Here is a 115,343-nt window from a genome sequence, read left to right as displayed (position 1 = left end):
AAAGCCTTGTCCATTTGTAAAAACAATAATCATATGAAAAAATTGCTATTTTTTATTTTGTGTTTTAGTCTTAAAACAAGTTTATTTTCGCAAACAACCCAAATTTTAACGGGTGCAACAACCATAACGTGCCCACAAGACAATACACTTACCTTACAGAACTCTGAAATGGATTATAATTATTTCTTAAGAAATGATGATACAAAAGCTGTTATAGGAAACCCACAAACAGGAACAGGAAGTGCGCTTAATTTTCAAACAGGAAATATTATTGAGACTGCAAGCTATCATACGTTTGCAGCAAATCCCAGTTATGCCTTAGAGTTTGATGGAGTTGATGATTATGTAGAAATTCCACACGACGCATCCTTAACTTTTTCTTCTGGAGTTACTATAGAGGCTTGGGTGTACCCAACAGATATTACAACCAATACTCATTATGTTATTTATAGGAAAGAAAATAATGCGGATGCAACTGGTGCTGAAGGACGAATGTTATTAAGCTTTCAAGACAATGGAACACACCTTACTTTAGGAGTTGAAACAGCAGTGAGTGGTTATATTGAGTTAGATGTAGATATCACTCCAGTAGATTATATCAACAAGTGGTCACACATTTTAGCCTTTTATGATGATGCGACTGGTATGATGCGAATGTATGTAGATGGTGTAGAGATTGATAGTTTAGAAGCTAACGGTACACTTATAAACCCATCAGCAAGCAAAGCAACTAATGCTATTGTTGGAGCTTTTAAACAACCGCCTTTAGGAATAATTGAGCCTTTTGAAGGTAAAATAGCATCACTACGTATTTGGGACAAAGCTTTGACCACACAAGAAGAAATATACCAAGCAAAAAACAATTTATTTGTAGGTGATGAAACCAACTTAGTTGCCTATTATCCGTTTTTTGAAAACACAGGTATACTACTAACAGACAACTCAACAAATACAAATGACGGAACAATCAATGGTGCAGTTTGGACAGCGGGAACCACAGGTGGTATAGGCATAATTGCAAGTAATACACAAACCATAACTTATGATCCTCCTGCAGTATTATATGTAGACAAAAATACAACAGGAAATAATACCGGTTGCGATTGGGCAAATGCCTATACCTCTATACAAGATGCGGTGAATGCGGTGGCTGAAAATGGCCAAATATTAATTGCACAAGGAATCTATCAAGAAGGGGCAGAAATTCTCATTAATAAGCCTATAAATATAAGAGGTGGATATCCAACTGGTGGCGGTGCTCAAGATATAGAAAATAATACAACTATTATTGACGGAAACCAAGCTCATAGAGTGATAAAAGCCGCTCACAGCACAGGTATCTTATTTTTAGAAGGTTTAACCATACAAAATGGCAAAATAAGTGCACTTTTCAGTGAAAATTTTTCACCTCCTATTGAGGGAGCGGGCATTAACACCACAGGGAATATTACTCTAAATTTTGTTAAGGTGCAGAACAATACAATTACATCTACTTTTTCTTCTTTAACCATATCTTCTTTTGGAGGAGGCATTTATACTAATAGTGGAAATATCATACTAACCAATTGTCAGGTGGCTCATAATTCTTCTTCTTCTTCTTCTTTCTCTTCTTATGGAGGGGGCATTTATACCGATAGTGGAAATATTACACTAACTAATAGCCAGGTGACTGATAATTTTAACTCTTCTAGATTACCTTCCTACGGAGGAGGCATTTGTACTAATAGTGGAAGTATCACACTTATCAATAGCCAAGTGGTTAATAATTCTAATTCTAACAATTCTTCTTTATCTTCTTCTTTCGGAGGAGGCATTTATACTAGTAATGGAATTGTTACGCTAACCAATAGCCTAGTGGCTTATAACTCTACTACTACTATTTCATCGTCGTCTGGTTCTTATGGAGGAGGAATTTATAGAGATGAAAATTCTGCAGGAATTACCTTAACAAATAGTATAGTGGCTAGAAATATTGTTTCTAACACAGGTTTTAATGCTTTGGGAGGAGGGGTTTCAGGCACCACTATTTTGCAAAACAGTATTTTGTGGAACAATTTTAAAAGTACAGATTATGGTTTTATTGTGACCGCTAGTGAGCATGAAACGGGTTCTTTAACCGCTAATTATAGTTTAATAAAAGGGCATTTTTTAAATGATATTACAAATACCAATAATATAGACGCTACAATTGGAGGTTTTAATCCGTTATTTGTAAATGAAGCTAGTGGTGATTTTCGTTTGCAAATGGGTAGCCCACTTATTGATGCTGGTAATGATAGTTTTAATACAACACTATTAGATTTAGACGGCAATACACGTTTTGTAAGGACGATAGATATTGGAGCGTATGAAAATTTATCTAGTCTATCAACTCATGATTATAATTTAGATGGTGTATATGTATTCCCAAACCCAACTAAAGATTTTATAACTATAACCAACACAACAATAGATAGAGTGTTAGTTTATGACATAAATGGACGCAAAGTTTTAGAAACCACAAAAACCTATTTTTCAATTGAAAGTCTAGAAAACGGGGTTTATTTTGTTAGAGCTGAAAATAGCAATAAGGTAGCTATAAGGAAAATAATCAAACACTAATTAAGACTTTTTGGTTAGACAAATTATCTAATCATATTTGGTGGATAAGACTCGGTTGTTAACAACCGAGCTTTTTTGTAATTTTCTATGATGAAAAATTGCTCAAACATAAATTTCAAAAGTTTTATTATAGTAATTTCTCTTTTCATTCATTTTCTTGCATTTGCACAAAACCTTGAAAATACATATTTTTTTAAATCTATTACCACAGCAGAAGGGCTCTCTAACAATGTGGTTTTCGACACCCATCAGGATAAGGATGGTTATATTTGGTTTGCTACAAACAATGGTCTAAATCGTTACGATGGTTATTCCATCACAACTTTTTTTCACTCAGAAAAAGATAGTACCTCCATTGCTTCTAATGTCGTAAGATGTCTAACAGAAGATTTTCAAGGACAGCTTTGGGTCGGAACAAAAAATGGCTTAAATCGATTCAACAAAGACACACAAAGTTTTGAAAAGCCAATAATTCTTAAAGATTTTGGATTGCAAAATAATCAAGTGATGTCAATGCAACTTGATAAATCAAAAAAAATATGGATAACAATGGGCGATTTTATCGGTCAGTTTGACCCTGAATCCCTAACTGTAGGAAGCGTCAAGACCTTTAATAGCTTTATGGTTGATATTGCTCTGGCTAATGAAAACATATGGATTAGTAATGCGGATGGAGACATTTACAAATATAACATTGATTCCAAAATTTTAACTAAAAAAGCTTCAGCCATCCCAATCAATACAGTACACTATGGAGCGCATTCAAAATCTTTGTGGGCGCCAGCCGATTTTCAAATTAAAACCCAGTCTTTACCTATTAGATATTTGCCTACATTACCTGACAATGCCAACCCAAAACACTTCGTTGAATTAAATGCTCAAGTTTCTTGGATAGGTACAAATAATGGGCTATTTGAATATAATTATACTACCAAAAAACTGTCAAAGATATCATTAGGAAAATCTGCTTTAAGTAGCCAGGTAAGAAGTATATACAAAGACCCTAATGAAGGTGTTTGGGTCGGAACGCTTGGAGGAGTTTATCACTATGACCCCTACAGAAAAGTCTTTAATCATAATGATTTAGTTGAGGAGTCGGATGATATTATTATGGCGTTACACAAAGATGAGAATGGAGTTTATGCCAATACATTAGCTAACGGACTCTACTTTAAATCTCACAAGGCAATACAATACAAAGAGTTAGCTTTGCCTAAAACATTTCCTAAGGAGGGCTTATTTATTTGGGATTTAGAAACGGTTCCTGAAAACAATTATCCCCTTTGGATGTCAACCAATGACGGTATAATATGTCTTGACCCTAAAACTTTAGATTTTCAAAAATTAGAAATTCCACTAACTGAGAAAGACGAAAACATTTCTTTTTCCATGCTTAATAGTAAGCAAGATTTTCTTTGGGCAACAACGCACAGAGCTATTCATAAATTTAGGAAAAGAAATGGAGAATTGTTAGATTCTTTTGCATTAGATGACCGAATCGAATATCCAGGCATTCAAAAAATAATTGCATTAGATGACTACATTTTTATAGCAACAGAACATCAAGGGCTTTTTAAATTTCATTTACAATCAAGTGAAATTTCTGAAGTTTACTTAAAAGACAACAAGCAAGTTTTCGGTTCATCAATTTGGGATTTATACGTTGCTAAAAACAAACTATGGATAGGAACTAATGACGGACTTTATAGACTAAGTTCAGAAGATTTATTAATTGAACCCGTTTTAGAAGATACTCACGTAGTTTTTAGCATTGCTGAAGATGACTCTGGCATGCTTTGGTTGGGTTTGGACAATGGCATAAAAAGTTACAACCCTAATAATCAAAAAACAAAATACTATACTACAGTCGATGGGCTAAAGAATATAGAATTTAACAGAAAATCAGTAGTCAAAGATTCTATAGGGAACTTGTGGTTTGGAGGTGTTAATGGTATTACGTCATTTAATCCAGAACTAGTAAAAAAAGACAATCCAAATATTCCAGAGGTTCACATTAAAGACTTAAGAGTAGCCACTTCGGACTCTACATTTTCTATTTCTAAGTTTCAAGGCAATATTACCTTACCATGGAGACACAATACCATTGAACTAGACTTTGTTGGCCTCAGTTATACAAACCCACTTCAGAACAATTATAAATATATTATGGAAGGGCACGATCCTAATTGGGTTACCACCGATAAGCCTAATACGGCTAGGTATGTTAAGCTTCCCGTTGGCACTTATAATTTCAAGGTAAATGCAGCCAATAACGATAGAATTTGGAATACCGAAGGGGATAGCCTTAAAATAACCATTATTCCGCCTTTTTGGCGAACCAAAATAGCTTATTTATTATATGTCCTATCATTTTTAGGTCTTATTTGGCTATTTAGAAGACTAAAAACTTATCGCAAACGAATTTCTCAAGTGGAGCAAGAAAAAGACGTCATTGCCAAAAAAGTCGAAGAAAAATTTATCGTATTAAACAGCAAAACCAAAGTATATTTAAAAGATTTAAAATACATAAAAGCAGCAGGTAACTATTTGGAGTTTTATACCTTGGATAAAACTTTAATTGACCGCAACAAACTGAAACTTTTAGAAGAGCAATTACCACCAAATTTTATAAGGACACATCGCTCCTATATTGTCAACAAAAACTACATTATTTCTGCCAATAGTGCTTCAGTTTTTATAAAACCAGATGTTGAAACCCCTTTATCTAGACGTTTTAAAGGCAGCCTTAAATAACAAGGTCTACCATCCACTTTATTTTTTTTACCATTCATCACATTTTAAGATTAGCTATTGGATTCTGCAATAATTTTATTCCAAGTCAAAATCCGCATATTATGAAATCAAGAACTCTTTTTTATCCTTTTGTAAGGCAAATCTATTAGACATTTGTGAGCATTAATTTATGGTTAGCTACTCTTAGCCATAATATGTGGATAGTCCTTGCTTGGAAAACTGAGCAAGGGCTTATCAAAAGGTTATTCAACTTCAATTCTATAGTTATGAAAACAAAATTACCCTTTCTCATCTTTTTATTTTTCTCCCTAATCTGCTCTTCTCAAATAATCTGGACAGGAGGTGGAAGCGACATAAACTGGAATACTCCTGAAAATTGGAGTTCTAATATTATTCCAACTTCGATGGATAATGTTGAAATTCCTGCCGGCTTTACAGTGACAATAATGGGAGTTGCATCATGTCAGTCTCTAGAACTTAAGGGTTCTGCCATTCTTAATATAGATGGTGGCAGCTTTTTTAGTGCACAACCTTCTTTTTTTGAGACAGGAACAACAACTAATTGGGCAAGCGGTTCAATATCGTGTTCACTTTTAGTCAATCAAGGCACAATGAACCTAACGTCAAGCGGAGATAAATCCTTTATAAGTTCATCTATTGTAAATAACAATGGAACAATTAATTTTTTAGGTTCTGGAGATTTGTTCCTTCAAGACATCACTGTCCTAAATAATGAGTTTGATGGAACGATTGATATGGCTGCAGACGATGGAAATATTGATAATCTTGCTGGTCTTTCCATTCTAAATAACGAGGGCATAATTCGTAGAAGTACAACTTCGGGGGAAGCCCAAATACAGACCGTAGAATTCAACAATAATGGCGGTATTATACAAGTGGATAGTGGCACATTAGGAATTACAGGTTTTGGTGATAAAACCTTCACGGGCGGTTCGTACATTGTTTCTTCAGGTACCGTTTTAGATTGGGATAGCACAATAATTGTCTCGGGTTTTTTAATGGGAACCATTGAGGGCGATTTAAATTGGAACAGTACAATCGATGTTCCTGTATCGGCCACTTTTAATTTTACTGGAGGAGGAAGTTTCAATTGGACTGGCGGTAATTTAAATGGCGGCGGAATTTTAACCAATGAAAGCACTATCAATTTAATCGGAACTCCTAGTAAGGCTATACAAGATAATACAACCTTAAATAATTTAGGAATCCTAAATATTGCAGATACGGGAGATTTATTTATTCAGAGCGATAGTGTTTTAAATAACGAAGCTTCTGGTGTTATCGATATGCAAACTGATGGCGGAAATATCATCCAATCGGCTGGTGTGGGTATATTAAACAACTCAGGTTTAATACAACGTTCAACGTCTTCCGGAGAAGCTCAAATCACTTGTCCATTAAACAATAACGATGGCACAATCCAAGTTGAAAACGGTACGCTAACGTTCATCACGAGTGATAAAAGTTTAATAAATGGTATGTATAATGTATCCTCGGGAGCTGTTTTAAATTGGAATAGTTCTATGTCGCTATCTGGTGTATTATCTGGAGCTATTGATGGTACTTTAAATTGGGGCAATACCTCTGGAACTGTTAGTGTTCCTGTTTCAACTACTCTTAATTTTTCGGGGACAGGTGTTTTTAATTGGACAGGAGGACGTTTAGACGGAGGTGGTGTATTGACAAATCAAAGCACAATTAATTTTACCACTATTGGAACAAAAGTTATTCAAGGTGATACTACGTTTAACAATGCGGGAACTATTAATATTGCTGGTGGCGGTGATTTGTTTATCAATCAAGGTATTGTAAATAATCAGGCTTCTGGATTAATCGATATGCAATTTAATGAAGGAAATATCACCCGCTCTACTGGTACCTCGAATATTTTAAATAACTCAGGAGTAATAAGCCGCACAACCTCAACCGGAGTTGCTCGCATATTAATACAATTAAACAATTCTGGAACTATAGATGTACAATCAGGAATATTGGATATTGGAAACAATACCTTTCCATTTTTTAATCTTATAAATGGCGAAATAAAAGGGGTGGGTAGAGTGGAACTCCCGCTTATCGCCAACTACACAAATGATGGAGCTTTTTCGCCCGGAGCATCACCTGGCACATTAACTGTTGTTGGCGATTTTGAATCTACGGCAAATTCTGTATTGGACATTGAGCTCGATGGATTAGCCCAAGGAACACAATATGATCTCTTGGCAATAACGGGCAATGCAGATTTTAACGGTAACCTTCAGGTTGCATTAAATTTTGATGCTGATGTTAATGACGAATTTATCATCGCAACAACCACAGGAACTATTAATAGTTGTAATTTTCCTGCTATGATTTCTGCTTCTTTCGGTGGATTTGATTATGAATTCAGTGTTGTATGTAGAAATAACAATGAGCTTGTTCTGACAGTGACTAACGAAACGCTTTCCAGTGATGAATTTGAACTAAATACGATTTCTGTCTATCCGAATCCAACCCGTGGATCTGTCTTTATTCAAGGTGATGCGCTTTCAAAAATCACGCTTTTTGATTTAAATGGCAGAAAAATACTTGAAACAAATAACAAAGAATTGACTATTCAGCATCTAAATAACGGTATTTACCTACTGGAAATTACAGACACAGAAGGGAAACAAGCCATTAAAAAAATCGTTAAATACTAATTGAATATCGACTAGGACCTATTGACTAAATATTTAAACAGATAAAGCTCAGTGGTCTTCGGACTATTGGGCTTTTATATTGTAAGTTGTTTTCCGAGATATACCAATTTACTCTTAGCATCAATCTCTTTTTCTACATCGTCATCAAGCGAAGGAATAATATGTATCACATCCCTGCTTGTTTTAAGAAACAAGGGGATTCGATCTTTGTCGGATTTTATGTTTTCTAAAATAGTGTTGTAGGATTCCAGATCCTTTACTGGAATTTCTCTAATTTCAGGATAGTTTTCAGAAACCTGTATGAGGTTATTAAAATCATCAGATAGGGTAAAAACACCATCTTCTGGAGAAATAGAGCCATTCTCCAATTCAGCTTTAGACGCTAATCTAAACGAGCCATTCTCGCCAAACTGTGCACCAAATTTTTCAACGGCATAGCGGTTAATGTCCGCATTACCCGTTAATGCCAATAAATAACCAATATCACTAAACTCTACATTATCCTTTAAGGTGTCTGAATATATATTTTCTGTATGCGCCTCAATACCCATTTGCTCAGCTTCACTTACATTATTCTGGTTGCTATCTACCAAAACGACGTGTCTTCCGTTATCGATTAAATATTGAGCAACAAGACGAGACACCTTTGAAGCTCCAATAATTAATATACCCTCAGACTTTATTAGGAATACTCCCGAGACCCTTGCAAATAAACGTGCCGTAGTAGCGTTTAAAAGTACTGTGCCTAAAACAATCATAAATACCAATGGCGTAATATATTCAGCACCCACAACATCCTCTGCTCTAAGTTTACTTCCAAAAAGTGAAGCTATACCTGCTGCCACGATACCTCGAGGACCGACCCAACTGATAAACATTTTTTCGTTCATTTTGAGTTTTGATCCCTGTGCGCTAACAAATACCGCTAAAGGTCTTATAATAAGAACTACTACTAAAAATAAGGCTAATGTCTCCCATCGGTATAGAAGCATAAGGTCATCATAATTAATATTAGCGGATAGTAATATGAAAAGTATAGATATTAGTAGTACGCTTAGTGATTCTTTAAAATAGAGCAATTCTTTAATGCTATCAAGCTTGCTATTGCCTATTACCATTCCCATAACTACTACAGCAAGCAGACCAGACTCATGGGCAAAAATTTCGGACTCGATAAATACCAATAATACCACAGATAGTGAAACTACGTTGAGCAAATAGTGTGGAATAAACTTTTTGTTAATCGCAAAAACTAAAGCGTGTGCAAAGGTGAAACCAAAAGTGGTTCCAAAAAGAACAATCTTCCCAAATTCTATTAAAGCAGTCTTGGTAAACCCCACTTCACCACCAACAAAAATAAATTCAAAGACTAATACCGCTACCAAAGCTCCTATTGGATCTATGAGAATGCCTTCCCACTTTAATACTGTTGAAACATCGCGCTTCAATGGTATATTTCTTAATATCGGAGTAATAACGGTTGGCCCAGTGACAATAATTAATCCAGAAAACAAAAAACACAAGTCCCAGCTTAAACCAAATAAATAATGTGCCAAGACGGCTGCGCCAAAAAAAGTAACCGCCGCGCCAACCGTTATTAATTTAGTAATCACTGGTCCAACGTTTCTTATTTCACTACGCTTAAGTGTAAGCCCTCCTTCAAAAAGTATAATACTAATAGCTAGAGACACAAAATAAAATAACCCTTCTCCCGGAAAGAGACCTCTTTTATGCTCGTCATTCCAGATAGGTTCAATCCATTTGGTGCCATCTTCGTTAATAAACTCTGCAGCTATAGGGCCGACTAACAAACCTATAAGGATTAATGGTAAAATTGCGGGGATTTTAAATTTCCAAGCAACCCATTGCGCTAAGATTCCAAGAATTATAATACCAGCTAATTCTACCATACTTAAGTTTTTTAATCCCTTCGAAAATAGCTTTTTTTTTACAACCCAAAAAATCCTAATAAAATCAAAAGAGCTTTAAGTATTACACGCTAATTTGGTAAATTGCGCAACTATGCAATTATATCCTATTAATGCCGGCAATTTTAAACTCGATGGAGGTGCTATGTTTGGTGTTGTGCCTAAATCTCTTTGGACAAGAACCAATCCGGCAGACAGCAATAATATGATTGATATTGCGGCACGCTGTTTGTTAATTGAAGATGGTAATCGTTTGGTTTTAATTGATACTGGGATGGGAAATAAACAGAGTGAGAAGTTTTATGGGTATTACTTCCTTTGGGGTGATGACACTATAGATAAGTCACTGGCTAAATATGGTTTTCATAGAGATGATATTACAGACGTTTTTATGACCCACCTACATTTTGACCATTGTGGTGGCAGCATTCAGTGGAACAAAGAAAAAACAGGTTATGAACCTGCTTTTAAAAACGCATATTTTTGGAGCAATGCAGACCATTGGCAATGGGCAACACAACCTAACAGGCGTGAAAAAGCATCTTTTCTCAAAGAGAACATTTTACCTATGGAAGCGAGTGGACAATTAAAGTTTACTGTACTTCCAGATGATAAGATTCTTAAAGATTCTAAATTGGGGTTCGACATTTTCTTTGCAAACGGCCATACGGATAAGCAAATGATTCCTATAATTAACTATAAAGGAAAAACCCTTTGCTTTATGGCAGATTTATTGCCAACTGCTGGTCATTTGCCATTGCCGTTTGTTATGGGTTACGACACAAGGCCCTTGTTAACCTTAGATGAAAAAGAATTATTTCTTAATAAGGCGGCAGACCACAATTTTTATCTATTTTTAGAGCACGATGCACATAACGAAATCATCACCGTTAAACGTACAGAAAAAGGAGTGAGGCTTAATAAAGTTTTTACTTGTAACGACATATTTAATTAATAACTAATAACACTAACTATGACAATGAATTACAAACTATTGGGTTATATAGGTTTTTTTGCAACATTACTACTAGGTTGCGGTTCTGCGGCTGATATTCTATCCACTCCTATAGAAAATATCGATACATCTCCCTTAAAGGTTGCTGAACTAACAGAGGCCGAAAAGAAAAATTGGGGGCACTTAGATTTAGAAAAGGATACCATTCCTGGTATGGCTGTAGATAGAGCTTATGATGAGCTTATAAAAAAGAAAAAAGGCGTAAAAGTTATCGTTGCAGTTATTGATTCTGGTATTGATATAGATCACGAAGATTTAGATGATGTGATCTGGACGAATAAAAAAGAGACTCCTAATAATGGAAAAGATGACGATAATAATGGCTATGTTGATGATGTCCATGGTTGGAACTTTTTGGGAGATGCATATGATGAACAGCTGGAATACGTTAGAATATTAGCCAGCGGGGACAAATCTAATCCAGATTATACTGCTGCTGAAACTAAATACGAAGAGGACTATCAAACATGGACAAGTCGCAAAACACAGTACGATCAAATTGCACAAGCAGTAAAGAATGCTGACGACACCTTAAAAAAACATTTTGGAAAAGATGATTATACAATTGAAGAGGTTAACGCTATTAAAACAGAAGATCAAACGCTGTCACAAGCTAAACAAATTGCGCAAAATATAAATGCTAACGGTTTAACAATGGCCAAAGCCAACGAGGAGATTAAAGATGCTCAAGAGTCAATCAATGAGCGCTTAAATTATAATTTAAACAAAAGCTTTTCGGGGCGTAAAACTGGAGATGACGTTAACGACCTTTCTGATACCGGTTATGGTAATGGCAATGTAAAGCCTGTAAAAAAATCTGAAGCACATGGCACTCATGTCGCTGGTATTATTGCTGCAGAACGCAACAACGGAAAAGGTGCTAATGGAGTAGCAAATAATGTAGAAATTATGTCTTTAAGAACTGTTCCCAACGGAGATGAGTACGATAAAGATGTTGCTTTAGCTATACGTTATGCCGTAGATAATGGTGCAAAAGTTATAAATGGAAGCTTTGGAAAGTCTTTCTCACCTCATTCAGAATGGGTAAGAGATGCAATTAAGTATGCTTCAGACAACGATGTGGTTTTTGTTCATGCGGCTGGCAACGATAGTAAAAATGTTGATAAAGTGCCTAACTTCCCAGACGATAATGTTGATTTTGTTGAGGTTTCAAACACTTATATAAGAGTTGGTTCTTTAACTCAAAAGTACGGCTCTAAAATGGTCTCAGGCTTCTCAAATTATGGTAAAAAGAATGTAGATATATTTGCCCCAGGTTCTGCTATTTATTCAACAATGCCAGAAAATGAATACGATTTTAATGGTGGTACCTCTATGGCCGCTCCTGGTGTAGCTGGTATTGCTGCTTTAATTCGTTCTCAGTATCCTAATTTAAACGCTGCTCAAGTAAAACAAGTGATTTTAGATTCCGGATTGCCTCTAACAACTAAGGTTGTTGTGGGCGGAGATGCTTCAAACGTAAAACCGTTTATTGAGCTATCCTCTTCTGGGAAAATAGCAAATGCATACAATGCATTAATTTTAGCTTCAAAAATTAAATAAGCTAACAACAGTCATATAACAAGCTGTGACTATATATATAATCAACCTTTAAGCTTGTTAATAAATTACAGATTATTAAAAATATTATATATGAAGACATTCTTTTTAGGCCTTTCTTGTTATGTTATGTTATGTTCTTTTGGATCTACAAAAGCTTTTGCTCAAAGCCCTTCAATACAAACAATAGGTTGCAATTGGCAACAACATGTAGATTACGACATGGAAATTGATATGGACGTTAACACATTTCAATATAAGGGAAAGCAAAAATTAGTTTATACCAACAATTCCCCAGATGTATTGAATCGTGTCTATTACCATTTATATTTTAATGCTTTTCAACCTGGCAGTGAAATGGATGTGCGCTCGCGTACCATAGCAGACCCTAGTCCTAAGATTGGTGAGCGCATTAGTAAACTTAAGCCTAACGAAATAGGTTATATAAAGGTAAATTCTTTAATGCAAAACGGAAAAGCTATTTCGCATGAAACTGTAGGTACTGTATTGGAGGTAAAGTTAGATAAGCCTATACAACCTGGTGAAAAAGTAACTTTTAACATGGATTTTGACGCACAAGTGCCTTTGCAAATCCGTCGTTCTGGTAGAAATAATAAAGAAGGGGTGGCTTTGTCTATGACGCAGTGGTACCCAAAATTAGCGGAATATGATGATGAAGGCTGGCATGCTGACCCATATATAGGGCGCGAATTTCATGGTGTTTGGGGAGACTTTAATGTAAAGCTAACTATTGATAAAGATTATGTTGTTGGTGGGACAGGGTATTTAAAAGAAGAGTCTAAAGCTGGCGGAAGAAAAAAAACACTGCATTTTGAAGCACCAAAAGTCCATGACTTTACTTGGGTTGCAGATCCTGATTTTATTCATGATACTTTAGAAATGTCCAATGGACCTACCTTGCATTTTTATTACAAAAAAGACCTGGAGCCTAAATATCTTGAAAATTGGAAAAAACTACAGCCAGATACCGCTAAGTTAATGGAGTATTTTAGTAAAAATATTGGGCAATATCCTTATAAGCAATATTCTGTAATTCAAGGTGGTGATGGCGGTATGGAATATGCTATGTGCACTTTGATTACAGGTCAGCGTAGTTATGGTAGCTTATTGGGTGTTACTGCCCACGAGATGGCCCACACCTGGTTTCAGTTTTTATTGGCCACTAACGAAGCTAAACACGAATGGATGGATGAAGGGTTTACAAGTTATATTTCAACACTTGCCGAAAATGAACTCAGGGACGCCAAAAGCGATAACCCTTTGGTTGGTTCTTACAGAGGATATATTGCCTTGGCAAACTCAGGTTATGAGCAACCTTTAACAACACATGCAGATCGTTATAAGTACAATCAAGTGTATGGAGTTGCAGCATATAGTAAAGGTGCTGTTTTCTTAGCGCAATTGGGTTATGTTATAGGAGAGGATAACCTAAAGAAAACCATTAAAAAGTACTTTGAAGACTTTGCGTTTAAACACCCTAAACCTATGGATATCGTGAGAACAGCTGAGCGAGTTACTGACCTTGAACTAGACTGGTATTTAATAGATTTCGGGCAAACCACAAACACAATCGATTATGGGGTAAAATCTATTGAAGACAAATCAATTACTTTAGAACGTATTGGTTTAATGCCAATGCCTATTGATGTATCTGTTACCTATACCGATGGTTCAAAAGAAGCGTTTTATATTCCATTACAAATGATGCGTGGTGAAAAACCAACCTCAGCAACCATAGTTAATGATTGGGCTTGGGCTATGCCAACATATGTCTTTGAGGCTAATAAAACTGTAAAATCTGTTGAGATTGACCCTTCGCAAATGATGGCTGATGTTAAACGTAAAAATAATACACTAACTGTAGAGTAAATCTATGCTTATATTTTTTGGACTACGGTCTGCACGTATAGAATCCCGAAAGATTAATGCAAGTACGTCTTGCCAACATTGTCAAAGCGAAAATTCTTTTGTAGCTAGTATATACGGTAACTATTTTCATATATTTTGGATTCCTGTATTTTCTACTGGTAAAGCTATTGTTGTTGAATGCTCACACTGCAAAAAGACGTATCACTTACAAGATTTGTCTTCAGAAAACCAGTTAGTGATTCAAAACTCATTTGCCGAAAATCCTCCTAAAAAAGCGCAATGGCTTAATCTTGGGTGTTTTGTTATACTCGCTTTTATCCTATTTATCGTATGTGCTGTGATTTATGCTAAAATTGTTTCTGGCTTTGATGATGATTACGATGAGGGCTTTGATGATGATTACCCATATGAAGAAGTTAATAGTGATTACAAGAGCAATGACGATATTGAAGATTACGTCATAGAAGCCCCAAAACCCGCGTGGTTTAGGGTTCTAAAAAAGGACATTCTTAAATCAGAACTTTATCCAACTGAAGAGTTTGAACCCATTAGTTACGCTTTATTTAAATGTCTAGATCCAGACACTATTAAACTCGGCAAGGAAGACGTGGGCTATTTTTACAGAATCGAAGACGATAAGATCTTAATACTATTGGAGGTGTGGAATTATAAAGAACTAAACGATACAGAAAAAGCCATTGTATATTCGAAAATTGATCGCTGTTTAGATGATATTTTAAAAGAAGAAAATTATGAGCGTTACGTTGGTATTTATTATGAGGGAGAGTTAAAAATGCAAAAATCACCAAATGGCATGGTAAAAGATAGTACGGCAAAAGATGCGGAATTATTGAAAGAGTTTTATGATGAGTTAATAATTTATTAAAGCTGTTTGTAAATAATCTTAAATCACAAATCTTATAAATTGCTTTTCTTGGTCTTCAGTAAATGTTACGTCTCCTGTTAAACTCTCCGAAAATTTATTAGCTACTAATAGTTGTATTAAAGCCTCTCTCACAAACACAGAACTTCTTGCAATTGTTTGGTAGATTAAGTTGTCCCAAACAACAAGTTCGTCTTGCGAAGTCAGTTCTTTAGCGTCATTAATGTTTTCTGAGATTGCAACATGTGATAGTGCGTTTTTATTTCGCATTAACCACGATGAGAAGTTGTAAAGATCTTCGTTAACTTTTTTACATATGTTTTGTTTTTGAAAGGAGAGTGTGAATTGGCAAAATCGTCCCCTGCACCTAACAATGCCTGCTTTTTTTTCTATTAATTGTAGACTTCGCAATGTCACAAACCTAAATAGGTTGTTTTTAATGTTTTGACTCATTTTAATTGTTCTAAAGTTTATACTAATTATTGAGCTCCTGTTTTGGAATATGTTATTGTTAAATTATCTTTTTACAAAAAATGATTTTAAATTCTAGGGATTTTGCTTTTAAAACATCACAAATGTTTAATTTTAAAGTGTTTTTTGTAAAAAGTTTAATTTTAAAAACTATTAGTCATGGAGGGTGTCGACGAAAAAATATCAGCAATTATTAATCATTTTCACCTTAATAATTTTTCGTTTTCTAAACGCATTGGTGTTACCGGAACCACCATAGACAGTATTGTTAATGGGCGTCCGCAACCAGACGGCACCAGAAAGAAGACCAAACCTGGTTATGACGTTCTTACCGCTATTATAGATACGTTTAGTATAAATCCCGATTTTTTGTTTGGCAAGAGTAAGGAGATGCTAAAATCTAATGTTAGTAATACTCAAACATATTCAGGAATACCGCAGGTAATTGCTGTTAATCAAACTGGCGATGAAAATGTAATTTATGTACCAATAAAAGCCCGAGCAGGTTATTTAGATGGTTATGGTGATCCTGAATATATAGAAACTTTACCGTCATTTAATATGCCTCACCTTACAAATGGTACATATCGTTGTTTTGAGGTAAAAGGCAACTCTATGGTAAGGACATTTTTTGATAGTGATTTGGTCTTTGGTAAATATGTTGAAGACCTAAGGGATATTAAAGATGGTAGAATTTATATCGTAGTGAGTAAAAATGATGGCATTGTTCTAAAGCGTGTTATTAATAGAATTGCCGAGCATAATAAGCTAATTTTAAAAAGCGATAATAAAGATGGTAATTATCCTACTTATACAATTAATGCGGAGGAAGTAGTTGAGGTATGGCATGTTACTATGTATGCCTCCGAGCAAATGCCCGAGCCTGTAGATATATACGATCGTTTACATGAATTAGAAAGTAAAATTGTGGATTTAGAAGGTGCATTACAACGAAAGCTTTTAAATTAGTCCTTAAGCCAAGACTCATTTTTATACATTTCCTTTTTAGAAACACGCTCCCTATTGTATAGAAGCACATGTGTTTTATCTAGTTGTTTATTTCTATAGCCAAATAAGTGAAATATAGATTTAGCCATAAATCGTGTTACAGATAAATTCGCTTTTAAAATACCTTTTTGTTTATTGCGCCAAGTGATTCCGGGAAGAACGGTTAATAGGCTATCGGCTTTTATTTGTCTTAAAATTTCTGAAAGCTTTAGGAAAAATTCAGGTATTCGTCTAATAATAAAAAACCCATCATTGCCTGATTTCTGATAGAGTGGCATAAAAAGTTTGGCATTGAATTTTGAATAAATTTCAATATCATTAGATATGGCCAACAACGTTCCTTTCTTAATATCTTGAAAACTCTCAAAACCTTTTAACATTTCAAAATTCTCTTTAGGTTTAATGTGATGTTTGTATATAACTTCAAAAATTGAGGTGATATCGTCACATGATCTTTTTAGTACATTTTCGGCCCTATCTGCATTAATATGCTTTGCGTTTCCTGCTTGTTTTAATGCTAAAAGAATAAAAGCTTCACAATTAGAAATTGCAACAGGGTCTGTATGTTGCCCAGCCTCAAAACCAAGAGACACATAACCTAAAGTGTTGAGATAACTTAAAAGTGGCCCATCTAAATACTCTTCTATACCTAAGACAATTGGAACGGGAAAACAGCCTGAAAACTTTCTGTTAATTAAAGCGTCGTTAATAGTAATAAACGGAAGTGTTTTACTAGAGGTGGTGTGTAGGTCTATAAAGTATACAGGATTCTTAATTATGGCTAAAAGCTTTTTTAAAAAACTAAATAACTCTTGTTGTTCCTGTTCTTCTTCGTTTAAAAAAGTATTAATCTTTAAATTATTTAATTGTTTGGACGTCCACATTCTGTTGAGGTCGGACTTTAAAAAACGTTTGTTTTTTTCTAAAGCTTTAATGTTTCCATAAACCCCATATATTTCGCCACAAATATCTTTTGGTGTAATGGTTTTTAATACATTGTCTAAAGCCCTAACACCCGCATACTCATTACCATGTACGCCAGCAAAAAAGACTATTGTAGCTCCAGGGTTTTTACCAATAATATGATGAAAAACTCGATTTGATGCTTCTGTGTGTGTTTTATTTACCTTAAGGTCAGTATACGTCATTTTATAAATCATTAGAGGTTATAATACCTAATAATTCTTTATTTCTAACTACGGGCAGACAATTGATATTGTGTTTTTTCATTAACCTTTTAGCCTTATCTAAAGGTGATTCTTGCGAAATTGTAATTAAGTTTCTTGTCATTACATCTTTAACACGTAGGTGTAGGTCTTTATTTCCAAGCTTTATCAAATCTGTCCAGGTTAATAACCCTGTTAATTGCTTTTTCTTATTTATTACTGGTAAGTGGTGAATTTTTTTCCATTTCATAATATTACTTACCAGCTCTAAACTATCATTTTGATCTACAAGAAGCATTTTAGTATTCATATTGTGCTTTACAATACGACTGATGTCTATTTTTAGGTTTTCATCGGGGTTGAAAATTCCCCATTGATCCACCGTTTTTTCTTCAAGTTGATGTTTATACATAAAAGCTGTAATATTCTGAAGCGCTTCAAAATTGGTTTTGGTTTTCTGAAGGTTTCTAAAGTTTTCTACCATCCATTGCGCCCCATTGTGAGATATAGTGCGGTGTTTAATGATTGTAAGGTATCTGTTAATATCATCTTCTGCTATTTGAACACTCCTTAGACCGTCATAAGCCATAGGTAAAAATTCATCCATTATTAAATCCTTTGCAGAGATTAACTTACCATTCCATTTAAACTGAGTTTCCATACCATTTCTTGCTGCTTTAAAGAAATTACTTTTAATGTCTTTAAAATCCATTTTTTTATGGATGTCCTTGTACTTCTCTGATTGTCCCAGCATTAAACCTACCCAAAACACCATATTTGCTATTTCATCTAAAAGAGTTGGGCCAGAAGGTATGTATCGACATTCTATTCTTAAATGAGGCTTTCCACCTCCAACACCATAGCATACACGGTTCCATTTATAAACCGTACCATTATGTAGTTGTAATGCTCTTAATTTGGGAATTTCACCTCGTTCTAACTGCTCTAAACTATCATCATGTTCATCTGAAGTAAGCAAGCTTCTAAATATTGATATATGATCCCTAAAAATATCACTCACTGACCCACTCTCCCAATCGGTTCCAAAGCTTACTCTCGATTGTTTTTCGTTATAAATAAAAGAGTTTGCTCTAGTATCTATACTTTGTGTAAATAAAGCAATTCGGGTTTCTGCCCAAAGCTCTCTACCAAACAAAATTGGAGAATTGGCACAACTGCTTAATACGGGTCCGGAAATGGCTTGAGCCCAATTATATTTTTCTACAAATTCATCTGGGTGAATCTGCAGATGTGTTTGAAAACTCGTATTACAAGCTTCTAGCATCACACTATCATGAATTAGATTTAACTCATTAACTCCTTTTATGTTGATATTAAAACATTCTCTTCTGGAATTTTTTAAAGCATTATTTAATACATGATATCTAGACACATCTGTCATATAGTTTTCTGAAATATGCTTGAGTCTTAAGGTGGGTAAAATCCCTGTTAGCAAAATTTTTGAGTCTTTTGTATTAGCAATTTCCTTGGCTTTTTTAAGTAATGTGCTAAGTTGATTTTGTAATGAAGAAAAGCAATTTCCACTTAGAATTATGGGATCTGAGTTAATTTCAAGATTGTATTTTCCAATCTCTGTGGTGAAATGTTCATCATTAATAGCCTCTAAAATATCGAGATTATTATTATTAGGAAAAAATTGATTCGTAGTAATGCAGAACTCTTGCTCTGCTCCAATTCTAATAGGTTCTTTTTCAATTAAATCATTTTTAAGCATTATATCCAAAGCTTCTAAGTCTCTAACAAGATGGTGAATATATAATGCCTTATCTTTGGGGTTTTTAAGTTGTTTTACATCTAAATGTCCCATAATTAAAGCTGTAAAATTGATTAGTTCTTGTAAGTTACTCTAAATAAAAGGCTTAAAACATGATTTTTATCATGGGTAATTTTTGAGTTGCTTTGGTAATGTAAAATACTATTCTAAATTTATGTCAGTTACACACCTATATATGTCGTTTAAATACAATAAAAAAGATAAACTCAAGAGTAAGAAACGCATTGATATGTTATTTAATGAAGGTAAGTCTATAACGGTCTATCCGTTACGCTTAATTTATCTAAAAACTGATTTTAACGATGGTAGTGTTCTAAAAACTGGTGTTTCGGTCAGTAAAAAACTCCATAAAACAGCAGTAGCTAGAAATAGAATTAAACGTCTCTTAAGAGAAGTATATAGGCTTAATAAACCTCTATATTTTAACAATAGTTCAACATCTTATGCGTTTATGATTTTATACCTTAGCAAGGATGGAACAACTTTTGAGAAATTAAACGATAGTATAAAAGCGTTGTTTGAGAAATTTGTCGATAAAACTTCTGGCTCATGAAAAAAATATTACATAAAAAAATTATCATTCCAACAATAGCTATTGTTGTATTTTTTAGCGCAACAGCATTTAAGAATGATTTTTTTGAAATCGCTAAACAAATAGAAATCTTTACTACATTGTTTAAAGAACTCAACATGAACTATGTTGATGATACTAATCCTGGCGATTTAATGGACACTGCTATAAAAAGCATGTTGGATGATTTAGATCCCTACACGCAATTTTATAACGAACAAGATGTTGAATCTGCAAGAATTAACAATGCTGGTGATTATACGGGTATTGGTGCTAAAGTCTTAACTTTAAAAGATAAATTAGTCATTATAGAACCTTATAAAAACTATGCTGCTGACAAGGCTGGTCTTAAAGCTGGTGACGAAATTATAAAGGTAGATAATGTCACTGTTTCAGACTTTAAGGAGGATGCTGCTAATCTCCTTCAGGGCGCAGCTGGCACTGAGGTTAATGTCACTTATAAACGTCAGGGAAAAACTAATACTGTGAAAATCATTAGAGAATCGCTTGAAATTAAAGCGGTTCCTCATTATTCAATGATTGATGAAAAAACAGGTTATATTGTTTTAAGAAAATTTAATGAAAAAGCTGCTGCTGAAACTCTAGGTGCACTACGCGCTTTAAAAAATCAGGGGGCCAAACAACTTGTTTTAGATTTAAGAGGTAACCCTGGAGGTTTATTAAACGAAGCGGTAAATGTGACTAATATTTTTGTGCCTAAAAACCAGTTAGTAGTAACCACAAAATCTAAAGTTAAAAAATACAATAAAACCTATTATACCAAACGTGATGCTATAGATACTGAAATTCCTTTAGTGGTATTAATTGATGGTAGTAGTGCTTCTGCCAGTGAAATTGTTTCTGGTGCTTTACAAGATATGGATAGAGCTGTTGTAATTGGTGCACGTAGTTTTGGTAAAGGTTTGGTTCAGAGACCAAAATCGTTAACCTATGGAACACAAATGAAGATAACTATTTCGAGATATTACACGCCATCTGGGCGTTGTATACAAGCGTTAGATTATTGGAACAGGGATAAAAATGGTAAAGCAACACGTGTTAAAAAAGAAAATTATAATGCATTTAAAACCCGTAATGGTCGTTATGTTTTTGATGGTGGTGGTGTACAACCAGATGTAGAAATAGAATTATCTAAACAAACACCTATAACCAAAGCTATATTGAATGAAAATTTAATTTTCAACTTTACAACTCAGTATTATTATAATAATAAAGTTGAAGACCTAAATAGTTTTAAATTATCAGATTCTGATCTTAATGAGTTTAGATCTTATTTAAAAACTACAGGTTTTAATTTTGAAACTAAGACTGAAAAAGCCTTAGATAATGCAATTGCAATTGCAAAAGAAGAGGAACTTAATGATGTAATTAAATCAGAAATAAATGACTTAACTAATGCTTTACAAACCTACAAGTCTAATGCTATTAATGCAAATAAGGCACAGTTAAAGTCATTGTTAACCGACGAAATTATAAAACGCTATTTTTATAGTGAGGGTTTATATGATTATTATACAGCTAATAATACAGAGATTAAAAAGGCTTTAGAAATCCTTAATAATCCTAAACAATATGCTAGTATTTTGAGATAGAGCATAAAATTATCTATATTTATAATTATAGAATTTTTATAATTATAAAAAATTCAACATAAATGAAGGCCCTACTTCTTTTTATAACCCTTAGTTTTCAACTTGCTTTTGCTCAAAAGGAGATAAAGCATCAAGTGTACTTTCTTACAGATCAATATGAGATTCCGGAGACTGAAGAAAGCCGTCTTTTACTATTCTTATCTGAAATAGAAAACATGGATATTAGAAAAATTTCTATTTATGGTTTTTGTGACGATAGAGGTAGTGATTCGTATAATATGGTTTTATCACAACAACGTGCAGATGCTATAAAAGAAGTCTTTTCTAATAATGAGTTTGACGAATCTGTTATTACTAATGTAGATGGAAAAGGTGAGATTTTACTTAATGTTGTAAATGATATCGACCTTTATAAAATTCGTGGATTAAATCGTAAAGTAGAAATTATTGTACAGCCTTACGATCCTCCGCGAGTAAAAGTAGAACAACCTAAAAAAGAAACTACCGAAGAACTTTTAAGTGGAGATCTTAAAGAAGGTGATAAAATAAAATTAGAAAATATTTTATTTAGAACTGGTTACAGTTACCTCACTAAACAATCTAAAGCTGTTTTAGATAATATCGCTGATATTCTTGTAGAGCGGACTGATATTTATTTTACTATTGAGGGACATGTTTGTTGTACTCATGGTACACGAGATGCTATAGATCGTAAAACTAAAAAACGAAATCTATCATTAGCGAGAGCTAAAACCGTGTATGATTATCTTGTAGATAAAGGAGTAAAACGATACAGAATGAGGTTTGTGGGACAGAAGAGAAAATTTCCTCTTGGTGGCGAACCAGAACTCGATAGACGTGTAGAGATTTTAGTAACCAGAATTGTTAAACCAAAATCTTCTAACTAAGATTTAAGCATATTTATATGAGGTATACCATCTTCAAGGTACTCCTCTCCTACTTCGAAAAACTCTAAATTATTATAAAAGCGTTTTAAATAGGTTTGAGCAGAGATTCTAATTCTAGATGCGTTATAAAAATCTTTTAGTACTTCAACTGAAGCTTTCATAATGTCATAACCATATTTATGTTCTCGTTCAGATTGCTTTACTACTACTCTACCAATACTAGCTTCTTCAAAATAGTAGCCTGGTTTAAAAACACGTGTATAAGCTACTAATTTTCCATTTTTATATCCTAAAACATGTAAGGCCTTTTGATCTTTACCATCTATATCTTGATACACACAATCTTGTTCTACGACAAAAACTTCTGCTCTTAATTGTAATAGATCATAAAGTTCTTTAGTAGTTATCTCTTGAAATGTTTTCGTTTTAATTTCTAACATAATAATTTAATTGCAATGGGTTGTTGGAATTATCAATCCTGTACAATGACATCCTTTGCATCACATTTACCAAATTCTGGTTGAATGTTAATATGATTAATTTCATATTTATGATACACTAATTCTTCTATCTTATTAAGAATCTTATCAAATTCAGATAATGTAATATCTTCATTGAAATCTATATGTGCTTCAAGATGAATTTCATCTTCATTTAACTGCCAAATATGAACATGATGCACATTTTTAATAACATCTATAGTTTGAATATCTTCAACAATAGCATTTACTGAAGTAGATTTTGGTGTGAATAACATTAATACTTTAAAGGAATCTTTTAATAAATTCCAGCCCATTATAATTAAATAAACAGCTATAGCAAATGTTAATACACTATCAATCCACCAGACTTGATAGAATTTCATTAATAAGCCACCTATCAAAACAGCAATGCTTGCCATCATATCTGTTAATAGATGCAGATAAGCACTTTTCATATTCATATTATCATCTGCATTCTTTTTAAGTAACAATACGCTAAAGCCATTGCCTAATATCGCAATAACAGACAACCATATAACTAAATTAGATTTTATTTCCTCTGGATTTTGAAAACGTTCTACAGCTTCAAAAATGAGTAGAATGGCTACAACAATTAATGTAGCAGCATTAATAAACGCTGCTAAAATTTCAGCACGCTTATAACCAAAAGTGCGTTTTAATGACGCTTTTTTCTTTACGAGCTTATTAGCAATTAAACTAATAACAAGAGATACAACATCGCTAAAATTATGAAGCGCATCACTTAATAATGCTAAGCTACCAGATATTAAACCACCTACAATTTGCGCAACCGTAATAGCAATATTTAATAGTATTGAAATAAAAAGATTACGACCATTAAGATCGTGAGCATGTGAGTGGTTATGTGAGTGCGAATGACGCATTATATATCAATTAAAATTGATATCTTATATGTTATAGTACTTAGCACGACAATGGAATTTTATCCACGCGGTTTTGATGACGACCGCCTTCAAACTCAGTATTTAAAAATACGTCTACCATTTTAATAGCTTGAGGAATAGATGTAAAACGAGCAGGAATACAAATAATATTTGCATTATTATGAAGGCGAGTTAATTCAGTGATTTCACTCGTCCAACACACTCCTGCCCTAACTTTTTGATATTTATTAGCAGTCATCGCTACACCATTTGCGCTACCACAAATTAAGATGCCACAACCTACTTTACCATCATTAACATCTTTAGCGACAGGATGTACAAAATCTGGGTAATCTACACTATCTAAAGTATCTGTTCCATAATTAGTGAGCGTATATCCTTTAGCTTCTAAATGTTTAACGATAGCTTGTTTATAATCTGGACCTGCGTGATCGTTACCTATTGAAATTGTCATCAATTTATAGTTTTAAATTATTTCCGCCACAACGGAAATTTCAATAATTTACCTTTTTACAAAATTACAAATAATAAAATCTAGTTAATAGCTGTATGTATTACTTGTTAATAACTGTTGACAAGTCTTAAAAAGAAAAATTAGGTTTATCTAAATAATTTTTCAAACCAAAATAAGATTTTAAAAACCTAATTAGTTAGCTATTTTTTTCGAGGAAGTTATTAATAACAGCTGTGAAGGAAATCAACAGAATTTTATAAAAAACATATGAGTATTTTCTATTAACAAGGGTTATTAACAACTGTGAATAGAAATTTAAATACCCTTTAAAATGAGTCAATTAAAATTTATAAAGGTGTTAATTACTTATGAAGTAAATCTGATAAGTCACTTCTCAAAATAAAATACTAAAAAGTTATACTAACTATTAACATACTATAATAAGCATCATTTTATTTTTTAAATTTTAAAAGAAAAATTATAATATAAATATATATGTTGATAAGTGATTTTTAAAACTTTGGTGACATTTTAAAATTTTATCGATTAGATGATAAACTCTAATTCTAAATAATTTTTAAAATGAAACGAATTTTTATCTTTTTAGTCATCATTTCTTCTTTATATAATTTAAATAGTCAAACATTAATAGGTCAGGAATTATTTGGTAATGTAGCACAAGAGCGTTTCGGTTCAAGAGTAGATATCAGCGCAGATGGTCAGACCTTAGCTATAAAGACAGGTAAAGGAAAAGGTTCTAAAAAGTTGATTATAAAATAAAGTTTTAAGGAAGATTTTTTAATTAAGGCACTGTATTAAATAGTGCTTTTTTATTTATTTAACACTAAGTAAACACTATTAAATTTTATTAGTGTAGTTTTGCACTAAACTTAATATCTTCACTTCCACCTGTATTAAGTTTAAAATGAAGAATTCCTAACACTTTTAGGAAATGAATATGATTACAAAATTAAATGACAAGAAAGAAAAAAAGGAAATCGAGAAAGAACAAGATTTCTAACCTTACAAATACAATCTTAAGTATACTAAAAAAAGAACGCAATAAATCCTTTAACTATAAACAAATAGCAGCTAAGTTAGGTGTTAACGATGCGAGTAGTCGTAACCAGATTATTAAAAAACTACAACAACTTAAAGCAAAACAAGAAATTGAAGAAGTAGATCGTGGGAAGTTTAAAGCCATTGTAAATACAGAATATCATACTGGTATTTTAGATATGTCTTCTAAAGGAAATGGATATGTGATATGTGATGATTTTGAAGAAGATATTTTCATAGCATCAAACAACATTAATAAAGCTTTAGATGGTGATGAAGTAGAATTTTATGCCTACAGAAGAAAACATCGTGGTAAGCAAGAAGGTGAAATAACTAGCATTATTAAACGCGTAAAAAGCGAGTATGTTGGTACCATTCAAATTCATGATAAAAAGAACTATGCTTTTGTTATAGCAGATAGTGTAAAAATGTATAAAGACATTTTTGTACCGATTAATAAAACAAAAAAAGCAGAAGATGGTGATAAGGTTTTAGTTACCCTTACAGACTGGCCAGAAAAAGCGGATTCTCCTTATGGAAAAGTTTTAGAAGTATTAGGAAAACCAGGAGAACATAGTACAGAAATACATTCCATTTTAGCAGAATATGGTTTACCAAGCGAATTTCCTCATGAGGTAGAAGCATATGCAAACCAACTAAATACGTCTATTACAGAAGAAGAAATCGCTAAACGACGTGATATGCGTAAAGATTTAACCTTTACCATAGATCCTAAGGACGCTAAAGATTTTGATGATGCTCTATCTTTTAAAGTTTTAGAGAATGGCTTATACGAAGTCGGAATCCATATTGCAGATGTTTCACACTATCTACAACCAGATACTGTTTTAGATGATGAAGCCTATGAGCGTGCCACATCGATTTATTTAGTAGATCGCGTTGTACCAATGCTACCAGAAATACTATCTAATGGCGCCTGTTCTTTACGACCACTCGAAGAGAAATACACCTTCTCAGCAGTGTTTCAAATGAACGATAAATGTGAGATTAAAAAACAATGGTTTGGTAGAACAGTAACCTATTCTGATGCACGTTTTGCTTACGAAGAAGCGCAGACTATCATTGAGAATAATCCAAATGTTACACTGAGCGCAATCGAAGTATCTCAATTAAACACAACTATCCCTCAAGAAATTTCTCTAACAGGGAAAGCATACCAAACCCAACCAGAAATAGCAGAAGCAGTTTTAGTGTTAGATAGATTGGCTAAAAAAATGCGCTCACAACGTATGAGAACAGGAGCAATTTCTTTTGATAAGGTTGAGGTTAAATTCAATTTAGACGAAGAGGCAAATCCTGTTGGTGTATTCTTTAAAACCAGTAAGGATGCTAATAAACTGATTGAAGAATTTATGTTATTAGCTAACCGTAAAGTCTCTGAATTTATAGGAAAACAAAATCCTAAAAAGACATTTATTTATCGTGTACATGACGAACCAGATGAAGCAAAACTTGCACAACTACAAACTGTTGTTGGTCGTTTTGGACATAAGTTAAATTTTAAAGATAGAAATAGTGTAGCCTCGTCTCTTAATAAACTATTAACAGATGTAGTAGGAAAGAAAGAGCAAAACCTAGTCGATACTTTAGCAATTCGTACCATGTCTAAGGCGGAATATACAACGCAAAATATTGGACATTATGGCTTAGCTTTTGACTATTACAGTCATTTTACATCGCCAATTCGTCGTTATCCAGATGTAATGGCACATCGCTTATTACAACATTATTTAGAAGGAGGTAAATCTGCTAACGAAGAGGTTTATGAAGAAAAATGTAAGCATAGCAGCAATATGGAATATCTAGCTACTAAAGCAGAACGCGATTCTATAAAATATATGCAAATACGATTTATGCAAGATCATCAAGATGAAGAATTTTTAGGAGTCATTTCTGGTGTAACGGATTGGGGAATTTATGTTGAAATAATTTCTAACAAATGTGAAGGTATGGTGAGTGTTAGAGATATGAAAGACGATACTTATGATTTTGATCAAACGCATTATGCTATGGTTGGTCGAAACACACATAATATGTATCAATTAGGTGATGAGGTTATTGTAAAAGTTAAAAACACAGATCTGGTTAAGAAGCATTTAGATTTCTATATGGTTGGTAAGCCAGAAGAATAAAACATATGTAACAAAAGAGCAATAACTATGACTCACATATAAAGTCTATAAATTATGAAAACAGATGTATGTAACGCATGCGGCTCTTCAAAAATAATGCACGATATGCGAATTGTTGATTTTGGTCATGGAAATGCAAAAAACGATTTATCTATAGAAATAAAAACCACAGATAGAGTTCTTTTTAATAAATTTGAAAAAGGTGCTTTAAAAGCACAAATTTGTGGGTCTTGTGGTAAGGTAGACTTATCAATCAATAACCCTAATGATTTATGGCAAGCGTATTTAAAAACAAAGACTCTATGATATTAACCACAACAAACTCAATCGAAGGCTTTAAAATAGTAGATTATTTAGGTATTGTTACAGGAGTTGCTATGAATGAAGATACATTAACGATGGGTTTTAGCTTATCTAAGTATATTAAGAAAATTCAAGAAGGCGTTGACAATGTCAAAGAAATTGCATTTCAAAGACTTCAGGAAAATGCAGTAAAACTTAATGCAAATGCAATTGTTGGAATAAAAGTTGAAATTGAATTAACCACAAGTAATTATGCTATGGTTTCAGTAACTGGTACAGCAGTAAAAGTGGCCGTGTAATCATGAGAACAAGCACAAAAGCAAACGTATACGTTTTCCTTATTTTTCTCGTTACCTATTTTGTAGTATGGTTTTTTCTTCAATTATTTTTTAGTGATATAAACACCTATTTACTTTCAGCTATATCTGCAGCAATAACAGTGGTTTTATCACCTCAAAAACAAGTTATAAAGAAACAATCTGGAGAACAAATTCAATTAAAATGGTTATTCAGTAAAAAAGTAATTATCTTAAAATAACATCATGAAAAAAATAATTTTTATTCTAGCTTTATCAGTCGTATTTGTAACTAATGCGCAAGAAACAATTGAAAAAACAGTAGGAGAATTTAAAACTGTAAAAGTCTATGACTTAATCAATCTAAAGATGATTAAATCTAATGAGGATAAAGTCATTATTTCAGGTAAAAATAGAAAAGATGTTCAGGTTGTCAACAAAAACGGAAAACTTAAGATAAGAATGAAGCTCGAAGAGAGCTATGATGGAAACGATACAGTAGTTATTCTTCATTATACGTCAGTTGATGTTATTGATGCAAACGAAGGAGCAAAAGTAACTTTAAATGATCCAATTGAACAGTTCGAAATTGATTTTAAAACTCAGGAAGGAGCAGAAATAACAGCTGAGATAAAGACAACATATGCTAACTTTAGAGCGGTCACTGGTGGAATAATTAATATCACAGGAAGCACTAAAAATCAAGATATTTCTATTTATACAGGCGGTGTATTTAATGGAAAGGAATTAAAAACAGAACAAACAGATGTGAGTATCAATGCTGGAGGTGAAGCTTATGTAAACGCTTCAGAATATGTAGATATAAGAATAAAAGCAGGAGGAGATGTTTACATTTATGGTAAACCAAAGAAGATTGATGAAAACCGTGTATTAGGTGGTAGAATAAAACGTATGTAATTTCCTATTAGATTTTGTTACATTTGTGTAAACCGCAAGTTTACATGTTTGATGACATCATAACAGCCATTCCTTTTGGTATTATTTTGGCCTTTACTATTGGCCCGGTATTTTTTGTGCTTTTAGAAACCAGCGCAACCAAAGGGTTTACTAGTGCTTTAGTTTTCGATTTAGGTGTGATCTTAGCAGATATTGTCTTTATTTTACTCATTTTTATGAGCACAGATACACTTCTGGAAAAAATTAAAGATGACCCCAAACTTCTAGTTTTTGGTGGTGTATTACTCGTTATTTATGGAATTATTAGTTTTATAAAAACGTCAAAATCCTTTAGGTCGATTGTTAGAGAACATCATAAAATTGAACTTCCAAAAAAGGATTATGGGAAGCTCTTTATGAAGGGGTTTTTACTCAACTTTATTAATATTGGTGTCCTTTTGGGTTGGTTAGGATTTATTGTTATTGGGACTTCGATTACAACTTCCAAAAACGGAGTCACTATTTTTATAGTAACTATGCTTGTTTCATATTTTATTTCTGACCTTTTTAAAATTGCTGCAGCAAAACGCTTAAAAAGTAAATTAACACCACGACGAATTTTTAAAACCAAAAAAATTGTAGCGTTAATAATCTTAGGTTTTGGTGTGATTTTATTAACGCAAGGCTTATTTCCCGAACTTTACGAAAAAAGCAAAGAGCAAATTGATAAGGTGAACCCTATTAATTGATAATATAAAAACACATTAATTAACTTTTATGAGATATAAGTTAAGAATATTAATTCTATTTATTTTTTCCCTTTCCTGTGAAGAAAATGATTCTACAGCCAGCCCAAACAATACATCATTAGATGGAGTTACAGTTGAAATTATAGACCCTAATAATTATGAAAATACTACTCCTAATAACAATTTAACTTTTAGGGGTGTAGTTAGCACAGAAACTCCATCAGATTTAACAGGATTAAGGGCTAATTGGGTAAGTGATAAAGATGGCTTAATCTACGAACAAAACATTAATGAAACAGGGGAGACCTCATTTTCTATTTCCACACTTAGTAAAAATATACACAACATAAAATTAAATGTAATCAATGAAGTCGATTCTACAATAAGTGATTCTATCGAAATTTATAATGCAATAAAATTATTTCCTATAGAAAAAACAAATAACTCATCTACACTAACTTGGTGTTCTGTACAAGATATAAGCTTTCAATCTTTTGAGCTCTATAGATCAAGGTTTAAAAGCGGTATTTTACAAGATGACCCCATTTATACAACGACTAATATACAAGACACAACTTTTTTAGATACTACAGCTATTTTGGGAGAGAAACACTTTTATAAAGTCATTTTAAAAAGAACAATACAAACACCTGATAGATTTGAGAGTAATATTGACTCAGTATACACAGGGAATTTTTTTAAAACTAACTACCCTATACTAAAAGTTATAGCTGACCCTAATAGAAGTTATGCTTATGGAATTGTTAATACATCAAGCATCTATGATGATAATGAAACAGGATACGGTTTAATTTTTATAAACTTAAACGAATTATCTGTAGAAAATAGAATACTTCAAAACACTAGATTTAGCGATTTAGATATAGGTCCGTCAGGTAACTATCTATATCTAGCTTCTAGAAGTAGTAATATTCATAAGATTAATTTAAATACTCAAACTTTAGAATCTACAATATCATTATCCAGAAGCGCCCATAAAATAGAGGTTGGTAATAATGGAAAACTATATTACCATATCACTCCACCAACCAGTGGATCTACAGAGTTTAGAATTTACAACTTAAACAACAACACAAGTATTCCATACAATACCAATATTCCTGATGCTTACTCAAGTTTTAGACACGGCGATTTTGAAATAGACGAAAACAACATACTCTATCATGGAGCAAGTAATTCTTCAGGCTCTGAACTATCTAAAATAGGAACAACAAACGATAATTTTTCGTTGATAAATCAATGGAATAGTGGAAATTACCAATCAGCTAGAATAGTATTAAACAATAATAAATTATATTGGAACCATTATTTATTAGATTTAGAACTAAATATACTTGGAACGTTTCAAAACATAAATGGCAATACAGATATTCAAGATGTTTCATCTAACGGAGAAACAGCACTAGGATGGTGTAATTTATTTAAAAGCAGTGACCAATCTATTATTAAAGAGGTTCCTGCTTATTACGATAGTGGAATTTTTATTCAAGACCATAGAATATTATTATACAATACTGATAATCCTTTGTATCAACAATATGAAAGTATAATTTATTTATATGACTTTAACTAATCATTAGAAAATGACATATATTAAATTTTCTTTTTTAGATTTAATAGAATTAGAATAAAACTAGGCTTAAACGAAGTTTAATATAATAAAAAGAGACATAACTATTAGTTATGTCTCTTTTGCTTTTTGAGGTGTCGAGCGGATTCGAACCGCTGTAGATGGTGTTGCAGACCACTGCCTAGCCACTCGGCCACGACACCTTATTGCGAGGGCAAATATATAAATTATATACGTTTTACCCTATATAGGCTTACTTTTTTCGTTTTTGGGATAATTTTATAGTGACCATCTCGGCATCTCCTCCAATAGGGGGATTAATTTTACTCACCGAAACACAAGCTTTAGAAATTAATTTATCCTCATTAAAAAACCGATCTAAAATCCGTTGCGCTACAGTTTCAAGTAGTTTTGAAGGCACAGCCATCTCTTCCCTAACGACTTTATTTAAAAACACGTAGTCAACAGTATCTCTGAGCTCATCAGAATTTGAAGACTTTTTTAAATTAGCTTTAACCACGACATCAACCCGGTAATCACTACCAATAACCGTTTCTTCTTTTAAGCAACCATGGTGGGCATAAACCCTAATGTTTTCAACTTTTATTATTCCCATAAAGCAAAAATACATTAAAGTCTTGATTCCAGACTCTAAGTATGAAGCTAACCAAAGCTTAAATTAGTTTGTAAACAAGTCAAAAATATTACTTATAGCACTCGTTTTTGCCTTAAAAAACTCAGTGTATGAACAATTTTTGCAAGTAACAGATGTAAATTTTTTGTTCTGTACATCAAAGATTTTAGACAATGTTCCTCCTGTAGCTCTCATTTCACTAATTTCATAAGTAGTATTATCGCATTTTGGACATTTGTAATTCATTTTCTATTGCTTTTAGGTTTACACTATAGGTATTGTATAGTACATTAATGTTACAATTTATGTAATTTAGCACTTTAATTTTTTGCAATGTCAGAAGAAACCAAACCACTCAATTTTATTGAGCATATTATTGAAGAGGACCTAGCTAACGGGCTATCAAAAGATAAGCTTCGTTTTCGCTTTCCTCCTGAGCCTAATGGTTATTTACATATTGGACACACCAAAGCTATTGGGATTAGTTTTGGTTTGGGCGAAAAGTATAACGCTCCTGTAAACCTTAGGTTTGACGACACTAACCCAGCAAAAGAAGAGCAAGAATATGTGGATGCTATAAAACGTGATATTGCTTGGTTGGGTTATCAATGGGAAAACGAATTATACTCCTCAGATTATTTCGATAAGCTATACAATTGGGCTATTCAAATGATTAAAGACGGTAGAGCTTATGTCGATAGCCAATCTTCTGAAGCCATGGCAGAACAAAAGGGCACACCAACTCAATCAGGAACCAATAGTCCGTTTAGAGATAGAAGCGTTGAAGAAAATCTAGATTTATTTCAACGTATGAAAGCTGGCGAATTTAAAGCGGGTACGCATGTACTCCGCGCAAAAATTGACATGGAGGATCCAAACATGTTAATGCGCGATCCAATAATGTACAGAATTCTGTATGCTAACCACCATAGAACAGGAGATAAATGGTGTATTTATCCTATGTACGATTGGACGCATGGCGAAAGTGATTATATAGAACAAATATCGCACTCACTATGTTCATTAGAGTTTAAACCCCATAGAAAGCTATATAATTGGTTTAGAGACCACGTCTACGAATACAATAAAGACAGTCTTCCATTACCACCAAAGCAACGCGAATTTGCACGTTTAAACCTCAGTTATACCATAATGAGCAAGCGCAAATTATTACGTTTAGTTGAAGAAGGAGTTGTTTTTGGTTGGGACGACCCTCGTATGCCTACAATTTCTGGATTACGTCGCCGAGGGTATACGCCAAATTCTATACGTCAGTTTATAGAAAAAGTAGGTGTTGCTAAGCGTGAAAATGTGATTGATGTATCATTGCTGGAATTTTGTATTCGTGAAGACTTAAATAAAACAGCAAACCGTGTTATGGCGGTTTTAAATCCTGTAAAAGTTATCATTACCAATTATCCTGAAGATAAGGAAGAATGGCTCGAAGCAGAGAACAATCAGGAAGATGCATCAGCAGGTTACAGAAAAGTGCCTTTTTCTAGAGAAATTTTTATTGAAAAAGAAGACTTTAAAGAAGAGGCGGGCAATAAGTTTTTTAGATTAAAACCAGGAGGAGAAGTTAGATTAAAAAATGCCTATATCATAAAAGCAAACGATGTTGTAAAAGATAAAAATGGTGAAATCACAGAGATTCACTGTACTTATGATACAGACACATCCAAGAAGGTGAAGGGGACATTACATTGGGTATCTATCAAACATGCTATAACCGCTGAGGTAAGAGAGTACGATCGTTTGTTTATGCACGAAGCGCCAGACAGCGATAAGGATAAGGATTTTATAGAATTTCTTAACCCTAATTCCTTGAGTTTAAAAACAGGATATTTAGAACCTAGTTTATCAGAAGCTAAAGCAGGTGAGCGGTTTCAGTTTCAACGCTTAGGTTATTTTGTTATAGATGAAGATTCTACTTCAGAAAAAATAGTGTTTAATAAAACCGTTGGTTTGCGTGATAGTTGGGCTAAGCAAAAGCCAAAACCTCAAAATGACAAGCAAAACAAACCTAAGCAACCACAACAAAAGCGTTCGGCCATTAGTGTGATTATGCAATTAGGGAAGAAGTATACTAACTACCCAGAAGAAAAACAAGTCAAAGCTAAAGCGGAGATACAAGAGTTGGCAAAAGATGTTTCATACGACGAATTAGAGCCTTTATTTGGCACAGCTGTAAAAAAAGCAGGCACACGCATCGCTGTGATAATTACGTTGAAAGAAAAGCTTAAAAATGGTCTAAAGCCTAACGAAGCTATTGATGAATTTATCAATAAAGCTTTAGAGGACAGAAATGAACTTTTAGCTAAAGAGGCTAAAAGTATTCTTTAATAAATCTAAAGTGCTTTAGAATGAAAAAGATAATACTATTTGTGGCTGCTATTTTTTTATTGAATGGTTGTTCTTTTTTCGAAAATGAAGAAACTAAGGAGCAGTTAGTTGAAAAAGATAAAATTAACCTCAATAAAGAAGTAAGCACCAATAAGGCATTGCTTTACAAATTCATTAAAGTAAGCTTTAAATTTTCTTATTGTGAAGAAAATGAAGCTCAAAGAGTGATTGAATCTCATCCAGAGGTGAATGACATGTATGAAGGCGCATCAGCCTTAATGGAAATTCTTGATAAATCAATAGATGATAATGGGAATAAAAAAGAACTATCTGTTATCGACTATATCAATATTTATAGAAATTTCACAAAAACAAAAAACGCCACCACAGACTTCGATGAAGATGTTCTTCCGTCGTTTTTTCAGTCGACTAACCCAGAGTTAAGAGCAAAAGAAGAAGAGTCTCAAAAAATAAAGGCATTAGAACACGGTGTTTTTGCATGTCTGAGCTTAGCATTAAAAAGTTTAGCACAACCTATTTGCTTTTACGAACTTTCTAAAATAGAGCCAGAGGCCTTACCAGAAGAAGCATATAAAATCAATCTTATTACCGCTAGAAATATTATGCTATTTGTTAAAGGCCTATACTATCTATCAGAGTATGAGCTTACAGAAAATATAGATTGGATTAACGCAAATCCAGATGTAGATTTTAAAGGTCTATATTATATACCAAGTCATTTAAAACCCACATTAGGAGGTAAGGAAAGAACTATAATTTTAATTCATAATTACATACTTAGAGGTTTAGATAGATTAAAAATGGATGATGAAGCCTCAGAAAAAGAAGCCTTGAAAGATTTTGAAACCACTATAAAAATTGCGGAAGAGGCTCAAATAGAAAATGAAATTATACAGGCTGTTGCAACGTACTTTTACTTAAAAAACGAAGATTCTGAAAAAGCGATTTATTCATTAAAAAAATTAAAAACAAGTAAAATACTTTTGAGTAGAGAAAAGAAATCTATTGATGAAGCTATTATATATTTAGAAAAGAGAGAATCAGGAAAGGTACTCAATGGTATTTATGATAAAGGATTTTTAGGAAAAATAGTTATCAGTTACATATTCGCTCAAGCAAAAGAAGTAGATTGGGAAAAGGTGCTAAAAGAAAATGGAATCGAAATCCCAGAGGAAGTGACGGAAAATTTTGCAATTATTGAAGATTTGGTATCTAAGCTTAATGAGTACAGTGATGAAGAAGCAATTCAAAACACAAAAGAAGCTGTCAAAAACAAAGGACTAGACCTATGGGAAAAATCTAAAAATATTCTCGAATAACAAAAAAAGCACCTTTCTTTGTAAACTCACTAAGTTTTTTCGACCAAAAAAGCATGAAAAAACTCACCATTATTTTTGCTGTACTACTATCATTATTTAGCTTCTCTCAAGATATGACTAATGAAAAGCTTAGTGAAATTTATGAGTCAGTAAGCGATTCGATTCAAGGAAGATCTGGCGCATGGCAATTTTATATTAAGGATATTCAAATGATATCTATTACCGACAGCACCCACAACAGAATGCGTATTATATCTCCAATAGCAGATTCTAATACACTTACAGACGATTTAATTAAAGCAGCTATGATCGCTAACTTTCATACCGCATTAGATGTAAGATATGCCGTCACAGACGGAATCTTATGGTCTATTTTTATCCACCCTTTAAAAGAACTATCTGAGCATCAAGTTATAGATGCTGTCAGCCAGGTATACAATGCTAATGTAAATTTTGGTACTACATTTGCCAGTACGGGACTGACTTTTCCTGTAGCAAGTCAAACAACAAAAAAGAAAATTAAAAAAGAGACTAAATCTAGTCTTAAAAAGAAGAAGATTTAATAGCTGTATTAAGTTTTTAAAGTATAGTGGATAAACCTCTAAATAATTTACTTAGAGGTTTTTTTGTACTTTTAAATCATACTAACTATAAATCATTACATTATGGAATTACCCATTAACCCAATTGCTATACCTATAGCAGCAGTAGCAGCCTTAATTATAGGTGCAATTTGGTATAACCCAAAAATTGGTTTTGGAAATTTATGGCTTCGAGAGTCTGGGATGACCGAAGAAAAAATGAAAAGTGGAAATATGGCTATTATCTTTGGTCTATCACTAGTATTTTCTGCTTTATTAGCATTTTTGTTAATGCAATTTACAAATCATCAATGGGGGGCTTTTGGTATGATAGGAGGAGATCCTGAGAACGCAAAGGCATCTTTCGAGGCTTTTATGGCAGATTATGGAAATGACTTTAGGTCATTTAAACATGGTGCTTTACATGGTACCATATTTGGTGTTGCGGGAGCTTTACCTATTATTGGAACTATCGCCTTATTTGAACGTAAAAGCGCTAAATACATTTTTGTTAATGCTGGTTATTGGATTGTAACCTTAGCTGTTATGGGAGCTCTTCTTTGTGGGCTCTAATAGTATTAGATTATAATAAAACCCAAAACACATTGTGTTTTGGGTTTTATTATAATTATTCTTCACCTTTCTTTTTACTGTTACTAGCCGCATTCTTCATAGCTTCACCAATCTGATTACTAGCTGTAAAACTAGCGACCATATCATTCAGCATGTTACTACCTGCTTGTGGTGAGTTTGGCAATAAGATAAGGTTACTATTAGTTTCTCCACCAATAGCTTGTAAAGTATCATAGTGCTGTGTTACAACAATTAATGCAGAGGCTTCCTGTGAGTTAATGCCAACCTTATTTAATACTTCAACGGACTCCTCAAGTCCACGAGCAATTTCTCGCCTTTGGTCGGCAATACCCTGACCTTGTAAACGCTTACTTTCTGCTTCAGCCTTAGCTTTTTCAACAATAAGAATACGCGCTGCATCACCTTCAAACTGTGCCGCGATTTTTTCGCGCTCAGAGGCATTAATACGATTCATGGCTGCTTTTACCTGAGAATCAGGATCAATATCGGTTACAAGCGTTTTAATAATATCGTAACCGTATTCCATCATAGCATCATTAAGTTCAGATTTTACTGCAATAGCAATATCATCTTTACGAACAAAGACATCGTCCAATTTCATTTTTGGAACTTCAGCACGTACTACATCAAATACATAGGAGGTGATTTGATCGTGCGGATAATCGAGTTTATAAAAGGCATCGTAAACCTTATCGCGGATGACTTTATACTGAACTGATACTTTTAAACGTACAAAAACATCATCCAATGTTTTAGTTTCTATAATAACATCTAACTGTTGAATTTTAAGACTTAATTTCCCTGCAATGCGATCTACAAGAGGAATTTTTAGTTGTAAACCAGAATGACGAATACTTTGAAACTTACCAAAGCGTTCTATAATAGCAGCGGTCTGCTGTTTAACAATAAAAAATGCTGAAATTAAAACGATTAATCCAAAGAATATAATCGGAATAAAAATAAATTGACCCATAACAAGTTTTTTAGGTTAGTGAATATGAAATATTAAATGTAAATAATTTTACTTAGGTTTGTCCTATTCAGCTCCAAAATCGTATGAAAAAAACAAAACACTTCTTATTAGTAGCTATTTGTATGGCTTTTGTTACAATTTGCCAAGCACAGCACAGACGCTATGCTATAAAAAATGGTATAGGTATACAAGGCGGAATTACCCAGTTTGATATTATCACCGATAACTTTAAAACCAAAAGTAACACGGGTTATATAGGTGGCTTAACGGCTTCAGTAGATATTCCGCACAAATGGTATAATGTAAGCTATAACATTCAGCTTTCTGAAAATAATGTTGATATACTTGGGGAAACTCCCGCCACAGCAAGACAAGAGTATATTGAATATAAGATGTTTACGGCTCAAATATCATTTTTACTTCACGCTAAACTTATTGGTAACAATGTGACTTTAGATGTTGGGCCAATGCTACAATACAATAGTGATTTAGAACTAAAAGAGGACTCTAAAGAAGGCTTTTTGGTTACTAATTACGATAATCTTTTTACTGAAGATATTACGGAAATATCTAATTTTAATGTCAATGGAGCTGTTGGTTTATCTGCAGGTTTTGGTGCGTTTAGACTAAGAGCGCAATACGTTTATGGTTTCACTAATATATTAGGAAACTTAAACGACCAAGATTTAAATGTTGGCACAAACGATGATAAGTTTAAGGGAAACCAGTCTTTAATTGCTTTTACCGCTATAGTGACGTTTTAAATAGTTTTTACTAAAGCTTCAATGCGCTTAATCGTTTCATCCTCGCCAATCATATACATAATATCAAATACATCAGGTCCTTGCAAAGCACCGACTAAGGCTAAACGTAACGGCATCATTACCTTTCCAAAACCAATGTTATTAGTTGTTATCCAGCCTTTAATATTAGCTTGAAGACTTTCTGTAGTAAATGGATTTGTAGAACTTACAAGCTCAGCAACGTTATTAAGGATATCGGGAGTACTTTCTTTTATAGCTTTTTTAGAGGATTTTTCATCATAAGATTTTGGCGCCGTAAAGAAAAAATGACTTAAGTCCCAGAAATCACCAACAAACGTAGCGCGTTCCTTAATCAAACCAATGACTAATGCCATGTAATTGAGGTCAATATCTTTTAATTCTGGTCGTATGGATTGGAATTGTTTTGCCAAATCTAGATCTAATTGTTGTTGCATATAATGATGATTAAACCACTTGGTTTTATCAGGATCAAAACGAGCACCAGCTTTATTAACGCGCTCTAAGTCAAAATCATTAATAAGTTGCTCTAAGTCAAATATTTCTTGCTCGGTACCAGGATTCCAACCCAAAAAAGCTAAGAAGTTAACTACAGCTTCAGAGAAATAACCATCTTCTTTGTATCCTCTAGAAACTTCATTGGTTTTTGGGTCTGTCCAAACCAATGGAAACACAGGGAAACCTAATTTATCTCCATCGCGCTTACTCAACTTACCTTTCCCTGTTGGTTTTAAGATTAAAGGTAAGTGTGCAAATTGAGGTGCTTCCCAGCTAAAAGCATCGTAAAGCAATTGATGTAAAGCTAAAGACGGTAACCATTCTTCACCACGAATTACATGCGTAATTTCCATTAAATGGTCATCAACAATATTTGCCAAGTGATAGGTGGGCATACCATCACTTTTAAATAAGATTTTATCGTCTAGCACATTAGTGTCTATAGAAATATCACCGCGAATAATATCTTTGAGGTGTAATGTCTGATCTTGTGGAGATTTAAAGCGTACCACGTAATGTTCTCCAGCATCAATTTTTGCTTTGGTTTCTTCCTCGGGCAGCACTAAGGAATTAACTAAACGTCCTTTCTCACGATTATGCCAATTGTAAATAAACGTCTTTTTTTCTTCCTCATGCTGCTTTCTGTGAGCGTCTAATTCTTCTGCTGTGTCAAAAGCATAGTAGGCTTTTCCTTCATTAATGAGTTGATCCGCATATTGTTTATACAGGTGCTTACGTTCACTTTGTCTATAGGGTCCAAACTTTTCGTTTTTTCCTGGGCCTTCGTCAAAAGGAATACCGCACCAATTCAGAGCTTCTACGATATAGTCTTCAGCGCCTTCAACGTAACGGTTTTGATCTGTGTCTTCAATACGAAGCACAAAATCACCACCATGGTTTTTAGCAAATAAATAGTTGAATAAGGCGGTTCTCACACCACCAATATGTAAAGGTCCTGTTGGACTTGGCGCAAAACGCACACGCACATTTTTAGACATAATTTAAAATAAACCTTTTAACGCTTTGCGTTAAAAATCATTCACACTGTCACCCTGAACTTGTTTCAGGATCCTAAATTAAAATGCAAAGATAGTCCGATAAGATTTTACAGCAAAGCAAATAAATCTTTAAGATGTAATCATTTCCTTGGGCACACGCTTATTCATAATCTTAAACCATAATGGCGGAATCATAGAAAGTACCATAGAAGTAGGATACCCAAAAGGCATTTGCGGACTTTCATCATGGCAATCTAAAATTTGGTATTTCTTTGAAGATTTATAGTGGTGATCACTATGTCTGGTAAGTTCATACAAAACGATTCTTCCAATCACATGGTTTGAATTCCAAGAGTGCACCTCCTTAACACGCTCATAACGACCAGACTTGGTTTTTAAGCGCAATAAACCATAATGCTCTATATAATTTACAGTTTCAAGGAGAATAAAGCCAACTATTCCTGCAAAAAACGCAAAAAGCAATGCAGATGTCCCTAATAGCATGGCAATTACAATGAGGTATACTGTTTGGAAAACGATATACCAGAACATATCGTTCTTAAAAGATAAAAATGACAAGTTGTTGTTACTCAACAATTGTCTTTGAATACGCCAAGCACTAAAATATTGTCGTATCGTTGAGGTCAACCAAAAAGAATATACAGATTGATTATACCTTGCTGTTGCAGCATCTTCAGGCGTGGCAGCATGCAAATGATGCCCAAAATTATGTTCTATATAAAAATGCATGTAGAATGAGGGTAGAAGCAAGAGCTTACCAATAAAACGCTCATTGGTGGTTTGTCTGTGCCCCAATTCATGCCCCACATTAATACCATTAACACCAAGAACAATACCAATAGAAAAGATTAACCCAACAAATTCATAAGTTTCTATGGTTTGGTTAGAAACCAAAGCTAATGCATAAAGAACCAATCCAAAAACTACAGGCAAATTAAGGTATAGTAACCAATCAAATATTTTGCGCTTTAGTTTATTATCGACTTCTTCGGGTTGAAGATTTTCTGTATCAACAGGAAAAATTAATTCAAGAATTGGAATACACACAAAGGCAAAAATTGGCGTAGCCCAAACCCAATAGCCCTTAAGGTATAACCCAAAGAATGCCATTACAGGAATTGAGAATGCCGCTAAATATTTAATATCTTTCATGTTTTGAGACTGCATTTAACAGTTAAAGTCTCTAAATTAACAGAATCTTACCAAATTTAAGGAATCTACAATTAAAATAAAATTGTAGATTAGTCAGTTAGAATAAGACATGAGCAATTTTGAAGCTATAAAAAACAAGTTACAGGAATTCATTAAGAAATATTACACTAATGAATTGCTAAAGGGCGCAATACTATTTTTCGCTATTGGCTTGTTATACTTCATGGTGACATTATTTGTAGAATATATGCTTTGGCTAAACCCAACAGCCAGAACTATTTTGTTCTGGGCATTCATTACTGTTGAGCTAGGCTTATTTATCAAATTTATAGCAATTCCGTTAGCGCATTTATTCAATTTAAGGAAAGGTATCAACTACGAAACAGCTTCAAAATTAATTGGAAATCATTTTCCAGAGGTTAATGACAAATTGCTTAATATACTTCAATTAAATCAAAATCCAACTCAATCCGATTTATTAATCGCAAGTATTGAACAGAAATCGCAAGAACTGCAACCAATTTCATTTAAATCAGCAATTAATTTTAAATCTAACACTAAGTATTTAAAGTATGCTGCAATTCCGATAATTATATTGCTGTTTTCTTATGTTACAGGAAAAATAAATTGGTTTAGCGATAGCTATGAGCGTGTGGTGAATTATCAAACGGCTTACGAGCCACCAGCACCATTTCAGTTTTTTGTATTAAACGAATCACTTCAGGCTATAGAAGGCAAAGATTTTAAATTAAATGTGTCTACGGCAGGTGATGTTATTCCTGATAATGCACAAATTCAGTTCAATGGACAATCCTACTATTTGCAGCAATTAGCGCCAGGGGAATTTCAATATACATTTAACTTGCCTAAAGAAAATATCGAATTTACATTGACGGCTAATGATGTTAGTTCTAAAACCTATCAAATAGAAGTGGTTAATACACCAAACCTAGTGAATTTTGAAATGGTCTTAGACTATCCGTCTTATACCAGAAAACAAGATGAGGTGCTGAAAAGCACAGGTTCAGCTGTAATTCCAGAAGGAACAAAAGTAACCTGGAAGGCATTAACTAAATCCACAAGCGAAGTAAATATTTATGCTCATGATACCTTAAGGTTCACTCAAAATGAGGACGGGGGTTTTGAAGCTACAAAACGCCTTTACAGAAATTATAATTATAGCATCTCTACCAGTAATGATAATCTTAAGGACTACGAAAACTTAGCTTATAGCATCAGTGTGGTTAAAGATTTAAGTCCAGAGCTAGATATTAAAGTTCAAAAGGACTCCATTGATCTGCAAAGCCTGTATTTCTATGGTCAGGCAAGTGACGATTTTGGACTAACAAAGTTGAATCTGGTATACTACCCTGTTGATGATGAAACGAATAAGGTTATTGAGCCTGTTTCAGTTTCAAAATCTAACTTTAGTGAATTTGTAAGTGCGTTTCCGAATCAGTTCAATCTCGAAGAAGGAGTAAGCTATCAATTGTATTTTGAAGTCTTTGATAATGATGTTATTCATAATTACAAACGCACCAAAAGTAGTGTGTTCAGCTACAGAAAGCGCACCAAAGAAGAAGAAGAGCAGAAGCAACTACAAGAGCAAAACGAAACGATAAAAGATATTGGAAAGACTTTTGAAAAGCTTCAGGAACAAGACAAGAAGTTAGAAGAATTTTCTAAAACCCAAAAGGAAAAACAGCAGCTTAATTTTAATGATAAGAAGAAGTTCGAGGACTTTTTAAAACGTCAAAAACAACAAGAACAGTTGATGAAAAACTTCAATAAGAAGTTACAGGATAATTTAGAAGAATTTCAAGAAGAGAAAAAGGAAGATCAGTTTAAAGAAGATCTAAAAGAGCGCTTAAAAGAAAACGAAGAACAGCTTAAAAAGGACGAAAAACTTTTAGAAGAACTCGAGGAATTAAAAGATAAGATCAACAAAGAAGAGTTTACACAAAAGCTTGAAGAGTTAGCTAAGCAAAACAAGAACAAGAAACGTAGTATGAAGCAACTCTTAGAGTTAACAAAGCGTTTCTATGTAATGAAAAAAACGGAGAAGATAGCCAATCAGTTAGATGAGCTTTCTAAAAAGCAAGAAGAACTTTCAAACAAAGAAAAGGAGAATACCAAAGAAAAGCAAGAGGAGTTAAACAAGGAATTTGAGAAACTCCAAAAAGACATTGAAGACCTGAAACAAGAAGATCGACGACTTCAGAAACCAATGAAAGTACCTGTTGACGAGTTTTTAGAAGATGGTGTAAAGTTTGATCAAAAAGAAGCCAAAGAAGCTTTAGAAAAAAAAGAACAAAGCGAAGAAAAACAGAAACCTCAAGAAGCTCAGGAACAACAAGAGAAGGCTCAGGAAAAACAAAAGAAAGCTGCTAAGAAAATGAAGCAGATGAGTGAAAAGATGAAGCAGATGATGTCTGGAGGCGGAGGTGGAGGCAATCAAATGGCAGAAGATATCGATACACTTAGACAGATTTTGGAGAATTTGTTACTCTATTCTTTTGATCAAGAAGAGTTGATGAACACATTTGATGCGATTGACATTAATAATAATAAATACGGTAAGTATATCATTGAGCAAAGCAATCTCAGAGAACACTTTGAACATATCGATGATAGTTTGTTTGCCTTGTCTCTGCGACAGCCTAAGATCTCGGAGAAGGTCAATTCGCAAATAACTGAAGTTTATTTCAATATTGACAAGGCCTTGGGTCAGTTAACAGAAAACAGACTATACCAAGGTGTGTCGTCTCAGCAATATGCTATTACAGCAAGTAATGAATTAGCAAGTTTCTTAAGCGATGTATTAGATAATATGGAAATGTCTATGAACCCTTCGCCAGGATCAGGTGGTGGTGGAGGACAACAACTTCCAGATATCATTATGAGTCAGGAAGAGTTGAATAAGCAAATGGAAGAAGGCGTTAAGAAAAGCGAGGAAGGAAAAGAGGGTGACGAAGGAAAAGAAGGCGAAGGAGAAAAACCAGGGGAGCAAGGCAAGGATGGTAAAGAAGGGAAAGATGGTGATAAGCCGGGAGAACAAGGCGAAAAAGGTCAGGAAGGTGAAAGTGGGCAAGGTGGTGAAAACGGAAAATCTGGCGAACAACAAGGAGAAGGTGGAGAAGGTGGTCAAAATGGCAACAATGGAAACCAGAATGGAGAAGGAAATCAAAAAGGTGAGGGAAAAGGAGGAAAGAACGGAAAGAACGGAAAGGATGGTCAAAATGGAGGTGAAGGAACTGATGGAGAAGGCGAAAAAAATGATGGTTATGGCGAAGGGGGAAATGAAGAACAAAACGCGGAGCTATTTAAAATTTACCAACAACAACAACAATTAAGGCAAGCTTTAGAGGATCGTTTGGCTAAAGAAGGAAAGATTGAGTCTGCAGGACAACTCATTAAACAAATGGAGGAAGTCGAACTTGATTTATTGAATTACGGTTTCACTAATCAAACGCTTCAAAAAATGATGGACTTACAACACCAGTTGTTGAAACTTGAGAACGCCACCTTTATGCAGGGTCAAGATACTAAGCGTGAATCTGAGACTAACAAAAAGGAGTTTGACAAGGTAAATTCTAATCAAATCCCTACGGCTAAACAATACTTCAACACCACCGAAATATTAAATCGTCAAGCATTACCTTTGCAGAATCATTTTAAGAAAAAGATTCAAGAGTATTTTAAAAAGACGAATGATTAGTTTTAATTACGAGACCAATTTTGAACTAGAGCAACCAGATCAAATTTCTAAATGGATTTCTAACACCATTACCGAAGAAAATTGTAAGCAGGGTGAGATTAATTATATATTCTGTTCTGATGAATATCTACATAAGATCAATGTTGAGTTTCTAAATCACGACACCTTAACTGACATAATTAGCTTCGACTATTCGGTAGGAAAAGAACTACATGGCGATATTTACATCTCTGTAGAACGCGTTGAAGAAAATGCATCTGAGTTTAATGTAAAGTTCAAAGATGAATTGGCTAGAGTTATCATTCATGGTGTTTTGCATTATTGTGGATATAAGGACAAATCTGATGAAGATACCGAATTAATGCGAAGCAAGGAAGATTACTACTTAGGTAAACGTTAGCGAAAATGACTATTTCAGTGTATCTTTGCGCGCTATAAATTTTTAGATTCATAAAATGTTCCACGTGGAACAACAAGAATAGAATTATGTTTAATGATGTTTACGATGTTATTGTAGTTGGTGCAGGTCACGCAGGTAGTGAGGCTGCTGCTGCTGCTGCCAATATGGGTAGTAAGACGTTGTTGATTACAATGAACCTTCAGAACATTGCACAGATGTCTTGTAATCCTGCTATGGGAGGAATTGCTAAAGGTCAGATTGTGCGTGAGATTGATGCGTTAGGAGGGTATAGCGGAATCGTTTCTGATACTTCTGCCATCCAATTTAAGATGCTTAATAAATCTAAGGGACCAGCAATGTGGAGTCCCAGATGTCAGTCTGATCGAATGCGTTTTGCTGAAGATTGGAGATTGCTTTTAGAAAATACTGCTAACCTTGATTTTTATCAGGAAATGGTTTCTGGGTTACTTATTGAAAAAGATAAGGTTGTCGGAGTTAAAACATCGTTGGGAATTGAAGTAAAAGCTAAAACTGTAGTTCTAACTAATGGAACTTTTTTAAACGGGCTTATTCATATCGGTGACAAAAATTTTGGTGGTGGTAGAGCAGGCGAAAGAGCTGCTACAGGAATTACAGAGGAGCTAATTGAAATAGGTTTTGATTCTGGTAGAATGAAAACAGGTACGCCACCAAGGGTTGATGGAAGGTCTCTGGACTATTCTGTCATGATAGAACAACCAGGTGATGAAAACCCAGAAAAATTCTCTTATTTAGACGTTACAAAACCACTGCAAGAACAACGGTCTTGTCATATGACTTACACAAGCCCAGAAGTTCATAATTTATTGCGAGAAGGTTTTGATCGTTCGCCAATGTTTAATGGTAGAATTAAAAGTGTAGGGCCAAGATATTGTCCGTCTATTGAAGATAAAATTAATCGTTTTGCAGATAAAGACAGGCATCAATTGTTTGTAGAACCTGAGGGTTGGAATACTGTTGAGGTATATGTAAATGGTTTCTCCACATCCTTACCTGAAGATGTTCAATACAAGGCTTTAAAGTCCGTAAAAGGTTTTGAGAATGTAAAATTCTTTAGACCAGGTTACGCTATAGAGTATGACTATTTCCCACCAACACAATTAAAGCATACGCTCGAAACAAAGTTGGTAGATGGTTTGTTTTTTGCGGGACAGATTAATGGAACAACTGGTTATGAAGAAGCAGCTTCACAAGGATTAATGGCTGGTATAAATGCGAGTCTTAAAGTTCAGGAAAAAGAAGCTTTTAAGTTGAAACGGGACGAGGCTTATATAGGTGTTTTAATAGACGACTTGATTACTAAGGGCACGGAAGAGCCTTATCGCATGTTTACATCTAGAGCAGAATACCGAACACTTTTAAGGCAAGATAATGCGGATTTTAGATTAACACCTAAAGGATACGATTTAGGATTGGCATCAGAAAAACGGCTTAGAAGAATGGAAGAAAAGCAATCTAAATCTGATGCTTTTGTTCAATTTTTTAGAGACACAAGCGTAAAACCAGATGAAATAAATCCAGTCTTAGAATCCAAGAACTCTGCTAAAGTAAAACAACAAGACAAGATGTTTAAGCTTTATGCAAGACCAAATATTACAATAGATGATATGCGCAAAGTAGCATCTGTTGAGAGTTACATTTCTAATAATAACTTAGACGTTGAGGTTATAGAGCAAACAGAAATTCAGGTGAAATATGCTGGATATATCGAGAAAGAAAAGAATAATGCAGACAAATTAAATCGTTTAGAAAGTGTAAAAATCCCTTCAAATTTTGATTACTCAAAGCTGAAATCTATGAGTATGGAGGCGAGGCAAAAGCTAACGAAAATTCAACCAGTAACCATATCTCAGGCTTCTCGAATAAGCGGTGTGTCACCAAATGATGTTTCTGTTTTATTAGTATACTTGGGGCGATAAAATAAATGTTCCACGTGAAACAATCATTAAATCTAGAATCTCTTCTGTCAGGCTGAGCGGAGTCGAAAGCCTTTTTTAAATGAATAACAAAGCAACATATTTAAAGGTGAAAGATCACTCAGTTTCGGGTGAAGAATTTCAATTATTGTATAATGAAGAACTCGATATGTTGGAGACCTTTCCTCAACCCAAAGCAGAAAACCTTTCAGAATATTATATGAGTGAAAACTATATTTCGCATACAGACACCAAGCGAAATCTTTTAGAGAGAGTTTATCATGTTGTTAGAAATATATCTTTAAAACGGAAGTTGAAATTGATTAACTCATTCAATTCTGATGATAAAACGCTCTTAGATATCGGATGTGGCACAGGTGATTTTTTAGATGTAGCTCAAAAAGATAATTGGAAAATTACAGGAATTGAACCAAATGAAAACGCAAGGCACATTGCGAATTCTAAAACCAAGCATTCCGTTTTTGAAATAGAACATCTAGAGAAGTTAGAGGCTAACAGTTTTGATGTGATTACGCTATGGCATGTACTAGAGCATTTACCTAATATAGAAACACATATAAAACGATTTAAACACCTTTTAAAACCAAAAGGAACTTTAGTAATTGCGGTTCCTAATTATAAAAGTTATGACGCTTTGTATTACGAAAACTTTTGGGCAGCTTATGATGTGCCAAGACACTTATGGCATTTTTCTAAAACTTCAATTGAAAAAATATTTAAAAAGGAGGGAATAGAACTAAAGAAAACTATACCAATGATTTTTGATTCCTATTACGTGAGTTTACTTTCTGAAAAATATAAATCAGGATTCATGAATCCTTTTAAAGCATTTTGGACCGGGATGCTTTCAAATCAAAAAGCAAAACGTTCAAAAGAATATTCGTCTCACATATACATCTTAAAACAGCAATATTCTTAAATAAAAGACGCCTATTTAATTAATTAATGTAAAATACTAGATTATAAGTCTAGAAATTAAAATGCGCTTAAATCGCTTTATTTCAATTTGTTTTTAATAAGTTTTAATTATACGTAGTGATTGTTTGTATAGATTTAATGAATAGTTGGGAATTTACTAAAATCACAAGCTAACTTTTATACATTTGCAAAAATTAAATTTGAATTATAGAATTATGAAAAGAATAATTTTAGGTCTAATCATTGCAACATCATTTTCATCTTGTCAGAAGCAGGAAAAAGTTGCATTCATTGATAATGGAAAGGTAATTAATGATTATCAAATGAAAATTGATCTTGAAGAAGAATTTAAGGCTAAAGACGAAGCCTTTAAAAAGAAAACAGATAGTATTGGTCAGGCTTTTCAGATCGAAGCACAAGCCTTTAATTTGGCTGCAGCTAAAATGTCTAAAAAAGCACAGCAAGAAAAATACCAGGAACTAGGTCAAAAACAACAAATTTTGCAACAGCAAATTCAGTATGAGCAGCAGATAATGCAACAGGCTTTTAATACCGAAATGGATTCTGTGATTTTAAAAGTCAATGACTTTGTTGAAGATTATGGAAAAAGCAACGGCTATACATTTATATTTGGAAAAAACCAGGCTGGTAGCGTTTTATATGGTGAAGAAGCTAAAGACATTACTGAGATAGTAATTAAGGCTATTAATGATAGCTATAGTAAAAAAGACAATAAAGAGACAGATGAGGCTTCTGCAGAAGACAAAAGTACTAAGGAATAGAACTAAAACTTCTAAACTAAAAATATTAAAGCCGAGCTTATGCTTGGCTTTTTTTATGCAGTAAACGTGTTAATTTAATTGATAAATCAGTAAGAATAATCTTAGAGTTTCCGTTGCGCTCTATGTGATATATGGCGTTTTGTAATTCGTTAGAAATTTCTATAATATTAGAATCGTGTACAAAAGGAGCAAACTTTTCTAATTTAAAACTTTCTGATTTTGGTTCTACATATACTAAGTCATTAGCTTTATAATTAAGCAATAAGGCTTGCCTAAAATAATTTAAACAAAAGGCCAAAAACTTCTTTTGTGTTTCACGACCAGTTTTGGCAATTTCTTCGGACCATGAAATTAAATCGTGTATAGCACTTTTATTGCCTTTTGCTTTAAATGCAGATCGCACCCACAAAATAAACCACTTTTCAAATTGAATGTCTTCACTGTCCTGATAAATTAAATCACAGGCTTTATTAAAATTACCATTAGCTTGGTGCGCAATTTTTATTGCTACGGCAGTCTCAATATGGTATTTAGACACAAGCGCTTCTGCAATGACATTTTCAGCTAAAGGAGGAAAATGAAGGATTTGGCAACGCGATCTAATGGTGTTTATAATTTGCTCTTCATCTTCTGCTATAAGTATAAAAACGGTTTTCTCTGGCGGCTCTTCAATAAGTTTAAGAAGCTTGTTTGCCGAAGCAGTGTTCATTTTCTCAACCATCCATATAATCATTACTTTATAACCACCTTCATAGGACTTAAGCGTTAGTGACTTTACAATCTCATGAGCTTCATCTACACCTATTTGCCCTTGCTTATTATCAACACCAAGCAACCTGTACCAATCAAAAAGATTACCATAAGGTTGCTGGTCTAGAAGTTGGCGCCATTCTTCTAAATAAAAATTAGAAACAGGCTTACTTTTTACTTTATCACTTGTCGTTACCGGAAAGGCAAAATGTAAGTCGGGATGCGAAAAGTTTTTAAACTTTAAGTTACAGGAGTCATTGCCACCAGTATTTTCACCATTAGAATTTCCGCAAAGAATATATTGCGCATAAGCCAAAGCCATTGGCAACGTACCAGAACCTTCTGGGCCAACAAATAACTGGGCATGTGCAATTCTTCCAGCATCAACACTTGTTGTGAGATGATTTTTGATATGATTCTGACCTAAAACGTCTGAAAATAACATATCGCAAAGCTATACAATATTTTACCGTTATAAAACTTTACGTATAGAGATTGATGTTTGAGTTTGATTTTAAAATGGCTTAAAGTTTCTGTTTGTCTAATGACCATTATGGACTTATATTTGTTTTCCAAAATTTATAACATGAAGACACTAAACGATTTCGATTTTAATAATAAAAAAGCATTAATCCGTGTAGATTTTAATGTACCACTAAATGATAGTTTTGAGGTTACTGATGCAACAAGAATTGTATCTGCAAAACCTACAATCATTAAAATATTAGAAGATGGTGGAAGCTGTGTTTTAATGTCACATTTAGGAAGACCAAAAGGTGTTCAGGAAGAGTTTTCATTAAAGCACATTATTCCAAAAATTGAAGATATTTTAGGTGTAGAAGTAACGTTTGTAAGCAATTGTATTGGTGAAGAAGCTGAAGCAAAAGCAAAAGCATTACAGGCAGGTGAGATTTTGCTATTGGAGAATTTACGTTTTCACGACCAAGAAAAACAAGGTGATAAAGATTTTGCTGAGCAACTCTCTAGATTAGGAGATATTTATGTTAATGATGCCTTCGGAACGGCACACAGAGCACACGCCTCTACAACAATAGTTGCACAATTTTTCCCAGAAGCAAAATGTTTTGGGTATTTGTTGGCAAAAGAGATTGAAAGCATAAAAAAGGTTTTAGAAGATGGTGAAAAACCTGTTTTAGCAGTGCTAGGTGGCGCAAAAGTGTCTTCAAAAATCACAGTTATCGAAAATATATTAGACAAAGTAGACCATCTCATTATAGGAGGAGGAATGACATTCACTTTTATAAAAGCTCAGGGTGGAAGTATTGGTGATTCTATATGTGAAGACGATAAAATGGAATTGGCACTAGATATTATGAAACAAGCTGAGGCAAAAGGTGTAAAAATTCACTTACCTGTTGATGTTATTGCTGCAGATGCTTTTAGTAATGATGCTAATACACAAGTTGTAGATGTAGAGCATATTCCTGAGGGATGGCAAGGACTTGATGCGGGTCCAAAATCACTAGAAAATTTTGATGTCGTAGTTAATGAATGTAAAACTATTCTTTGGAATGGACCTCTTGGTGTTTTTGAAATGGAAAGTTTTGCTAAAGGAACCATAGCATTAGGTGATTCCATTGCAAGTTCGACTAAAAACGGTGCATTTTCTCTTGTTGGAGGAGGAGATTCCGTTGCAGCGGTTAAACAATTCGGTTTTGAAAATAAGGTAAGCTATGTAAGCACTGGTGGAGGTGCTATGTTAGAAAGTCTAGAGGGAAAAACACTTCCCGGGATTGCTGCGATTTTAGACTGATAATCTAAAAAACACTATTTTAGACCCTATAGCGTTTAAAGAAGTATCAAATCTATTATTTATGAGAATTAAGTCAGTAATATCTACATTGGTTTATATAACCATGTGTTTTGGGTTTTCTCAAACAAAGACAGATACTATTGCTAAACCAATTTCTGAAACAAAAAAAGTCAACGACTCACTTATTGATGGTAAGTTTGTTGTCGATGGAAAAATGATTCCTGCGGAAGTAGATTCCTTGGGTGTTAAAAATCTGGAAGATTTACCAGAAGCGGCAGAATTAGATCAAAAATGGTTAGATGAATTGTATAGTAATTCACTATTTGATACCATATACAAGTCAGTTACCGAACTCACTTATGAGCCGGTTGATTATCCAGAATTAACTACAGACACACTCAAAGCAAGACTGAAACGCCTGAATGCCAGAACACCTTTTAATGTAGAATATAACCCATCCTTAGAGAGTGTAATAAAAAGATATCTTAAGCACAGAAGAAAATCTATGGAGAGGTTAATGGGCTTGAGTCACTTTTACTTTCCAATGTTTGAGCAAGAATTTGATAATTACAACATTCCATTAGAGATGAAGTATTTGTCTATTGTAGAATCTGCCTTAAAGCCAAGAGCAAGGTCTAGAGTTGGTGCTTCAGGCTTATGGCAGTTTATGTTTACTACAGGGAAAGAATATGAGTTAGATGTAAGTAGTTATGTAGATGAGCGCAGTGACCCTATAGAATCAACTACAGCTGCAGCACAATACTTATCACGATTGTATAAAATATTTGGTGATTGGGATTTAGCATTAGCAGCGTATAATTCAGGACCGGGAAATGTAAACAAAGCCATTAGACGTTCAGGAGGTTACCAAAACTATTGGAACATTCGTCCACACTTACCAAGAGAAACGGCAGGTTATGTGCCAGCATTCTTAGCTACTATGTATATTTTTGAATATGCAAAAGAACATGGCTTCAAGCCAGAACGACCGCCTTTTCAGCATATTCAAACCGATACGGTTCATGTAAAGCAAATGATTACTTTAGATCAAGTTGCTGAAACTACAGGAGTTAATATAGAAGAGCTTCAATTTTTAAACCCATCTTACAAACTAGATATTATTCCAAAAGTTGAAGGTAAGACCTATGTGTTACGTTTACCTAGAGAAGCTGTAGGTGTTTTTACATCTAATGAGGAGAAGATTTATGCATTTGCAAAAGCAGAGTTTGATAAACGCGAAAAGCCTTTACCACAGCTTTTTAATACAGATACTAGGGTTAGATATCGTGTAAGAAGTGGGGATTATCTAGGTAAAATTGCCAGAAAATATGGTGTTAGAGTCAGCCAAATAAAGCGCTGGAATGGACTTAGAAGCAATAATTTAAGAATTGGTCAACGATTAACCATATACCCTAGAAACCCAGTAGCTTCCACAAAATCGAAAACCACAAAAAAGCCCGTAAGTGCAAAAGGAAAACAAATCTACAAAGTAAGATCAGGTGACTCTCTTTGGAGTATTGCACAAAAATTTTCTGGAGTTTCTGTTCAAAATCTTAAAGATTGGAACGATATTAGTGGTAACAAACTCAAAACAGGAATGACACTCGTTGTGTCTGAATAAATAACACCAATAAAACTTATACTCATGAGAGCTTTATACACCATAATGTTATGTATGCTATTAGTAGCGTGTGGAGATAGTAAAAAAGAAGATAATCAAACCTATTTACCAGAATCTAACGGAAAACTCAATCATATATCCGTTGTCGTTGATAACCTTTTATGGGAAGGTAGTATAGGAGAATCCATCAGAACTCTCTTTGCAGCACCTTTAACGGGTCTACCCTTAGACGAACCTATGTTTAACCTAAAACAAATTCCACCGCAGGTTTTTGATGGTTTTACTACACGAAGCAGAATTATACTCAAAATTGAAAAAGGCGCAGAAGAGCCTACAATAAAAATAGCAAATGAGGCTTTTGCAAAACCACAAACTATCGTTATTGTTCGTGGTAAAACCAACCAAGATATTATAAATCAACTCAACCAAAATAAAACTAAAATTCTAGATGCCTTTAATAAGGAAGAGGTAAAGGAAAAGCAGAGGCGTATCAACAAATCATTACTTGATGTTAGTGAAATAGAAAAACGTTTAGGTATTTCGGTAAAGGTGCCTTCGGCTTATAGAATATCTAAAGCAGAAGATGGATTTTTATGGGTGAGAAAAAATTTAAGTAATACTAAAACAATTGAGTTAATGTTTTACCAAGTGCCAATGGAAACCATTTCAAAAGGTGATAGCACCATTATTGATATTGTAAATATGCGAAATGAGATTACAAAAACAAAGATTCCTGGCGAAGATGGTATATATATGGCGGTAGAAGATGCTTATGCTCCGGGCTTGTTTAATACTATTATAGATAATAAACCAGCTTATGAGGTAAGAGGACTTTGGGAGATGGTAGGTTATACTATGGCTGGGCCATTTATCACCTACGCTATTGAAGACAAGGTCAATAATCGTTATCTTATAGCTGGAGGTTATGTTTATGCGCCATCATTAGACAAAAGAGAATATGTTTTTGAATTAGAATCTATAATAAAATCTATAACTATTAAATAGAAAAAGCCAACATCTATTGTCGGCCTTTTCCTTTATCTTAAGAAGAATGTACACTATTCTTTTTCTTTATTATCTGTCGAATCTTCTTTGCTTGCGTCTTTAAATTCTTTGATGCCGCTTCCTAACCCTCTCATTAATTCAGGGATTTTTTTACCACCAAAAAGTAATAAAATGGCAACCACAATCAGAATTATCTGAGGGGCACCAATTGCTAATGGGACAATACTTAAAGTCATAATTAAAAATTTAGACTACAAAGTTAGTAATTATAGTTTAATTATAACGTTACAAATCTAACTTTAGCACTTTACAGTAGTGCTATTTCACTATTTTAATTAATTTTGTTTTGATGGCAAAAAAGAAAAAAGACGGAAAGAAATTTGCTAAAAAACTATTGCATAAGTATCGTTTGGTTATTCTTAACGAAGATACTTTTGAAGAGCGCTTTGCTATTAAACTCACGCGTCTAAATGTTTTTGTGCTTACATCCTTATCTGCTATTTTCTTAGTGTTTTTCACTATTTTATTAATAGCTTTTACACCCCTGCGTGAGTATATTCCTGGCTATTCTTCTTCTAAACTTAAAAAAGAAGCATCAATTTTAAACTACAAAACAGATTCTCTTGTTCAGGAATTAGAACTTAATAAGCGTTACTATGCCTCAATAAGAAAGGTTTTAACAGGAGATGTGGCCTCGGTAGATTTTGATAGAGATTCTCTGATCAAAGCAGCCCAAAACGATATAGACATTCTTCGGGTTACCACAAACAAAGAAGATTCTTTATTAAGAGCAAAGGTAGAAAAAGAGGATAAGTATAACTTATTTGAAGCGTCAACAACACCAAATAATTTTGTATTATTTCCACCAGTAAACGGTACCATTTCAGAAGCTTACAACATTGAAGAAAAGCATTTTGCTGTTGATGTTGTCGTTGCAATAAACACACCTGTTAAAGCTACGGCAAATGGCACGGTTATATTTGCAGAATGGACTGTAGAAACAGGTTATGTGGTTATTATAGAACATAATCAAGAACTAATTTCGGTTTACAAACATAACTCTGCCATTACTAAGTCCCAAGGAGATTTAGTAAAAGCAGGTGAAGTTATTGCAATGTCTGGTAGTACAGGCGAATTAAGCACAGGACCACACCTTCATTTTGAACTTTGGAGTAAAGGCTATCCTGTAAACCCCACTAATTTTATTGATTTTCAGTAATGCCATCGGTTAAAGCAGCACTATCCAAACCATTTGCAAAATACATTGCAAGGCGCATTAAAAAATGGGCTTCAAAACCCATTGAAACCCAAGAAAGGGTGTTTCAGAATTTAATTTCTGAAGCAAAGTATACGGTTTTTGGTAAAGATCACAATTTTAATGAGATCAGAACTTATGAAGATTTTATATCTCGTGTTCCAATAAGAGATTATGAAGAATTGAAACCCTATGTAGAACGTGTTGTAGCTGGTGAAAAAGACATCCTTTGGAAAGGAAAACCCATTTATTTTGCGAAGACCTCAGGTACTACCTCTGGCTCAAAATATATTCCAATTACCAAGGAAAGTATGCCAACACATGTTGAGGCGGCTAGAAATTCTATTTTAATGTACATTAACGAAACAGGAAATTCAAAATTTGTTGACGGAAAGATGATTTTTCTACAAGGCAGTCCAATTCTAGAAGAAAAAAACGGAATTAAACTTGGTAGATTATCTGGCATTGTAGCACATTATGTACCAAAATATCTTCAAAAAAACAGAATGCCAAGCCTTAAAACCAATTGTATTGAAGATTGGGAGACCAAAGTTGATGCCATTGTAGATGAGACAATCAACAAAGATATGACTATTATTTCTGGTATTCCTTCTTGGGTACAGATGTATTTTGAGAAACTTATTGAGAAAACGGATAAAAAAGTGGGTGATATTTTCGCCAATTTCAATTTGTTCATTTTTGGTGGTGTAAATTACGAACCCTATCGTGCCAAATTTGAAAACCTCATAGGAAGGAAAGTAGATAGTATTGAATTGTATCCGGCTAGTGAAGGGTTCTTTGCGTTTCAAGATAAACAAGATGAAAAGGGTATGTTACTTCAGTTAAGTTCAGGAATCTTTTATGAGTTTGTTGAAGCAGACCATTTTTTTGAAGAACGCCCAAAACGCATTACAATTAAAGATGTAAAGCTTGGTGTAAACTATGTAATGATTATTTCGACCACCGCGGGTCTCTGGTCTTATAACATTGGTGATACAGTAGAGTTTACATCACTAAATCCATACCGTGTTATTGTAAGTGGTCGAATTAAACATTTCATTTCGGCTTTTGGGGAACATGTTATTGGAAAGGAAGTAGAACAAGCCTTAAAAGAAGCAACTCAAAACACATCTATTGCTGTAAATGAGTTTACGGTAGCACCACAAATTAATCCTAAAGAGGGGTTGCCATATCATGAGTGGTTTATTGAATTTGAAAAAGAACCTAAAAATGAAATAGAATTCGTTCAAAAATTAGAACAATCGCTTCAATCGCAAAACAGTTATTATCTAGATCTAATCAAGGGAAAAGTTTTAACACCATTGAAGATTACAAAAATTAAAAAAGACGGTTTTAAAAACTATATGAAATCTATCGGAAAATTAGGAGGACAAAATAAAATACCAAGACTATCTAATGACCGAAAAATAGCTGATAACATGTACGAACTACAATTAACGAAATAACGCTATATTTGCAGGTTAAAATAACGTATGAGTACAACTAAGAGAAGACATAAAAGAACTCGAGCACAAGAAAGCTCAAATGCTATTGAGCGCATGTATATAACAATGCGTCACCTCTTTAACCGTGGGTTCTATAAACCCATGGGAGTTTCTGGCGAAACGCTTCGTGAGGCACTACTGTTACTAAGACCCGAAATTTATGGCTCAATTGCTGAGGAAAAAGCAGAAATCGAAGGCTTGCTTTATGTCATTGATCGTTTACCACAAGGTATTGAAGAGTGCACTTTTATTAACCTTACAAGTGATGAAGGGTATGCGAATTCACATTTTAAACCTATAATTCCGCCAAAGCGAAGACGTAATTGTTATCGTATTGATGATGAACAAATGAATATTGAGATAACCAGAGGACGATCTGAAATTTACGATATTTTAACACACCTTACTTTTCTATTTGTAGAATCTCATAAAATAAGTAAGCGTATAATTATTAATGAAGAAGGCGCAACAGTAAGAGATTGGCAAAAGTTGGAGGATGCAGTAACATCTACCAAAAAACTCACTCAAAAGGAACGTGAAATTGCCATCACTCATACAGCTAATATTCTTGGTAGAACCTTTAATGAATTGACTGAGGCTCATCCAAAGTTTGCAACTGAAGATCAACCAGAACGATTACTCCATATCGTTTATTGGTTAGGTAAGTTGGCTATTGAAGAAGTTGTGAACGGAAATAAAAGAACAATAACATTTAGCCCAGTTTTAAGAGAACGTTTAGGCCATCATATTCACGGTGAAATATGGGCAGATAACATAAAAAATGTTTTGCATAAAAATGGATTATTAGAGCGCCCAATTCATATTATAAGTGCCAATATGCATAGTGTGATGAATTCTATTTTCGCAAAAGGAACATTAAAAGGCGCTGAAGCTAAAAAAGATATTTTTGAGGTATATGAAACACTTAGTAATTCAAAAAATGCAGCACTACGCAATAAAGTAGAAAAATCAGCGTTGCAAAACGGAATGCTATATATAAAAGATACTTCTGGGACCAACATAGACGTTCAGATTTTTGACACTGATAAGATAGATTTTTCTAAAACAGACTTTGATTATGACACACCTCTTAAGGAGGAAAAAGCAGTTGTTTTTGTTATGGACTATGCTTTTGGTGAACAAGCTTATGAAACCTTAGATGAGTTTTTAAAACCAATTAAAGCTGATGGAAAAAAGGTGCATTTAGACGTGAGGTCTATTTCAATAATGGGAAAAGCAGGCATTTTAGAAGGAGGTAAAGGAGACGTTATGATTCCTTCAGCACATATTTTTGAAGGCACAGCCGATAATTATCCATTTAATAACGAGTTAAGTAAAAACGATTTGTTAGATTGCGGAGTTGATGTTTTTGAGGGCACTATGGTAACCGTTTTAGGCACATCTCTTCAAAACAAGGAGATTTTAAAGTTCTTTAAAAATTCCACATGGAATGTCATCGGATTAGAGATGGAAGGTGCGCATTATCAAAAAGCAATTCAGGCTGCATCAAAAGTACGAGGTAGTATTAATGAAGATGTAAAAGTAAGATATGCTTATTATGCAAGTGATAACCCATTAGAAACAGGAAGCACATTAGCATCTGGTGGGTTAGGAACCTCTGGTGTTAAGCCGACATACGTAATAACAAAAAAGATATTAGAACAAATATTTAATTCATAGAAAATGAGTGATAAGTTACCACAAGAACCACAAAGTGAAGAGGTAGATTTAGGGCAATTGTTTAATGCGATAGGTAAATTGTTTGAGAAGCTTTTCAACTTTATAAGTAAAGTTTTAAAAGGTCTTTTTTCAGCTTTAATTTTTGCATTAAAACCATTTGTTAATAATTTTAAATGGGTAGCTATTGTTTTAATGTTAGCCGCACTTCTTGGTTATATCTCAGAAAAACTCAGCAAGCCTGTTTATACATCTGATATGCTTGTACGACCTTATTACGACTCTAAGTATCAGCTAGCAAACAACATAGATTACTTTAACGCATTAATAGCATCTGAAAACCACCAAGAGTTGGCAGAAATTTTTAATATTGATAGTGATTCCTCTGCTTCGCAAATGTTGGGTTTTGAAATTGAAATAGGGCCAGAAACCCCAAATGATTTGTTGCAACAATATGATGCTTATATTAAATCAATTGACAGCACATTAGCCGTTGATTTAACTTATGAGGATTTTATTGAGAATAGAGACGTTTTGGCAGGTAATGTCTTTTCTATTAAAGCTAAAGCCACAAGGAACGATATTTTTCCAAGTCTTGAAAACGGTTTCATTAAAACTTTTGAGAATGAATATAGTAGAAAAGTTAAAAGAAGAATGGACTCTACTCGCCTTGTAAAAAAGGATAACTATTTGGCAGAACTAAAAAGAGTTGAGAGTCTACAAGAAATCTATATTGATATTAAGAAGAACGAATCAGAAAAAGGAGAGGCCTCAATAGGAGTAGGTGGTCTAATACCAATAACCATAGAAAAGACTACAACTAAAGAATATGAATTATTTCAGGAAGAGTTAAAGATTAGAAAAGCATTAAGAGCTATAGAAGAAGAAGAAATAGAGCAAGGTGATTTTTTCGATATACTCTCTGGCTTTGAAGAGGTTGGTTCTAAAGAAACGGATCTGTTTAACAAACATTCCTTATTGTTTCCCGCTATATCTTTGCTGATTATGATTTTGGCGTATGCCTTGTTTAAGGTGTTTAAGTTTATTAAAGAATATGAATAAAAGCCAAAACATATTGGTTACTGGCGGAGCTGGGTTTATAGGCTCAAATTTCATATCATACTTTTTAGAAAAACATAATAACATTAAAATTGTTAATTTAGATAAGCTTACCTACGCGGGTGAGCTTTCTAATTTAAAGAGCTTAGAAGGTAATACAAACCACACTTTTGTAAAAGGGGATATCTGTAATTCAGATTTAGTTCATTCACTTTTTCAGGAGTATAATTTTTCTGCAGTTATCCATTTTGCTGCTGAATCTCATGTTGACAATTCAATTAAAGCACCAGATGCTTTTATAAACACCAATGTCTATGGCACATTTAATTTACTTAATGTTGCCAAAAACCATTGGATGGAAAATCCGTTTGTATGTAAAAAAGGTTGCGAGCAAAATCGGTTTCACCATATTTCTACGGATGAGGTTTATGGCACGTTGGGAAAAACGGGTTTATTTACAGAGAAAACACCTTATGCACCTAATAGCCCATATAGCGCATCAAAAGCAGCTTCAGACTTTATAGTAAGAAGTTATTTTCACACATACGGAATGAATATTGTCACTACAAATTGCAGCAATAATTATGGTCCTCACCAACACGATGAAAAACTAATCCCTACAGTTATTAGAAAAGCCATTACCGGGGAAAGCATTCCTATTTATGGAGACGGAAAAAACATTAGAGACTGGTTATATGTAGAAGATCACTGTAAGGGCTTAGATTTAGTATTTCAGAAAGGAAAACAAGGGGAAACATATAATATAGGTGGAAAAAACGAAAGAGATAATTTATATATTGCTAATAAAATTTGTAACATTCTAGATGTGCTTAGACCGAAAGACAAATCCTATTCTCAGCAAATAACATTTGTTAAAGATAGGCCAGGTCATGACTTTAGATATGCCATTGACGCATCTAAAATAGAGAATGAGCTTAGGTGGAAAGCCGAAGAGAATTTTGAAACAGGAATTGTAAAAACTATTAAATGGTATTTAAATAAATACGAACAGGAATGAAAGGTATTGTTTTAGCAGGAGGTTCTGGCACAAGATTACACCCACTCACATTAGCAGTTAGCAAACAGCTGATGCCCATTTATGATAAGCCGATGATTTATTACCCTATATCGACACTTATGTGGTCTGGGATAAGAGAAATCCTTATAATTTCCACTCCAGAAGATTTACCATTGTTTAAAAAATTGCTTGGTGACGGTAAACGATATGGGTGCGATTTTCAATATGCAGTTCAAGAAGCACCAAACGGTTTAGCTGAAGCTTTCATTATAGGGGAAGACTTTATTGATAAAGATAAAGTCGCTCTAATACTAGGAGATAATATATTTTATGGAACAGGGTTAGCTGATTTGTTACAGCAAAACAACGATCCTAATGGAGGAGTTATTTATGCTTATCATGTACACGACCCAGAGCGTTATGGAGTCGTTGAGTTTGATAAAAATGGAACAGTAGTTTCTATTGAAGAAAAACCTAAGATCCCAAAATCTAATTACGCTGTTCCGGGGATTTATTTTTATGATAACACAGTAGTGGAAATAGCCAAAAGCATTAAACCCAGCAAAAGAGGTGAATTAGAAATTACAGACATAAACAAAACATATCTAGATCAAAACAAACTAAAAGTTAGCGTGCTAGATAAAGGTACAGCATGGCTAGATACAGGCACATTTAAATCTTTAATGCAAGCCTCACAATTTGTTCAGGTTATAGAAGAACGTCAAGGTCTAAAAATAGGAGCAATTGAAGAGGCTGCATATAAAATGGGCTACATAAATAAAACACAGTTTAAACAAGCTATAAAACCCTTAATTAAGAGTGGTTACGGTAAGCATTTACAAGGCTTGCTTTCTGAGTAAATATATGATTGTAAAAAAAACAAAATTAAAAGGCTGTTATTTATTAAAGCCTAAAATCTTTGAAGACAAAAGAGGGTATTTTATCGAGAGTTTCAATAGAGAAACCTTTAGAAATATCACAGGCTTAGATGCTAATTTTGTTCAGGATAATGAAGCGAAATCGTCAAAAGGAGTGCTTAGGGGGCTTCATTATCAAAGAGGCGAATTTGCCCAGGCAAAATTAGTACGTGTTATAAAAGGCAGTGTTTTAGATGTGGCTGTTGACTTAAGGCGTAATTCATCAACCTTTGGAGAATACGAAATGGTTAAGATTTCTGAAGAAAACAAACTTCAATTCTATATACCAAGAGGCTTTGCTCATGGATACTTAGCATTAGAGGATGAAACCATTTTTAGTTATAAGTGTGATAATTTCTACAAAAAGGAAGCAGAAGCAGGAATAATTTTTGACGACCCAGATTTAAATATCAATTGGAATTTTCCTATAGACCAACTTATAATTTCAAGCAAAGACTTAAAATTGCCAAAGCTTAAAAACACTCAATTATGAAACGAATTGTAGTCTTTGGCTCAAATGGTCAATTAGGAAAAACATTAAAGTCTATAATAAAGAAAGAACCTAATGAATATGTGTTTTGTTCAAAAAAGGATGTTGATATAACCGACAAAAGCATACTGGAACGAGTATTTAATGAACAAAATTTCGATTTTTGCGTTAATTGTGCTGCCTATACAAATGTTGAAGGCGCAGAAAAGAAAGAGGATGAAGCTTTTTTAATTAATGCCAAAGGCGTAAAAAACATAGCAGAAGTTTGTGCTCTCTACGATGTGAAATTAATTCATATTTCAACTGATTACGTTTTCGATGGAAAAAAAAAGAACCCTTATAAAACCAGTGATAAACCCAACCCAATAAATCAATATGGAAAGTCTAAATTAAAAGGAGAGTTTTACATCAAAGAAACACTAAAACAATATTATATTATCCGTACGTCTTGGCTATATTCCATTTACGGCAAAAATTTCCTAAAAACCATTATTAACAGCGTAGTAGACAATAAGCCAATAAGTATAACAACCAAACAACAAGGCACACCAACAAGTTGTTTAGACCTTTCCGAGTTTATAAAATTTATAATAAACAATTCAATTTCATATGGGGTTTATAATTTTTCTGCCAGAGGAAATACATCTTGGTATGGCTTTGCTAAAGAAATTGTACAACATTATTGTGCAGAAAAAACAAACATTATTTCTTCAACGAATAACTTTGTAACATTAGCAAATAGGCCTAAATATAGTGTGCTAGATGTTAATAATACAGAAAGGGTTTATAAAGAATTAAATAAATGGCAACATAGCGTTAAAACTATTGTTGAAATAATAAAAAATGACAACTACTCAATAATTTAATTTTTTAAAATACAGAATTTTAAAAGGCTTACATTTGCCAATCTGTAATAATATAAATTGTAAGCAAAGACATAATATTATAAAAACCAGAACAAAACAAACTTATGACAGGTGTAGAAATAGATAAAAATTTAGTAATCGCTGTAGAAGCATCACTAAAAGCAGGTGAAGCTATAATGGATGTTTATGAAACTCCTTTTAGTGTAGAACTAAAAGATGATAAATCGCCATTAACGAAAGCTGATAGAAAGGCTAATGAAATTATCAATTCGTTTTTAAAAGAAACACCAATACCAATAATTAGCGAAGAAAATAAGCAGATTGATTTTTCAAGACGAAAAAACTGGAACACCTGCTGGATAGTTGATCCAGTAGATGGAACAAAAGAATTCATTAAACGCAATGGTGAGTTTACAGTTAATATCGCTCTAGTCAAAAACGGAGTACCACAACTTGGCGTAATCTATGTGCCAGCAATAAAACGCTTATATTTTGCTGATGTAATAAAGAAACAGGCTTTTTCAGCAGAGCTACCATTTCACAACGCAAAAATGGAAGATGTGATCAACGCTTCTAAGTCTCTTAAACCCAAAAAACAATCTGGTACTGTTGAGGTTGTGGGTAGTCGATCTCACATGAGCCAGGAAACTTTAGATTTTGTTGAAAGCCTTAAAAAAACAGGAAAAGCAGTAAGCATTGTTTCAAAAGGGAGTTCTTTAAAATTTTGTTTAGTCGCAGAAGGGAATGCTGATGTCTATCCTAGATTTGCTCCTACAATGGAATGGGATACTGCTGCGGGACATGCCATTTGTAATGCTGTCGGTATAGATGTTATAGCAGAAGACACAAAAGAACCACTTTTATACAATAAGGAAAACTTACTCAACCCATGGTTCATAGTTTCTAAACGCTAAACTACTATGGCTATATACAAAACAGAATCCCATCTTAGAAGCCTTATAAAAGGTATGTCGTGGCGTATTGTTGCAACTTCAGACACAATTTTTGTTGTGTTATTAATCACTTGTTTAAGTGGTCATTGCAGCATAGAAGATGCTATTAAAATAGGTTCAATAGAATTCTTCCTTAAGTTTTTAATCTATTATATACATGAAAGACTTTGGCAAAGGCTACTTATAAACAAGGAAGTCACAAAAAAACAAACGCTTCAAAAAACAATATCATGGCGCATTATTGCAACAACAATGACATTTGTAATATCTGGTGCTATTTTAGAAGCGTTTAATGAAATAGCATTATATATTGCTATTACAGAATTATTTACGAAATTCGTGTTATATTACCTACACGAAAGACTTTGGCTAAAACTGCCTTTAGGTAAGATTAGGCAATTTTTTTTCGGTAAAAAAAAGTAAAATGTCCAAACATATTATTCCCCACAATTATCATGTCTCAAAGGCAGATAGAGCCACTTCTAACGAGCACAACTCATTTTTAATATGGTTCACAGGGCTTTCAGGCTCAGGTAAATCAACAATCGCTAATCTTGTTGAACGAAGTTTATTTAAAAAAGGCATAAAAACCTACACTCTAGACGGAGACAACATCAGAAAAGGAATAAATAATGATCTTTCATTTTCCCCAGAAGACAGGAAAGAAAACATAAGACGCATTGCAGAGGTTTCCAATCTTATGATAGATGCTGGTTTAGTGGTTTTAGCTGCATTTGTATCACCATACAAAAAAGACAGAGAGAATATTAGAACTATCGTTAAAGATGTTAACTTTGTCGAAATTTATATCAATACAAGTGTTGAAGAATGTGAGCGTAGAGACGTAAAGGGTTTATACAAAAAAGCCAGAGCAGGAGAAATAAAAAACATGACAGGTATTTCAGCTCCTTATGAAGCACCAGAAACACCAGATATTGAGATTAAAACCGAAAACGAATCAATTGAAGATTCTGTACAAAGAATTGTAGATTATATAACACCAAAATTAGAACTCAAAAATGAGTAGATATTTTTTAAATTATTTAGACGAATTAGAGAGCGAGGCTATTTATGTCTTGCGAGAAGTTTGGGCACAATTTGACAATCCGGTAATACTATTTTCAGGAGGGAAAGACTCTATTTTGGTTACTCATTTGGCGAAAAAAGCATTTCACCCAGCAAAGATTCCTTTTCCTTTAATGCATGTTGATACTGGTCATAATTTTCCGGAAACCATTCAGTTTAGAGACAATATAATTAAAGAATTAGGTGTAGAGCTTATTGTAGGTTCTGTACAGGAATCTATAGATGAAGGCAGGGTTGCTGAAGAAAAAGGCAAAAATGCCACTAGAAACGCACTTCAAATCACAACACTTCTAGACGCCATTGAATCTAATAAAATTGATTGCGCAATAGGAGGAGGGAGACGAGACGAAGAAAAAGCAAGGGCAAAAGAACGGTTTTTTTCTCATAGAGATGATTTTGGGCAATGGGATCCAAAAAACCAGAGACCAGAACTTTGGAATATCTTTAATGGAAAACATTTTGAAGGAGAACATTTTAGAGCTTTTCCTATTAGTAATTGGACGGAAATGGATGTATGGAATTATATAAAAAGAGAAAACATAGCAATACCATCTTTATACTTTGCTCACGAACGTGAAGTCGTTTGGAGACAAGATAGTTGGATACCTAATTCCGAGTTTTTAGTCTTAGAAGACCACGAGGAAATAGTAACTAAGAAGATTCGCTTTAGAACTTTAGGAGATATTACAATTACAGGAGGTATTGAATCAGACGCTGATACTTTAGAAAAAATTGCAGATGAAGTATCTGGTATGAGACAGACAGAACGCGGAAACAGAAGTGATGATAAACGTTCAGAGTCTGCAATGGAAGACAGAAAACGCCAAGGATATTTTTAAAAGAAAAATAAGATGCTAGACAACAATCAATTATTACGTTTTACGACAGCAGGAAGTGTAGATGATGGAAAGAGTACCTTAATAGGACGTTTACTTTATGATTCAAAATCTATATTCGAAGACCAGCTTCAAGCCATAGAAAATACAAGCAAAAAGAAAGGTCATGAAGGAGTAGATTTAGCACTGTTTACGGATGGTCTTAGGGACGAGAGGGAGCAAGGCATAACTATAGATGTAGCATATAGGTATTTTACAACACCTAAACGAAAGTTTATAATAGCTGATACACCAGGTCATATACAGTATACAAGAAATATGGTAACAGGAGCATCTACGGCTAATGCCGCTATTATTTTGGTTGATGCCAGGCATGGTGTTATTGAGCAAACAAAAAGACATTCCTTTATTGCCTCATTACTACAAATACCTCATGTTATCGTATGTATTAATAAGATGGATTTGGTTGATTACTCTGAAGAGACCTATAATGATGTTATAAATCAATTTGAAGAATTTTCTTCAAAGCTATTAGTAAATGACATTCGTTTTATACCAATCAGTGCTTTAAATGGTGATAATGTTGTTAATAGATCCACAAATATGGACTGGTACCAAGGGGCACCTTTATTACATACTTTAGAAACCATGCATATAAGTAGTGACATCAATAAAGTTGACGCAAGGTTTCCGGTACAAACCGTATTGAGACCGCAAAGTGAAAACCATAGAGATTACCGTGGTTATGCAGGTAGAATGGCGAGCGGTATTTTTAGATTAGGGGATGAGGTAACGGTATTGCCATCTGGCTTTACCTCAAAGATTAAGACGATAGACACTTTAGATAAATCACTTAAAGAAGCATATGCACCTATGTCTGTTTCTATTACTCTAGAGGACGATATAGATATCAGTAGAGGTGATATGATTGTAAAATCTAATAATAAACCTGAGGCCTCTCAAGATATAGAAGTTATGTTATGTTGGCTACATAATAATGCTGCCAAACCAAGAGCTAAATACAGTATCAGACACACATCAAATGAGCAAAAAGCAATGATAAAAGAAATTGTATATAAATTTGATATTAATACTTTAGAAAGAAATAGTGAGGATAAGGAATTAAAAATGAACGACATTTCTAAGGTTAAGATTAGAACAACAAAACCACTAATGGTTGACGATTATAGAGAAAATAGAACTACGGGTAGTATAATCTTAATTGACGACACCACCAATGAAACAGTGGCCGCTGGGATGATTGTATAAAACAGCTATAGTGTCGTGAGAAATTTTATTTTATTTACAGCAATTATTCTCCTTTTTTCGTGCCAGAAAGGAAAAGACTCTAAAGCAACAACAAATGCAAGTGAGTCAAAAGAGCTCATAATAAAAATTTTTTTTAAAACAGATGTTGAAGATGTTTTCAAAATAATGACAAACAATATAGAGGTTGATGAGTTTCAGAAAAAAAACATTGTTGTTAGAGAAACTATACCTATAACTTCGAATTTTGAAAGTATGACTGCGAATTTTGGGCCAAATAATTTTTCAAATAATATAATAATTAACCTTGGTAAAAAATTAAAGGAAGTCACCTTTAATAGTATAGAAATAAATTATGGAAAAAATAAACTTATTATAGACAACGAAAATTTCAATAAATATTTAAGATTGAACAAGTTCGCTGAATTTGTTAATACAGATTTTATTATAGTTGTTAAAACTAAAGGTGAAATTTCCAACCCACAGATAGCTTTAAAACCCTCAGCAATAAAGTTTTTAAAACAATAAACTAATTAACAACTCAATTAGTAATTTAACTTACTTTTTAGTGATAAACAAAATAAAAAACATTTTTAGTGATAAAGATCTAGAAGAAATCCTTACTAAAGGATTTTATTTTTTATTATTTAGGATAGGAGGTCTATTTGCTGGTTATCTGTTCATGTATTTGATTGCTAAAAATTATGGTGCTTCGGTAAATGGTCTTGTTGCATTGAGCTTTACATTTTTACTATGTATTAGTATACTAGGAAGATTAGGAATTGACATCAATATTGTTAGGTATTATACACTAAAAAAAACAAGTTTTGATAAAAGCCTTTTCTATAAATTATTGCTATTATCTTTCTCTTTATCCACTTTTTTAGCTCTCTGTCTTTATTTGTTTAGAGACTTGTTCATTTATAGAATATTTAATAAACCACAGCTAGAACCTTACCTTTTCTGGGTTGTTATATCTATACCTTTTTGGTCTATCATTTTAATCTGCGGTGGCTTATTTAGGGGGCAAAAAAAGAACATCTGGTATGCCTTTTTAGAAAACCCAGGGCGATTTATTTTGTCGTTACTTGTATTTAGTATATTGATTATCTTTTTAGAAGATAAAACAACACCCATTATATCACATTTTATAGGTGTTTTTACTCTGGCTATCATTGCAGTGGTAAAAGTAAAAAAATCTCTTAACACACATAAATCAACTTATGGAGGCAAAGTTTTAGATTTTATTAAAGAATCCTATCCAATGATGATTTCTGGAACAATATTAGTATTCTTAGGTTGGGCTGATACTTTTATTCTTGGCATCTATGAATCGGATAAAGAGATAGGAGTATATACAATTGCATTAAAAATAGCTGCCCTAACAAGTTTTTCATTACATGCATTAAACTCAATCTTAGCACCCAAAATCGCCAAAAGTTATCAGAAAGGAGATGTTAACGGCTATCAAAAAATGATACAATTCTCAACAAAACTTAATTTTTTCATTACTCTAATAATAATAATTGTGATAGTTTATTTTCGTAAATTTATTTTGGGGGTATTTGGCAACGAATTTTTATCTGGCGATACAGTTTTATTAGTTTTGTGCATAGGTCAATTTATTAATTCTCTCTCGGGATCTGTTGGAATTATTTTACAAATGACAGGACGACAAAAAGTGTATCAAAATATTGTTTTAATTGCTTTGATGCTAAACATAGTTTTAAACTTTATTTTAACACCTCGATATGGTACTATGGGCGCTGCGCTAGCGACGGTATTTAGTATTTCGTTTTGGAATATAACTGGGGCGATTTACCTTAAAAGAAAGCTGAAAATCATTAGTTATTTTAAAATCATTAAGTAATGATTAAACCAAACACATTTATTGTAGGGTCTCAAAAATCCGCAACTACATCACTGTATAATTGGATAGCCCAACATCCAGATATATGTGGGCCAGGATCATTAAAAGACCATCCCTTTTTCATAAAACAAGAATATTACGAAAAAGGTATAGAATCCTTGTATAAGACATATCTTAATGAAGGTTACTCAGATCAAAAAATTATAATGCAAGGTTCAGTTCAGTATATGTTTTTTGAAAAAGCAATTGATAGAATTTTTAATTTTAACCCTAAAGCTAAATTGATATTGTCAATAAGAAACCCTGTCGACAGAGCAGTATCTGCATATAAGTTTTTTAGAAAATTAAACTTAGAGCCCCTAAAATTTAGCGAGGCTCTTATTAAAGAAGATGAAAGGCTTAAAGGAGACCTGGCCACCATATCTAACCTTACATATTACTCTCATGGATTATATGGAAAACAACTGTCATACATTTATAATAAATTTGATGAATCCCAAGTTTTAGTTGTTTTTTATGACGATATTAAAAACAGTCCAAATAAAGTAATAAAAGAAGCGTATAAATTTCTTAATGTAGAACCTAATTTTACACCTGATTTTACTATACATAACAAAACAGGTAAATCTAGATATCAGACATTACAAAGTATTGTTTTTGGAAAAGGAAAAATCAGAAAATTTATTGTTGACAATTTTGTTAACTATTTTATACCTCTTTCTAAGAGAACTCAAATAAAGCTGGCTTTTAAAGAATGGAATACTGTTGAGGAAGTACAAAACGATTTAGATGATTTTGTAGAAGAACGAGAACTATTAAGAGTTAGGTTTATAGAAGATATTGAATTATTAGAAAGGCTATTGGGTGTTAATTTAAAACAATGGAAAAAAAATAAATTGTAGGACCATGAAGACTTCTCCCTTTTTTATTGTTGGCGTTCAGCGCTCAGGAACAACACTATTAAGATTGCTATTAAACTCACATTCTGAAATAGCCGTACCAGAGGAAGCAAGCTTTTTAAAACCACTACTAAAAAAAAAGTGGATAAAAGACCCTATTTGTGGAGAAAAGCTTGAAAAGATGGTTAATTACCTGAGAAAGAACGAGCAATTTAAATTATGGAATTTTGACAGAGAACCTTTATTACAAGAAATTGAGAATAAAAGTCAAGTAACCATAAAAGAGGTTATGGAAATTATGTACTCTTCTTATGCTTCTCACGAGAGTAAATCTATTTGGGGAGATAAAAGTTTGTTTTTTAGCAAAATGGAATTAATATTTCAAATGTTTCCAAAAGCTAAGTTTATTCACATTGTAAGAGACGGAAGAGATGTTTTCAATAGCTGGAGAAAAATGGATCAGAGTATGTCTAACCCATCTGTTATGGCTTTAGATTGGGGGCTAAAAACCTATTTGGTGGAAAAATCAATGCAAAATATACCTAAAGAAAATTTACTTCTCATACGTTATGAAGACTTATTAAATAACCCTAAACAAACATTAGAATCTATTTGTAAATTTATTAATGTAGGTTTTGAAGATAAAATGTTGAGATTCCACCAAACAAGTAATAAATATATTGGCAAACACCATTCAGATTTAATTTTTAAGGCCATTGACAATTCTAATATTAAAAAATGGGAAAGACTTTTAACAAGCAAGGAGAAGAGAATATATCAAATTATTTCAGGCAGATATTTAAAAAAGTATGGCTATGATGTGTCTGAGAAAATTAAACTTAAAAATTGGTTTGAGATGTTTTGGGATTTGTTATTAGGGCTACCAAAAAGAACATTACAGCTAATTAAAGTACGCCTTGCATATAGAAGGGCACTATACAAAGGGGAATCTACCAAAACAAAAGTAGGTCAGTTACCAGAAGAAAAAAGCATATATTAAAAATTATAAACACTAAACAACATTGATGAAATTAAAGGTTAGTTTATCTAAAATCATTGAAAAAAACTTGTTGCTTAGTGTATTGTTGCTGGTTTTTTTATATGATGTTTTTGTTAAGTACCTAGGTTTTTTTGATGAGCTTATTGCATTAATATCTTTTTTCATAATCATATATTTTATTTTTTTAAAAAAGAAGGTGAAATTATACCGAAAAGAATACTATATTGTTTTCTTTCTTACTTCAGTACTGTTTATTGGTCTGGTTTCCAATTTCACCTCTTATTTTAATAACAACTTAACTCCTTCTGTTGCAATCTTTGCAGATAGTATTGTTTTTTTTAAAGCGTTTGTAGCATATTTTGCGGTGAGGCTTTTATCTAACGTTTACAACTCAGAAAATGTTTTATTGAGTCTTTCAAAGTACTCAGAGCGTATTTTTTTACTATTACTTTTATTTATTATAGCAGACTTTATTTTTAAAATATACCCAAGAGAATATAGGTTTGGCTTGAGATCAATTGAGTTGTTTTTTCAGCATACATCTAGATACGCTTTTACTTTTTCTTTTATTTTTTTAGTGCTTTTACCTAGTCATTTTAACAAAAAAAAGGGCTTTCTTCTTTTCGTTCTTCTAGCAGGAATGCTATCCTTAAGGGTAAAATACTTAGGGTTTGTTGTAGTGACAATTTTGATAATCTTTTATGGAAAAAAACTGTTCAAAATATCAAAATTTTATTTTTTAGCATTTACCGTAAGCCTTGGACTGATATTAGCGTGGTTCTTTTGGGATTGGTTAGCGATGTATTTTACTTTTACGAAATTAGATAATACAGCGTGGTCTAGAGCTGTTATTTTATATTATAGCTTTATAATTGGGAATGACTATTTTCCTATCGGAACAGGGTTCGGTACTTATGCCTCGTATTATTCGGGCTTATACTATTCATGGGTTTATGACCTTTACGGAATAAGTAACGTTTATGGTATAAAAAGAACGCATTGGAAATTTGTTTCAGACCAATATTGGCCAATGGTATTGGGTCAGTTTGGATATTTTGGGCTAATGGGCATGTTATTAGTAATCTATAATTACTTTTCATTATTTATGGGACATATAAAATTTACAACAAATAGAACAAAATACTTCCGTTTCATAAGTATAGTGTTAGGATTAATGCTATTATTAATTGATAGTACAACAGACGCCATCTTCACACAGCAAAGGGCAGTAGTAATGTTTATTTATTTTGCCTTGATAATTAACACCACAATGAATAAGAATGAAAATACTACAGATAAACAAATATCTTAAAATTGTAGGTGGAGCAGAGACCTATATGTTTCAACTTTCAAAAGCTCTTAAAGAACTTAATGTAGAGGTTAAATTTTGGGGTATGGAAGATTCTGAAAACATAGTTAATGATTTTTTAGGTCTTGAAGCAAAAAATGTAGATTACAAAAACCTAAGTATACTTAACAAAGCGACCTCTGTTATTAACACCATTTACTCAAAGGATAATAGACAAAAATTAGCAAAAGTTTTAGATAAATACCAACCAGATATAGTACACATTCACAACTATAATTTTCAGTTAACACCAAGTATTCTTCCAGAAATAAAAAAAAGAGGAATAAAAGTTGTGCAAACCATACATGATAGTCAAATGGTATGTCCGTATCACAGATTGTATAATTTTCAAAGAGATCAGACCTGCACCAAATGCGTTAAGGGCTCATTTGTAAATTGTATAAAAGATAAATGTTTTGATGGTTCTTTATTTAAAAGTGCAGTTGGCGCATTTGAGAGTGCTTTTTATCATAAAAGAGGATTTTATGATAAATATGTAGATGTTTATATCTCACCAAGTGAATTTTTAGCGAACTTGGTAAGGGAAAGAATTGACAAAAAAATAATTGTAATTCCTAATTTTACAGAAGTAAAAACAGATTTAGATCTAGATATTGAAAAAGAAGAATTTTATTTATACTATGGAAGAATCTCTGAAGAAAAGGGCATCATAGATTTTTTAGATCATTTTGTTAAAACAAATCTTAAGTTATTAATAATTGGTAAAGGTTCTCTTGAAGAGAGTGTTATCAATAAAACCAAAGACAATGACAATATTAGATATTTGGGACCAAAGTATGGCAGAGACCTTTTTAATATTGTAAAAAAAGCAAAATACGTTATTCAACCCTCAAAAGGTTTTGAAAATTGCCCCATGACAGTAATAGAGTCTTTTGCGCTAGGTGTTCCTGTTATTGGCTCTAATCATAGTGGTTTTATGGACTTGATTCAAAATGGAGAAACAGGTTATTTGCTAGATTTTAGCGATATGGAATCAGCACTTAAACATTTACTTAAAATAGACAAAAAGCCAACAAAACACCTTAAAAAAAACATTGATGAATACTTTAAGGACAATCTATCCAGACAAGTGCACATGAATAAAATTATGAGTGTATATAATAAGCTGACAACAAGTTAATGATTGTAAAAAGTAAACTTAGAGAAATTAACCATAATGAAACAACTCTAATTTTTTTGTTTCTTTATCTTAGTATTACATTCTTTTCAGTAGCTATATCTAATATTTGTTTGGGTATTGCTTGCACGACTTTTTTATTAGGTTTTATATTTAAGCAAATTAATTTTAAGAGTTTTAATGTTAAATTATATCTTGCTATAATCAGTCCTTTTATACTAACTATAATATCTACCCTAAATTCAAATTCTTTAGATTCAGGAATCGGTTATCTAAATCTAAGGCTGCCAATAATACTGGTGGCATTTATTTTATTGAGCATAAAATTTGAGCGGAAAACTTTAAAAAAAGCATTTAGTATACTATTAGTTAGTGCTATTTTTGCATCACTAATCACATTTTATAATGCCATAAAATACTTTAATGAAGATATTCTGTTTCAGACAGATTTCACTTATTTTATTACTGCAATACACCATCCGTATTTTGGTGTATATATTTTGTTGGCAATATTGAGCTTATTAGAGTTTAATATTATTAAGAATAACTATATCAAATTTTTTGTAATAATAACCTTGAGTATAGCTATTTCTTTTACAACTTCTCGTATAGTTTATATGCTATACTTTATAGTTGCATGTTTTTATTGCTACTCTAAATTACCCTCTAAAAAGTTTTGGCATTCCGTTTTAATAATAAGTGCTATAGCGTCTTCATTTGTGTTAATCAATAAAGATATTTTAAATAAATTCACCAATAGCTTTAACTATAATAGATCTCCGAGGCTAAAATTATGGACTAATTCTTTAGAGGCTGTCGAAAAAACAGATAGTTATTTTTTTGGAATAGGTATAGGGGATTATTATAAAGAAAAAAAGGATGTATATTTTGGACATAATTATACTAACCAAAAAAAAGGTGTTTATGGGTATAATCCGCATAGTCAGTTGGTAGAATTTTATGTAACCAATGGATTATTAGGTGTATTAATAATTTTGTTTGCGATATTGTATTATGTGTTAAAACTTAAAAACCAAAGCACTTTTGCGTTATCAGCTTTTGTAGTTTTATTTTTATTTTCATTAGTTGAGTGTGTTTTTAATAGGCAATATGGAGTACAATTGTATAGTGTAGTAATACCATTAATAGTTAGTTATAACTTTAAAAGAAAATAGATGAAAACAAAATTTTCAATATTGATGTTATGTTTGTTCTTAGTAAGCATTTTCTCTTGTTATAACCCTAAACAAAAACCAGAGAATTTTGATGATTTTTGGCAATCTTCTCTCGAAGAGCTTAATGGAGAAGTTACCTCAACAATTATAAAAGATTCTATTATTAACGACAAAAGAGTTACTTTAAGGTCAATTGACTCTTATAAAAACGCAACGATATATGCATGGGTTGCAGAGCCAATAGAACCGGGTCAGTACCCTGTGCTTATAAAATTTTCAGGTTTTGGTCGTGGAAACAAAAGCAAAAAGAATATTCCTAGCAAATGGTTTTTAAACCAAAAAAAGCGCATTAATATAACGGTAGATATTAGGGGGCAAGGTCTAAGTACAGATCAAATAAAGTTTAAGGATTACTTGACTAAAGGCATAGAGCATAAAGATGAGTACATCTATAGAGGTGCATTTTTAGATGCTGTTAAAGCAGTAGATTTCGCTAATACACTACCTCATGGCGATGGTAATATTATTGTCTTAGGGGAAGGTCAAGGGGGCGCATTAGCTATAGCTGCATCTGCATTAAATCCAAATACTACAATGTGCATTGCCAGCTTTCCTTTTTTTACAGATATACTCAGTTATGATAAAACGAAGTGGCCAATGAAAATATGGATTCATGAAACCAAAGAAAGAGGCTGGGAGTTAGAGGATTTGCACGAAACGCTATCCTATTTTGATGTACTTAATTTCGCAGATAAAATAGAAGCACCATTTTTTTTAAGGACACAAGAAACAGACACAGTTACCCCAAAAGAAGGCGCTATTAAATTATTTAATACTATAAAGAGCAATAATAAAAACCTTTATATTACTCCTTGTTCGGGTCATGGGTGCTCATCTAAATCTATATTGGCAAATAAAATGGAGCAAATATTTATAAAAGAGAATCTTAAATCGATCTATAAGAGATGAAAAAATTTACTAATACCATTCTTTTATTTTTTATTATATGTGTTAGCACATTAAATAGCCAAACTAATTTTGATGAAGAATTTAAATCTTTTTGGGATTCAACAATTGTTGAACTTAATAAGATTCCTAAGAATATAAGAAAGCTCAATGAGGAACAACACAATGGAAAGTTACTCTCTTTGTATCGAATAAATTCATGGAATAATATAGATTTTCACATATATGTTTCTGAGCCAATTAATAAAGGTAAATACGAAACGAGAATTAAATTTTCACCTTTTGGAAAACAAGACTATACATTTGATGAGGTTACAAAGGACTATTTTATGAGACAAGACAGTCTCATATGTGTTAAAGTAGATAATAGAGGTCAAGGCTTGAGTAGAGACGAGATTTCCAATGACAGGTTTATTTTAAATGGAATAGGCAATAAAGAAAACTATGTGTATAGAGGTGTTTTTATGGATGTTTATCGTTCAGTCAATTTTATTTCCTCCCATTCAAAATCAAACGGAGTAATAGTTGCAACAGGCGGGAGTCAAGGTGGTATGTTGGCCCTTGTAGCAAGTGCTTTAAACTCAGAAATTGATGTTGCTATTGTAAGAATTCCCTTTTTTGCAGGTATAAACAAATACAATAAAGAAAACAGATGGCCCATGAGGTGGATACTAAACACTTCAGAAAATGAAAGGGGTATTTCAAAAGAAGAACAATTGAAGCAATTATCTTATTATGATGTTAAAAATTTCGCTAAATTCATAGATATCCCAGTTTTTATTGGGAGCTGTGAAAATGATCCAATTACACCTTATGAAGCAATTTTAGAAGCATTTACTAATATAAAAAACAAGGATAAAATGATATATGTGGTTTCTGATTGTTATACGCATGGTTACAAATCAGAAATAGAGCAACAAATTAGTAAATTATTCTTAGAGCTTAATCTTAAAAAGATATATGAGCAAAAAACCATTCAAGATAAAGAAACTAAAAAAGAATAAAGAAAATGAACGATATTATAAAAATACTTACCAAAGATGTTGAGGCTTTAGAGAAAAACTATGAAGCATTAAATATGGATGACAAAGTAGCTGTTAAGTCATTTGAGGATGTTGTATTAGAGTTATTGGCAAGACTTAAACGTAACCAAGACAAGGAAGGCAATGAAGATTTAGAAGATGATTTAGAAGATTTAATATATAGGGTAATATTAATTCTTGGTCAATTAGATTTGTTAGAAATTTAAGACTTGAGTGATTTATAAACTTCAATAGTTTTTTTTGCTATGATGTCCCAATTATAGGTATCGTGCATTAACCTAGAATTGTCAATCAATGCTCCTGAAGATTCTAAAGCGTTTAAAATAGACTTGCTAAGGGCTTTAATATTTCCAACTTCAAAATAGTGTTTGTCTTCTAAAGCGACTTCTAAATTTGCAGGAATATTACTTACCAATACATCGAGATTATAGCTCATGGCCTCTAACAAGGCAATAGGTAAACCTTCATGGTAAGATGGCATAATAAATAAGCGCGCATGCGAAAAAACCTGATGTAATGCTTCGCCTTTTATAAATCCGGTTAAAACAATACCAGCTTCAATAGCTTGTTTTTTTAAATGTTTACTGTATGAAGTTTCATGGTCGGCATCACCAACCAAAACTAATTTATAAGGAGTATTTATAGCTTTGTAGGCCTCAATTAAATCCGAGAAGCCTTTCTCTTTAACAAATCGCCCTACTGCGATGAGGTATTTATCCCGCTCTAAACCCTTAGATTGTATATAATCACTTTGAGTTGCTCGCTCAGGAATATTAACTCCGTTGTAGATTAAGAGCGCATCATTCCTATGATATTTCTTTTTGAGTATATTATTTATAACATTAGAAATAACGATAACCTTATTTGCTGTTTTTGTCCCAAAACGCTCTCCGGTTTTAAGCAATGTCTTAGCAGCCTTTCCCCATTTTTGACGATCATAATCTGGGCCATGATTGGTAACCACCACTTTTAATCCAAATAACCTTGCTAAAGGGGTTAAAAGCATTGGACCCACAGCATGTATATGAAGCACATCGGGTCTTTTACAAGCCGCGTATAGGACACCTAAAAAGGTATGCACTATAGCTTCTAAAGATTTTAGCTTAGGCGCATAAATGTGCTTTAAAGACACACCTTTATATACGTTTACCGTTTTATCCACAACATACGGAGTTCTGGTAATTACAGTAACATTATGACCTTCGGTGACTATTCTTGGGTAGAGCTGTTCACTATGGGTTTCTACACCGCCTAAAATATTGGGAATACCTCTGGTACCAAGGACAATAATTTTCATTTAGTAAACATGCAAAATAGGGTTTTTAGCAGACCCCTTTTTAATTAAAAATTAGAGGGTATTAACATCTACTTCTCTTAAATCTCCTTGTAAAGGATCTTGGCCAACGTCAGCATGAGGGAAATGCTCTTTACAAACAGGTTTACCAATAATACTTTTAATTTTATTTTTAACCACCCATTTGGTTGGATGCTTTATGTATTTTTTCATTACTGGCGCAGCGGTACCAACCATCCAACAGTTTTTAGGGCATGTTCTTACTAAGCCTCTAACCTTATCTGCTTGTTCGCTATACCAGAGGTCCTCAAAAGAGTCGTAATCACGGATATTACCCATAGATTCTTTCCAATATTTTTTCTCTAAACCATTACAAGGATACACATCACCGTAAGGTTCTATGAAAAAATTCACAGTACCTGCCTCGCATGGTAACATTCTTTTATTACCTTTTATATAATTGATAAGCCCTAAATTAAAATAAGCTCTGTACCAACTTTTAGGATTATTATCTTTAAGTAACATATCTATTAGCTGCTCAAAGTTACTTATCACCTCGTCTTTATTGGTAACTTCATTGTCATCTTTATGAAAGTAAAATGAATTATGGAATGTGGCAGTGGCAAACTCCATATCAATCTGCTTACTTAATTCATATAAATTGATAAGATCATGAGAGTTTTTATTAGATACAGTCATTCCAAATCCAATATCCTTAATTCCCATTTCTTTTAATCCCATTAAAGTTTTTAGACCTCTTTGAAACCCGGTATCTCTTCCTCTTAAATCATTATTGATTTCCTCCATTCCCTCTAAACTTACACGCACACCAATATTAGGAAAGCGTTCAGCCATTTTAAGAATTTTATTGGTATGCCAACCTGCAGTAGAAATTACCACACGATCACTTTTCTTATACATTACCTCTATGATGTCCTCAATATCTCTACGCATAAAAGGTTCACCTCCAGTAATATTAGTAAATTTAAAGTTTGGTAACTTTTCTAAATCCTCTGCGGTTAACTCGTATTTTTTATTTGTAGGGTTTCTCCAAATATCACACATTTTGCATTCCATATTACAACGATATGTTGTGATAATAGAAACGTCAGTAGGCATTTTTACTTTACTCATAATTCTTCTTTTCTATTTTTTAAAACTTTAGCAGGGACTCCACCAATAACTGAATAAGCAGGGATGTCTTTTGTAACAACAGCACCTGCGGCAATAATACAACCATCTCCTACTTTAACACCAGACATAATCGATACATTTGCCCCTATCCATACATCGCTCCCTATAACGGTTTTTCCTTTGGTAACACCTTGGTTTTTAATTGGTATTGCAATATCGGCATAATTATGGTTTTCTGAAAACACATTTACTCTTGGTCCAAAAATAACATTATCACCAATCTCTATGTCTCCTCTAACACCTATAAAACAATAATGATTTATACCAACGTTATTTCCTATTTTAAGGGAATTGCCAACATTTCTTAATACCCCAGTGCATTCAATTATAGCATATTTTCCTAAAGTGAAATTATCACCAATTTCTACACCCTCATAACTTAAGGCATTAATCAATGAGCTTTTCATTAAGTTAAAACCGCTTCCTACTTTTACCTTGTGTCCAAATTGAATTTTAGCACCAGGCTCGGCAAAAATAATTCCCTTGCTGGATTTTAAAAAAGGTTTAATAAACAATGTACCTCTGATTGCAGAGAACCCTTTAGATATCATTATTGATAAAAATTCCCGTAAAGAAAAAGGGTAAGATAGAGTGTGCTTCTCTTTCTTAATTTTTGACAAGAAAAATTCAATTATCTTGTATGCTTTCATTAAAATATTGCTAGATACCTGATTAAATGCAAAGTTAGGTTAAATATTTAAATTTAAATATAACAACTAAAATATTTACTAACTTAATCTTGAAAGGTTTTTCTATTTTTGTTTTTTATAAACTAATGTTTAGCAGATTTTTTAAATAGTTTTAGAATATAAGTTTTTATACTCTACAAGAAGATGATTGCATTAAGTAGATTAAGATTAAATGAGTAGACTAAGTCAGCGTGGATATTCGGGCTATTTAAGACCCATTTCTTATTTAATTGATTTAAGTATTATTAATGGTGTAGCATACTTATTTCTTTTAAAGAGCGAAATGCATATTATAAACAGCGACGGAACACTAGTCTTTTATGTCTTCATTTCTTTAGGGTGGGTTTTACTTTCTACTTATACAAAATTTTACAATGTATATCGTTACACCCGACAAGTAGATATTCTTTCACTGATATTAAAACAATCAATTTTATTTTTACTTTTTGTTTTTGCCTTTTCTGGACTTTACCATGAGCTTAAAATATACCCAAGACCTATTGTTAAGTATACCATTTTATGTTTTTCTTTAATTACTGTTTTTAAGTTAGCTGTTTATTATTTGCTCAGAAAGTATAGGGTTTCTTTTGGTAGAAATTATAGAAAAACAGTAATACTAGGATTAAACAAAAAAACTGGCGCGCTTGAAAATTTCTTTAATGATAGCCCTCATTATGGCTATTTACATAAAAGAACATTCAATTTTAAAAACAAGGAAGAAAGGTTAGACGAGTGTTTCAATTATATCCTTAGCGAAAGAATTGATGAAATCTACTGCTCAATTTCTGAACTCACCAATTCGCAAATCGCAGATATTGTTGACTTCGCTGACAATAACCTTAAGATTTTAAAATTTATACCAGACAGTAAAGAAATCTATTCAAAAAGACTTCGATACGAATACTATGATTACATACCTGTACTTACACTAAGAACTATACCTCTTGAGGATTCTGCAAATATGGTTATAAAGCGCGGATTTGATATTTTGTTCTCTAGTATTGTTATTGTTTTTATTTTATCTTGGCTTACACCACTAATTGCTATATTTATTAAATTAGAATCTAAAGGTCCGGTATTTTTCAAACAGTCTAGAAATGGCTTTAACTATAGAGAATTTGATTGTTATAAGTTTCGTTCAATGACACCTAATAAGGACGCTAATTTATATCAAGCCACAAGAGATGACCAGCGTGTTACTAAGGTAGGTAGATTTATAAGAAAGACCAGCATAGATGAACTACCTCAATTCTTTAATGTACTATTTGGGGATATGTCTGTTGTTGGCCCAAGACCTCACATGGTTAGCCACACAAACATGTATGCTAAGAAAATAGATAAATTTATGGTAAGGCATTTTGTTAAACCAGGAATAACAGGCTTAGCACAAGTAAGTGGTTTTAGAGGTGAAGTAGAGTCTGACAAGGATATCATTGGACGTGTTAAATATGATATCTTCTATATAGAAAACTGGTCATTACTCTTAGATATAAAAATAATAGCCCAAACCTTTGTTAATGCTATAAGAGGTGAGGATAAAGCTTATTAGAGACTCTTCTTAAGCGTATTTATTTGGGCTAAATAATCAAAGCTTTTATAAGCCTTTGATTGTATTTCCTTTTTAGTATTAATATTCAACTCAGCTTTATCAATTGACTTAATTACTGTATTTAAGTGGCTGTAGTTTCCTGCTTCTGCTACCCAACCTAAACCATTATCTTGTATAATTGTTTCTCCTTCACCGCCACCAAAGTATAGCATAGGTAGCCCGAGCTTAGCATACTCAAAAATTTTTGATGGTACAGATCCATAGATTCTATTTAAGAGTGGAATTATAGCAATGTCATATCTCAGTAATTCATTATGTAGTTCTTTTCTGCTAACTCTACCATAGAAATAAACAGGCAACTCCTTATTGGCATTAACAAAAGACTCTATTTCGTTTTCTTCTGCACCAGAACCATAAATATGTAGTTCAATACAGTCATAATTTAAGTTCTGACATAATTTTAAAATGCCTTGAGCTACACCCAAAAGACCAGCATAGACTATTTTTAGACGCTCACCTTTATGGTCATTTTCTGTTAAATTATTAATAACTATATCTGGATAGTTACGATAAAGAAACAATTCTGATTGCGTTGTAACCGTTTTAATATGTGTTAATATTTCATTACTTTGTCCTAATACTAAATTGGCATTTTTGTAATTAAAATGCTCTATTCTTTTTAAGACCTTATAGCTAAAGTTTTTTTTCAAAGCTCCTAATTCAAAGCCAGCACTAGGCCATAAATCACTTACATTTAAAACTAACCGTCTGTTTTTAGACCTTAAAAAAAACATACAGGTAAAAGCAACAAGTAAAGGTGGCGATTGTACAATAACTTTATTCGGAATTTTATTCCAAATAAAAAACCACACCAAACTTATACTGTAAGATAGCATTGCAAACAAGCGCAAAAACTTATTTTTAGATTTACTGGCATAGAGCCAGATTCTATTAATTTCTATACCGTTATCAATAGACTTAGATTTGATTTTTCCTTTATATTCTAAAAAAATTTTACCAGTAGGGTAATTGGGAAGCGGTGTAACTACAGATACTTTATACGTATCCTTTAACCCATTTGCTAAATGATAGATACGGTTAGATGCCGCACCAATCTCAGGCGGAAAGTAGCTCGTAATAATCATTAGTTTTTCCATTGTGCTAATTAATAAAGGAGGTAAATTGTTTTAGTTTCCCCGACTTTGAACGATTTAGTCTATTAACACGTTCAAAGCTAATAGAAATTCCAGGTTCTAAATAGCGTGTCATTTCTTTTGTAATCAACTTTTTTTTATCCGATGAGAGCATTTCTCTACTAACAAACTTTATTACAAAATGATCTAGCGTAGTTTGTTCTATTATAAATTCAGAAACATTACCATCGTTTTCAATCACACTTTTAGTAATATAATAAAATGTAAGGCCAGCCGCTTTTTTACCGCTTGGTAAAATGGCAATATCATTAGTTCTGCCAATAAGCTTTTTTAAAATAGGTTTGCTTACACTACTTTTTTCAGATAAAACTCCAATATCACCAATATCGTATCTAATAAATGGATGTGCTTTATTATATAATGATGTTATTACTATACGACCTTCTTTTCCATAAGGTAATACATTATCATTATTATCTAAAATCTCAATATACAGTGTTTCGCTGTTTAGCTGCCATTCATTATTTGTATTTTGAAATGCAATTAGATCTAATTCTGAAGCTCCATACTCATTAACCACAGGTACACCAAACTGTGTTTCCAATAATATTTTATCGTTATCAAATAACATTTCTGATGTTACAATACAAACCCTTAAGCTTGGGCATATATCTTTTAATATTACATCTTTTCTCAGTAAATACTTGGCAAACTGTACAACCGGACTTGTATAACCGTTGATATATTCAAAACGTGATGCTTTAAATTTTGCTAAAACTTTTTTAAAAGCAGTATCGCTTAAATCAAAGACAGAGAAGCGATAACGATTACTAAACCAATCCTTCAATCGCTCTTTGTAATAGCTTTTTTTATCTAGAGGAATACCATAAAAACGCGCTTGCTTAGAAGAATTAAAATCTATACCAAACCAAGAGAAACGATTCATAATCACAGCCCAGGTTAATGCATGGCACCTTTTGTCTTTTGCGAAAATGAAAGGATCACCCGAGCTACCAGAGGTTTTGTTTATATATACATTTTTATAACTATAGTTATCACTCAACCTTTGTTCTAATGGCTGTTGTAAATGACGTTTGGTCATTACTGGCACAGAAGTCCAATCATTAATATCTATAGTTTGTCCAAAAGATTTGTAAAATGAATTGTACTGCAAATGATAAGAGATAATTTCTTTTTTCTTGTCATTTACATAATCATTAAATGCTAAATCATCTTGAACCTGAATCTTAACCAAAGCAGCTTTTGCTCTGTTTATATCAAAGCCATTAATTCTTAAAGAAAAGTCAAATAGTCGCAAGATGTTTATGGCGAAAAAGGTTTCCGTAAATTAATTGTTTTTTCATCTTAAAACCAATTATTTTTGCCCAAAGAAATTTTAAGCATGAATATTTTAGTACTTGGTTCTGGAGGAAGAGAACACACATTTGCATGGAAAATTGCGGAAAGCAACCATTGTAAGCAGCTATTTGTCGCGCCAGGAAACTCTGGAACCGAAGCTATAGCTACCAATATAAATATAACGGTAACAGATTTTGAAGCCATTAAGGAAACAGTCATTCAAAACAATATTGATCTCGTTGTTGTTGGCCCAGAGGACCCCTTAGTGCAAGGTATTCACAATTTCTTTTTGCAAGATGAAGCGATAAAGCATGTAACAGTAATTGGTCCTCAAAAAGCCGCGGCAGAATTAGAAGGGAGTAAAGAGTTTGCTAAAGAATTTATGATGCGCCATAACATTCCGACAGCAGCTTATGAAAGCTTTACAAAGGACAATGTTGAAGAAGGGTATAAGTTTTTAGAAACGCTTAATCCCCCATATGTTTTAAAAGCAGATGGATTAGCAGCAGGAAAAGGTGTTTTAATCTTAAATGATTTAAATGAAGCCAAAACAGAATTAAAAAGCATGCTGGTCGATGCTAAATTTGGGACAGCCAGTACCAAAGTGGTCATTGAAGAATTTTTAGACGGTATAGAATTAAGTTGTTTTGTTTTAACGGATGGTGAAGACTATAAAATTTTGCCAACAGCAAAAGATTACAAAAGAATTGGAGAGGGAGATACGGGTTTAAATACAGGCGGAATGGGCGCAATTTCACCAGTTCCTTTTGCAACAAAAGATTTTCTGGATAAAATAGAAAACCGCATTGTAAAACCTACGGTAAAAGGCTTAAAAAAAGACAACTTACCATACGTTGGCTTTATTTTTATTGGTTTGATAAAAGTCGGTGATAATCCAAAAGTGATTGAGTATAATGTAAGAATGGGGGACCCGGAAACGGAAGTTGTTTTACCAAGATTAAAAACGGATTTGGTCGAAATTTTTGAATCAATGGGAAATCAAACACTATCTCAAATCAATTTAGATGTAGATGAGCGTGCGGCTACAACCATAATGTTAGTATCGGGGGGCTACCCTGAAGCTTATGAAAAAGGAAAGGAAATATCGGGTATAGAAAATGTTAGTGATTCAATTGTATTCCATGCAGGCACAAAAACTCAAGATGGAAAAGTAGTAACTTCTGGGGGCCGCGTAATGGCTATAACCTCTTATGGCAATACGTACCGTGAAGCCATAAAAAAGTCTTACCAAAGTATAGAGTATCTACATTTTGATAAGATGTATTATCGTAAAGATATAGGATTTGATTTATAGGTAAGAATGTGAAGTAACACTCTTGTCCTCCTCATTGTTAGCATTGTATTTCGCTAATTGCATCATCCAATACACAAAAGCAACTAATCCAATAAGCATAAAAATCCATGACATTATATTGGCTCCAAACCAGCTTTCTAATTCCAAAGCCCTTAAAGCATCAAAAGGAGCAAATAAAACATCTACAAATAAATCTTGTATGGCGTAAAAGAAATCTTTCATAACTTTACTCGCTAAGCGAGATTTGAATTTTATCTATTTTTAATAATATAGCTGATACAAATTAAATTATTTTAATTCTTACATCAGCTAATCTAAGTTGCAAAAATACAAAAACAGTTAATGATTACAAGCATTTTTAGTAAATCCAAACCCATAAACTTCATTATAGTGGTTGTTTTTGTTATTTTAATTTTTGTAATTTCAAGTGTTGATGTGCTTTTTAATGAATTTAATGAGACCTCAAAAGCATTTATTAGGCTAATTGTAGTACTTTTTTTAATCTTTCTTCTAGATTTTATCATCTCAAAAAACAACCTTGCTAAAAAAAATAGTTATGCTATAATGACTTTTGGTTTGTTGTTTGGAATGTTTCCCGAAGCACTAAAGCATTCTAATTTTCTATTTGCAAACTTATTTATCCTTTTTGCTTTACGACGCTTAATAAGCTTGCACTCTAACCTGCACATTAAGAAAAAACTGTTTGATGCTGGTTTTTGGATTATGTTGGCAACACTATTTTATTTTTGGGCGATATTATTTTTTGCGTTGGTTATAGTAGCTTTAATTTATCATTCGCAAAATGATGTTAAAAACACCATTATTCCATTTGTAGGAGTAGCAACAGTGATTGTTTTATTGTTGGTATATAACACTATTGTTTACAATACTTTTATTAGACCGTCAAATCTTGAACGCTTTGCCAGCTTAGACTACACACCATACAATAGCAAAGCACTTATTCTAAAATTTACTGTTTTATTTGCTTCTTTTATCTGGATAGTGATATACTTTTTTAGAACCTTACCAGACAAAAACAAAAAATTAAGACCTTCGTATTTTCTTATTGCATGGGCTTCTATCATTGCTGTTTTAGTAGGCATCATTGCGCCTGTAAAAAACGGAAGCGAGTTTTTGTTTTTATTTGCTCCGTTTTCAATAATTATGGCAAATTATATCGAAGTGGTTTCTGAACGTTGGTTTAAGGAAGTGTTTATAACGCTCTTAATTATCACACCAATAATAAGTTTATTGCTGTAACTTATTCCCAAAAGCCAAGTCACCAGCATCGCCCAGCCCAGGAATAATATACCCTTTGTCATTTAAAGTCTCATCTACATCAGCAATCCAAAGATGGGTATTATCACTAAATTCACTTGTAACATAATCTACACCTTTTTGTGCACCAATTACACTAACTAAATGCACCTCCTTTGGAGTGCCAAATGGTTTTAAAGCCTCAAATGTTGCAACCATAGATTGCCCGGTAGCCAACATAGGATCTGCAAGAATTAGTGTTTTATTTTCTAAGCTAGGGCAAGCTAAATACTCAACTACAATTTCAAAACTCTCAGGATTATGCTTGTGCTGTCTGTAAGCTGAAATAAAGGCATTTTCAGCAGCATCAAAATAATTAAGTAAACCGCTATGAAGCGGCACACCAGCTCTTAAAATAGAGCAAAGTACAATATCATTTTTATGTAATTCTGTTTTAGAAACACCTAAGGGGGTTTCAACGTTATGCGATTCAAAATGAAGTGATTTACTCAATTCAAAACCTAGAATTTCACCAATACGCTCAATATTACGTCTAAAACGCATACTATCTTTTTGAATGGTTTTATCTCTAATTTCAGCAATAAATGTATTTAATATAGAAGGTGTTTCTGAGAGGTTATGAATGTGCATATTAAGAATGTTAGTTCAGTGGCTAAGTTAATAATTCAAAGTATATTTGCATATTCTAAAATTGATTTAATATGTTTTCAGATAAGGCAAATGCAATATTTCAAGAGGTAATAAAAACTTACAAAGTCTTAAATACAGTTGACCAATCTTTTACAAACACGTATAATAAAGATGAAGACCTTATCGCGCATTTGTTGTACAGAAAATGTTGGATAGATACAGTTCAATGGGCCTACGAAGATATTATTAGAGATCCAAATATAGACCCGGTTGCCGCACTGAAATTAAAACGTATGATTGATGCCTCAAATCAGGATCGAACAGATACTGTTGAATATATAGATAGTTATTTTCTAGATAACTACAAAGATGTTGAGGTTAAGTCTGGTGCAAAAATTAATTCTGAAAGTCCAGCCTGGGCTATAGATAGATTATCAATTTTGGCCTTAAAAATATATCACATGCATCTCGAAACAGTAAGAGATGATGCATCCGAAGCTCATAAAGCAGCTTGTCAAAAGAAATTAGATATACTGTTAGAACAGCGAAAAGATTTAAGTACGGCTATTGACGATTTATTGAATGATATTGCTAATGGAGACAAATACATGAAAGTCTATAAGCAAATGAAAATGTATAATGACGATGAGCTTAACCCTGTTTTAAGAGGACAGAAGTAATTTGTCGTCCTGAACTTGTTTTCAGGATCTCATTTACTGAAACAAATGTCAAATCCAAAACACATACTCGTCATAAGATTTTCAGCTATGGGAGACGTGGCTATGACAGTTCCTGTGTTAAGAGCACTGACAGAACAATACCCCGAATTAAAAATCACTATAGTTACCAGAGCATTTTTTAAGCCATTCTTTAAAGACTTAAACAATGTTGAGGTCTATGCTGCAGATTTAAAAGGAAAACACAAAAACATAATAGGGCTCTATAAATTATCCAAGGAGCTTAAATCACTGAACTTTGACTCTGTAGCTGACTTACACAATGTCTTACGAAGTAAAATCTTAAAATTCTTTTTTACAGAGAAGACTGTAGTACAGATTAATAAGGGTAGAGCAGAAAAAAAAGCTTTAATCACAGGGAAAATATTTGAACAACTAAAAACCACACACCAACGATATGCTGATGTGTTTAAAAAACTAGGTTACCCAATTAAATTATCCAATCCATCATTTCCTAAAAAAGCAGACTTAACTTCAAAATTGAAAGCCTTCATATCTAATTCTGAAAACAAAACCATAGGAATTGCACCTTTCGCGGCCCATAAAAGCAAAATGTATCCATTAACTCAAATGAAAGACGTTATAAAGCAACTTTCAAAAGAGTATAATATTATTTTGTTTGGCGGAGGAAAAGAAGAAGTTAAAATCTTAAACCAGTTTGAAACGGACTATGAACATGTCCATTCTGTCGCAGGAAAACTGAATTTGGGAGAAGAATTGGCTTTGATTTCTAATCTAGATGTAATGATATCTATGGATTCTGGTAATGGGCATTTAGCCGCAATGCTCGGAATAAAAGTTATTACTATTTGGGGCGTGACTCACCCTTATGCAGGTTTTGTGCCTTTCAATCAACCCCAAGATTATACTTTAGTAGCAGATAGAAAACAATATCCATTGATACCAACATCGGTTTACGGAAATAAATTTCCAGAAGGTTATGAGAATGCAGCTGGTAGCATTTCTGTTGAACGCATATTATCTAAGATAGATTCTTTGGTATCTGACAAAGAAGAAATTTGACACCTAGTTTCTCTATTTACACATCATCATAATCTACAACAACCGAAGCCGTTATGGGATGTGCTTGACAGGTCAACACCAAACCTTCGGCAACTTCATTATCTGTAAGGATATTATTTTGTCTCATTGTAGCTTCACCTTCAGTTAATCTAGCGATACAACTACTGCAAATTCCACCTTGGCAAGAGTATGGTGCATCAATATCTTGTTTTAACGCGGCTTCTAAGAGTGAGTCCTCTTGTGACATTGTAAACTCAAACTCTTCTTCATCAACAAGCACTTTGATTTTTGAACTTCCATTAGGCACATCAATATCCGCTACGTTTTCTGTTTCAACAGGAGCAGTAAATAATTCGAATAAAATGTCTTTCTCTTTTACGTTATTTTCAACCAAAACATCCTTAACAGTATGAATCATTTGTTCTGGTCCACAGAGATAGAATGTTTCAATAGTTACATCTTTGTATTTGTTTTTTATAATGAGGTTGACTGTGCTTTTTTCAATACGGCCAAATAATGCATCTTCTTCATTTGCTTGACTGTATATAAAATGCACATGGATACGATTACCATAGGTGTTTTTTAATGCCATTAACTCATTAAAAAACATGGTGTCATCTACAGACTTATTACCATAAACTAATATAAAGTTGCTAAAGGGCTCATCTTCGAGCAGTGTTTTAGCAATACTTAAAATGGGTGTAATTCCACTACCAGCAGCAAAAGCAGCAATGGTTCTGGTTTTGGCTTCATTGGCTTCAAACACAAAACGACCATTAGGTTCTGCAACTTCAATAGTATCACCTGCTTTTAATGTCTCATTTGCATAAACAGAAAATGTACCGCCTTCAACCGCTTTTACAGCAACAGTAAGCTCGTTACTATTTTTAGAAGAACAAATAGAATAATCTCTTCGTATATCTTCTTCATTTATTGTGGTCTTTAGAGTAATATACTGACCCGCTTTAAAGGTAAAAGTTTCTTTTAGGTTTTCGAGAATATCAAAGGTAATCGCAACAGATTTATGAGTTACGTTATCTATAGATTTTATTTTGAGTGTATGAAAATGCGACATAGCAATAAATTTTGGCAAAAATAGTGAATCTAAGGCAAGACCAGCAAGGATTACCTAACCTTCTGGACCTAAAATTTTCATAAAAATGATGAAATTTTCATATGTTAAAATATACATAAGATTATTATGCATAAGAAAATTATGTATAAATTTGTGTAGCTAAGTCAAAAAATCAATGAGTAACTCTAAATTATATAAAGGAAGTTTAAATACCATCATTTTAAAGTTACTTAATGAAAATGATAAAATGTATGGTTATGAGATTACCCAAAAAGTAAAGGCATTGACCAAAGGGGAGCTTAATATTACGGAAGGAGCACTATATCCTGCGCTTCATAAGTTAGAAGCAGAAGGGCTTTTAGACGTTGAGGTTGCAAAAGTTGATAACCGATTGCGGAAATATTATAAGCTTACGGAAATAGGTACTAAAGAAACCGTCAATAAACTCAATGAGCTTGCTGATTATATCAAAACCATGCAGGCTTTAGTAAATCCAAAATTGACTTGATTTATGATAACATTAGATAAGGAACAAATACAGTTCATAGATAAATACCTTAAAGACAAAGGTATTGGCTATTGGGATATTAGATTAGAAATGACGGATCATATTGCTTGCGAAATGGAAAGTAAAAGCGGGAGTTATGATTTTCAAACGCTTTTTATGCAAATTTTAGATCAATTAGGTTGGCGTGGGGATTTAAAAGCTTATGAAAAAAGAAGGTTAAGACTAATCAATAAAAAGATTCGCAAAAAGTACTTTTCATATTTTACAGGTCTTTTTACTAGCATTAAAACCTTGACACCTGTAGTGTTTTTTGTATTTGCATATTATTTAATATTTCAAAATTTTTCAAGTAAAGTATTCAATATCATTAGTCTTATGTTATTTGGGTTGCCAATTGTTTATTTTACAATTCATTATGCTTATATGTCTATTAAATTTAAAAAATCTGGCTATCTGTTATATGGCTATTTCTATATTATTTTTTCTATGTTAATGTCTAATCTGTTTTATCAATTACCAAAACTAGGAGGTGCGTTTGAGGTTTCGGAAGTAGTTAGACAAAACATAATATTTTTTACAACGATTTTTAATGTGTTATTGATTTTTTCGGGTGTTAAAATTTATTTGGAAACCACCAGACAATACAAAAATTTACAAAACAAACTAACGTCATAGATATATCTGGTTTTTAAATGAAGCTCACCAAACTACAAATAAATCAACTCTATTCCTTTACCCAAAAGCATTATGTAGAGTGGTACGATGTGCAAACCGAGCTTGTTGATCATTTAGCAAATGGTATTGAAGCACAATGGAGGGATAACCCAAATATTCCTTTTGAAAAAGCACTAAAAACAGAATTTAAAAAATTTGGAGTTATGGGTTTTGGTAATGTTATTGAAGAAAAAACCAAAGCATTAAATAAAAGATATTGGCGTTTAATCTGGAAAAACTTTAAAGACTTCTTTATTCTACCTAAGATCATATTAACACTATTTTTAATTTGGTTGTATTACAAAACGTTATACTTTTCTATGGAGTACCATAGTAATTGGTTAGTTATACCAACACTAACCGTTTTATTTGGATTCCCATGGTACTTTTGGATTAAGGAATTTAAGCGTTCTAAGCGACTAAAAAAACAGACAGGGAAAAAGTGGTTGTTTGATAACACGATTTCTCAACTAGGTGGTCTGGTACATGTCATGAATTTTGCCATTTATTTTCAGGTCTTTTATCAAAATGAGCAAACATGGCCCGTAAGCATGTCTGTTGTATTTTCTATATGTACAGTATTAATAGCAATGCTAATTTACATAGCAGTATATGTAGTTACACCAAAGCTTAGATATCAGATGGAGAAACACTATCCAGAATATAATTTTATTTATTAGATGTAACAAATTCAACTAAAACCATACTAACCCATCACATAAACTAACCAAAAGCTATGATAAAGCATTTTCTGAATTTAGAATGGAAAGCATTTACACGATCTGCTTCATTCCAAGTGAACTTAGCACTTAAGATTTTAATGATTATTGGTGCTTTTTTTATGATCTTATATGCTTTGGGCGCAGGGGTTTTTGCATATTATGGCATAGAAAAATTTATAGACCCAGAACCATTAAAAATTATTAATAAGTTTCTTATTTTTTATTTCATAGGTGATTTAGTTTTTAGGTATTTTTTACAAAATATGCCTATTGTAAACATTAAACCACTACTTTATTTACCATTAAAAAAGAATCAAGTTGTGAAATTTGGAATCAATAAAACAATGATTTCATTTTTCAATATTTGGCATGCTTTCTTTTTTATTCCTTTCTCAATTGTACTGCTTAAAGAAGGGCATTCATTTATAAATGTAGCAGGATGGCATATAGCAATGCTTGCGCTTTTTTATTGTAATAATTTCATAAATATATTTGTAAACAGTAAAGACACGGTGTTTTATTCTATTCTTGGTATTATTGTAACTTTAGGTGCGTTACTGTACTTTGATATTTTTGATATTACACAATTTACAGCACCAATATTTTCTGCATTTTATAACCAGCCTTACCTGTCAATAATCCCAATAATATTAGCTTATATATTGTACTCAATGGCATTTAAATATTTTAGAAAGAACTTTTATTTAGATGCAGGATTGGCTAAAAAAGTTGAGATTGCAGAGACAGATAATATGACATGGCTAGATCGTTTTGGAAGTGTCTCAACGTTTTTAAAGAACGACATAAAGCTCATAAAACGAAACAAACGTTCAAAAATGACCATCTTTATGAGTTTTCTGTTTATTTTTTATGGTCTATTATTTTTTACAGGAAGTATTGAAGCATATGATGGCCCATTTTGGAGAATTTTCGCAGGTATTTTTGTTTCTGGCGGCTTCTTGTTTAGTTTTGGTCAGTTTGTGCCAAGTTGGGATAGCGCATATTATCCACTCTTAATGAGTCAGAACATAAGATATAAAGAATACCTAGAGTCCAAATGGTATCTTATGGTTATTGCCACAATTTTTTCTACGATTATTGCGTCGTTTTACCTCTATTTTGGCTGGCAAGCATATGCCGCTGTTGTTGTAGGAGCTATATATAATGTTGGCGTAAACTCGCACATGGTACTTTGGGGTGGAGCTTATATAAAAACACCTATAGATTTATCTTCAGCAAAAAAAGCATTTGGTGATAAAAAGTCTTTTAACCTAAAAACATTATTACTAACTATTCCCAAATTACTATTACCTATGTTGATTTATACTGCAGGTCACTTTATCCAGGGTGAAGTTTTAGGCTTTGTTTTAGTAGCTGTATCTGGATTAGCAGGATTCTTATTTAAAAACAAAGTATTCACTATTATTGAAAAGATTTATAAATCCGAGAAGTATAAAACTTTAGTAGCATACAAACAAACTAATTAGAATTATGATTATTACATCAAATTTATCAAAAACATATAGCGGTAATACGGTTTTAAAAATCGATGACCTTAATATTCCTAAAGGCCAAAGCTTTGGTTTAGTAGGCAATAATGGTGCTGGAAAAACCACTTATTTCAGTCTTTTATTAGACTTAATTCAGCCAACAACAGGGCATATAAAAAACAATAATGTATTGGTACATGAGAGTGAAGATTGGAAACCATTTACTTCGGCTTTTATAGATGAAACTTTCTTGATTGGCTATTTAACCCCTGAAGAATACTTTTATTTTATTGGTGAATTACGCGGCCAAAACAAAGCCGATATTGATGCTTTATTAAAGCAATTTGAAAGCTTTTTTCATGGTGAAATCCTTAAACAAAAAAAATATCTTAGAGACTTAAGTAAAGGAAATCAAAAAAAAGCAGGTATTGTTGCTGCACTTATTGGTAATCCTGAAGTCATAATTTTAGATGAACCTTTTGCCAATTTAGACCCAACAACGCAAATACGCTTAAAGCAAATTTTAAAGGACCTGGCTGAGAAACAAGGGGTTACTGTATTGGTGTCTAGTCACGATTTAATGCATGTTACAGATGTCTGTGAGCGTATCGTTGTTTTAGAAAAAGGGGATATTGTTAAGGATTTAGAAACCAATCCAGCGACTTTAAAAGAATTAGAAGCACATTTTGCTAGTAATATGGTCACTTCTCAAGAAGAAGAATAAAAAACCCAATCATAATTATTTTAAGCCCGTGATTGCATTTGTAATCCCGAGCTTTTTTATTTGGTTAAGCATTGCTATACCTCGAAAAACTCACAAATAACACCAAAAATTGAAAAAGATGTTTATTTTTACCACTTAACACACTAAACACCTAATAGTTTAGTTATCTATTAATCAAATAGAACCAACGTTGAAATTTAAGATTAAGCACATATTATGTCTTTTTTTAATGACGATTATCGTCCAAAACTGTTCACGCAAAAAAGACACATTTATTAATAGAAACTTCCATGCCTTAGGTACTAAGTATAATATTCTCTATAATGGAAATATAGCTTTAGATAGAGGGAAACTTGCGGTAAATGATGCATTCACCGAGAATTTCTGGGAACTACTTCCTGTGGAGCGTATGAAGGTGAGTGAAGATATATTTCTACCTGGTCAATCTAAAAATGCCGATTTTGAACGCGCAGAAGAAAAAGCTATTAAAGCGATTCAAAAGCACGGTATGAATATCAATGGGAAAGAAAAAAACCCACAAATTGATGAAGCGTACTTGCTTCTGGGTAAGGCCCGTTATTACGATCAACGCTTTGTGCCGGCACTTGCAGCATTTAACAATATCCTTAATAAATACCCAACAAGCGATAAAATTAACCAAGTAAAAATTTGGCGCGAAAAAGCAAATATGCGACTCAATAATGACGAAGTTGCTATTAAAAAGCTAAAACGCTTACTGGAAGAAGAGGAAATTGAAGGTCAGGATTTAGCTGATGCCACAGCAGCTCTGGCACAAGCCTACATCAACACAAAATCTAAAGACAGTGCTTTGGTAGAGCTAGGTATAGCAGCAGAAAACACTAAAGTTAAAAGCGAAAAAGCCCGATATCATTTTATTAGAGGACAGCTTTACAATGAGTTTAAGAAAAAGGATAGTGCTAATATGGAGTTCGATGCCATTATAGATATGCACAGACAAATTCCAAGAGCTTTTTACATTAACGCCCACTTAGAGAAATCATATAACCATGATGTCCTGGATGGAGACGATATTGAGTTTCAAGAATACCTTACTGAGTTAGAGGAAAATCGTGAAAACAGACCTTTTCTTGATAAGATTTATTATCGTATTGCAGAATACCATCGCAATAAAACCTCTGATAGCCTAGCAGAAGCCTACTACAATAAATCCCTGAGAAAAATCACTTCGGACAAATACCTAAGAGCACTTAATTATGAGACACTAGGTAACATGTATTTTGATAAGAATATCTATAAAACGGCAGGAGCATATTATGATAGTACCATGACGGCAATGGTACAAAACTCTAAACCATTTAGAATAATTAAGAAGAAACGCGAGAATTTAGATGATGTCATCTATTACGAAGGTATTGCGGCAACCAACGATAGTATTTTAAAAATGGTAGCGCTTCCAAAGGAAGAACAACTAGCCATATACACAGCATATGCAGAGCAACTAAAACAGCAGGCTCTAGAGGAAGAACAGCGTAAAGCAGAAGAGTTAGAGAAACGATCATCTCAGGCAGCCACTTCAAACAATGGCATACAAACTAAAAACCCAAGATCTGGAATTAATCAAAAAGATAATCCAGGTGAATTTGCTTCCAAGAGCAGAAGCATAAGTCCAGTAGCGGGAAACAAGAGTAGTTTTTACTTCTACAACCCAACAACGGTTGCTTATGGTAAAAATGAATTCCTAAAAATTTGGGGGGATCGAAAATTACAAGATAATTGGAGACTATCAAATCAACGTACAGGTATCGCCAATACTGTTAAAAATAATGCTGTAGTATCTACCTCAAAAGACGACGACAAGCGTTTTAATCCAGAAACGTATTTGGCGTCGTTGCCAACAAAACAAGTAGAGATTGATAGTATAGCCAAGGAACGCAATTTTGCCTACTATCAGTTAGGTATTATCTACAAGGAGAAGTTTAAAGAGTTAGAACTCTCTAAATCTAGATTTGAAGATTTATTACAAAACAATCCTGAAGATCGCTTAATATTACCTTCAAAATACAATCTGTATAAAATTTATGTAGAATTGGGTTTAAACAGAAAAGCAGAAGCTATGAAAGCGGATATAGTAGCCAATTATCCAGAATCTCGATATGCCGAAATTTTGCTAAATCCGCAATCAGAATTGGCTAAAGACGAAAATAGTCCAGAGGTTATTTACACCAACTTATATAAAAAGTTTGATAATCAAGAGTACCAGGCTGTTATCAATGAAGCCGAAATACAGATTAAACGTCTCGAAGGAGATGGCTTCGTTCCTAAATTCGAAATCCTTAAAACATCTGCTAAAGGTAGACTTTATGGGTTTGAAGAGTATAAAAAAGGAATTGACTACATAGCGTTGACATATCCTAATACAGAAGAAGGAAAAAAAGCGCAAGACTTATTACAAAATGCTATACCAGTTCTTGCAAGGAAAGAATTTGTACCAGACGATAAACCAAAAAACTTTAATGTTATTTATACATTTCAAAAAGGTTCGGATGAAGATATAGATGCTTTTATTAAAGTACTGGATGAAGAAATTGAGGCAAAGATTAAATATTTTGACCTAACAACTTCAAAAGATGTATATGATGAAAATACAATATTTGTGGTTGTACACGGTCTAAAAAGTATTCAAGGAGCAAGTGGTTTTGCACAATTATTACAATCTGACGAAAAGGACAAACGCGGAAGACCAGTAAAACCAAAAATCACAAAAGAATATTTTGCAATTTCCTCACCAAACTATGCTATTATTCAACGTCATAAAAATTTAAATGCTTATTTAAAATTAGAGTAATTAAAACCAAATCATATCATGTTTTCCTCAGACAGTAAAAAACCTAAACAACAAACAACTATGGAAACAAGTACGCAACAGAATATTATAGCGCAAGGCACAAAGATTGTTGGTGACATTGCCAGTAAAGGGCCATTTAGAATTGATGGAACGGTAGAAGGTAATGTTAAGACCTCTGGCAAAGTAGTTATTGGAAAATCTGGATTCATAAAAGGTACCTTACAAGGAGAAAATGCTGACTTTGAAGGTAAGTTTTCAGGAAAACTTATCCTTTCAGGTACATTATCCTTAAAAGCCACAGCACATATTGAAGGTGAGGTGCACACAAGTAAACTAGCCGTAGAGCCAGGAGCTACATTTAATGCTACATGTAGTATGAAAGGTACAGTAAAAGCACTACCTAATGAGCCAACTAGACCAAAACAACCAGAACAACCAGTTAAAACCGACCAAAGACCAGAAAGACAAGCTTAATACATACGCGCGTTTTTCAGGCATTGTGATACAGATGATGGCAATCATTTGTGTTGGTACATTTATAGGTATAAAGCTAGACAAGCGTTTTCCAAACGAAAACAACCTCTACACACTTTTTTTTACACTAGGTTTTGTAATTGCTTCGATTGTTTTTGTAATTAAACGTATTATTGCAGCTTCAAAAAATGATTAATAATTACAATGGAAGAATTTAAAAAAAGACAAATCACTTTTTTATTGCAATTACTTGGTGTAAGCATTTTGTTATATGCCATACATAGTTATTTATTGTATCATTTTGCAAAGGATATTACATTCTTTTTTCCTGTCTGGCAGGTTTACACCTTTCATTTAATTGTTACTCTAGCGTTTTATACTATTATAAATTATAGGTTTTCATCTGGCAAAAAAGACATTTTCAATCTATTTATGATATTAACTTTTGCAAAAATGATATTGGCTATATTATTTTTATTGCCATTATTACTTTCAGATTTTGAAAACAAGCAACCCGATGTGTTCAATTTTTTCATTCCTTATTTCCTATACTTATTCTTTGAGGTTTTTACAATAACTCGATTTCTTCAAAAGTCTTAAAACAGATTTTGAAACACCTTTAAAATCAGCACTTTTATCCGATTAAAAGCTCTTAAAAATTATAGGAAAATTATTGCTTGTCAATTCATTTAATGTTCGTACATTTGCACCGAATTTAAAGCAAGGTATTTTTAAGCCCATTAGAATGAGAATAAGCACCTTTAAAAACATAATATTATCGACATTATTTTTAACTGTTTTTAATATTGGTTTTGCCTCTGGAACTAAAGAAGGAGGAGACGACGAAAAATTCGATCCTAAAGAGATGATTTTACATCACGTTAAGGATGCCTACGGAATGCATATCGCAACCTTAAATCAAGGTAAAGAAAACGAATTTCACCTGACGATACCATTGCCTGTTATTGTTTATACAGACAAAGGCTTAACGACGTTTTCGTCTTCAGCATTTCATCATGATTATCATGGTCATGAAATCGTTGAAAGAAACGGTCAGCGTTTTGTTAATGTACACGAAAAAGTATACGTTTTAGACGAAGGCGCTAACCAAGTTGCTTTTGATGCAGAAGGACATCCTACAAATGCACACAGACCTAAATTCGACTTGTCTATTACAAGAAACGTATTTATGATGTGGGTGTCTATAGCGGTATTGTTTTTAATCTTTTTAACTGCAGCACGTCGTTATAAAAAATCTGATGACAATGTACCATCAGGTATTGCAAGTTTTGTTGAGCCTTTGGTAGTATTTGTTAGAGATGAGATTGCAAGACCAATGATTGGTGAGCATAAGTACAAAAGATATATGCCATATTTATTAACCATATTCTTCTTTATATGGATTAATAATATATTTGGATTAATTCCAATCCTTAATGGTGCTAACCTAAGTGGTAACATTGCGTTTACTTTTACTTTAGCAGCTATTACATTTATAATAACAACATTTAGTGGTAACAAAAACTATTGGAAACACATCTTTTGGATGCCAGGAGTGCCTGTGCCAATGAAAATATTTTTAATGCCAATTGAGATTATAGGTATGTTTGTTAAACCTATCTCTCTTATGATTCGTTTGTTTGCTAATATTACAGCAGGCCACGTTATTATATTAGCATTAATGTCATTAATATTTGTATTTAAAACTGTTGCTATTGCACCAGTATCTGTAGCATTCTCATTGTTTATTACAGTTATTGAGGTTATTGTAACAGCAATACAAGCATATATATTTACAATATTGTCAGCCCTTTATTTTGGGATGGCAACTGAAGAAGAGCATCATTAATTAATTTAAATTTTATATTATGACTATTACTGGAATTGCAGCTATTGGAGCTGGTTTAGCAGCTATTGGAGCTGGTGTTGGTATTGGTAAGATTGGTGGGTCAGCTATGGAAGCTATGGCGCGTCAACCAGAAATGCACGGAAAGATTCAATCTTCGGCATTAATCTTAGCAGCCTTCGTAGAAGCGGTAGCACTATTTGGTGTTGTTGTTGCTTTCTTACAAGGGTAAGACATTAAGATACAGAAGTAACGGTTGGTTACTTCTGTATTTTTAAAATTTAAGTTACTTAAAACAAAACAGAATGGATTTAATTACACCGGAATTTGGACTTGTCTTTTGGACGTTAATTACATTTTTAGTATTACTTTTTATCTTAAGAAAATTTGCCTGGAAACCTATTTTAGGTGCTGTTAGCGATAGAGAAGAGGGTATTAAAGAGGCGTTAGCATCAGCTGAAAATGCGCGCAAGGAGATGGAAAATCTTCAGGCAGATAATGAGCGTATTTTACAAGAGGCGCGTGCTGAGCGTGAAGCAATGCTTAAAGATGCTCGTGAAATAAGAGAGCAAACTATTGCTAAAGCTGAAACTGAAGCGCAAGAAAAGGCAAGTAAGATTATTGAAAAAGCGCAAGCAGCAATTGAAAGTGAAAAGAAAGCAGCAATGGCTGAGTTAAAAAGTCATGTTGCAGGATTATCAGTTGATATTGCAGAAAAAGTAGTGCGCGAAGAATTATCTAACAAAGACAAGCAATTGAAATTGGTTGAAAACATGTTAGGTGAAGCAACTTTAAACTAAGGATAAATGTCAGGATCAAGAGCAGCAGTAAGATATGCTAAAGCGGTTTTAAGCTTAGCACAAGATCAAAAAGCAGCAGAAGCAGTTAATAGTGATATGAAGCTTATTTCAGAAACTATTACGCAAAGCGATGAGCTTAGACAAATGCTTCAGAGTCCTGTTGTAAGATCTGCAGATAAGAAGTCTGTGTTATCTTCTGTATTTCCAAAAGTAAACTCAAACACAAGTAATCTTGTAGATACTTTAATTTCTAATAAGAGACTAGCGCTTTTAAATGATGTAGCTGCTAGTTATACAGAGTTATATGATCAGTTAAGAGGAAGCCAAGTCGCAACAGTTACAACAGCAGTTCCTTTAACAGCAGATTTAAAAACTAAAGTATTAGCTAAAGTAAAAGAACTTACAGGTAAGGAAGCAGAAGTAGAAAATATTGTAGATGAAAGCATTTTAGGTGGTTTCATTTTAAGAGTTGGTGATATTCAGTATAATGCTAGTATTGCAAATAAACTCGACAAATTAAAAAGAGAATTTACATTAAACTAATATGAAGACAATAAAGGTTTTAACCATAATATTTGGAATTCTATTTACATTTAATCTTCAAGCTCAAAAAGTAAAGATAAAAAAAGGTATAGCATATGTGGATGGTGTTGAATATGTGAAAGTTGAAAGAGAATCAGGTGATATGTCAATTTATTCTATTCAAGATGATGAAGAAATAATCTTTATAAAGTATCATGACCCGACACCAAACAATAAGCAGAACATGGATAGCTATGATATAGTTAGGTTTGTTGATTTTGATGTGGAGGTAGAATTGAAAGAAACTAGAAAAAAAATCATCAAAATGCTCTACAAAGGTAAAGTCATAAAAGATGGTAAAATTGATAAAGACAGGCTTAAAAAGTTTGTCACTAAATATGGTTCAGACGAATCAAGAGGTAAATTATTTATACAAAATTAAAACAGTTAGTATTTGAGACTTAGGTCAAAATATCTAACATCTAATATCTAAATAAAAGATGGCAGAAGTAAAACCAGCTGAAATATCAGCAATCTTAAAACAACAACTTTCAGGTTTTGAAGCAGGTGCTTCATTAGACGAAGTAGGAACAGTATTAACTGTAGGTGATGGTATTGTACGTGCTTACGGATTGGCTAATGCTCAATATGGGGAATTAGTAGAATTCGAAGGTGGTGCAGAAGGAATTGTACTTAACCTTGAAGAAGACAATGTAGGTATCGTATTATTAGGTGCTTCTACAGGTGTTAAAGAAGGCTCAACAGTAAAACGTACATCGCGTATCGCATCTGTAAAAGTAGGTGAAGGTATTGTAGGCCGTGTTGTTGATACTTTAGGTAATCCAATTGATGGTAAGGGTCCAATTACAGGTGAAACTTATGAAATGCCAGTAGAGCGTAAAGCACCAGGTGTTATCTATAGAGAACCAGTAACTGAACCATTACAAACAGGTATTAAGGCAATTGATGCTATGATTCCTGTAGGTAGAGGTCAGCGTGAGTTGGTAATTGGTGACCGTCAGACAGGAAAAACTACTGTTTGTATTGATACCATCTTAAATCAAAAAGAATTTTACGATGCAGGTGAGCCTGTATATTGTATATATGTAGCGGTTGGGCAAAAAGCTTCAACGGTTGCTAACATTGCAAAAACCTTAGAAGAAAGAGGAGCTTTAGCTTATACTACAATTGTAGCAGCTAACGCATCTGATCCTGCAGCAATGCAAGTATATGCACCAATGACTGGAGCTTCAATAGGTGAGTATTTTAGAGATACGGGTCGTCCGGCATTAATTATTTATGATGATTTATCTAAGCAGGCAGTTGCTTACCGTGAGGTATCTTTATTATTACGTCGTCCTCCAGGACGTGAGGCGTATCCTGGTGATGTTTTCTACTTACACTCGCGTTTATTAGAGCGTTCGGCAAAAGTCATTAATGATGACACCATTGCTAAAGAGATGAATGATTTACCAGAAAGCTTAAAACCAATGGTAAAAGGTGGTGGTTCTTTAACTGCTTTACCAATCATTGAAACACAAGCAGGTGATGTATCAGCATATATCCCAACTAACGTAATTTCTATTACAGATGGTCAAATCTTCTTAGATGGTGATTTATTTAACTCTGGTGTTCGTCCAGCAATTAACGTTGGTATTTCTGTATCTCGTGTTGGTGGTAATGCTCAGATTAAATCTATGAAGAAAGTATCTGGTACATTAAAATTAGATCAGGCACAATTCCGTGAATTAGAAGCCTTTGCTAAGTTTGGCTCAGATTTAGATGCCTCTACATTAAACGTAATTGAAAAAGGTAAACGAAACGTTGAGATCTTAAAGCAAGCTCAAAACGATCCGTTTACTGTAGAAGATCAAATTGCAATTATCTATGCTGGTTCTAAGAACTTGTTAAGAGATGTACCTGTAGATAAAGTAAAAGAATTCGAAAGAGATTTTGTTGAATTCTTAAATGCAAAGCACAGAGATACTTTAGATATATTGAAGTCGGGTAAACTAACTGATGAGGTAATTGATACATTAACAAATGTAGCTAAAGACCTTACTGGAAAGTATAGAGCTTAATAATTAAATTAATGTCACTCTGAGCCTGGTTGCGAAGAGTCTTTATAATATAAAGGATGGCAAACTTAAAAGAAATACGTAACAGAATATCATCAGTATCTTCTACGATGCAGATTACTAGTGCCATGAAAATGGTATCTGCTGCTAAGTTAAAGAAGGCTCAAGATGCCATTACTGCTATGCGTCCCTACTCTAATAAGTTAACAGAATTGCTTCAGAGTTTAAGCGCTACTTTAGATGCGGATTCTGGTAGTAAGTATTCTGTACAGAGAGAGGTCAAAAACGTTTTAGTAGTTGCAATAACTTCTAACAGAGGATTGTGTGGTGCTTTTAACTCTAACATTATTAAGAAAGTTAATGCTTTAATAAGTGATACTTATGCTGGTAAAAATGTATCTGTATTAGCGATTGGAAAAAAAGCTAATGACGCTTTTTCTAAGCATGATATGGTTATTGCTAACAAAAGTGAAGTATTTGATGCTTTAACCTTTGAAAACGTTGCTGAGATTGCTGAAATGATAATGGATAAATTTGTTGAAGGTGATTACGATAAAGTAGAGTTAGTATATAATAGCTTTAAAAATGCAGCAACTCAAATCGTAATGACTGAGCAGTTTTTACCAATTGTTCCGGTAGAAGGAGATAACGCTAATACAAATCTAGATTATATTTTTGAGCCATCGAAACAAGAAATAGTTGAGACTTTAATTCCTAAGTCTTTAAAAACACAATTGTTTAAAGGAATTAGAGATTCTTTTGCTTCAGAGCATGGTGCACGTATGACAGCAATGCATAAAGCCACCGATAACGCAACGGAGTTAAGAGATCAGCTTAAGTTAACATACAATAAAGCCAGACAAGCAGCAATCACTAACGAAATCTTAGAAATTGTTGGTGGTGCTGAGGCATTGAATAATTAAAAAATAGTATAACTCTAATATTAGAGTATAAAAAACCTCATTCTTAATTTGAATGAGGTTTTTTCGTTATAAATCTTTAAAGATAGCCACTAATAATACTAAGGCAAAAAAGGCATATCCAATGTATAAAAACCAAGCATGTTGAGCATCATCTTTAATAATGTCTATTCTGCGTTTGGTAGTAGGATCTAAAGTGTCGTTTGGTCCATAAGCTTTTTTACAATTAGAACAATATAGTTCTGTGGATTTACCTATGGCAAAAGGCAAAACTTTTAGCATAAACATTTTAGAAAACACCTTAACCATAAGAGAGTTTTCTTCTCCGCAGTGTGTGCACGATGAATTTTTAACCTTTTCTTCTGTAATTAATCTTTTAGTAGTTCCAATCATTATCTCCCTAATTAGTTAGTTTTCAAAAATAGGACAATATTTTAAAATCGAAATCAATTGAATGAATAATACAAAAATCCTACATTTTATTACAATTTATCGATTAAATATAAAAATAAACGGCAAAATAGAATATTTTTATATCTTGCTTCTCCAAATTTAACCTACTTAATAATGAAAAATCTTAAAAAGGCAACTTGCGCCATTGTTTTTGCTGTTGCGATTTCATTTACGTTTCAATGTGCTACTCCAAAAGTAGCAACAACTACATTTGAGCAACAAACCCCATTTAAAGTTAAACCTGTCTTTTTTCAAGAATGGTATGCCGGAATTAAAGTTGGCGGTACAGGAATAAACATTTTCATCCCTATTTCTGATGTTGAGCAAGATATTGCTTTCGACGAAGTTTTTTTTAGAAACCTAAGAGGGAAATTGACTAAGAAAGAGGAAGAGTACATGTCTGTTTTAAAGCACCCATCACGTCATTATACGTTTCAAAAAGCAGAAAAACCAAATGATTATCCATTTGACCTTAAAGATAACGAATGCGTAATCAGCTATATTGAAAATGGACAAACAAAGTATTATAAAATTATAGCATTAAACGAAGTTGCAGGAACCTATTATGAAGATGGACCACCATCGGTTTATGCACAAAGTACGTCTTCTGGTATGGCATCATTAGATGAAGAAGAAGATGACAACTAAGAGCGTGTTGTAAATATTAAAAAGGCCTTGTTAGTTAACAAGGCTTTTTTTATTTGAATGCCCTAAGACCCATTTATATTTAATACTTTTGAGCGACACTATAATTTTTTAGATTGAGCGGATTTAAATCTCTTTTTAAGCAGACATTTATATATGGTTTAGCAACAGTGTTACCAAGAATGCTAAGCTTTTTACTAGTGCCTTTATACACAAGCGAGGCCGTTCTTGCTAATCCAGCTGAGTACGGAAAAGTATCCGTTATCTTTTCATATTTTGTTTTATTTAATGTGGTCTTGGCTTATGGTATGGAGACCGCATTTTTTCGCTTTTTCAACAAAGAAGAAGATAAGGATAAAGTGGTAAGTACCTCTACCATTTCTTTGATGCTTTCATCTTTTGGCTTCTTCGTTTTGGCTTTAATGTTTCAAAATCAAATCGCAAGCTTTATAGATATTGATGTTAAGTATATCAATTTGGTGATTTGGATATTGCTACTGGATGCATTGGTAATCATTCCTTTTGCCTGGCTAAGAGCAAATGAGAAATCGATGCAGTATGCAATTGTCAAGATTCTTAATGTTATTATTAATATTGGTTTAAATCTATTCCTTTTATTAGCACTAAAAGACTTAGCTGAAAACAGAGGCATATTTCAAAGTATCTATAAGCCAAACTTTGAAATCAGCTATATCTTTATTGCTAATTTGGTTGCAAGTGCATTTACATTAGTAGTAATGCTCTCATTTTATATAAAGCTCAACTACAAGTTCGATAAAAAACTTTGGAAACGAATGATGCGCTATGCTATTCCGGTTTTAATTGCCGGAATTGCCTTCTCAATTAATGAAACTTTTGATAGGATCTTACTCAAGGAATTATTGCCGGCAGATGTTGCCGAAAATGATATTGGAATGTATTCAGCATGTTACAAGCTGGCCTTATTTATGACGCTTTTTGCTACAGCATACCGCTTGGGTATAGAACCTTATTTTTTTAGCCATGCTAAGACAAAGAACCCACAGAAAAATTATGCGAATATCCTGGAGTTTTTTGTAGCTTTTGGGTCGATAATACTTTTAGCTGTGGTTATATTTGCTGATGTTTTAAAGCCATTTATAATTAGAAGCGAAGCCTACTGGGAAGCCATGTGGATTGTACCAATTATATTATTGGCCAATTTCTTTTTGGGGATATATCATAACCTTTCGGTTTGGTATAAGATCACAGACAGAACCAAATTTGGAGCTTACATTTCAGTTGTCGGTGCTATAGTAACGCTAATAATCAACATTGTATTTATTGAGACTTATAGTTACAAAGCATCAGCAGTGGCAACTTTAGTGGCCTATGGTTCTATGATGTTATTATCGTATTACTATGGAAGACAATATTATCCAATACCTTACAATCTTAAAAAAATCGGATTATACTTAGTAATTTCTATAGGCTTATCGGCATTGTCTTTCTATAGATATCGAGGAGAATATGTTATAGGAATTGCAATGTTAATTGTATTTTTGGGATTAGTTATAATGTTGGAAAAGAACCAACTAAAACGATTATTAAAGAAGTAAACAAATTTATCATGCTGAGCGCAGTCGAAGTATCTTCATAGTAAACAATTATGAAAATTAAAATAATTAATAAATCCAGACACAATTTACCGCATTACGAAACCATAGCTTCAGCAGGTTTGGATTTACGTGCTAGTTTAACCGAAGCAAGAATACTTAAACCCTTAGAGCGCACTATTGTTGGCACAGGTTTATTTATAGAACTCCCAATTGGTTATGAAGCTCAAGTAAGACCAAGAAGCGGTTTAGCAGCTAAAAAAGGCATTACAGTACTAAATGCACCAGGAACTATAGATGCAGATTACAGAGGAGAAATAGGTGTTATTTTAGTAAACCTGTCTAATGAAGATTTTACAATTCAGAATGGTGAGCGAATAGCGCAATTAGTTATTGCCAAACACGAGCGTGCAGAGTGGGAGGAAGTGCAAGAACTATCCGAAACAGACAGAGGTGAAGGTGGTTTCGGAAGTACAGGTACTTCATAATTCTTGCGAAAGTAGAAATCTCATAATTAATTGTATAAGACACTGGCTGAATATATAAAAAACAAGCCCTAATTGGTTAGATTTGAGCAACAATTGAAATCTAAACTTTAAAGAAAATAAAAAAGAATAAAGAAATTCCTGTTTTAACAAGAGTAAAGTACAACCTAAAAAAGATACCCGCTTTAGCGGGCAATAGTATGAAAATAATAGTACCAATGGCGGGCAGAGGATCTCGCCTTAGACCACATAGTTTAACAGTACCAAAACCATTAATTCCTGTTGCTGGCCAACCAATAGTACATCGCTTAGTAAAGGATATCGCTAAAGTATTAAAGCAGCCTATTGAAGAAATAGCATTTGTACTAGGTGATCCTGCATTTTTTGGAGATGATGTCGTAGAAAGTTTAACGGCATTAGCCCAAGATTTAGGAGCTAAAGCATCTATTTACAGACAAGACCAGCCTTTAGGTACTGGTCATGCTATTATGAGTGCTGAGCCGTCACTTTCAGGTCCAGCAGTGATTGCTTATGCGGATACATTGATAAGAGCTGAATTCGATTTAGATCCAACAGCAGATAGTGTTATATGGACAAAACGCGTCGATAACCCTGAGGCTTATGGCGTGGTTAAATTAGATGAAAACGAAAATATCGTAGAGTTAGTTGAAAAACCAGAATCGTTTGTAAGCGACCAGGCAGTTATAGGGGTTTATTATTTTAAAGATGTTGCCGTTTTAAAAGGAAAACTTCAAGAAGTATTGGATGAAAATGTAATGAATGGCGGTGAATATCAAATTAATGATGGCATCAAGCGTATGATGGCAGACGGCAAAATATTTAAAACAGGAACAGTGGATGAATGGATGGATTGTGGTAATAAGAATGTAACCCTAGAGACCAATGCAAAAATGTTAGGTTTTTTAACTTCTGACAATGAAGAACAACTGGTGCATGATTCTGTAATATTAGAAAACGCTAATATTATTGCGCCTTGTTTTATTGGAGAAGGAACGATTTTACGCAATACATCTGTTGGACCAAACGTTTCTATTGGTAAAAATTGTGTTATTGAAGATTCAAGCGTTAAAAATAGCTTAATTCAAAACCAAACCAATATCAAAAACGCTAATTTAGATGACGCTATGATTGGTAATTATGTAAAGTATGATGGCAACTTTACTAAAATTAGTATAGGCGATTATTCCGTATTGGAATAGAATTCCTTTTAAAAGGAATCTCATTATCTCAAGTTTGGAATAACTTTTGAAACTTTAATGGCATTCAGAGTAATAGCGAAGAATCTCTAAATGAAACTTTATAAGAAAATAGCAAGAATTTTTATGGTGCTTTTTATAGTACCAAGCTTAGCAATGGCTCAAGTTGATTTCAACAAAAGACCAGACGATGATTTAGGGAATGTTGAAGATGAATTTCAAGAGTATTTCTTTGAAGCTTTAAAGCAGAAAGGTATCGAAAACTACGATCGTGCAGTTGAAGCTCTTCATAAATGTTTAAATCTAGATAGTAAGAAACCTGTTATCTATTTCGAATTAGGTAAAAACTACAATAAGCTCAAAAATTTTGGAGCTGCTGAAGACAACCTTAAGAAGGCCATTAACATGCAACCCGATAACGAATGGTTCTTAGACGAATTATATGATGTATACTACCAACAAGATGATATTAATAATGCTATCAAAACCATAAAACAACTGGTTAAGTATCATCCAGATTACAAAGAAGATTTAGCAGCGCTGTATGTTAGGGAAAAGCGCTACAAACAGGCCTTAGAACTTTTAGATGAACTAGATCAGGAGTTAGGTGTGAGCGAAGCTAGAGATGCCATGCGAAATGATATCTATAGTATTACTGGTAACGCAGACGATCGCATAGAGAACTTAGAGCAACGTATTGCCAACAACCCTAATAACGAAGAAAATCATCTAAAACTTATATACAGATATAGTCAAACAGGTAACAAAAAGAAAGCCTATAAAGCCGCACAAAATCTTTTAAAGATAAAACCAGAATCTAAGTTTGTACACTTGGCTTTATATAAATTTTATCTTCAAGACAGAAAGGTTGAAGAAGCGATTAGCTCTGTAAAAATTGTGTTGACCAGCCCTGAGATTAATACAGATGCTAAAGCAAAAGTATTAAAGGACTTTGTAGCTTTTGTATCTAAAAACCCAGAATTCGAAGCTGATTTGGTTGACATTACAGCCTTGGTTGATAATAATAAAGATGCGCAAACACATAGCGATTTAGGCAGTTATTATTTAAAGGCTGGTGATAAGGTAAAAGCGTTATCAAACTTTAAAGAAGCCTTAAAGCAAAACCCAAACGACTTTAAACTTATTAAAGATGTATTGTTACTTCAGTTAGATCTCGAAGACCATATAGCAGTGGCAAAAGATAGTGAAGAGGCATTAGAGCTATATCCTGCACAACCTATTTTATATTTAGTTAATGGCGTTGCCAATAATAAACTTGGTAATACCCAAAAGGCAATCGATAATCTAGAAATGGGATTAGATTTCTTAATTGATAATTCTAATATGGAAGCTGATTTTTATTCAGAATTAAGTCTTGCCTATAAAGCTTTAAATAATATTAGTAAATCTGAAACGTTTGCTAAAAAGGCACAATCCCTTAAAGCCCAACAATAAATGACTAATAATCAAACATATAAACTCACTAAAATAGTTATTGCATTCGCTGTATTGCTTTTTTTGATTAATTGCAAATCAGCTAAAAGTGTTATTGCCTCTGGTGAGGCAAGTAGCAAACTTTCAGCAAAGCAAGTGATAAAACAACATCAAAAAAATGATGCAGATTTTAAAACACTAAATGGAAAAGTTAGAATTGACATCGTTCAAGGGCAAAAAGAACAAGGACATACTTTTAATCTTCGTATAGAGAAGGATAAAGTAATTTGGCTAAGTGCTTCATTCGGAATGGCGAGAATGATGATTACACCAGAAAAAGTGCGTTTTTACAATAAACTTGACAACGAGTATTTTGATGGTAACTATGAGCTTTTAAGTGATTTTGTAGGTGTAGATTTAGACTTTGATAAAGTTCAAAGCATACTTCTAGGTCAGGCCATTTATGACCTTAAGGGGGCTCTGCACTTGGTTTCGGTAAATGAAAATTCTTATGCCTTGCAGCCAAAAGATCAAAATGCACTTTTAGAACTGTTTTACTTAATCAACCCTTCACATTTTAAGATGGATAGCTTGCAATTGTTTCAACAGTTAAAGAAGCGTTTTCTACAGGTAGATTACAAATCGTACCAAGAGGTAGACAAGCAGGTTTTGCCTAAAAATATTAGAATCATAGCGGTTGAAGATGCTGACGAAGTTGCCATTACAATGGAGTTTAAATCTCTGGCAGTTAATGAAGATGTGCGTTTTCCGTTTAAGATTCCTTCAGGGTATAAAGAAATAGTTATAAAATAGCAATTGCCATTTTCAACAGAGTGAAACAAGAACGAAGAGAACTCTCATATAGATTTAAATAATGAATAAGCATTTATATACCATACTGGTTTTAGGGTTTTTACTCTCTTCAGTAAGCTTAGTTGCCCAAAGTGATAAGCAAAAAAAACTTGAAGCCAAACGCCAGCAAATTTTAAAGGAAATGAAGCAGATTAATGCTTTACTTTTCACCAAAAAGAAAGAAGAGAAGTCTGAGATTACACTTATTGAAGATATAAACTATAAAGTGAGCGTTAGACAAAATCTTATTAGAATTACCAATGAGCAAGCTAATTTATTAACTCGCGAGATTAACTCCAATCAAAAAGAGATCACAAGCCTAAGAGCACAATTACAAGAGCTTAAAGACGATTATGCAGCGATGGTTGTAAAATCATATAAAAGCAAATCAGAGCAGAGTAAAGTAATGTTTTTATTATCGTCTAGTAATTTTAAACAAGCTTATAAGAGACTTCAATATATAAGGCAATATGCCAATTATCAGAAAGAACAAGGGGAGTCTATTAAAGCTAAGACTAAAGCATTACAAGAGTTAAATATTCAATTATCAAAACAAAAAGAAGATAAGCAACAACTCATTGAAGAAAATAGAGCCGCTAAGCACCAATTAGAGAAAGAACTTAAACAACGCGAAGTGTTAATGGCATCTATTAAGTCTGATATGAGTAAGTATACAGCGCAGATAAAAAAGAAAAAACAAGAAGCAGACCGATTAGATAGAGAAATAAACCGACTGATTAGAGAAGCCATTGCTGCGTCTAATAAAAAAGCAGGAAAGAAAACATCTTCCGGAAAATTTGTATTGACACCAGAAGCCAAAAAACTGGCCTCAAATTTTGAAGCTAATAAAGGAAAATTAGGATGGCCAGTGTCTAGAGGAGTTATTAAAGCCAAATATGGTAAAGGACGTTCATTAACAGATAGCTCTGTTGAGGTAAACAATCCAGGAATTAAAATTGCAACGACATCCAATGCTGAAGTTAAAGCAGTTTTTAATGGTGAGGTTTCTGAAATATTGGTAATAAAAAGAGGTAATCCGGCAATTATGCTAAGGCACGGTAATTACCTCACTATTTATACTAACCTCTCAAAGATTTATGTAAAAAAAGGAGATAAGATAAAAACAGGGCAGGTAATAGGCCAGGTATTTACAAATAGAACCAATGGGGAAACACTTTTAGGGTTTAGAATTTACAAGAATAACCAAAAACTAAACCCGCAGTACTGGTTGTCTAAGTACTAATTATACCCTTACAACCACATAACCTCCTCGCGTCTTTTGATAATGTTTGCCATTAAAAAAGTAATAACGCTTTCCTTTTACACGAACTACTTTATATTGTCTAGGTAATTTTTTAACTACAGTTACTGAGGCAGGTTGCTTTACAACGACACGTCTTGCACAAGAACTAAAGTTTAATGCAAAAACAAGAACTAAGGTGTATACTAAATATCTCATCATTAATAAATTTGATTTAATGATAAGACCAGAGTAACCTAAAAAGGTTTAATTGTTATTTAAAAAGAGCCTTAAGTTCGGTAGCATCTGAAGGTTTCATTTTGCCTGCCAAAACTAAACTTAATTGCTTACGTCGCAAAGCTGCATCATAGCGTTCTTTTTCTAATTCAGTTTCTGGGATGAGCTCGGGTACCTTTACAGGCCGTCCTGTTTCATCAACGGCAACAAAGGTATAAATCGCTTCATTGGCTTTAATACATTCGCCAGATTCTCTATCCTCAATCCAAACATCCATATATACTTCCATAGAAGACGAAAATGCACGCGACACCTTAGCCTCAATAGTTACTACACTTCCTAACGGTACAGATCTATTAAATGCCACATGGTTTACAGAAGCTGTTACAACAATACGACGCGAATGGCGCCTTGCCGCAATACTTGCAGCACGATCCATACGTGCTAGTAATTCACCACCAAAAAGGTTATTAATAGGATTGGTTTCACTGGGTAAAACTAAGTCTGTGACTACAGTTTTAGACTGAAATGCGGTTTTGGATTGCATAGCGCTTTAAAATTTCTGCAAAGATAAGCCGATTTTAGATGGTGTATTACAATTTTAGATATAAAAGTAAACTTTTATTATGTGTTAAAGTACAGTGGAGGTGTTTCTACAGGAAGGAAATTAATCTAATTTTTTAATTAGCAACCAGGCATCCTTATTGTGCTCACGACGGATTTTATAAAGTGCACGATGTGCTTCAAGTCTGGTTTCAAAACTTTGATACACTACTTCATGAAGACCATAACGGTTTTTACCAATCTTTCGCGCTTTATAACCTTTAGCTCTAAGTTGATTCACTTTTTTATCAGAATTGGCTTCAATCCTAAAAGCACCAGCAACAATATGGTAATTACCCGTTTGCTTTTCTAGCGATAATGTAGCAGCAGGTAAAGGATTACTAATAAAAAATGTGGCTTCTTGTACTCTGGCATCCAATTCTGCATTGGCTTCTTCTTGGGCTAATTGATTATGGTTTTCTATAGTATTGTTATAGTATTGAACCGCTCCGTAACCACCTAAACCTAAAACAATCACTGCGGCTGCGGCATATTTTAACCAGACGTTGCCCGAACGTTTTTCTGGAGTAAGCGCAATAGGAGCAACCTCTTCAATTGCTTCTATGGTTTCTTTATATACCTCGCGCTTAATATCAGAAGATGTAAAATGTGATAAACCAAAAGCATCGGTTAAGTAATTAATGTGGCTAGAAGGATTAAATACAATTTTACCATCTGCATTTAAAACAAGTTCACCAATGTTTTTAAATTGAATAGTTTCTCCTTCAATTAAATACGATTTAATAGCTCTTACGTGTTTAGCAATTTTACTGACCGCAGTCTCATAAGGTATTTTTTCAATCTCGGCGACATAATTACCCAATAAGCCATCGTTGTTTTGTAATTGTTCGTTAAACGACAATACTTTTTTCGGAGGATAAAACGTATGTGTAGAATCGTGAACCTTAGCAGAAACACGAGTCGTTAAAAACGCGCCAAAGTCAGGTATAGTTACACACTCGTAACGATAAAGTAAATCACTGATGTAAGCCTCTAATTGCATATAAGAACAAAGTTAAAAATTTTTGAAAGTGATAAAAATATAGTGCCATTTAGTTATTAACATCAGAAAAATTTAGTTTCTTGTACGTTTGAAATCAACGCTTTAAGATGACCGAACACCAATTAATTTTTGCTTTAGCTTTACAGCATGTACCTAAAATAGGGGCAACTACAGCTAAAAAATTAATTAACCATTGTGGTTCTGCTGAGGCGGTTTTAAAAGAGAAAAAGACAAACCTTTTAAAGATCGCTGGTATTGGTTCTATAACTATTGAAGGTCTTTTTGATACCATCCATTTAGAAGCCGCAGAAGATGAATTGAGGTTTATTAAAGACCAGGGGATAACGGCACATTATTTTACCGAAGAGACCTATCCCGAAAAATTAAAGCATTGCATTGATGGGCCCATTGTGCTGTTTCAATCCGGAACTATTAATTTAAAACAACAACCTATAATTAGCATTGTTGGTGCTCGAAAAATCACAACTAATGGTATTGCATTTTGCGAAAAATTGGTAGACACCTTGTCTCCATATAATCCAGTAATCGTTTCGGGATTTGCATACGGTACAGATATTACAGCGCAAAAGGCAGCAGTAAAACATAATTTACAGACTATTGGTTGTCTGGCACATGGTTTAAACCAGATCTACCCTAAGGCCCATAAAAAATATGTAGCAGATGTTGAAAGACATGGTGGGTTTTATACCGATTTTTGGAGTACGGATGTTTTTGACAGAAACAACTTTTTAAAACGAAACCGCATTATAGCAGGATTAAGTGAAGCCACTATAGTTATAGAGTCTGCAGAAAAAGGAGGTAGCTTAGTTACAGCTGATATTGCTAATTCTTACGACAGAGAAGTCTTTGCTGTGCCAGGCAGAACCACGGACAGTCAAAGTGTGGGGTGTAATAATCTCATAAAGTTTCAAAAAGCACATTTATTATCTCAACCTATGGATGTGCCTTATTTATTAAACTGGCAATTAGAAAATGATAGAAAACCTGTTGTGCAAAAACGACTGTTTGTAGAATTAGAACCCGATGAAAAAATAATTTATAACTACCTAAAAAGCAATAATAAAGCACTACTAGATGTCATTGCTTTAGAATGTAATATTCCATCGTATAAACTTGCAGGTTTACTTCTTAATATGGAATTAAAAAGTGTTGTAAGGCCTTTACCTGGTAAGATATTTACACTTGCGTAAAACGCGCAGATAGTTTACAATCAACGGTTTATCTTCTGCGACGAGGTAGTATAATTTTTACCATAATTACCCTTTAATTTAATCTCCAAAGATCACTTTACACCAAGCAAAATGCTTAGTATTTTAAAGCAAAATGCTCTGTGTAAAGTCAAGAAGCCACTCTAACTTTATGACCTAATTTCGACCTAACTGAACTAAGCAGTTAAAATTTATTGCTAAAGGGGTATTAGTGTAAACACATAAAATTCCTACACTTTTTTGAGTTGGTCGATAAAACATAAATCGTTAAGACCTTTTTCTATGAAAACACATTTCAAAACCCTGTTAGGTATCTTTATGCTCACATTTTCAATTGGCATTTGGGCACAAGAGCCTCCTAATGTTATTCCCCCTTCCCCTGAAGTTGCTTCGCTGATAGGGCATTCCCAGACGCAGGTATCGCACTATACAGGCTTGCCAGGTATT

General features: G+C 33.2%; 110 protein-coding genes and 1 tRNA gene. 84 read left to right on the top strand and 27 right to left on the bottom strand.

Annotated features, from left to right (window positions below; genetic code table 11):
- Window positions 1–33 precede the first annotated feature (33 nt).
- The 3 genes from Q0912_RS10880 (at window position 34) to Q0912_RS10870 (ending at window position 8,057) form a co-directional block, all read left to right on the top strand.
- On the top strand, window positions 34–2,601 hold the full coding sequence (locus tag Q0912_RS10880; RefSeq protein ID WP_299114949.1) for a LamG-like jellyroll fold domain-containing protein: 2,568 nt from the start codon (window positions 34–36) through the stop codon (window positions 2,599–2,601).
- A gap of 90 nt (window positions 2,602–2,691) precedes the next feature.
- Complete coding sequence (locus Q0912_RS10875; protein WP_299114948.1) at window positions 2,692–5,355, top strand: two-component regulator propeller domain-containing protein; 2,664 nt, start codon at window positions 2,692–2,694, stop codon at window positions 5,353–5,355.
- Between the two features lie 266 nt (window positions 5,356–5,621).
- Window positions 5,622–8,057: a T9SS type A sorting domain-containing protein gene (locus Q0912_RS10870; protein WP_299114947.1), complete on the top strand. Its 2,436-nt coding sequence runs from the start codon at window positions 5,622–5,624 to the stop codon at window positions 8,055–8,057.
- Window positions 8,058–8,131: 74 nt separating this feature from the next.
- Here Q0912_RS10870 and Q0912_RS10865 read toward each other — a convergent pair whose 3' ends face one another.
- Window positions 8,132–9,967 carry a sodium:proton antiporter gene (locus Q0912_RS10865; RefSeq protein ID WP_299114946.1) on the bottom strand — a complete coding sequence of 612 codons (1,836 nt, stop codon included), beginning with the start codon at window positions 9,965–9,967 and terminating at the stop codon, window positions 8,132–8,134.
- Between the two features lie 112 nt (window positions 9,968–10,079).
- Between Q0912_RS10865 and Q0912_RS10860 the strand changes: the two genes are divergently transcribed.
- From Q0912_RS10860 to Q0912_RS10845, 4 genes are all read left to right on the top strand, one after another.
- Window positions 10,080–10,940 carry an MBL fold metallo-hydrolase gene (locus Q0912_RS10860; RefSeq protein WP_299114945.1) on the top strand — a complete coding sequence of 287 codons (861 nt, stop codon included), beginning with the start codon at window positions 10,080–10,082 and terminating at the stop codon, window positions 10,938–10,940.
- 18 nt (window positions 10,941–10,958) lie between these two features.
- A complete protein-coding gene (locus Q0912_RS10855) occupies window positions 10,959–12,563 on the top strand; it encodes a S8 family peptidase (protein WP_299114944.1) in 1,605 nt (534 codons plus the stop codon).
- Between the two features lie 90 nt (window positions 12,564–12,653).
- Window positions 12,654–14,450: a M1 family metallopeptidase gene (locus tag Q0912_RS10850; protein WP_299114943.1), complete on the top strand. Its 1,797-nt coding sequence runs from the start codon at window positions 12,654–12,656 to the stop codon at window positions 14,448–14,450.
- A gap of 4 nt (window positions 14,451–14,454) precedes the next feature.
- Entirely contained in the window at window positions 14,455–15,336 is an 882-nt protein-coding gene (locus Q0912_RS10845; RefSeq protein WP_299114942.1) for a zinc-ribbon domain-containing protein, read from the top strand.
- 18 nt (window positions 15,337–15,354) lie between these two features.
- On the opposite strand, the gene Q0912_RS10840 is transcribed toward Q0912_RS10845, so the two are convergent.
- Complete coding sequence (locus tag Q0912_RS10840) at window positions 15,355–15,603, bottom strand: hypothetical protein (RefSeq protein ID WP_299114941.1); 249 nt, start codon at window positions 15,601–15,603, stop codon at window positions 15,355–15,357.
- 360 nt (window positions 15,604–15,963) lie between these two features.
- Between Q0912_RS10840 and Q0912_RS10835 the strand changes: the two genes are divergently transcribed.
- Entirely contained in the window at window positions 15,964–16,773 is an 810-nt protein-coding gene (locus Q0912_RS10835) for a S24/S26 family peptidase (RefSeq protein WP_299114940.1), read from the top strand.
- On the opposite strand, the gene Q0912_RS10830 is transcribed toward Q0912_RS10835, so the two are convergent.
- Entirely contained in the window at window positions 16,770–17,960 is a 1,191-nt protein-coding gene (locus tag Q0912_RS10830) for a succinylglutamate desuccinylase/aspartoacylase family protein (protein ID WP_299114939.1), read from the bottom strand. The genes Q0912_RS10835 and Q0912_RS10830 overlap by 4 nt on opposite strands.
- A 1-nt stretch (window position 17,961) precedes the next feature.
- Window positions 17,962–19,806, bottom strand: coding sequence for a CBS domain-containing protein (locus tag Q0912_RS10825; protein ID WP_299114938.1), 1,845 nt, complete (start codon window positions 19,804–19,806; stop codon window positions 17,962–17,964).
- A gap of 121 nt (window positions 19,807–19,927) precedes the next feature.
- Between Q0912_RS10825 and rnpA the strand changes: the two genes are divergently transcribed.
- The 3 genes from rnpA to Q0912_RS10810 all read left to right on the top strand — a co-directional run bounded on the left by rnpA (window position 19,928) and on the right by Q0912_RS10810 (window position 22,865).
- Window positions 19,928–20,326 (top strand): ribonuclease P protein component, encoded by a 399-nt coding sequence (gene rnpA / locus Q0912_RS10820; RefSeq protein ID WP_366125130.1) that lies wholly within the window; start codon window positions 19,928–19,930, stop codon window positions 20,324–20,326.
- A complete protein-coding gene (locus tag Q0912_RS10815) occupies window positions 20,323–21,957 on the top strand; it encodes a S41 family peptidase (protein WP_299114937.1) in 1,635 nt (544 codons plus the stop codon). The genes rnpA and Q0912_RS10815 overlap by 4 nt, the downstream gene beginning before the upstream one ends.
- A 62-nt stretch (window positions 21,958–22,019) precedes the next feature.
- The gene (locus tag Q0912_RS10810) at window positions 22,020–22,865 is read left to right on the top strand and encodes an OmpA family protein (protein ID WP_299114936.1); all 846 of its coding nucleotides are present in this window, start codon (window positions 22,020–22,022) and stop codon (window positions 22,863–22,865) included.
- On the opposite strand, the gene Q0912_RS10805 is transcribed toward Q0912_RS10810, so the two are convergent.
- Genes Q0912_RS10805 through rpiB form a run of 3 tightly spaced genes read right to left on the bottom strand, consistent with a single transcriptional unit; the run spans window position 22,862 to window position 24,727 of the window.
- Window positions 22,862–23,305 (bottom strand): GNAT family N-acetyltransferase, encoded by a 444-nt coding sequence (locus Q0912_RS10805; protein WP_299114935.1) that lies wholly within the window; start codon window positions 23,303–23,305, stop codon window positions 22,862–22,864. The genes Q0912_RS10810 and Q0912_RS10805 overlap by 4 nt on opposite strands.
- Before the next feature lie 32 nt (window positions 23,306–23,337).
- Window positions 23,338–24,252: a cation diffusion facilitator family transporter gene (locus Q0912_RS10800; protein WP_299114933.1), complete on the bottom strand. Its 915-nt coding sequence runs from the start codon at window positions 24,250–24,252 to the stop codon at window positions 23,338–23,340.
- Between the two features lie 40 nt (window positions 24,253–24,292).
- Window positions 24,293–24,727 carry a ribose 5-phosphate isomerase B gene (rpiB, locus tag Q0912_RS10795; RefSeq protein ID WP_299114931.1) on the bottom strand — a complete coding sequence of 145 codons (435 nt, stop codon included), beginning with the start codon at window positions 24,725–24,727 and terminating at the stop codon, window positions 24,293–24,295.
- Between the two features lie 582 nt (window positions 24,728–25,309).
- On the opposite strand from rpiB, the gene Q0912_RS10790 reads away from it, so the two are divergent.
- The 8 genes from Q0912_RS10790 to Q0912_RS10755 all read left to right on the top strand — a co-directional run bounded on the left by Q0912_RS10790 (window position 25,310) and on the right by Q0912_RS10755 (window position 31,778).
- Window positions 25,310–25,507, top strand: a complete 198-nt coding sequence (locus Q0912_RS10790) for a hypothetical protein (protein WP_299114929.1) — start codon at window positions 25,310–25,312, stop codon at window positions 25,505–25,507.
- Window positions 25,508–25,701: 194 nt separating this feature from the next.
- The gene (locus Q0912_RS10785; RefSeq protein ID WP_299114927.1) at window positions 25,702–27,939 is read left to right on the top strand and encodes a VacB/RNase II family 3'-5' exoribonuclease; all 2,238 of its coding nucleotides are present in this window, start codon (window positions 25,702–25,704) and stop codon (window positions 27,937–27,939) included.
- Window positions 27,940–27,993: 54 nt separating this feature from the next.
- Window positions 27,994–28,245, top strand: a complete 252-nt coding sequence (locus Q0912_RS10780) for a hypothetical protein (protein WP_299114925.1) — start codon at window positions 27,994–27,996, stop codon at window positions 28,243–28,245.
- Window positions 28,242–28,541 (top strand): heavy metal-binding domain-containing protein, encoded by a 300-nt coding sequence (locus tag Q0912_RS10775; RefSeq protein WP_299114923.1) that lies wholly within the window; start codon window positions 28,242–28,244, stop codon window positions 28,539–28,541. Before Q0912_RS10780 ends, Q0912_RS10775 begins: the two co-directional genes overlap by 4 nt.
- Before the next feature lie 2 nt (window positions 28,542–28,543).
- A complete protein-coding gene (locus tag Q0912_RS10770) occupies window positions 28,544–28,780 on the top strand; it encodes a hypothetical protein (RefSeq protein WP_299114921.1) in 237 nt (78 codons plus the stop codon).
- 4 nt (window positions 28,781–28,784) lie between these two features.
- The gene (locus tag Q0912_RS10765) at window positions 28,785–29,456 is read left to right on the top strand and encodes a head GIN domain-containing protein (protein WP_299114919.1); all 672 of its coding nucleotides are present in this window, start codon (window positions 28,785–28,787) and stop codon (window positions 29,454–29,456) included.
- A gap of 44 nt (window positions 29,457–29,500) precedes the next feature.
- A complete protein-coding gene (locus Q0912_RS10760) occupies window positions 29,501–30,184 on the top strand; it encodes a LysE family transporter (protein ID WP_299114917.1) in 684 nt (227 codons plus the stop codon).
- Between the two features lie 28 nt (window positions 30,185–30,212).
- Window positions 30,213–31,778 carry a hypothetical protein gene (locus Q0912_RS10755; protein ID WP_299114915.1) on the top strand — a complete coding sequence of 522 codons (1,566 nt, stop codon included), beginning with the start codon at window positions 30,213–30,215 and terminating at the stop codon, window positions 31,776–31,778.
- A 129-nt stretch (window positions 31,779–31,907) separates the two neighbouring features.
- Here the strand turns inward: Q0912_RS10755 and Q0912_RS10750 are convergent.
- The 3 genes from Q0912_RS10750 to Q0912_RS10740 all read right to left on the bottom strand — a co-directional run bounded on the left by Q0912_RS10750 (window position 31,908) and on the right by Q0912_RS10740 (window position 32,655).
- Window positions 31,908–31,978, bottom strand: a tRNA-Cys gene (locus Q0912_RS10750).
- 50 nt (window positions 31,979–32,028) lie between these two features.
- Window positions 32,029–32,391: a dihydroneopterin aldolase gene (gene folB, locus Q0912_RS10745; RefSeq protein WP_299114913.1), complete on the bottom strand. Its 363-nt coding sequence runs from the start codon at window positions 32,389–32,391 to the stop codon at window positions 32,029–32,031.
- 63 nt (window positions 32,392–32,454) lie between these two features.
- A complete protein-coding gene (locus tag Q0912_RS10740) occupies window positions 32,455–32,655 on the bottom strand; it encodes a zinc ribbon domain-containing protein (protein ID WP_299114911.1) in 201 nt (66 codons plus the stop codon).
- Window positions 32,656–32,742: 87 nt separating this feature from the next.
- Between Q0912_RS10740 and Q0912_RS10735 the strand changes: the two genes are divergently transcribed.
- From Q0912_RS10735 to Q0912_RS10720, 4 genes are all read left to right on the top strand, one after another.
- The gene (locus tag Q0912_RS10735) at window positions 32,743–34,752 is read left to right on the top strand and encodes a glutamine--tRNA ligase/YqeY domain fusion protein (RefSeq protein ID WP_299114910.1); all 2,010 of its coding nucleotides are present in this window, start codon (window positions 32,743–32,745) and stop codon (window positions 34,750–34,752) included.
- 20 nt (window positions 34,753–34,772) lie between these two features.
- On the top strand, window positions 34,773–36,092 hold the full coding sequence (locus Q0912_RS10730; RefSeq protein WP_299114908.1) for a hypothetical protein: 1,320 nt from the start codon (window positions 34,773–34,775) through the stop codon (window positions 36,090–36,092).
- Window positions 36,093–36,145: 53 nt separating this feature from the next.
- On the top strand, window positions 36,146–36,655 hold the full coding sequence (locus Q0912_RS10725; protein WP_299114906.1) for a hypothetical protein: 510 nt from the start codon (window positions 36,146–36,148) through the stop codon (window positions 36,653–36,655).
- 102 nt (window positions 36,656–36,757) lie between these two features.
- Window positions 36,758–37,246 (top strand): DUF1761 domain-containing protein, encoded by a 489-nt coding sequence (locus Q0912_RS10720; protein ID WP_299114904.1) that lies wholly within the window; start codon window positions 36,758–36,760, stop codon window positions 37,244–37,246.
- A 55-nt stretch (window positions 37,247–37,301) separates the two neighbouring features.
- Here Q0912_RS10720 and Q0912_RS10715 read toward each other — a convergent pair whose 3' ends face one another.
- Window positions 37,302–38,240 carry an SPFH domain-containing protein gene (locus tag Q0912_RS10715; protein WP_299114902.1) on the bottom strand — a complete coding sequence of 313 codons (939 nt, stop codon included), beginning with the start codon at window positions 38,238–38,240 and terminating at the stop codon, window positions 37,302–37,304.
- A gap of 83 nt (window positions 38,241–38,323) precedes the next feature.
- Between Q0912_RS10715 and Q0912_RS10710 the strand changes: the two genes are divergently transcribed.
- Entirely contained in the window at window positions 38,324–39,004 is a 681-nt protein-coding gene (locus Q0912_RS10710) for a hypothetical protein (RefSeq protein ID WP_299114900.1), read from the top strand.
- Here Q0912_RS10710 and gltX read toward each other — a convergent pair.
- Window positions 39,001–40,518 (bottom strand): glutamate--tRNA ligase, encoded by a 1,518-nt coding sequence (gltX, locus tag Q0912_RS10705; protein WP_299114898.1) that lies wholly within the window; start codon window positions 40,516–40,518, stop codon window positions 39,001–39,003. The two genes, Q0912_RS10710 and gltX, sit on opposite strands and share 4 nt — an antisense overlap.
- Window positions 40,519–40,647: 129 nt before the next feature.
- Complete coding sequence (locus Q0912_RS10700) at window positions 40,648–41,691, bottom strand: alkane 1-monooxygenase (protein WP_299114896.1); 1,044 nt, start codon at window positions 41,689–41,691, stop codon at window positions 40,648–40,650.
- A gap of 109 nt (window positions 41,692–41,800) precedes the next feature.
- Here Q0912_RS10700 and Q0912_RS10695 point away from each other — a divergent pair, with 109 nt between their 5' ends.
- The 5 genes from Q0912_RS10695 to Q0912_RS10675 all read left to right on the top strand — a co-directional run bounded on the left by Q0912_RS10695 (window position 41,801) and on the right by Q0912_RS10675 (window position 49,485).
- Entirely contained in the window at window positions 41,801–45,409 is a 3,609-nt protein-coding gene (locus tag Q0912_RS10695) for a DUF4175 family protein (protein ID WP_299114894.1), read from the top strand.
- Entirely contained in the window at window positions 45,402–45,809 is a 408-nt protein-coding gene (ybeY, locus tag Q0912_RS10690; RefSeq protein WP_299114892.1) for an rRNA maturation RNase YbeY, read from the top strand. The genes Q0912_RS10695 and ybeY overlap by 8 nt, the downstream gene beginning before the upstream one ends.
- Window positions 45,810–45,895: 86 nt before the next feature.
- The gene (gene mnmG / locus Q0912_RS10685; protein WP_299114890.1) at window positions 45,896–47,767 is read left to right on the top strand and encodes a tRNA uridine-5-carboxymethylaminomethyl(34) synthesis enzyme MnmG; all 1,872 of its coding nucleotides are present in this window, start codon (window positions 45,896–45,898) and stop codon (window positions 47,765–47,767) included.
- Between the two features lie 79 nt (window positions 47,768–47,846).
- A complete protein-coding gene (locus tag Q0912_RS10680) occupies window positions 47,847–48,704 on the top strand; it encodes a class I SAM-dependent methyltransferase (RefSeq protein ID WP_299114888.1) in 858 nt (285 codons plus the stop codon).
- Window positions 48,705–48,918: 214 nt separating this feature from the next.
- On the top strand, window positions 48,919–49,485 hold the full coding sequence (locus Q0912_RS10675) for an OmpH family outer membrane protein (RefSeq protein WP_299114886.1): 567 nt from the start codon (window positions 48,919–48,921) through the stop codon (window positions 49,483–49,485).
- Window positions 49,486–49,522: 37 nt separating this feature from the next.
- Here Q0912_RS10675 and Q0912_RS10670 read toward each other — a convergent pair whose 3' ends face one another.
- Window positions 49,523–50,680 carry a DNA polymerase III subunit delta' gene (locus Q0912_RS10670; RefSeq protein WP_299114884.1) on the bottom strand — a complete coding sequence of 386 codons (1,158 nt, stop codon included), beginning with the start codon at window positions 50,678–50,680 and terminating at the stop codon, window positions 49,523–49,525.
- 141 nt (window positions 50,681–50,821) lie between these two features.
- On the opposite strand from Q0912_RS10670, the gene Q0912_RS10665 reads away from it, so the two are divergent.
- The 3 genes from Q0912_RS10665 (at window position 50,822) to Q0912_RS10655 (ending at window position 54,635) form a co-directional block, all read left to right on the top strand.
- Window positions 50,822–52,009 carry a phosphoglycerate kinase gene (locus Q0912_RS10665; protein ID WP_299114882.1) on the top strand — a complete coding sequence of 396 codons (1,188 nt, stop codon included), beginning with the start codon at window positions 50,822–50,824 and terminating at the stop codon, window positions 52,007–52,009.
- 214 nt (window positions 52,010–52,223) lie between these two features.
- Window positions 52,224–53,630 (top strand): LysM peptidoglycan-binding domain-containing protein, encoded by a 1,407-nt coding sequence (locus tag Q0912_RS10660; RefSeq protein ID WP_299115121.1) that lies wholly within the window; start codon window positions 52,224–52,226, stop codon window positions 53,628–53,630.
- Between the two features lie 24 nt (window positions 53,631–53,654).
- Entirely contained in the window at window positions 53,655–54,635 is a 981-nt protein-coding gene (locus tag Q0912_RS10655; RefSeq protein ID WP_299114880.1) for a DUF4837 family protein, read from the top strand.
- Window positions 54,636–54,688: 53 nt separating this feature from the next.
- On the opposite strand, the gene Q0912_RS10650 is transcribed toward Q0912_RS10655, so the two are convergent.
- Window positions 54,689–54,871 (bottom strand): twin-arginine translocase TatA/TatE family subunit, encoded by a 183-nt coding sequence (locus Q0912_RS10650; RefSeq protein WP_299114878.1) that lies wholly within the window; start codon window positions 54,869–54,871, stop codon window positions 54,689–54,691.
- 113 nt (window positions 54,872–54,984) lie between these two features.
- Here Q0912_RS10650 and Q0912_RS10645 point away from each other — a divergent pair, with 113 nt between their 5' ends.
- The 23 genes from Q0912_RS10645 to Q0912_RS10535 all read left to right on the top strand — a co-directional run bounded on the left by Q0912_RS10645 (window position 54,985) and on the right by Q0912_RS10535 (window position 77,208).
- Window positions 54,985–55,854 carry a M23 family metallopeptidase gene (locus Q0912_RS10645; RefSeq protein ID WP_299114876.1) on the top strand — a complete coding sequence of 290 codons (870 nt, stop codon included), beginning with the start codon at window positions 54,985–54,987 and terminating at the stop codon, window positions 55,852–55,854.
- A complete protein-coding gene (locus Q0912_RS10640; RefSeq protein ID WP_299114874.1) occupies window positions 55,854–57,356 on the top strand; it encodes a GH3 auxin-responsive promoter family protein in 1,503 nt (500 codons plus the stop codon). Before Q0912_RS10645 ends, Q0912_RS10640 begins: the two co-directional genes overlap by 1 nt.
- Before the next feature lie 27 nt (window positions 57,357–57,383).
- Window positions 57,384–59,075: a hypothetical protein gene (locus Q0912_RS10635; RefSeq protein ID WP_299114872.1), complete on the top strand. Its 1,692-nt coding sequence runs from the start codon at window positions 57,384–57,386 to the stop codon at window positions 59,073–59,075.
- 3 nt (window positions 59,076–59,078) lie between these two features.
- On the top strand, window positions 59,079–60,134 hold the full coding sequence (locus Q0912_RS10630) for a DUF1097 domain-containing protein (RefSeq protein WP_299114871.1): 1,056 nt from the start codon (window positions 59,079–59,081) through the stop codon (window positions 60,132–60,134).
- Window positions 60,127–61,149, top strand: coding sequence for a dTDP-glucose 4,6-dehydratase (rfbB, locus tag Q0912_RS10625; RefSeq protein WP_299114869.1), 1,023 nt, complete (start codon window positions 60,127–60,129; stop codon window positions 61,147–61,149). The genes Q0912_RS10630 and rfbB overlap by 8 nt, the downstream gene beginning before the upstream one ends.
- Window positions 61,146–62,009 carry a glucose-1-phosphate thymidylyltransferase RfbA gene (rfbA, locus tag Q0912_RS10620; RefSeq protein WP_299114866.1) on the top strand — a complete coding sequence of 288 codons (864 nt, stop codon included), beginning with the start codon at window positions 61,146–61,148 and terminating at the stop codon, window positions 62,007–62,009. Before rfbB ends, rfbA begins: the two co-directional genes overlap by 4 nt.
- Window positions 62,010–62,013: 4 nt before the next feature.
- Window positions 62,014–62,559: a dTDP-4-dehydrorhamnose 3,5-epimerase gene (gene rfbC, locus Q0912_RS10615; protein ID WP_299114864.1), complete on the top strand. Its 546-nt coding sequence runs from the start codon at window positions 62,014–62,016 to the stop codon at window positions 62,557–62,559.
- Window positions 62,556–63,422, top strand: coding sequence for a dTDP-4-dehydrorhamnose reductase (rfbD, locus tag Q0912_RS10610; RefSeq protein WP_299114862.1), 867 nt, complete (start codon window positions 62,556–62,558; stop codon window positions 63,420–63,422). Before rfbC ends, rfbD begins: the two co-directional genes overlap by 4 nt.
- A gap of 104 nt (window positions 63,423–63,526) precedes the next feature.
- On the top strand, window positions 63,527–64,336 hold the full coding sequence (cysQ, locus tag Q0912_RS10605; protein ID WP_299114860.1) for a 3'(2'),5'-bisphosphate nucleotidase CysQ: 810 nt from the start codon (window positions 63,527–63,529) through the stop codon (window positions 64,334–64,336).
- Window positions 64,337–64,342: 6 nt separating this feature from the next.
- The gene (locus Q0912_RS10600; RefSeq protein ID WP_299114858.1) at window positions 64,343–64,798 is read left to right on the top strand and encodes a DUF2061 domain-containing protein; all 456 of its coding nucleotides are present in this window, start codon (window positions 64,343–64,345) and stop codon (window positions 64,796–64,798) included.
- A gap of 1 nt (window position 64,799) precedes the next feature.
- Window positions 64,800–65,402, top strand: a complete 603-nt coding sequence (cysC, locus tag Q0912_RS10595; protein WP_299114856.1) for an adenylyl-sulfate kinase — start codon at window positions 64,800–64,802, stop codon at window positions 65,400–65,402.
- Window positions 65,395–66,300 (top strand): sulfate adenylyltransferase subunit CysD, encoded by a 906-nt coding sequence (gene cysD / locus Q0912_RS10590; protein WP_299114854.1) that lies wholly within the window; start codon window positions 65,395–65,397, stop codon window positions 66,298–66,300. Before cysC ends, cysD begins: the two co-directional genes overlap by 8 nt.
- A 12-nt stretch (window positions 66,301–66,312) precedes the next feature.
- A complete protein-coding gene (cysN, locus tag Q0912_RS10585; RefSeq protein ID WP_299114851.1) occupies window positions 66,313–67,566 on the top strand; it encodes a sulfate adenylyltransferase subunit CysN in 1,254 nt (417 codons plus the stop codon).
- A 15-nt stretch (window positions 67,567–67,581) separates the two neighbouring features.
- A complete protein-coding gene (locus Q0912_RS10580; RefSeq protein ID WP_299114849.1) occupies window positions 67,582–68,091 on the top strand; it encodes a hypothetical protein in 510 nt (169 codons plus the stop codon).
- Between the two features lie 40 nt (window positions 68,092–68,131).
- Complete coding sequence (locus tag Q0912_RS10575; RefSeq protein ID WP_299114847.1) at window positions 68,132–69,433, top strand: flippase; 1,302 nt, start codon at window positions 68,132–68,134, stop codon at window positions 69,431–69,433.
- Window positions 69,433–70,335, top strand: coding sequence for a sulfotransferase (locus Q0912_RS10570; RefSeq protein ID WP_299114845.1), 903 nt, complete (start codon window positions 69,433–69,435; stop codon window positions 70,333–70,335). The genes Q0912_RS10575 and Q0912_RS10570 overlap by 1 nt, the downstream gene beginning before the upstream one ends.
- A 4-nt stretch (window positions 70,336–70,339) precedes the next feature.
- Window positions 70,340–71,332, top strand: coding sequence for a sulfotransferase (locus tag Q0912_RS10565; protein WP_299114843.1), 993 nt, complete (start codon window positions 70,340–70,342; stop codon window positions 71,330–71,332).
- Between the two features lie 196 nt (window positions 71,333–71,528).
- A complete protein-coding gene (locus Q0912_RS10560; protein WP_299114841.1) occupies window positions 71,529–72,644 on the top strand; it encodes a hypothetical protein in 1,116 nt (371 codons plus the stop codon).
- The gene (locus Q0912_RS10555; RefSeq protein WP_299114839.1) at window positions 72,613–73,821 is read left to right on the top strand and encodes a glycosyltransferase family 4 protein; all 1,209 of its coding nucleotides are present in this window, start codon (window positions 72,613–72,615) and stop codon (window positions 73,819–73,821) included. Before Q0912_RS10560 ends, Q0912_RS10555 begins: the two co-directional genes overlap by 32 nt.
- A 296-nt stretch (window positions 73,822–74,117) precedes the next feature.
- Complete coding sequence (locus Q0912_RS10550; RefSeq protein ID WP_299114837.1) at window positions 74,118–74,993, top strand: O-antigen ligase family protein; 876 nt, start codon at window positions 74,118–74,120, stop codon at window positions 74,991–74,993.
- Window positions 74,994–75,962: an acetylxylan esterase gene (locus tag Q0912_RS10545; RefSeq protein WP_299114835.1), complete on the top strand. Its 969-nt coding sequence runs from the start codon at window positions 74,994–74,996 to the stop codon at window positions 75,960–75,962.
- Window positions 75,959–76,963: an acetylxylan esterase gene (locus Q0912_RS10540; RefSeq protein ID WP_299114833.1), complete on the top strand. Its 1,005-nt coding sequence runs from the start codon at window positions 75,959–75,961 to the stop codon at window positions 76,961–76,963. Before Q0912_RS10545 ends, Q0912_RS10540 begins: the two co-directional genes overlap by 4 nt.
- 5 nt (window positions 76,964–76,968) lie before the next feature.
- A complete protein-coding gene (locus Q0912_RS10535) occupies window positions 76,969–77,208 on the top strand; it encodes a hypothetical protein (RefSeq protein WP_299114831.1) in 240 nt (79 codons plus the stop codon).
- On the opposite strand, the gene Q0912_RS10530 is transcribed toward Q0912_RS10535, so the two are convergent.
- Genes Q0912_RS10530 through Q0912_RS10520 form a run of 3 tightly spaced genes read right to left on the bottom strand, consistent with a single transcriptional unit; the run spans window position 77,205 to window position 80,041 of the window.
- On the bottom strand, window positions 77,205–78,299 hold the full coding sequence (locus tag Q0912_RS10530; protein WP_299114829.1) for a glycosyltransferase family 4 protein: 1,095 nt from the start codon (window positions 78,297–78,299) through the stop codon (window positions 77,205–77,207). The genes Q0912_RS10535 and Q0912_RS10530 overlap by 4 nt on opposite strands.
- A 51-nt stretch (window positions 78,300–78,350) precedes the next feature.
- Window positions 78,351–79,430 carry a radical SAM protein gene (locus Q0912_RS10525; protein WP_299114827.1) on the bottom strand — a complete coding sequence of 360 codons (1,080 nt, stop codon included), beginning with the start codon at window positions 79,428–79,430 and terminating at the stop codon, window positions 78,351–78,353.
- Window positions 79,427–80,041: an acyltransferase gene (locus Q0912_RS10520; RefSeq protein WP_299114825.1), complete on the bottom strand. Its 615-nt coding sequence runs from the start codon at window positions 80,039–80,041 to the stop codon at window positions 79,427–79,429. Before Q0912_RS10520 ends, Q0912_RS10525 begins: the two co-directional genes overlap by 4 nt.
- 310 nt (window positions 80,042–80,351) lie before the next feature.
- Between Q0912_RS10520 and Q0912_RS10515 the strand changes: the two genes are divergently transcribed.
- Window positions 80,352–81,728 carry an undecaprenyl-phosphate glucose phosphotransferase gene (locus Q0912_RS10515; RefSeq protein ID WP_299114823.1) on the top strand — a complete coding sequence of 459 codons (1,377 nt, stop codon included), beginning with the start codon at window positions 80,352–80,354 and terminating at the stop codon, window positions 81,726–81,728.
- On the opposite strand, the gene Q0912_RS10510 is transcribed toward Q0912_RS10515, so the two are convergent.
- Together Q0912_RS10510 and Q0912_RS10505 are read right to left on the bottom strand one after the other, a co-directional pair.
- Window positions 81,725–82,885, bottom strand: a complete 1,161-nt coding sequence (locus tag Q0912_RS10510) for a glycosyltransferase family 4 protein (protein ID WP_299114820.1) — start codon at window positions 82,883–82,885, stop codon at window positions 81,725–81,727. The genes Q0912_RS10515 and Q0912_RS10510 overlap by 4 nt on opposite strands.
- Window positions 82,886–82,889: 4 nt before the next feature.
- Entirely contained in the window at window positions 82,890–84,200 is a 1,311-nt protein-coding gene (locus Q0912_RS10505; protein WP_299114818.1) for a phenylacetate--CoA ligase family protein, read from the bottom strand.
- 84 nt (window positions 84,201–84,284) lie between these two features.
- Here Q0912_RS10505 and purD point away from each other — a divergent pair, with 84 nt between their 5' ends.
- Window positions 84,285–85,556 (top strand): phosphoribosylamine--glycine ligase, encoded by a 1,272-nt coding sequence (purD, locus tag Q0912_RS10500; RefSeq protein ID WP_299114816.1) that lies wholly within the window; start codon window positions 84,285–84,287, stop codon window positions 85,554–85,556.
- On the opposite strand, the gene Q0912_RS10495 is transcribed toward purD, so the two are convergent.
- Window positions 85,551–85,778: a uracil phosphoribosyltransferase gene (locus Q0912_RS10495; protein ID WP_299114814.1), complete on the bottom strand. Its 228-nt coding sequence runs from the start codon at window positions 85,776–85,778 to the stop codon at window positions 85,551–85,553. The genes purD and Q0912_RS10495 overlap by 6 nt on opposite strands.
- A gap of 120 nt (window positions 85,779–85,898) precedes the next feature.
- On the opposite strand from Q0912_RS10495, the gene Q0912_RS10490 reads away from it, so the two are divergent.
- On the top strand, window positions 85,899–86,816 hold the full coding sequence (locus tag Q0912_RS10490; RefSeq protein WP_299114812.1) for a DUF6427 family protein: 918 nt from the start codon (window positions 85,899–85,901) through the stop codon (window positions 86,814–86,816).
- Here Q0912_RS10490 and upp read toward each other — a convergent pair.
- Window positions 86,805–87,464: a uracil phosphoribosyltransferase gene (gene upp, locus Q0912_RS10485; protein WP_299114810.1), complete on the bottom strand. Its 660-nt coding sequence runs from the start codon at window positions 87,462–87,464 to the stop codon at window positions 86,805–86,807. The genes Q0912_RS10490 and upp overlap by 12 nt on opposite strands.
- 71 nt (window positions 87,465–87,535) lie before the next feature.
- Here upp and Q0912_RS10480 point away from each other — a divergent pair, with 71 nt between their 5' ends.
- Both Q0912_RS10480 and Q0912_RS10475 read left to right on the top strand, forming a co-directional pair.
- Complete coding sequence (locus Q0912_RS10480; protein WP_299114809.1) at window positions 87,536–88,144, top strand: DUF4254 domain-containing protein; 609 nt, start codon at window positions 87,536–87,538, stop codon at window positions 88,142–88,144.
- A 45-nt stretch (window positions 88,145–88,189) separates the two neighbouring features.
- Complete coding sequence (locus Q0912_RS10475) at window positions 88,190–89,224, top strand: glycosyltransferase family 9 protein (protein ID WP_299114807.1); 1,035 nt, start codon at window positions 88,190–88,192, stop codon at window positions 89,222–89,224.
- 16 nt (window positions 89,225–89,240) lie between these two features.
- Here the strand turns inward: Q0912_RS10475 and Q0912_RS10470 are convergent, their stop codons facing one another.
- Window positions 89,241–90,299 carry a ferredoxin--NADP reductase gene (locus Q0912_RS10470; protein ID WP_299114805.1) on the bottom strand — a complete coding sequence of 353 codons (1,059 nt, stop codon included), beginning with the start codon at window positions 90,297–90,299 and terminating at the stop codon, window positions 89,241–89,243.
- Window positions 90,300–90,474: 175 nt separating this feature from the next.
- On the opposite strand from Q0912_RS10470, the gene Q0912_RS10465 reads away from it, so the two are divergent.
- The 16 genes from Q0912_RS10465 to atpG all read left to right on the top strand — a co-directional run bounded on the left by Q0912_RS10465 (window position 90,475) and on the right by atpG (window position 103,927).
- Window positions 90,475–90,807 carry a PadR family transcriptional regulator gene (locus Q0912_RS10465; protein WP_299114803.1) on the top strand — a complete coding sequence of 111 codons (333 nt, stop codon included), beginning with the start codon at window positions 90,475–90,477 and terminating at the stop codon, window positions 90,805–90,807.
- A gap of 3 nt (window positions 90,808–90,810) precedes the next feature.
- Window positions 90,811–91,482: a hypothetical protein gene (locus Q0912_RS10460; protein WP_299114801.1), complete on the top strand. Its 672-nt coding sequence runs from the start codon at window positions 90,811–90,813 to the stop codon at window positions 91,480–91,482.
- Between the two features lie 17 nt (window positions 91,483–91,499).
- Window positions 91,500–92,201: a hypothetical protein gene (locus Q0912_RS10455; RefSeq protein WP_299114799.1), complete on the top strand. Its 702-nt coding sequence runs from the start codon at window positions 91,500–91,502 to the stop codon at window positions 92,199–92,201.
- Window positions 92,202–92,257: 56 nt separating this feature from the next.
- Window positions 92,258–93,730: a DUF5687 family protein gene (locus Q0912_RS10450; protein ID WP_299114797.1), complete on the top strand. Its 1,473-nt coding sequence runs from the start codon at window positions 92,258–92,260 to the stop codon at window positions 93,728–93,730.
- Window positions 93,731–93,734: 4 nt separating this feature from the next.
- On the top strand, window positions 93,735–94,457 hold the full coding sequence (locus Q0912_RS10445) for an ABC transporter ATP-binding protein (RefSeq protein WP_299114795.1): 723 nt from the start codon (window positions 93,735–93,737) through the stop codon (window positions 94,455–94,457).
- A 229-nt stretch (window positions 94,458–94,686) separates the two neighbouring features.
- Complete coding sequence (locus Q0912_RS10440) at window positions 94,687–97,284, top strand: hypothetical protein (RefSeq protein WP_299114793.1); 2,598 nt, start codon at window positions 94,687–94,689, stop codon at window positions 97,282–97,284.
- Between the two features lie 18 nt (window positions 97,285–97,302).
- Window positions 97,303–97,758 carry a polymer-forming cytoskeletal protein gene (locus Q0912_RS10435; RefSeq protein WP_299114791.1) on the top strand — a complete coding sequence of 152 codons (456 nt, stop codon included), beginning with the start codon at window positions 97,303–97,305 and terminating at the stop codon, window positions 97,756–97,758.
- Window positions 97,688–97,954: an AtpZ/AtpI family protein gene (locus Q0912_RS10430; protein WP_299114790.1), complete on the top strand. Its 267-nt coding sequence runs from the start codon at window positions 97,688–97,690 to the stop codon at window positions 97,952–97,954. The genes Q0912_RS10435 and Q0912_RS10430 overlap by 71 nt, the downstream gene beginning before the upstream one ends.
- An 8-nt stretch (window positions 97,955–97,962) precedes the next feature.
- Window positions 97,963–98,358 carry a hypothetical protein gene (locus tag Q0912_RS10425; RefSeq protein WP_299114788.1) on the top strand — a complete coding sequence of 132 codons (396 nt, stop codon included), beginning with the start codon at window positions 97,963–97,965 and terminating at the stop codon, window positions 98,356–98,358.
- Between the two features lie 145 nt (window positions 98,359–98,503).
- A complete protein-coding gene (atpB, locus tag Q0912_RS10420) occupies window positions 98,504–99,607 on the top strand; it encodes a F0F1 ATP synthase subunit A (protein ID WP_299114786.1) in 1,104 nt (367 codons plus the stop codon).
- 19 nt (window positions 99,608–99,626) lie between these two features.
- Window positions 99,627–99,836: an ATP synthase F0 subunit C gene (gene atpE / locus Q0912_RS10415; RefSeq protein WP_034042296.1), complete on the top strand. Its 210-nt coding sequence runs from the start codon at window positions 99,627–99,629 to the stop codon at window positions 99,834–99,836.
- A gap of 73 nt (window positions 99,837–99,909) precedes the next feature.
- Window positions 99,910–100,404, top strand: a complete 495-nt coding sequence (locus Q0912_RS10410; RefSeq protein ID WP_299114784.1) for a F0F1 ATP synthase subunit B — start codon at window positions 99,910–99,912, stop codon at window positions 100,402–100,404.
- Between the two features lie 6 nt (window positions 100,405–100,410).
- The gene (gene atpH / locus Q0912_RS10405) at window positions 100,411–100,947 is read left to right on the top strand and encodes an ATP synthase F1 subunit delta (RefSeq protein ID WP_299114782.1); all 537 of its coding nucleotides are present in this window, start codon (window positions 100,411–100,413) and stop codon (window positions 100,945–100,947) included.
- Window position 100,948: 1 nt separating this feature from the next.
- Window positions 100,949–101,368, top strand: a complete 420-nt coding sequence (locus tag Q0912_RS10400) for a hypothetical protein (RefSeq protein WP_299114780.1) — start codon at window positions 100,949–100,951, stop codon at window positions 101,366–101,368.
- A gap of 58 nt (window positions 101,369–101,426) precedes the next feature.
- Window positions 101,427–103,007, top strand: a complete 1,581-nt coding sequence (atpA, locus tag Q0912_RS10395; RefSeq protein ID WP_299114778.1) for a F0F1 ATP synthase subunit alpha — start codon at window positions 101,427–101,429, stop codon at window positions 103,005–103,007.
- A 56-nt stretch (window positions 103,008–103,063) separates the two neighbouring features.
- Complete coding sequence (gene atpG, locus Q0912_RS10390) at window positions 103,064–103,927, top strand: ATP synthase F1 subunit gamma (RefSeq protein ID WP_299114776.1); 864 nt, start codon at window positions 103,064–103,066, stop codon at window positions 103,925–103,927.
- 66 nt (window positions 103,928–103,993) lie between these two features.
- Here the strand turns inward: atpG and Q0912_RS10385 are convergent, their stop codons facing one another.
- Window positions 103,994–104,317, bottom strand: a complete 324-nt coding sequence (locus Q0912_RS10385; RefSeq protein WP_299114774.1) for a hypothetical protein — start codon at window positions 104,315–104,317, stop codon at window positions 103,994–103,996.
- A gap of 174 nt (window positions 104,318–104,491) precedes the next feature.
- Between Q0912_RS10385 and Q0912_RS10380 the strand changes: the two genes are divergently transcribed.
- From Q0912_RS10380 to Q0912_RS10350, 7 genes are all read left to right on the top strand, one after another.
- Window positions 104,492–105,025: a hypothetical protein gene (locus Q0912_RS10380; RefSeq protein ID WP_299114772.1), complete on the top strand. Its 534-nt coding sequence runs from the start codon at window positions 104,492–104,494 to the stop codon at window positions 105,023–105,025.
- Window positions 105,026–105,138: 113 nt separating this feature from the next.
- Window positions 105,139–106,599 (top strand): oligosaccharide flippase family protein, encoded by a 1,461-nt coding sequence (locus Q0912_RS10375; RefSeq protein WP_299114770.1) that lies wholly within the window; start codon window positions 105,139–105,141, stop codon window positions 106,597–106,599.
- A 50-nt stretch (window positions 106,600–106,649) separates the two neighbouring features.
- Window positions 106,650–107,084, top strand: coding sequence for a dUTP diphosphatase (gene dut, locus Q0912_RS10370; protein ID WP_299114768.1), 435 nt, complete (start codon window positions 106,650–106,652; stop codon window positions 107,082–107,084).
- Window positions 107,085–107,281: 197 nt separating this feature from the next.
- Window positions 107,282–108,301 (top strand): sugar phosphate nucleotidyltransferase, encoded by a 1,020-nt coding sequence (locus Q0912_RS10365; protein ID WP_299114766.1) that lies wholly within the window; start codon window positions 107,282–107,284, stop codon window positions 108,299–108,301.
- Window positions 108,302–108,391: 90 nt separating this feature from the next.
- Complete coding sequence (locus Q0912_RS10360; protein WP_299114764.1) at window positions 108,392–109,753, top strand: tetratricopeptide repeat protein; 1,362 nt, start codon at window positions 108,392–108,394, stop codon at window positions 109,751–109,753.
- A complete protein-coding gene (locus Q0912_RS10355; protein WP_299114762.1) occupies window positions 109,754–110,545 on the top strand; it encodes a DUF4292 domain-containing protein in 792 nt (263 codons plus the stop codon).
- A 61-nt stretch (window positions 110,546–110,606) separates the two neighbouring features.
- Window positions 110,607–111,827 (top strand): peptidoglycan DD-metalloendopeptidase family protein, encoded by a 1,221-nt coding sequence (locus Q0912_RS10350; RefSeq protein ID WP_299114760.1) that lies wholly within the window; start codon window positions 110,607–110,609, stop codon window positions 111,825–111,827.
- Here the strand turns inward: Q0912_RS10350 and Q0912_RS10345 are convergent, their stop codons facing one another.
- From Q0912_RS10345 to Q0912_RS10335, 3 genes are all read right to left on the bottom strand, one after another.
- Window positions 111,828–112,046: a DUF6515 family protein gene (locus Q0912_RS10345; RefSeq protein WP_299114758.1), complete on the bottom strand. Its 219-nt coding sequence runs from the start codon at window positions 112,044–112,046 to the stop codon at window positions 111,828–111,830. It abuts the gene before it with no gap.
- A gap of 52 nt (window positions 112,047–112,098) precedes the next feature.
- On the bottom strand, window positions 112,099–112,608 hold the full coding sequence (locus Q0912_RS10340; protein ID WP_299114756.1) for an acyl-CoA thioesterase: 510 nt from the start codon (window positions 112,606–112,608) through the stop codon (window positions 112,099–112,101).
- Between the two features lie 120 nt (window positions 112,609–112,728).
- A complete protein-coding gene (locus Q0912_RS10335; RefSeq protein WP_299114754.1) occupies window positions 112,729–113,667 on the bottom strand; it encodes an SPOR domain-containing protein in 939 nt (312 codons plus the stop codon).
- Between the two features lie 107 nt (window positions 113,668–113,774).
- Here Q0912_RS10335 and dprA point away from each other — a divergent pair, with 107 nt between their 5' ends.
- Window positions 113,775–114,878: a DNA-processing protein DprA gene (gene dprA, locus Q0912_RS10330; protein WP_299114752.1), complete on the top strand. Its 1,104-nt coding sequence runs from the start codon at window positions 113,775–113,777 to the stop codon at window positions 114,876–114,878.
- The last annotated feature ends 465 nt before the right edge of the window (window positions 114,879–115,343 follow it).

Source organism: uncultured Winogradskyella sp., from assembly GCF_947498345.1.
Taxonomy (GTDB): Bacteria; Bacteroidota; Bacteroidia; order Flavobacteriales; family Flavobacteriaceae; genus Winogradskyella.
This window is presented reverse-complemented; position numbering and strand designations above follow the sequence as displayed.

What these genes read in the sequence shown, in the direction of transcription:
- Q0912_RS10710 (WP_299114900.1), top strand. Translation starts at nt 38,324, where the DNA reads ATGAAAAAAACAAAACACTTCTTATTAGTAGCTATTTGTATGGCTTTT.
- Q0912_RS10450 (WP_299114797.1), top strand. Translation starts at nt 92,258, where the DNA reads ATGATAAAGCATTTTCTGAATTTAGAATGGAAAGCATTTACACGATCT.
- gltX (WP_299114898.1), bottom strand. Translation starts at nt 40,518, where the DNA reads ATGTCTAAAAATGTGCGTGTGCGTTTTGCGCCAAGTCCAACAGGACCT.
- atpG (WP_299114776.1), top strand. Translation starts at nt 103,064, where the DNA reads ATGGCAAACTTAAAAGAAATACGTAACAGAATATCATCAGTATCTTCT.
- Q0912_RS10680 (WP_299114888.1), top strand. Translation starts at nt 47,847, where the DNA reads ATGAATAACAAAGCAACATATTTAAAGGTGAAAGATCACTCAGTTTCG.
- rfbD (WP_299114862.1), top strand. Translation starts at nt 62,556, where the DNA reads ATGAAACGAATTGTAGTCTTTGGCTCAAATGGTCAATTAGGAAAAACA.
- Q0912_RS10855 (WP_299114944.1), top strand. Translation starts at nt 10,959, where the DNA reads ATGACAATGAATTACAAACTATTGGGTTATATAGGTTTTTTTGCAACA.
- Q0912_RS10515 (WP_299114823.1), top strand. Translation starts at nt 80,352, where the DNA reads ATGAGTAGACTAAGTCAGCGTGGATATTCGGGCTATTTAAGACCCATT.
- Q0912_RS10435 (WP_299114791.1), top strand. Translation starts at nt 97,303, where the DNA reads ATGTTTTCCTCAGACAGTAAAAAACCTAAACAACAAACAACTATGGAA.
- Q0912_RS10380 (WP_299114772.1), top strand. Translation starts at nt 104,492, where the DNA reads ATGAAAAATCTTAAAAAGGCAACTTGCGCCATTGTTTTTGCTGTTGCG.
- Q0912_RS10860 (WP_299114945.1), top strand. Translation starts at nt 10,080, where the DNA reads ATGCAATTATATCCTATTAATGCCGGCAATTTTAAACTCGATGGAGGT.
- Q0912_RS10345 (WP_299114758.1), bottom strand. Translation starts at nt 112,046, where the DNA reads ATGATGAGATATTTAGTATACACCTTAGTTCTTGTTTTTGCATTAAAC.
- Q0912_RS10635 (WP_299114872.1), top strand. Translation starts at nt 57,384, where the DNA reads ATGAGTACAACTAAGAGAAGACATAAAAGAACTCGAGCACAAGAAAGC.
- Q0912_RS10600 (WP_299114858.1), top strand. Translation starts at nt 64,343, where the DNA reads ATGGCTATATACAAAACAGAATCCCATCTTAGAAGCCTTATAAAAGGT.
- Q0912_RS10785 (WP_299114927.1), top strand. Translation starts at nt 25,702, where the DNA reads ATGACAAGAAAGAAAAAAAGGAAATCGAGAAAGAACAAGATTTCTAAC.
- Q0912_RS10460 (WP_299114801.1), top strand. Translation starts at nt 90,811, where the DNA reads ATGATAACATTAGATAAGGAACAAATACAGTTCATAGATAAATACCTT.
- Q0912_RS10630 (WP_299114871.1), top strand. Translation starts at nt 59,079, where the DNA reads ATGAGTGATAAGTTACCACAAGAACCACAAAGTGAAGAGGTAGATTTA.
- Q0912_RS10815 (WP_299114937.1), top strand. Translation starts at nt 20,323, where the DNA reads ATGAAAAAAATATTACATAAAAAAATTATCATTCCAACAATAGCTATT.
- Q0912_RS10725 (WP_299114906.1), top strand. Translation starts at nt 36,146, where the DNA reads ATGAAAAAACTCACCATTATTTTTGCTGTACTACTATCATTATTTAGC.
- Q0912_RS10805 (WP_299114935.1), bottom strand. Translation starts at nt 23,305, where the DNA reads ATGTTAGAAATTAAAACGAAAACATTTCAAGAGATAACTACTAAAGAA.
- Q0912_RS10365 (WP_299114766.1), top strand. Translation starts at nt 107,282, where the DNA reads ATGAAAATAATAGTACCAATGGCGGGCAGAGGATCTCGCCTTAGACCA.
- Q0912_RS10800 (WP_299114933.1), bottom strand. Translation starts at nt 24,252, where the DNA reads ATGCGTCATTCGCACTCACATAACCACTCACATGCTCACGATCTTAAT.
- Q0912_RS10835 (WP_299114940.1), top strand. Translation starts at nt 15,964, where the DNA reads ATGGAGGGTGTCGACGAAAAAATATCAGCAATTATTAATCATTTTCAC.
- Q0912_RS10535 (WP_299114831.1), top strand. Translation starts at nt 76,969, where the DNA reads ATGAACGATATTATAAAAATACTTACCAAAGATGTTGAGGCTTTAGAG.
- Q0912_RS10655 (WP_299114880.1), top strand. Translation starts at nt 53,655, where the DNA reads ATGAGAGCTTTATACACCATAATGTTATGTATGCTATTAGTAGCGTGT.
- Q0912_RS10350 (WP_299114760.1), top strand. Translation starts at nt 110,607, where the DNA reads ATGAATAAGCATTTATATACCATACTGGTTTTAGGGTTTTTACTCTCT.
- Q0912_RS10645 (WP_299114876.1), top strand. Translation starts at nt 54,985, where the DNA reads ATGGCAAAAAAGAAAAAAGACGGAAAGAAATTTGCTAAAAAACTATTG.
- Q0912_RS10865 (WP_299114946.1), bottom strand. Translation starts at nt 9,967, where the DNA reads ATGGTAGAATTAGCTGGTATTATAATTCTTGGAATCTTAGCGCAATGG.
- Q0912_RS10385 (WP_299114774.1), bottom strand. Translation starts at nt 104,317, where the DNA reads ATGATTGGAACTACTAAAAGATTAATTACAGAAGAAAAGGTTAAAAAT.
- Q0912_RS10340 (WP_299114756.1), bottom strand. Translation starts at nt 112,608, where the DNA reads ATGCAATCCAAAACCGCATTTCAGTCTAAAACTGTAGTCACAGACTTA.
- Q0912_RS10570 (WP_299114845.1), top strand. Translation starts at nt 69,433, where the DNA reads ATGATTAAACCAAACACATTTATTGTAGGGTCTCAAAAATCCGCAACT.
- Q0912_RS10720 (WP_299114904.1), top strand. Translation starts at nt 36,758, where the DNA reads ATGGAATTACCCATTAACCCAATTGCTATACCTATAGCAGCAGTAGCA.
- Q0912_RS10730 (WP_299114908.1), top strand. Translation starts at nt 34,773, where the DNA reads ATGAAAAAGATAATACTATTTGTGGCTGCTATTTTTTTATTGAATGGT.
- mnmG (WP_299114890.1), top strand. Translation starts at nt 45,896, where the DNA reads ATGTTTAATGATGTTTACGATGTTATTGTAGTTGGTGCAGGTCACGCA.
- Q0912_RS10880 (WP_299114949.1), top strand. Translation starts at nt 34, where the DNA reads ATGAAAAAATTGCTATTTTTTATTTTGTGTTTTAGTCTTAAAACAAGT.
- Q0912_RS10650 (WP_299114878.1), bottom strand. Translation starts at nt 54,871, where the DNA reads ATGACTTTAAGTATTGTCCCATTAGCAATTGGTGCCCCTCAGATAATT.
- Q0912_RS10830 (WP_299114939.1), bottom strand. Translation starts at nt 17,960, where the DNA reads ATGACGTATACTGACCTTAAGGTAAATAAAACACACACAGAAGCATCA.
- rfbA (WP_299114866.1), top strand. Translation starts at nt 61,146, where the DNA reads ATGAAAGGTATTGTTTTAGCAGGAGGTTCTGGCACAAGATTACACCCA.
- Q0912_RS10875 (WP_299114948.1), top strand. Translation starts at nt 2,692, where the DNA reads ATGAAAAATTGCTCAAACATAAATTTCAAAAGTTTTATTATAGTAATT.
- Q0912_RS10545 (WP_299114835.1), top strand. Translation starts at nt 74,994, where the DNA reads ATGAAAACAAAATTTTCAATATTGATGTTATGTTTGTTCTTAGTAAGC.
- Q0912_RS10475 (WP_299114807.1), top strand. Translation starts at nt 88,190, where the DNA reads ATGTCAAATCCAAAACACATACTCGTCATAAGATTTTCAGCTATGGGA.
- Q0912_RS10440 (WP_299114793.1), top strand. Translation starts at nt 94,687, where the DNA reads ATGACGATTATCGTCCAAAACTGTTCACGCAAAAAAGACACATTTATT.
- Q0912_RS10675 (WP_299114886.1), top strand. Translation starts at nt 48,919, where the DNA reads ATGAAAAGAATAATTTTAGGTCTAATCATTGCAACATCATTTTCATCT.
- Q0912_RS10480 (WP_299114809.1), top strand. Translation starts at nt 87,536, where the DNA reads ATGTTTTCAGATAAGGCAAATGCAATATTTCAAGAGGTAATAAAAACT.
- Q0912_RS10555 (WP_299114839.1), top strand. Translation starts at nt 72,613, where the DNA reads ATGAAAATACTACAGATAAACAAATATCTTAAAATTGTAGGTGGAGCA.
- Q0912_RS10660 (WP_299115121.1), top strand. Translation starts at nt 52,224, where the DNA reads ATGATTCCTGCGGAAGTAGATTCCTTGGGTGTTAAAAATCTGGAAGAT.
- Q0912_RS10430 (WP_299114790.1), top strand. Translation starts at nt 97,688, where the DNA reads ATGAGCCAACTAGACCAAAACAACCAGAACAACCAGTTAAAACCGACC.
- Q0912_RS10455 (WP_299114799.1), top strand. Translation starts at nt 91,500, where the DNA reads ATGAAGCTCACCAAACTACAAATAAATCAACTCTATTCCTTTACCCAA.
- Q0912_RS10755 (WP_299114915.1), top strand. Translation starts at nt 30,213, where the DNA reads ATGAGATATAAGTTAAGAATATTAATTCTATTTATTTTTTCCCTTTCC.
- Q0912_RS10360 (WP_299114764.1), top strand. Translation starts at nt 108,392, where the DNA reads ATGAAACTTTATAAGAAAATAGCAAGAATTTTTATGGTGCTTTTTATA.
- Q0912_RS10700 (WP_299114896.1), bottom strand. Translation starts at nt 41,691, where the DNA reads ATGAAAGATATTAAATATTTAGCGGCATTCTCAATTCCTGTAATGGCA.
- rfbC (WP_299114864.1), top strand. Translation starts at nt 62,014, where the DNA reads ATGATTGTAAAAAAAACAAAATTAAAAGGCTGTTATTTATTAAAGCCT.
- Q0912_RS10695 (WP_299114894.1), top strand. Translation starts at nt 41,801, where the DNA reads ATGAGCAATTTTGAAGCTATAAAAAACAAGTTACAGGAATTCATTAAG.
- atpE (WP_034042296.1), top strand. Translation starts at nt 99,627, where the DNA reads ATGACTATTACTGGAATTGCAGCTATTGGAGCTGGTTTAGCAGCTATT.
- cysN (WP_299114851.1), top strand. Translation starts at nt 66,313, where the DNA reads ATGCTAGACAACAATCAATTATTACGTTTTACGACAGCAGGAAGTGTA.
- Q0912_RS10810 (WP_299114936.1), top strand. Translation starts at nt 22,020, where the DNA reads ATGAAGGCCCTACTTCTTTTTATAACCCTTAGTTTTCAACTTGCTTTT.
- Q0912_RS10335 (WP_299114754.1), bottom strand. Translation starts at nt 113,667, where the DNA reads ATGCAATTAGAGGCTTACATCAGTGATTTACTTTATCGTTACGAGTGT.
- Q0912_RS10445 (WP_299114795.1), top strand. Translation starts at nt 93,735, where the DNA reads ATGATTATTACATCAAATTTATCAAAAACATATAGCGGTAATACGGTT.
- dprA (WP_299114752.1), top strand. Translation starts at nt 113,775, where the DNA reads ATGACCGAACACCAATTAATTTTTGCTTTAGCTTTACAGCATGTACCT.
- rnpA (WP_366125130.1), top strand. Translation starts at nt 19,928, where the DNA reads ATGTCAGTTACACACCTATATATGTCGTTTAAATACAATAAAAAAGAT.
- Q0912_RS10780 (WP_299114925.1), top strand. Translation starts at nt 27,994, where the DNA reads ATGAAAACAGATGTATGTAACGCATGCGGCTCTTCAAAAATAATGCAC.
- Q0912_RS10715 (WP_299114902.1), bottom strand. Translation starts at nt 38,240, where the DNA reads ATGGGTCAATTTATTTTTATTCCGATTATATTCTTTGGATTAATCGTT.
- cysC (WP_299114856.1), top strand. Translation starts at nt 64,800, where the DNA reads ATGTCCAAACATATTATTCCCCACAATTATCATGTCTCAAAGGCAGAT.
- Q0912_RS10490 (WP_299114812.1), top strand. Translation starts at nt 85,899, where the DNA reads ATGATTACAAGCATTTTTAGTAAATCCAAACCCATAAACTTCATTATA.
- purD (WP_299114816.1), top strand. Translation starts at nt 84,285, where the DNA reads ATGAATATTTTAGTACTTGGTTCTGGAGGAAGAGAACACACATTTGCA.
- Q0912_RS10425 (WP_299114788.1), top strand. Translation starts at nt 97,963, where the DNA reads ATGGAAGAATTTAAAAAAAGACAAATCACTTTTTTATTGCAATTACTT.
- Q0912_RS10410 (WP_299114784.1), top strand. Translation starts at nt 99,910, where the DNA reads ATGGATTTAATTACACCGGAATTTGGACTTGTCTTTTGGACGTTAATT.
- Q0912_RS10775 (WP_299114923.1), top strand. Translation starts at nt 28,242, where the DNA reads ATGATATTAACCACAACAAACTCAATCGAAGGCTTTAAAATAGTAGAT.
- cysD (WP_299114854.1), top strand. Translation starts at nt 65,395, where the DNA reads ATGAGTAGATATTTTTTAAATTATTTAGACGAATTAGAGAGCGAGGCT.
- atpH (WP_299114782.1), top strand. Translation starts at nt 100,411, where the DNA reads ATGTCAGGATCAAGAGCAGCAGTAAGATATGCTAAAGCGGTTTTAAGC.
- rfbB (WP_299114869.1), top strand. Translation starts at nt 60,127, where the DNA reads ATGAATAAAAGCCAAAACATATTGGTTACTGGCGGAGCTGGGTTTATA.
- Q0912_RS10760 (WP_299114917.1), top strand. Translation starts at nt 29,501, where the DNA reads ATGTTTGATGACATCATAACAGCCATTCCTTTTGGTATTATTTTGGCC.
- Q0912_RS10740 (WP_299114911.1), bottom strand. Translation starts at nt 32,655, where the DNA reads ATGAATTACAAATGTCCAAAATGCGATAATACTACTTATGAAATTAGT.
- Q0912_RS10495 (WP_299114814.1), bottom strand. Translation starts at nt 85,778, where the DNA reads ATGAAAGATTTCTTTTACGCCATACAAGATTTATTTGTAGATGTTTTA.
- Q0912_RS10470 (WP_299114805.1), bottom strand. Translation starts at nt 90,299, where the DNA reads ATGTCGCATTTTCATACACTCAAAATAAAATCTATAGATAACGTAACT.
- Q0912_RS10670 (WP_299114884.1), bottom strand. Translation starts at nt 50,680, where the DNA reads ATGTTATTTTCAGACGTTTTAGGTCAGAATCATATCAAAAATCATCTC.
- rpiB (WP_299114931.1), bottom strand. Translation starts at nt 24,727, where the DNA reads ATGACAATTTCAATAGGTAACGATCACGCAGGTCCAGATTATAAACAA.
- Q0912_RS10665 (WP_299114882.1), top strand. Translation starts at nt 50,822, where the DNA reads ATGAAGACACTAAACGATTTCGATTTTAATAATAAAAAAGCATTAATC.
- Q0912_RS10790 (WP_299114929.1), top strand. Translation starts at nt 25,310, where the DNA reads ATGAAACGAATTTTTATCTTTTTAGTCATCATTTCTTCTTTATATAAT.
- Q0912_RS10770 (WP_299114921.1), top strand. Translation starts at nt 28,544, where the DNA reads ATGAGAACAAGCACAAAAGCAAACGTATACGTTTTCCTTATTTTTCTC.
- Q0912_RS10735 (WP_299114910.1), top strand. Translation starts at nt 32,743, where the DNA reads ATGTCAGAAGAAACCAAACCACTCAATTTTATTGAGCATATTATTGAA.
- Q0912_RS10640 (WP_299114874.1), top strand. Translation starts at nt 55,854, where the DNA reads ATGCCATCGGTTAAAGCAGCACTATCCAAACCATTTGCAAAATACATT.
- Q0912_RS10510 (WP_299114820.1), bottom strand. Translation starts at nt 82,885, where the DNA reads ATGGAAAAACTAATGATTATTACGAGCTACTTTCCGCCTGAGATTGGT.
- upp (WP_299114810.1), bottom strand. Translation starts at nt 87,464, where the DNA reads ATGCACATTCATAACCTCTCAGAAACACCTTCTATATTAAATACATTT.
- atpA (WP_299114778.1), top strand. Translation starts at nt 101,427, where the DNA reads ATGGCAGAAGTAAAACCAGCTGAAATATCAGCAATCTTAAAACAACAA.
- Q0912_RS10465 (WP_299114803.1), top strand. Translation starts at nt 90,475, where the DNA reads ATGAGTAACTCTAAATTATATAAAGGAAGTTTAAATACCATCATTTTA.
- Q0912_RS10825 (WP_299114938.1), bottom strand. Translation starts at nt 19,806, where the DNA reads ATGGGACATTTAGATGTAAAACAACTTAAAAACCCCAAAGATAAGGCA.
- Q0912_RS10525 (WP_299114827.1), bottom strand. Translation starts at nt 79,430, where the DNA reads ATGAGTAAAGTAAAAATGCCTACTGACGTTTCTATTATCACAACATAT.
- dut (WP_299114768.1), top strand. Translation starts at nt 106,650, where the DNA reads ATGAAAATTAAAATAATTAATAAATCCAGACACAATTTACCGCATTAC.
- folB (WP_299114913.1), bottom strand. Translation starts at nt 32,391, where the DNA reads ATGGGAATAATAAAAGTTGAAAACATTAGGGTTTATGCCCACCATGGT.
- Q0912_RS10850 (WP_299114943.1), top strand. Translation starts at nt 12,654, where the DNA reads ATGAAGACATTCTTTTTAGGCCTTTCTTGTTATGTTATGTTATGTTCT.
- atpB (WP_299114786.1), top strand. Translation starts at nt 98,504, where the DNA reads ATGAGAATAAGCACCTTTAAAAACATAATATTATCGACATTATTTTTA.
- Q0912_RS10765 (WP_299114919.1), top strand. Translation starts at nt 28,785, where the DNA reads ATGAAAAAAATAATTTTTATTCTAGCTTTATCAGTCGTATTTGTAACT.
- cysQ (WP_299114860.1), top strand. Translation starts at nt 63,527, where the DNA reads ATGACAGGTGTAGAAATAGATAAAAATTTAGTAATCGCTGTAGAAGCA.
- Q0912_RS10870 (WP_299114947.1), top strand. Translation starts at nt 5,622, where the DNA reads ATGAAAACAAAATTACCCTTTCTCATCTTTTTATTTTTCTCCCTAATC.
- Q0912_RS10840 (WP_299114941.1), bottom strand. Translation starts at nt 15,603, where the DNA reads ATGCGAAATAAAAACGCACTATCACATGTTGCAATCTCAGAAAACATT.
- Q0912_RS10845 (WP_299114942.1), top strand. Translation starts at nt 14,455, where the DNA reads ATGCTTATATTTTTTGGACTACGGTCTGCACGTATAGAATCCCGAAAG.
- Q0912_RS10565 (WP_299114843.1), top strand. Translation starts at nt 70,340, where the DNA reads ATGAAGACTTCTCCCTTTTTTATTGTTGGCGTTCAGCGCTCAGGAACA.
- Q0912_RS10400 (WP_299114780.1), top strand. Translation starts at nt 100,949, where the DNA reads ATGAAGACAATAAAGGTTTTAACCATAATATTTGGAATTCTATTTACA.
- Q0912_RS10355 (WP_299114762.1), top strand. Translation starts at nt 109,754, where the DNA reads ATGACTAATAATCAAACATATAAACTCACTAAAATAGTTATTGCATTC.
- Q0912_RS10520 (WP_299114825.1), bottom strand. Translation starts at nt 80,041, where the DNA reads ATGATATCTAAAGGGTTCTCTGCAATCAGAGGTACATTGTTTATTAAA.
- Q0912_RS10540 (WP_299114833.1), top strand. Translation starts at nt 75,959, where the DNA reads ATGAAAAAATTTACTAATACCATTCTTTTATTTTTTATTATATGTGTT.
- Q0912_RS10530 (WP_299114829.1), bottom strand. Translation starts at nt 78,299, where the DNA reads ATGAAAATTATTGTCCTTGGTACCAGAGGTATTCCCAATATTTTAGGC.
- ybeY (WP_299114892.1), top strand. Translation starts at nt 45,402, where the DNA reads ATGATTAGTTTTAATTACGAGACCAATTTTGAACTAGAGCAACCAGAT.